The following is a 115,343-nucleotide window of genomic DNA, read 5'->3' on the forward strand; positions in this document are numbered from 1 at the left end:
GGCATTGCGGATGTACGTATCGATATTTTCGTCATAGGTCACGATATCGATTTTTTCCTGGTCGCCAATCTCATTCATGACAGCATTGACGCGCGTTCCGTGACCACCGACAAAGGTACCGACTGGATCGACTCCTGGAACCGTGCTCATAACTGCTAGTTTGGTGCGGCGTCCCGCTTCGCGAGCAATGCCCTTGATCTCTACTGCGCCGGTCTCCATCTCGGGAACTTCCTGACGAAATAGGTATTCGATAAAGGCTTCGTTGCCGCGGCTCAAAATGAGCTGTGGACCTCTGGTGTCGCGTTCGATATCCTTGATGAATACTTTGAGTCGGCTTCCAACTGAGTAGAACTCGCCCTGAATCTGCTCACTCTGCGGGATAATGCCCGTTGCTTTGCCAAGCTCAATCCGTACGACACGTGGCTCAACTCGCTGTACGACACCGGTGACAACCGTACCGATCTTGTCTTCATACTCCGCTAGTACCACCTCGCGCTCTGCTTCTCGCAGACGCTGCAACACCACTTGCTTCGCCGTCTGAGCAGCCACACGTCCAAATGATATCACCTCGTGCTTTTCCTCGAGTATATCCTCGAGTTTAGCGTCTTTTTTGAGCTTTTTGGCCTCGGCAAGGCTGACTTCGATAGCAGGGTTGATAGCTTCTTCGACAACTTCGCGCTGGACATAAACAGTCGCCGTACCGTCGTTGATATTGAGCTCAGCGCGAACTTCTTGCTCACGCTCACCATTATCACGGCGCCACGCGGCCGCAATTGCTTGTTCGATTATCTCGAGCACTGTTTCTTCGGGCAGATTTTTTTCTTCGGCAATTGTCCGGACGGCAAGCGTCAGTTGTTTGATATTGAGATCTTCCATTACATCCTTTCCTGGGAGAGTGTGTTCTCCCTGATCATAAGGGATCATTAGTATTTCTTACGAAAAACTCCGACCTGCCGGCCGGATGAGTACGTTTTTCATATTAGCACACTAGGTTAAGAAAGTCAAGAACCGCGTTCGAGCAGCTCTAGTGCGCTCCAAACAAACGGGTGAGCACCCCTTCCTTTTCCCCTTAGGCACGGCTGGTCAATTAAGGTATAGTTTCCATCTTCATCAATAAACACATTACCGCCAAGGTTGTTTCCCCTTCGTAAGTCATTGACGAGTGTGCGCGAAACATACCTGCCGAGTTCTCTATCGAGCCTTGTTTCTACCGTATCGACGTGGGCATGAAGTGTCCGCATGGTTTCCGTATAATCAGCCTGGAAATCTCTTAAAGCTCCTCGCAACGATTCACCTGGAGCCATCTCAATTACCGAGACACCACGTTGACCACCATCGGTGACAACAATAGGATGGCGGACCGCACTCACCCCCTCTGTGCTTTTTGATAAACGCTCGTAAAGGCCGTTCATGACCCGCTGCTGTATAACCGCGTCGGCAGCAGACGGATGATACTTGATCACGAGACCAGTGGCACTATCGCGGACAACAAAGAGGTTCGGGTTGTAGCGCGAAACATGCGTGCTGAGTCGATCATCGCCATAACGTCTGCGCACCGCCACCACACTGCCTGTTACATAAGCAAGTTCAGCGATTTCTCTAGCTTCAGCAATAGCACCTGGATCTATGTCGGGTGTCAGGTATGAGCTGTCTATTACTTCCATTTTTTTCATAGCTATAGAGCATCTTTCTAGCAGAATCGCCCGCCCCCGGGAGGGAGCGGAACGACCTGCTGGCCGAGCTCTCTCTAGGAGCGGGCATGAGGTGTCGGTTTGACCGGCACCACCTTGTAGACACTTGGGCGAGGCCCTTGGTTCAGAGAGAATGCGACCAGTTCGGCTGCGCGCTGAGCCTGAGCGAAGGCTGAGCAGGCCGAGAATGACCCACGGGCGACCTCGACCCCCGTGGGAGCATCCGCTCCTACCTGAGTACGAAAACTGGTCACCGGCGGGTACTTCATGACGACGTGCGAGGTGCTGTCCGCACCTTCGAACTCCATCACCTGTTTTCACCTCCTGTTGTCAGCAGTTCCTCGAGCCAGACGTCCTGCACCGGTATCACCTTTCGCTCAAAGAGCGAGAAGGTGCCAGCGAGCAGGCCGTAGAACGTGATACCCATCAGCGAACCGCCGATGAGTATAACCATCATGACGTAGCACAGGATGACCTCGAAACCGAGACCGGCTATCGCCACCGGCGCGTACCAGAGCGGGAAATCCATCTCAGTATTCCTGTGTCATTGCCCAGCTCAATGGAGCCTGAGCTCCTGGGAAGCTGACGAGCCGGATGATGTACTCAACTCCCGGCTCATCGACGTCTGGTTGATCGGCGATGAAGCCGACACAGGTCAGTTCGGCTGTCGTCGGTCCGTAGACCGACAAGCGAGCTCGGGCACACGCCGGAGAGTCCGGGGTGACCCGGAAAACCACATACCAATTCTCCCAATGTCCTTCAGCCGCCACGCGTATCACCTCTTTCGTAGGATCGAACTATTGTGTGGGGTTGATCAATTTCTATATTACAACTTTATTGACTATTTATCAAGTTTACAAAAAAACCTGAATCTCAACCCTCCTCCGACAGACAGTTGGCCCTGATGGGCCAAGGCCCGCCAAGAGCGAAGGCTGATTTAGTTAGCGGCGGGCCGGTTGTCTGGAGTGGGGAGAGGATGGGTTTGTGTCTCTCGTGCTACACTGGTACGTGATGCAACTCGCTGATTTTCATTATGATATTCCCGAAAAACTGATCGCGACCACGCCACCGACAGTACGCGGTGATGCGCGGCTGCTAGTTCTTGACCGCCAGAGCGGCACTGTTAGTGATCGACACTACCCAGATATCGTCGACTACCTCGGGCTTGGCGACGTGCTTATCATCAATGACACCAAAGTCATCAAGGCTCGATTGATAACAACCAAACAAACCGGTGGCACACGCGAGCTTGTGCTTGTCGAGAAGCACGGTCGCAGTGACGACTGGCATACCCACAAGGTTATCTACCGACGCAAGTTAGCTGTTGGGGACAAACTCTCTGTCGGAGCCGATACGCTGACGGTGGAGGAACTACTTGATGGTGGCATGGCAATCATCAAAAGTGAGCGTGACCTGCTACAAATCGCCGAAGAACACGGCTCGGTGCCGCTGCCACCGTATATGCGGCGCGACGCAACGCCAGCAGATATCGAGCGATACCAGACGATATTTGCCCGTGAGCAGGGGTCGGTCGCCGCTCCGACGGCAAGTCTCAATATGACAGAGGAGACCCTCTCACGACTCCGCGACAAAGGCATTGTCGTCGTCTATGCAACGCTGCATGTCGGCCTCGGTACGTTTCTGCCTATTCGCGTCGAAGATGTTACCGATCATCATATGCATAAGGAGTATTTTGAGATTCCCGCAGTCACTGTAAGCGCGATACGTGATGCCAAGGCAAAGGGTAAGCGAGTTGTCGCCCTCGGCACGACTGTGACACGCACACTTGAGTATGCTCACGAAGCCATCCTGGCCGGGCCGCCTAGAGACCTCTCGGGCGAAGCAGATATCTTTATGTATCCTGGCTATAGCTTTAAGATTATCGACGGCCTGATCACGAACTTTCATATGCCAGATAGCACCGTCCTCATGCTGACCGCGGCCTTTGCAGGATGGGATAAGCTCAAGCCTGCCTATGAACACGCTATCGACAAAAGCTATCGGTTCTTTAGCTACGGCGACAGTATGTTGATCCTGTAGCCCACAAAAAGCAAACTGCCCGCCCCCGAGGGAGCGAGCAGTCGCTACAACCTCGAGGGACGGGCGCTAAGAAACCGAAACTGATACTACCTTCCGCCTCATAATGATGGTGATCGCCATCAACACGTCGCAGAGAAGGAGATGCAATGGCGCCAAGTAGAGGAACCACTCTGGCGAACCAACGGCAACGACATTGAGTGCCGCGGCTACTGAGCCAAGCCCCCACATCATCAATGGCTCGGACGACGGATCGCGCCAGGTCTTGATGAGGCTGAGCGTGATACCGATGGTATCGGCAACGAGGATGCAGACGAGCGCCATCAGCGCCGAGCTCATCGCGAACCACAGCGTGATACTGGTGAGCGCGATGACGAGCGCAAGTGAGTTTGGCCAGTCAAGTCCTCCCTCTCCCCGACCGCGCGTCAGCGACAGGCAAAATATCGTGAGGTTGACCACTACGAACCAGCCAAAGACAAACAGGCTGTCGCGTGAGCCAAGGGCGAACTGAGAGCCGAAGATCACGAGCGCGGTCATCAGGAAGATGAACCACGTATAGCGATGGGGCTGCGCTTGACGCCGCCAAATGGCTTTGACGTAGCTGAGATCGCTGATCGAGATCAGGATCACGGCCAAAATGCCGATTGCTGCAAGCACGTGGCTCACCTCCTCTTTGTGAAAGATCGATTCTTTTTGTATTTATAACACTTCTGTAGATAATTTTCAACCCATGAAAGCAAACTGCCCGCCCCCGAGGGAGCGAGCAGTCGCTACGACCTGGGGACGGGCGTGTTCTACGGCAAGCCGTAGAGGATGCGGGCGAACGGGCGGACGGCAGCGAAATGCTGCGCCACCTCACTGCCTAGGTCGGTGAGCTCCTGCCGGAACTCATCCGCGTTGTAGCGGACGAGGCCGAGTTCGTGGAGCTTGACAACCGCGTCGGTGATGTTGCCGCCGAGCTCGAAGTGACGCCACTTCGCCTCCTCGAACATCATGATGAGCTCGAGTCCGGGCTTGCGGCCCTCACGGGCCTCGAGCATGATCAGGAGGTACAGCACCGCGTGCCGCGGCACCTCCTTGAGTCGCTGGAGCGCCTCGAGGACGCTCGCCGCGGGATTCTCCGGCTCTTTGTATTCATACTCCATAGTGCACCTCGATAAAATCGAAGGGATGTGGACATATTCATTATGTCATAGTTTACATATATTTGCAACTACTTCATTCACTTGACCTCAGTTGTGCTACAGTAAAGAGTAATGAAACACGCACTGACATTTGAAATTACCGATCGGCTCGAAGGCACCCTAGCCCGCGCCGGCATCATCCATACACCGCACGGAGCTATAGAAACTCCGGCATTTATCGTCGGTGGTACAAAAGCGACGGTCAAGGCCATCACTCCTGAACAAATCAAGGAGTACGGCGGCCAAGCTGTCCTCGCCAATACCTACCACCTGATGCTACGACCGGGCACCGCTATCATCAAACAAGCAGGTGGCCTCTCAAAATTTATGAACTGGAACGGGCCGACATTTACAGACAGCGGTGGCTTTCAGGTCTTTAGCCTCGGTGTCGCCTACAAAAAAGGCATCGACGCTGTCGCCCATACAGAGCGTGGCGATGCAGCCAAGGCGGTCAAATCGAGCGATCAGCTCGTCAAGATCACTGAGCGCGGCGCGCATTTTCGCAGCCACTATGATGGCCAAAAGCTCCTCATGACACCAGAGAGCAGCATGGAGCTCCAGCACGAGATTGGTGCAGATATTCATATGGCATTCGACGAATGTCCCGCGCCACTCGCGCCTCCTTACTATCTTGTCGAAGCGCTGGAGCGCACGCATGCCTGGGCTGAGCGTTGCCTGACTCGTCATCAGGAGTTAAACAAAGAACATGAAAAAAATGGCGAACCGCTTCAAGCCTTGTACGGCGTTGTTCAGGGGGCAAGAGACGAGAAACCCCGCAAACAATCAGCAGCCTTCCTCGGTGCCCGTGACTTCGATGGCTACGGCATCGGCGGTGTCTTTGAGACGAGTGAGATTCCTACTGTTGTCAAATGGGTCGATGAGACCCTTCCTGATGACAAACCGCGCCATCTGCTCGGCATGGGAGCACAACCGGCCGATCTCTTCCTTGGCGTCGAGTACGGCGTCGATACCTTCGACTGTGTTGCGCCTACTCGTCAAGCGCGAAACGGCGCACTCTACACCTACGATGGCCGTATCAATATCATCAATACGCGCTACAAGACAGATTTTGCCCCCATCGATGGCGAGTGCGACTGCTACACCTGTCTGCACTACACCCGCGCCTATATTAATCACCTCTTTAAGTCTGATGAGATCCTCGGCGCGACGCTAGCGAGTATCCACAATGAACGCTTTGTGGTGCGAACTGTCGATCAGATCCGTCAATCGCTCAAAGACAAAACGTTCTTTGAACTAAAAAAACGATTTCTCCATCGTTACTATGGCGACACGCCCCCAGTAGGCGTCATAGTAGAGTAACTTGAGCCTCACCACCTCCCCACTCCGAACACCGGCCCGCCGCTAACTGACTAGCTTTCGCCTTGGCGGGCCTTGGCCCATCAGGGCCAACTGTCTGTCGGGGGAGGTGGTGATACGCTGATGAATTAGTCAACCAAGTAGCGTGCCGGTGCTTCGAAGCTATCGAGTTTTTCGTGCTTCTTGATGTAGTGAATGACACGCATGGTGAGTGGTGACACCGCTATTTCGGTGACTATCTTGATACAAAAGACGGTGGCGATAAGCTGAACCATCGTATCGGCCGGCATCGTGCCGCCGAACGCGAGGAGCGAAAAGACTGTGGTATCAACGAGACTACCGACACCAGAACTGCCAACAAGACGCGCCCAGAGACGCTTGCCCTTTGTCTTAATCTTGAGCGTTACGAGGACGTAGCTATTGATCAATTCACCGATAAATATCGCGGCGATACTAGCTGCAACGATCCGCCATACTACTCCCAGGATGGCATCATACGATGATTGATTTGTCCAGCTTACATCTGCCGGCAGCATACCGACTAACCAAAAGGTTACACTAGTCAAGAGAAGCGTCATGATGCCTACGTAGAGGAGTGACCGCATCTTGCGATATCCATATACCTCTGTCACGATATCACCCACGATATACGCCAGCGGAAACAGTATGGTTCCCGCATCAAATACTAGTGGTCCAGCATGCACCATCTTGACACTGGCAATATTGCTGACGATAAGCGTCATCACAAATAGTCCCGATAAGAGTTCATAGACATGGACATGTTTTTTGGCAAACAGAAACATGCTGACTATTATACACCACCCGTTACTACTGGTACTGTCTGGTCAGGACATGTCTCAAGCACACGCTGCATGGCAGATTTTTCGGCATCGGTGACCCACAGATGGTACTTTGCCTTCACGGCGATCTGCCGTGCGACATACTGACACCGAAATGCCCTATTTGCCGGTAACCATGTGGCGGCATCGCCATCACCTTTGGCTTGATTGGCATCGCCATCGACCGCTAGCAGTTCAAGTGGATCATTTGCGAGCTGAGTACGCTCTTCAAGGCTGAGGAGTTGTGCACCGGTTTGCCAGGCATTACTGAGCGCAACGACGTGATCAATCTGCACGTCATCACTGGTTGATGGGCCTCTCGCAAACGCAATGACCGTACCCGTATAGGGATCATTGAGGATGCCACTCGTGACTTTGCAAGAATCATTTACCACGGCATTTGAAAGATCACGATGGAGGATAATATTGCGCATATCACAGGTGCCGATAAGTGACCAACCATCGCCGAACTGAGTTCGGGTGTAGTCAGTTTTTGGCGCGCGTCCTTTGACCGGTAACTTCTCGAGCATCGCCTGTGCCCGATCACCGGTAGTCACCGACGTCGATGAGGGGATCGATGGAGGAGTCTGGGGTTGCGGCCCAGTTTGATTGATATAGAGAGCAATTGCAAATGCGATAAGCAATGCTCCGAGTACCCTTCGTCGACGATATGGCATGCGCCCATTATCCTCTGATACAATAGAGGAATGCAAGCTGTAAATCACCTTATTTCTCAATTTGTCCCGGAATCATATAATCTCTCATTGATACTTGATCGAGCTAGCCATGAGGCCCACGGTCATGTCGTCATCTCAGGATCTTCAGTCAACGGTACTATCGCACTTCATGCCAAGGATATGGCCATCGACCATGTAATGCTTGATGGCCAACCAGCGTCACACTCCTTCGGTAAGGACGATGAGCTCACTATCGGCAGCTCTGCTCTCTCGCCGGGCAAGCATGTCATCGAAATTGAGTACCACTTTACCATCACCGAACTCGCACATGGTATGTACGTATCGCGCTATAAAGAAAACGGTGTTGAGAAAGAGTTATTTGCCACCCAACTTGAGAGTCACTACGCCCGTGAGGTACTGCCCTGCGTCGATGAACCAGAAGCCAAAGCTGTCTTTACGGTCGATATCACCACCGCACGTGGATCAACAGTCCTTAGTAATATGCCGGCTACGCATTACGAACATAGCAATGAGGTGACCACAACATACTTCGAACCCTCTCCGCGTATGAGTAGCTACCTACTCGCTATCGCCGTCGGAGAGTTTCACAAGCTCAGCCGTCTCTCGACGACTGGCGTTGAGGTCAATATATGGGCAGTGCCGACTCAACCGGCTACCGCGCTTGAATACCCCCTTGAACAAGCAATCAAATGTATTGATTTTTATGATGACTACTTCGGTGTGCCCTACCCGCTTCCAAAAAGTGACCACCTCGCCCTCCCAGATTTTGGAGGTGGTGCAGCCGCCATGGAAAACTGGGGACTAGTCACCTATCGTCAAGATTACTTGCTCGCTGATCCCAGCATGACTAGCGTCGAATCAAAGCAGATGATCGCCAAGACAATTGCTCATGAGATTAGCCACCAATGGTTTGGCAACCTCGTGACGATGAAGTGGTGGAATGACCTCTGGCTCAACGAGAGTTTTGCTAATGTGATGGAGTACATCGCACTTGATCATCTCTACCCCGAATGGCAGATGTGGCTGGATTGTTCCACCTACGAAAACGTCCTCGCGCTACGGCGCGACAGTATCGATGGTGTCCAGTCAGTCCAGATCGATGTCAATCATCCGAGCGAGATTCAGTCTATCTTTGACGGAGCGATCGTCTATGCAAAGGGTGGCCGCTTGATGCGCATGCTCCATGCGTACGTTGGTGAGGAGGCATTCCGCAGTGGACTTAAACTCTATTTTTCCAGGCATCAATACGCCAATACGACGGGAGACGACCTATGGAACGCACTTGCCGAAACCAGTGGCAAGGATGTCGTTGGCTTCATGCACACATGGATTAGCCAGCCAGGGTATCCGGTTGTCTCGGCCTCTCTGGCAGACGGTGAATTAACCCTCACCCAGCGACAGTTTTTTATTGGCCCACACCAGGCCTCAACTCGCCTGTGGCCAATCCCGCTTGGCGCCCAGAATGAGTCGATTCCTCACACACTGAGCGAACCATCACTCACAATACCCTACTCGGATACGTCTCTACGGCTCAACCAGGATGATAGCGCTCACTTCATTACTCACTACGACAAGGGGTTATTTGATAAATTGTTGTCTGACGTGAGGAGTGGTAACCTATCAGTCTTAGGTCGGGCCCAACTGCTTCACGAGCAAACCCTGCTTGTACGGGGTGGTCTGCTCTCGAGCGACACATTGATTGACCTCCTCGAAGCCTATGTCAATGAAGACGATGAATACGTCTGGGATATGATGGCCGTAGCTATCGGTGAGTTAAAAAAGTTTGTCGACACGAATGAGGCTGCAGAGCATCAGTTACGGACGTTTGTCGGACGACTCGCACGTCAGCAGTATGAACAGCTCGGATGGCAAAAGAAACCGGATGAATCACTCACACGCACCAAACTTCGCACGACCATTATCAGCTGTATGCTCTATAGCGAGGATACTGAGGTCATAGCCGAGGCCATTCGTCAGTATCGCTCCTCGTCAATCGACCAGCTTGATCCCGAACTACGCGGCCTAATCATCTCGACTGTTGTTCGTCACGATCATCGCCCGGACGATATCGATGCACTCATCCAGGACTATAGCGCAACCATCAATCCCGAGTTGCAACACGATATCTGCGGCGCCCTCACCTCATCGCGTGATCACGATACACTACTGCGTTTGATCGGCCTCCTCAAAGATACAAAGGTGATCCGTCTCCAAGACACCGTCTCGTGGTTTGTATCGCTCCTAAGAAACCGCTTTAGCCGCCAAGAGGTGTGGGACTGGATGAGACGCGAATGGCCGTGGATCGGCGAGATGTACTTTAGCGAAAAAAGCTATGACTCATTCCCGAAGTACGCCGCAATGTGCCTCATGACAGCGTCACAACTCGATGAGTTTACAGCATTCTTTACCCCGATGCGCGATGACCCTTCGCTGACACGGGCCATCGATATGGGTATTGTTGATCTCACTGCCCGCGTTGAGCTGATCGAAAAAGATGGACCAGCCGTCATCGCGAGACTAGCGCAACTCTAAGTATGTGACGACAGCGGGTGGTGTGCCGGTGGTAGAAATAACTCCTAGCCGCAGATCATGTCCCGGGTGATGAGCGGCATACACCTCTGCAGCAAAGGCCATTTGACGCTGCTTCCGCTTTGTAATCGCAGCAATTCCGTCTCCCGCTGTATCATTTTTGCGATGTTTCACCTCTGTAAAGTGCAGCGTATTTGCCTGCTTGCTAATGATATCAATTTCGCACCATTTCGTACGCCAATTCCGTGCCACGATGGTATGACCGAGTGATTGTAGATACTCAGCCGCCACAGCCTCACTCGCCTGGCCAATTGAGCGAGTGGTGGTAGCCGGTAGGCTTTTCTCGCGCCTTTCTTTGGGAGCGTCGAATCGATAGGCCGCGAGTGGCGCAAAGCTCAACCGATGCAGCGGAGTTACCCCGAGCTTGTCTATGGCCGCTCGATGTGCCGCGACGCCATAGCCAGCATGACGACCGAATCCATACCCAGGGTAGACGCTATCTTGATCGGCCATGTAGCGATCGCGTGCCACCTTTGCAACGATCGAAGCAGCCGAGACACTCGGCACCAATTTGTCGGCTTTTGGCAGGACGGTCACATACTGACCCTTTTTTGTTCCAGCGAGGAAATTAACAGTGCCGTCGATGATGATTTCGTGGTACGGTACCGTGATTTGCTCGACAGCCCGCCTGGTCGCTAGTACAAGCGCCTGGCTGAGGCCGATGTTGTCGAGCTCTGTCGCCGTGACCCATCCCAGCGCTACTGCTGCAGCCTGCTCGATGATAATCGGCGCTAGCGCTTCTCGTTGTTTCTTGGTCAACTGTTTGCTATCAGCTAGTCCCTCTATCTCAGTGCCACCAAGCACCACCGCACCAACCACCAGTGGTCCTGCCCAGGGACCACGTCCGACTTCATCGATGCCAAGTATCATGCACATAAGTATAGCGTATTCCTCATATTTGACTTTTAGTGATATTTTGACAGATGCCTCCAGACACGGGTCATTATCATAGGAAAGCGGTATCTCTCCATGCAAAGAACTCTCGGGTTTTGACCGAGAGTTCTTTAGTATATAGCTCTAATTATTTAGTCATTTTCAGCGTGACGTGCTTCGACTTCAGCTGCCTTGGCAGCAAGCTCGGCAGCCTCTACATCTTTTGCCGCCTGACGCTCGGCAGCCTCTACGGCTTTTTGCTCCTTGATACGCGCTTCTTCCTCTTCGGCATGATCGTTTTTGACGGCGTTTACTGCTTCGCGGTCAAACTGGACCGCTGTCAAACGTGCACCCTTACCGCTGCGCTGGCGGAGGTAGCTCAGGAAGTTGCGGCGAACTTTGCTGCGGCGAACAATCTCGACTTTTTCGACAAGCGGGCTGTGCAGGAGAAAACTCTTTTCGACACCGACGCCGCTTGCTACCTTGCGAACGGTGATGCGGCTCGTATGCTGACTCTTGTTGTCGGTACGGATGACGACGCCTTCAAACACCTGGATACGCTCTTTGCCGCCTTCTTTGATTTTTTGGTGCACACGCACGGTATCACCGCTGCGGGCATCGACGACTTGCTTTTTCTTTTGCTCGTCGTTGACTTTTTGGATTAGGGAAAAACTCATCTTCTACTCGCTTATCATTTAGTATTACAATTCGACTATCAACTATAGCATACTTCTGGACATTTTAAAAGAGGCTAGACGCCTCAATCGGTAGGGCGGGGACAAGGAGAGAGCGGTGGTGGTGCAGGGAGTCCTCTTTCGAGAGCTCCCTGCACCGTGCGGCCGAGTCAGGGCCTACCGACCCATGAGGGCCGGCCACGCCCCGAAGGGCGACGACACCGGGTCGAACGGGCTCGGCCGGTCGAGGATCTCGTCGGGGACGAGGGTCTCCTCGACCCAGACCCCGTAGACCGTCGGCTCGACGAAGGCCGTCCCGTCGAGGTTGACGACAAACTGGCCGGGACGCAGGACGACCACGACGGTGGTGCGCTCGAACATGGATAGCTCCTAATCTCACTCTGCCCACGATGGGCAAACACCACAGCCGGAACGTCCCGACGAGTGCTGAGTGGCAACGATAGTCCAACTCGTTAGCCTATCATTGCCCCTCAGCACATACTCTCTCCTTGTCAAAGATCGTGTGAGGTTATCTCACAACGAACAAATACATTATAGCACATTATGCATTAATTTGCAAGCATCTTGTACTCCGCCAGGTCTCCTAACGGCCAAATAATCCGCCGAGAAACCCATTCTTTTTTTTCGTCCAGCCTGATTTCTCAAGTAGTTCAAAGAGTGGCTTCTTGATCTCGCTCGTATCGAAACTATACGAGTAAGTCATTCCACCGATCGATACACTACTCTGCGGTTGTTTCGCATGCCCAAGGCCAAATCCCATTTCTTTACCTATCTTATGGCCTTTGAATCCTCCCATTTCGCCTCCAAATGATATGGTACCGTTTGTGAGAAGCGAAAAACCACTAGATTTACTTGTCTGCGTGTCCTGAGAAGTGTACGTATGCGTCAGTTCATCGAGCATCACTACAAGCTTAAATGTCTTTTCGACATTGTTGGCGGCAAGTGGAGCCGCCCAAATAGCGTCGAGATATTTCCATTCGGCAACAATCTTGTTTCCCTGGACGGAATAGGAGAATGGTCTTTCTGGCAGATTTAGTTGGTTAATTGCTGAAATTATTTGTTCGAGAGATAGTGGCTGCATTGCAGATTACTCTATCTTTGCTTCTAATGAGCTGTTGCTCGAGCGAAAATTCATCACGCGCCAATTATCACCGTTTTTTTCGAGGATGACACGGATGTACTTCGTACCCGATGATGTATCGACCGTATAGACGATGATCGCCTTTTGCGAAGAACCTGCGGTGGTTTCTACCGCACGTGCAGTCACCTTCTCGTCTCCTTGTAATGCGGGAGAGACCCGTTTGATAACTGCATCGAGATCATCTCTCGATGTCGCACCTCGGAAGCCCTCGCTCGTTAACGCATAGGCTGCCTCGGTGTTTGCCGACTGTACATCGTTGACAAACTCGTCACTTACCTTCTTTGGGGAATCTGTCATATTCATGACGACAATAAATATCACTCCTCCCACAATCAATAGTCCAAAAATCACGCTGATAAGTACTACGAGCCAACGAGGAACTTTGCCTGAAGCATAGTTATTTTTTAAGTGTGTTGTTGGTGTTTTCATGTAAATAATCTAGTTCCTTTTTTTGTTTATTTGTCGCTGCTGGTGATTATAGCACCCTAGCTTAGAAAACTCAATTATCGACAGTATTTACGCGCATGTTCTATACTTGAAAGATGGATTACAACCAACTCGCTCTCGATCTCCATGCGCGCTATGGCGGCAAAATTACCACTCAGCTCCGCGATACGAGCGAGCTTGATCGTGCAAAGCTCAGTGCGTATTACAGCCCTGGCGTAGGAGCAGTTAGTCAGGCGATAGCCGCTGACCCCTCGTCACTTTCCACCTATACCTGGACAAACAATCTCGTCGCTGTGATTTCTGATGGATCTGCCATCCTCGGCCTCGGGGACCTCGGTCCCAAAGCAGCCATGCCCGTCATGGAAGGCAAAGCCCTGCTGTTTAAGCGCTTTGCCGACATCGATAGCGTACCGATCGTGCTCGACGTGCACACAGCCGATGAAATCGTCGCTACTGTCAAAGCCATTGCGCCCAGTTTTGGCGCCATCAACCTCGAGGATATCGCCGCGCCAAAGTGTTTTGAGGTCGAGGAGCGACTCAAAGCTGCTCTCGACATCCCCGTCTTTCATGATGACCAACATGGTACAGCGGTGGTGACACTCGCCGGACTTATCAACGCAGCAACCGTCACTCATCGTTCACTCGTGGATTCAAAGATAGTTACTATCGGAGCAGGTGCAGCTGGCACAGCCATCATTAAGCTCTTACACCGCTATGGTTGCCGACAGATTGTAGCAATCGACAGCAAGGGTACTATCGGCGACTATCGCAATGATCTCAACGATGAAAAAAAGGCCCTTCTCGGGTATGTCGACCGTTCGGCTCACGGCTCACTCAGCGATGCGCTCAAGGAAGCCGATATCTTCATCGGCGTCAGTAAGGGCGGCCTCCTGACATCTGATCTCGTCTCACTCATGGCACCTAACCCCATCGTCTTCGCACTAGCTAATCCAACACCTGAAATTATGCCCGACGAAGCAAAAGTAGCTGGCGTCGCCGTGATAGCAACCGGCCGAAGTGATTTTCCCAACCAAGTCAACAATGCCATTGCCTTCCCCGGTATCTTTCGGGGTGCACTTGATCACGGCATCAAAAAGATTACTGACGAACATAAACTCGCCGCTGCTAAAGCTATCGCCGGATTGGTAGAAACACCTACCCCCGATACAGTTATTCCCAGCGTCTTTGATGAGCGGCTTGTGCCAACGATCGCTGCCGTCATTACTTAACCTGAGTCTCAAACCCCTCCTCCGACAGACAGTTGGCCCTGATGGGCCAAGGCCCGCCAAGAGCGAAGGCTGATTTAGTTAGCGGCGGGCCGGTTGTGTGGAGTGAGAGAGTATGAGACTTGAGACTACTTGATGTTTGGCGCTACAACAACACAGGTCCGGTCATCGTGCTTGCGCGCTGCGGTGATAAGGGCGTGCGGTATCTCGGCAGGGTGACTGCAACTCGTGAGATGTCTGATCATCTCGTCATTTGTCATAATATCCGTGCCATAATCGCCCGTGATACCATCTGAAACTAAAATGCCGATCTGATGAGGTCGCAGCAACAAGTTTCCTGTCTGCTCAACTCGGTGAGGTCGTCGAGTTATATCGTTTACACCACCTATGATGTTTGTCACGAATCTGCCAAAGCCTTCATCAATAGTGATCTGAGTAAGCTCACGAGTCTGTGTATCAAAGGTATAGAGCCGCGAATCACCGATTGATGCCCAAGCAACAGGGGTGTTCCCTCGGACATCTACAGGAAGACAGCGCGCTACTATTGCGGTTGTTTCAGATTTGATACCTCTATTGACGAGTACTGCGCTCGTATAATCAAGCACCGAAGCAAGCTCTTGCTCCGCCTGGCGGAGTGAAATGCCTTGGCAAAAGGGTGCACGTGCAACCATTTCGGCTACCAGAGACGAGGCGTACGCACCATCCGAAGTACTCACACCATCCATGACGCCATATATACCTCTGTGATCGTCAACGACAGATCGGTCATCGCCGTGCATTTGCAAGTCTTCAGCGTAGCCGATGCAGATGTGGCTCGATCGCTCAGGAGTATCAAGGCGAAATCCCTCGGCAGTGGTGCCATTGAGCGAGGAAAGATCACGCGCAATGAGCATATTGCCCCGACGTCCTAGATGAAGATGACTCCGTGACACAGTCGAAAGCTGATCGAGTGGAATGTGAAACTGATAACCCAGCCACTCTCGACCAATCTGGTACTCTATACCTTCAGGTAAAACAACCTGATCTTCTGATCCTTCACAGCGTAATACCGCTTCGATGACACGACCTGCATCAGTTTCGACCCCCAGGGTTGGTACCCAGAGCGCGGTGCGACCAAGGGTTAGCTGAACTGCCACAAAAGGATCACCATCAATACGGTCGATGCCAGCAGGGATCGGCGGATCTAGGGATAGGTGAGCTTCGGTGGATGACAGTATCCTGCCTCTTAAACCGATACCATCTGTATCGGGTCGGTAACTATTCATTAATACTATTATACCATATAGTGGTATAATAGTCTATATTACGCGAGCAATCTCATCGAGTGTTGTTTCGCCTCTGAGCGCCGCCAGTACTCCTGCTTGTTCGAGCGTCAACATGCCGTGCTTGCGTGCGGCAGTCTCGATAGCCTCTGGGTGCACATCCTCGACATCACCGCGAATGAACCGCTGGATCTCCTCATCAACGATAAGTTGCTCCATGATGACGATACGTCCTTTGTAACCAAACGGTGCATCATCACTCGCTACGGGACGCCAGAGCGAAAACGTGTCAAGATCGGGGTGCTCAGTATCCTCTGGGATTCCCTCAAGCACTCGTTTGACGTAGCTGCGTGTCGCCTCGTCGGGTTCGTAGGCTTGCTTTGTCTCATCCACCAGTCGACGGACCAGACGCTGCGCGATAACCAGGCGAATCGCCGAACTAAAGATGGGGTTCACGCCGATCATGTCGATGATTCGGCTAAATGCCGTGCTTGTAGAGTTGGCATGAAAGCTACTGAGCACGAGGTGACCAGTAATTGATGCCTGTATCGCAGTCCGGGCTGTATCTTGATCACGAATCTCGCCCACCATCACCACATCAGGGTCGAGACGCAGCACGCTGCGCAACCCGTCAGCAAACTGTTGTCCGCCCGTGGTATTGATAGGGATCTGGGAGATACCAGAGAGCCCATACTCGATGGGGTCTTCGAGCGTGATGAGTTTTCGATCGGGAGTATTGAGCGCGTTGAGCATACTATACAGAGTCGTCGACTTTCCGCTTCCTGTCGGACCGACCATCAAGACAAGTCCGCGTGGATGGCTAATGATATCATCTATTTGTTCGCGCTGCTTTGGAGGGATACCAAGCAAATCGAGGTTGAGGAGAGATTCATCGAAGTTGAACAAGCGAAGCACCGCATCTTGACCATACATGGTGGGAACCGTTTCGACACGAAGATTGAGTAAGTGTGTGGCGCCACCAGCGGTGATCTCGCGCTGCATATGGCCAGACTGCGACTCCGCTGCGGCAGTCGAGATACCAGCACGGCTAGCAAGTTCGCCCATAATCACCCGATAGCGATCGCGGTCGAGATGGGCAACCGGGTGAAGCGCACCATCAACGCGCATTCTGATACGAATATCCGTCCGACCGTTTTCGATGTGAATATCGCTCGCACCAAGACGATCTGCCTGGGTAATCAGGTAATTAAAGACGTCCTCACTACTGACCGAATTGAGCGTCTTGCTGACAGAAGAGATCGTGTCGCTATCGCCTTCTTTTGCGATGGAGATGTCATCATATACGGCTTTTTTGGGCGGATCAAAACGGAGCATAAACTGACGATAGGCACTAAGGCTAATCAGCGATATCTGGATAATTTTACCCTCATCGGCATAGTCTTTACGCATCTGTTGGATGAGGGACTGTGGTGTCTGCGTCGTGGCCCCAAACTCAAAGGCTCTTTCGTCACCGCCTTTGATGAGTGGCACGATATGCCCTTTATACATTTCATCGACCGATAGCACATCGGTTACAAGCGGAAGATCAGCCTCAAACGGACGCGTGTCCAGATAGGACATGCCGAGGATAGCCGATCGTTGCTGTGTCGACTCTTCATCCTGTTGACGACGTTTTTGCTGTATTTCCACTTCGTCCATATCCATTAGTGTAGCAAACTGCTCATGGTTTTTATAGTGGTAAAATGAGAGTAATGCCTGAAATAACCGTTGTTGCCCACAACATTCGCAGTACCCACAATGTTGGAGCTATTTTCCGCACCTGCGAAGGATTTGGCGTCAAAAAAATTATCCTCAGCGGCTACACTCCCTACCCTCTAGTCAAAAACGACACAAGATTGCCGCACATTAGAGAGAAGATCACTACTCAAATCCATAAAACCGCGCTTGGTGCGGAAGTATTGGTCCCCTTTGAGTATGTCCCAGATATCTCTATGTGGTTTGACCAGAACGAACAGTACGAAAAACTGCCCGTCATTGCACTCGAGCAAACACCGAAAAGTATCGCGTTACCGACCTTTCGCCCACCCCAAAAAATAGCGCTACTCCTCGGCGAAGAAGTGTACGGCATACCAGACGAACTTCTGGCCCGCTGTCAAGATAGTATCGAGATTCCTATGAGTGGCAAAAAAGAATCGTTTAATGTCAGTGTCGCGACCGGCATCGCGCTCTATGCACTCACTACTTCGTCGCGATACATTCACTCCCAAAAATAGATGAAAGCTGCGCTACAAGGTCACTCTCCGCATCAACTTTAAAGGGCAGTCGTATCGCCGACGATTTATCTTTACCGAGTACCATAATGATCTCTTGCTGTCCCGGATACGTATTGCAAGCTTTCTTGAGAGACAGCAGCGCGTCGTGATCGTCTGGATTTTTGACATGAACAAATAGTTTTGTGACGAGAGACGGAGGTACCGGTATGGCGGCTTGAGCGGGAACTGACTTCGGTGAAGAAGCGACAGCTTTTTTGCGCCGCGATACCACGGCAGTCTTTGGCGCATCCATCTTGCGACCTGTCGATTCATACTGGGCAAGTTCCCGATCGCTCACAATATCAATTGTCTCCGCGATCAATTTTGCCTCGTCACCTATACCACCTTCTCTATCACGAGCACTTACTCTGCCCGTGATCTTGACGACCACGTCTTGATGCAGCTTGTCTCCCAGTTGCTCGTACAGATTTGGAAAAATGATGACCTCACATTCACTCGATTTGTCCTCTATGCCTGCAAATGCCATCTTAGTCCCTGCTTTTGTGATAATTGTCCTGAGCGTTGTCACGAGTCCACCGACGGTAACTGACTGACCATCAATTTTTGGTGAGATATTGTGGAGCGGGATCGTTTGTTCCTCAAAAAATGCATCAAAATTATCGAGCGGATGGGCACTAATGTAAAGACCGAGCAGCTCTCGCTCCCACATGAGTTGTTCTTTCGAGGTATATTTTGCCGGTGAAGGAAGTAGCTCAACTGAGGGTAATAACTCGCTGCTTGCCCCCAAATCGCCAAAGAGATCGGTTTGACCGCTGAGCGCTTCTTTCTGCAGCTTGCTTGCGAAGCCCAAAAGTGTTTCTAGGTTGAATAACAAGTCTGATCGATCGCCAAGGGAGTCAAATGCACCAGATTTTATGAGCGCCTCCCACGTTTTTTTGTTGACTTTACTGGTACTGACACGCTTGGCAAAATCTTCTACTGAGGTAAATTTGCCATCCGCATCCCTTGCGCGAATAATCTCCTCGACGGCAGCAGCGCCCACTCCCTTAACCGCGGCCATACCAAATCGTATCTGCTGTTTGTCCGGCACGATAGCAAACTCAAGGTAGGATTCATTGACGTCAGGGTTGAGAACCGTTAGCCCCATGTGTTTGCACTCGGTAATTTCAATCGCTAACCGATCGATATCACCCTGGTCGCTCGTCATCAATGCCGCCATAAACGCATCAGGATAGTGTGCCTTGAGATAGGCGGTCCAATACGCAATCAAACCGTAGCATGCCGAATGAGACTTGTTAAAGGCATAGTCAGCAAAGCCAAGGATATCGTGCCAGATTTTTTCGACCGTCGCCTTTGGGACACCATTGTTTACAGCACCATCGATAAACTGCGATCCCATTTTCTTTAGGACTTCAGGAATCTTCTTGCCAATTCCTTTTCGAAGCGTATCTGCCTCACCGCCCGTAAACCCTGACATCTCTTTGCTCATCTGCATCACTTGCTCTTGGTAGACGATCACGCCGTACGTACTTGAGAGAGCATTCTTCGTGAGCTCGTGTTCGTAGGTAACCTTTTCGAGTCCGTTTTTGCGTTTGACGAAACTATCGGTCAGTCCCGCCCCCAAAGGACCAGGTCGATACAAAGCACACATCGCGATGATATCTTCGAATTCCGTTGGTTTTAGCTCCCGCAGGTAGCGCTTCATGCCTGCCGACTCGAGCTGAAATACCCCCGTGGTTGCTCCTTGTTGCAATAATTCAAACGTCTTTGGATCATCCATGGGTAACGTTGAGAGATCTATGTCATTTTTATATACTTTACGGATGATACGCATTGCATTGTTGATAATGGTAAGGTTTGACAGCCCAAGAAAGTCCATCTTGAGGAGTCCTAGTTCCTCGACGGGGCCCATTGGATACTGCGTAGCAACCACGCCTTTTTGTGCCATCTCAACCGGCACATAGCGCACAATATCATCAGGTGCAATGACCACGCCCGCAGCATGGACGCCATGGCTCCGGATGGTACCTTCGAGACGAACAGCAAAATCAAAGACTTGTTTTGCAATCGGATTTGTCTCGTATTCATGCTTCAGATCATGATCCTCGACAATACTCACCCTGAGCGGTATATGCCGTCCCTGGTTTGGCGGTGGAATGAGTTTTGCCAGACGATCGCTCTCTGCATAGGGCACCTGCAAAACGCGGGCTACATCGCGAACCGCTGCACGAGCTGCCATTTTACCGAAGGTGACGATGTTGGCGACCCGACCCTCACCATACTTTTCGGAACAGTATCGGATTACTTCGTCTCGGCGTGTATCCTGAATGTCAATATCAATATCCGGCATACTGATACGGTCAGGGTTGAGAAATCGCTCAAAAAGCAGATCGTACTTCAGTGGGTCAAGATCAGTAATATTAAGCGCATAGGCCACAATCGACCCAGCCGCTGAGCCACGTCCCGGACCAAACACGATACCTCGATTTTTTCCCCAGTTGATAAAGTCTTGGACGATCAAGAAATAGCCTTCATAGCCCATTTTTTCCATGACGTCCATTTCCATTTTAGCGCGATCACGAACAACGTCAGATAAGTTTGAGGTAATTTTTTCGGGAGATAGCTTGGCCGCCTCCTCGGCAGATAGCGCGGTATAGCGGACCGCTAATCCCTGGTATACAAGCTTCTTTAGATAACTGTGTTCTGTTTCACCTTTTGGCGTGGGATACTTTGGGATCAATATTTTGCCGAGCTCAAGCTCGACTGAGCAGCGATCGGCTATCCTGCGAGTATTTCGTATGATTTCTGGGTCGCTTTCTCCCCAACGAGCAATAATATCGCGCGGGTCGGTGAGATGAAGCTCAAACTCCTTGAGGCTCATGCGATTGGCGTCTGAAAGGAACGACCCGGTGCCAACACAGAGGAGGATTTCATGTGCTTCTCGATCATTATGCTCAAGATAATGTCCATCGCATGTTACAACCATAGGGATATCGAGCTCTTCACTCAACTTTCGTAGGCCATCATTGATCGTGGTCTGTACACTCCAGTGCCCAGGAGCATCAGGGTGGCCGTGATCTTGCAGCTCGAGGTAATACCGATCACCAAAAACAGATTTATACCAGGAGGCTGTCTCTTTCGCCGCTTTATAGTCGTTATTTTTGAGCGCTTCACCCAATTCACCACTTGCACAACCGCTCAGAATGATGAGACCATCGCCATACTCTTGTAGCAATTCATGATCCATGCGCGGCTTGTAGTATTTGCCTTCAAGCTCAGCTTTGCTCGCCATTACCATGAGGTTGTGATAGCCCTGGTTGTTCATCGCAAGGATTGTGAGATGATACCGCAATTTATCCTTTGAGGGATCTCGATCAAACCTAGTCCGCGCCGCAATATAGGCTTCGATACCAAGGATAGGCTGTATGTTTTCACCATTTGCCGCTTTATAAAACTCGAGGATACCGCTCATTGTGCCGTGATCGGTCACGGCAGCAGCCTGCATACCAAATGCCTTGACCTTGATGACAAGTTCGTTAATTTTTGTCAGCCCATCGAGAAGCGAGTAGTGACTATGATTGTGCAAATGAACAAAATCGCTCGGCTGCAGCGAAGTAGTCGGTGCTGTTTCTGTTGTCTTGGCTCTCCCCATAGTTCTCTCACTAGTATACGCGACCGAGTCTCTAGTCGGAACTATTTTTGAGTCAAAAGACGAACAATTTTATCGAGAAAGTCGCCAATCGGTGGTACCCAACCCGAGAGAAGTGTCAAAATCGATACAAACAGAGCGACAAGCAGCGTCGCCCCAAGAAAACTACCAAAGCCAAAGAAGACACCGCGAATGAAATTGATTTTGTAAACACTGAAGCGATTGCGATTGAAATCGTTGAACAAATCTTCAATCACCGCCTGTCTGGCGTCACGCTCATCCGCGGCTCGTGGTTGCTTTGGTTGCTTTTTTTCAGCCATTACTACTTTGTAGAGTCGTCTTTTTTGAACTCGCCCTTTGCGGCATCGACTGCTCGCTCAGCTCGCTCGCGATAATCAGCAACGGTTTTTTTGCCTTCGGCCACTGCGGTATCAACTTGCTTTCGAGTGTCATTATAGACTTTTTCGCTTTTCGACTTTACTTCATCGGCTTTTTTAGCAGCCTGACTTTTAAGCTCATCTGCTTTGACTTTTAGATCAGCTCTGGTTTCTTTGCCAGATTTTGGAGCTGTCAATACACCCGCGACAACTCCTGCCAGTGCTCCAAATATTGCTCCGAGTGCAAATTTTCCTTTTGACATAGTTCCTCCTTTATTTATCCTTAGTTTTTTTGATAAAGTTTGCCATCATTTTTGCGATCGCTGCTGGCGCAGCAAATTTGGCCGCCGACTCAGCGGCACCGGCAAATTTCAGCGTAGCCTTCTCGGCAGTAGTGGTAATCGATCGTATTTGCTTCGTAACCTTTATGAGAAGTAAGGTCAGAACGATTGCCAGTACCAGAAACAGCGCCAGGAACACTGATAGTATGATGACAAGCACTTGTGCCCATTCCATAGTTGATGACACTCCTTTTTATGCTATTTGCTTCATTTACTGAAGCACTACTCTTAGTATACTCTCACACGCGGGCTATACTGTGAAAATCTTCACTTTAACGACTAATTTGCGATACGATCAGTCTCAATTACTTCCGGAATAGCCCGCCGAACATCCTCGGCATAATCTTCGTTATCGAGAACGTATTTGAGATGAGCGAGGAAATAATTTTTTGGATCACCCGTTGTCACCCATTGACCTTCTGTCTTTACGACATAGATATCACCCCGTGATACCATTGCCGTGATGGCATCGACCGTCCACAGCTCATCGTCAAGCCCTTCGTTGCCGGGTTTGAGATGGTCAAATATTTCTGTCGTGACCAAATAGCGACCATACGAAACGAGTGTCGACGGGGCTTTGTCAACCGGCGGCTTCTCGACGATATAGTCAAGCTTATCACCGTCTTTTAGTGATACGATACCGTATTTGTCGACGGCCGATGGGTCTACTTCCTGTGCCATGATGATGGCTTTTGCGTCGGGATGTTTTTCGTAGGCGTCAATCAACGATTTTGCATCAGACGATCCAAAGACAACGTCGTCGCTATAGAGCACGATGAATGCCTCATCCTCACCAAAGTAATCGCGTGCACTTGCAATCGGCGAACCATTACCATAGGGCAACGCAGGGTCTTGCACAATAACGCGGATCTTTGGTAAATCGAGCACCTGAAGTACCGTTGAGTTGTAGCGCTCAACTTTGCCTTGTGCTACCAATTGTTTGCGAATATGATTGACTGCGTTGCCAAAATAATCCTCATAAATGGGTTTTCCCTCTGGGGTAGCGACGATGATAATTTCCCTGATCCCTGCTTCAGCACATTCCTCGACAGCCATTTGAATGATCGGTTTGTTTCCAAATGGCAGCATTGCCTTAGGAATTGTCTTAGTGATTGGGAGGTAGCGGCTTGCATAGCCTGCGTCAGTGATGATAGCTTTTGTTGGTCGCTGCATGATTCCCCCTTTTCTTTATCTGTATTACAATTTTTGTCGGATAAGTTTTTGCGCCAGAGCGGGATTGGCTTTGCCCTGAGACCGTTTCATGACCTGGCCAACAAGATAGCCGATCGCTTTGTCCTTGCCGGCCTTGATATCATCGAGGGATTGCTTTGAAGCTGGATCAGCCAACACGTCATCAACAATCTCGGCAATAGCAGACTCATCGCTTACCTGCAGTAGATTCTTCTGCTCTGCGATCATCAATGGCGCATCTCCAGACGCCAACATTTCGAAAAGTATCGAGACCGCTCCGTTACTACTTACCGTATCGTCTATCGCCATTTGCGCAAGATCTACCAGATGTTTCTGCTGCAAGTGTTTGTTGTTCCACGTATCCATGCCGGCACTTACCCTACCCTGAACATCGATAATCAGCCAATTTAATATACGGCGACGCTGTTCACCACTCAGATTTGTGGCAAGCTCTGCGATAAATGATCGGACAGAAGCGTCACAAATACCAAGTGCCGTCTCAATCATCGCATGATCAAGTCCTGCTTCACTGAGGATATGGCGAAGCTCATGAGGAAGCATCGGCATGTCAGCTTGAATCTGCTCGATTTCTTCGTCGGATACTATAATTGGCGGAATATCGGGATCGGGCATATAGCGATAATCCTGCGCATCTTCTTTGCTCCGTTGGCTAGTGGTGATGCCCTTGTCATCATTCCACCCTCTCGTTTCCTGGACCACGCGTTCACCTTTTTTGAGCAAGGCGACTTGACGTTCAAATTCATACTGAGCTGCTCGTTCAACACTGCGGAAACTATTGAGGTTTTTTACTTCTGCTCGCTTGCCAAGCTCTTTTGCCCCTTTGGGCGCGACGGAAATATTGACATCGAAGCGCATATTGCCGTGATAGAGATCACCATGACTGACACCAGAATATGTCATCAAACGGTGGAGCTCAGTCACATAGGCTCGCGCCTCTGCCGGACTGTGCATATCTGGCTCAGAGACAATTTCGATCAACGGCGTGCCTGCACGGTTGAGATCAACCAAACTATAGCCGGAGTAGTGCGTCAACTTGCCCGCATCGGATTCGATATGTGCGTGGTGAATGCGCACATGTACTGGGGTACCGTCTTCAAGCACCGTATCGACGTAGCCAGCGAGGATGGTAGGTTGATACATCTGCGTGATCTGGTAGCCACTGGGCAAATCTGGGTAAAAATAATGTTTGCGGTCAAACCGACTAACGCGGGCAATCTCAGCATTCAACGCCTTGCCAGCCCGAATTGCGAGATCAACTGCGTGTCGGTTGAGAACTGGTAGCATACCAGGTAACCCATAGTCGATCGGGTGAACTTTGCTATTTGGTTCTGCCTCCCGCGCATCGTTATCGGCGGGGCTAAACAGCTTTGTCGCCGTCGCCAACTGTACGTGGCATTCGATGCCGATGGTCATCTCATAGGTATCAAGGGTGTCACTACTCATCTTAGATAGCTCCCAAATCTTTCAAGGCTTGTTTGTAGGCGCTGAGCGAGCGCAGGGCTATATCGGGCGTAACATGCACGTCCGTTTCATGAGCCAGTTGGTTGCGAATCTTGTGTGCACCCCAGACGTGATTGGCATTTGTCCAGATGTTTTGAGCAGATTTCATTCGTTCGCCCATTGTCTCGCCCTTAATATGTCGCTCTTTGAGCGCGAGATCCAGCAATTTATCTGCATTGAGTATCGCCATTGGGTAACTTTGCGGGTTTTCTCGGCTCAAGCTATTCTCGATCTCAAGCCATTTCGTTTGGTACTTCTGCGAGTCGAGGCTCGGGACGCCCCGTCTCGACATCGTCAGGTAGACGACCAAAATAATGGCAACAATCAAAACGCTCACAAGGAGAAAGAAACTAGCGGGATTTTGAGTCATTCTTTGGCCTCCATACTTCCAGCAAGTGCCAGCATCGCTGCATCGCTCTTGGCCGGTCCGATAAGTTGTATCCCGATTGGCAAGCCGGCTTTTGAGACGCCGGCCGGCACGCTCAGTGCTGGCAAGCCAGCAAGACTTGCCGGGACGGTCATGACATCGGCTAGATACATTTTTACGGGGTCGTCTGTGTTTTCGCCGATACCAAATGCGGGTGTCGGTGCTGTCGGCAAAATCAGGAAATCATACTGAGAAAACAATGTATCGAATGCTTGGATCAACAACGTCCTAGCTTTTTGCGCCTGCAAATAGTAGGCATCAAAGAAGCCGCTGCTCAACACGTAGCTACCGATCATGATACGGCGCTTGTTTTCAGTAACAAATCCTTCATCGCGCGAACGTCCGTAGAGTTCTGCCAGTGTTTTTACGTCGTGCGCACGGTACCCGTAGCGTATCCCGTCAAACCGCGCGAGATTGCTACTCACCTCTGCTGGAATGATGATGTAGTACATAGCGAGGGTGTATTTGAGGAGTGGCATCTCGACTTCCTCGACGACATGTCCCGCCGCACGCAGACGCTCGACATATTCGAGCGTACAACCGCGAACCTCTTGATCGACATCATCTGACATCGCATCTTTGACAAGACCAATACGTAGCTTCGGCTGTACAAACGTTGTCGGCTCAAAGAAATCAGGTAGTGTCGTCATGTCCTTTTCGTCGCGGCCAGCCATAATGCTTGTCACGAGCGCCACATCCTCAGCGCATTTCGCGAAACATCCCATGGTATCCGTGCTACTCGCCATCGCTACTACTCCATAGCGGCTACTGGTACCATAGGTTGGCTTGTAACCATATACGCCGTTGAAGCTTGCAGGCTGCCGGATAGAGCCACCCGTATCACTACCGAGGGCAAATGGTACGATATCGAGTGCGGTCACTACTGCCGATCCGCCCGAACTACCACCAGCAACTTTTGTCTGATCGACGGCATTTTTTGTCACGCCGTAGGCAGAGTTTTCGGTCGAAGCGCCATGAGCGAAAGCGTCGAGGTTACTCTTGCCGATACAGATGGCACCCGCCGCCTCAAGTTTGTCGACAACCGTTGCCTGGAGCGGAGCCTGGAAGTTCTCGAGTATCTTTACAGCAGCGGTCGTCGGTGCGCCAAACGCAAGATAGTTGTCTTTGACGACAAATGGTACACCCGCGAGTGGACCGACAGATTCACCGCTAGCGATACGTGTATCTATCTCATCTGCTCGTTTGAGAGCACGATCAGCCGTCAGGCTGAGAAGCGCATGATAACCTTTGGCTTCCTTTGCCTTAGCGAGAGCTGTCTCAACTTCTTGGCGGGCGGTTGTGTCACCATTTACAATACGCGCAACTCGGTCAGTTATCTTCATGACTACAATACCTGCGGCACTTTCACACTATGATCGGCTTGCTCAGGAGCAAGCGCCAGCAGCGCCTCGCGGTCAGCAGCACCTTGACGCACGACATCATCGCGCCATACATTTTCGAGTCCCGATACTTGGTAGGTTGGTTCGACATTCGACGTATCGAGCTCACTGAGCTGGTGGACATAGTTGAGAATATTCTCCAGATCGACCTGGAGTGCCGCTAGTTCGTCATCGCTGAGTTGCAAGTTACTTAACTGTGCGAGATGCCGCACGTCGTCGGTGGTGATAGTGCTCATTTGTACGTATTATAGCGCATCTATCGTTGTTTTGAAAAGCAAAGGATTGACTAAATAAATCATGTGTGTTATAATAAGATCAATGTCTTAGGAATACATCCTTTCGTTGACAGCAACTTTAACAAGCTAGGAATACGCCTTCATTCCTGAATCGCACCGACTCATCAAACATACTTGATGGATGAGTGCGATTCGGGAAGCTCAGTACCGACGCAGAAGTGGAGCCCATATCATGAACTTCACTCGTATCGGCCGTCGTAACCGTGGCCGCACCGGTGCGGCGCTGCTCGTCATCGTCGGGCTCATCGCCGTCATCTGGTACATGGTGGCGGCGAACACCACCCACACGACGACCATCACGGTCTGCAACAAGGAGCGGGTCGCGGTCAAGAACTCCGGTGAGTACCGGATCTACGCCGCCGAGGGGACGTTCGTCATGGCGGACTCCCTGCTCGGGACGGTCCGCTACGACACGGCGGACGCCTACGCGAAGGTGAAGCCCAAGACGACCTACGACGTCGTCTACAAGGGCTGGCGCATCCCCTTCTTCAGTTCGTTCCCCAACTTGCTCGAGCTCAAGGAGTCGGCCACGCAGCACCCGGAGGCCTGCGCCAACTTCGGCTGACCGTCGGCAACGCGTGCGGGCTGGCGGGACCTTGTCCCACCAGCCCGCACCGGCAATTCCTAGCTTGTTATCTCTCAGCTCCCACAGGGGAGTAATTTTATTGTCTTTATTTAGTTGTATGGTTGCCTAGATAACTCTTATGCTTCATAATAGCCAGTAGATGAGTCATCAGATCAAAAAACACTTGGGGGCGATTGTTCGGCATAATGGTGTCGAGTTTCGCGTTTGGGCGCCATTTGCAAAAAATGTCAAACTCCTTACCCCCTATCTTGGAGTATTTGATGGCAGCAATACCTACGATATGCTCAGCGAGAATGACGGATACTGGTCAGCATTCGTCAAAGATGCAGAAGTCGGCCAAAATTATAAGTTTTTGATCGACACCGGCAATGAGCTGCTGACAAAAAATGACCCGCGCGGACGCGCACTCACCGCAAGCGACAATGGCGTATCGGTGGTCGTTGGGTCAGATTTCGACTGGGGCGACGACCTTTTCATGCCAATTCCAAGGGAGCAGCAGATTATCTACGAACTTCATATCGGCACCTTTAATCGCCGCGACCCCGCTACGACCGGCACCTTCTACGATGCAATCGAAAAACTTGACTACCTCCTAGACCTCGGCATCAACATGATCGAGGTCATGCCGGTTACCAGCATGGCGTATAGCAACGGCTGGGGCTACAACGTCACCGACGTATTTTCGATCGAAAATGCCTATGGCGGGCGCCATGGACTTATGGAGTTTGTTAAAGCCTGCCATATGAGAGGTATCGGTGTCATTATTGACGTGGTGTACAACCATTTCATGAGCGGCGACCTATGGCGTTTCGATGGATGGTATGAAAACGACCGTGGTGGCATCTACTTCTACAACGACTGGCGAGGCGATACTCCCTGGGGCGCACGACCTGACTATGGAAGAGCCGAGGTGCGACAATTTCTGATCGATAGTATCGTGATGTGGTTTAACGAATACCGCGTTGATGGTCTCAGGCTTGATAGCACGGCTTATATGCGCAACACGCTCGGCTACAATGATGATCCCGCCCATGATGTCGATGGCGCCTGGAGCCTCATGCAGGATATTACTGATGTGGCGCACAGGATACGGCCCGGCTCCATCGTTATCGCAGAAGACACCTCGGGCAATGACTATATAACGAAGCAGCGCCAGGATGGTGGATGTGGGTTTGACGCGCAGTGGGGTATTCCTTTTCCACACGCTATCCGGAAAATGCTCGGACTTGGTACCTCATGGCCAGTTGATCTCGGTGAGCAACTGCTTCGAGCGTATAATGGTGATGTCTTTCAACGCGTTATCTTTAGTGACTCTCACGATACCGCAGCCAATGGCTCAACCCGCATTACCAGCGCTATTTCACCAGAAAATCCCAATAGCACGAGGGTGCGTCAGGACACAATTATTGCGTCAGCAATCACCCTTACGTCACCCGGTATTCCTATGCTACTTCAAGGCCAGGAGTTTTTGCAGGAGGGTGCATTCACTGATTGGCAAGTGCTCGAATGGGAAAAAACTGAGCAATTCGCCGGCATCGTGAAAGCCCACCAAGACATCATCGACCTCCGCAAAAATACCTACGGCAATACAAGTGGGCTACTTGGGCAATCAGTTAGAGTGTTTCATAGAAACGATCAGGGCCAAGTGTTTGGTTATCATCGCTGGAGCCGAGGCGGGCCAGGCGACGATGTGCTCGTGCTGATTAATTTTGGTGATACCGAATATCACGAGTATCATCTAGGCTTTCCGCGCCCAGGTGAGTGGCGAATACGGTTCAACAGCAGCTGGCAAGGCTATAATAGCGACTTTCCCGAGTTAACTCCGGACAGCGTATCCACCGACGATAGCTGTAATCTCGCCATGGACATCCCAGCACGCAGCGTGCTCATTTTGTCACAAGACGCTACTGCTTCTTAATATTCTAGCTCGGCACGTACCGGCCGATGGTCTGATCCGACGTCTCGCCATACTTTATAAGCATGCGTCTTGAAATGGTGCGAACCAAATATCCAGTCAACTTTCGCAAGACGAATCGAAGGAATCCACTCCACTCCGTGTTGCTTGCCCGAGATAGTGAGATGATGACCTGGATCGAGATCGTGAAGCTGCGAGTGACTCACCATGTAGTCGATGGTGGTCCCGCTGGCCATTTCATGAGCGCGCGATGCAATACTGCGAATCAGATCGTGCGGTGCCCGGCCCACAACTGAATGCAACAAACGATTTCGAGCAATACGTGCACTCTGTGATCGGCTTCGCATGGCATTGAAATCCCCCATAACAAGCGTTGGGCAAGCCATCTTTCCGATTGCTTGAACCAGGTCTTCGGCTTGCTTGAGACGCATTGTCTCACTGTTATCATCAAGATGGACCCCGATGATTCGCAGTTTTTTGCCGGCAGCGTCACGACACGTTACGTCAAGTGCATTGCGGACTCCCCCAAGTCTGAGTGTCGTTGAAGAAACCAATTTACACCGTGTAAAAATAGCAAGTTCATAAGGATAGCTCTGATTCTTCGTATGATAATAAGCGGGGTCAGGATCATACGGCACCGTGGCGATTTCGTACCCAAGATAATTCATCGTGACGCGTACGTGTTCTGGCATCGCACCATGCTCCCCGAACTCAGGTATGACCACTATATCTGCGTCGAGTTCCTTTATGACCGCAATGCCATCGTGGTCATTGGCACGAATCGTACCGACGTGTTCGTCAAACATGCCTTCGGCATTCCACGTCACCACTCTCAGTTTGTTCATTTCATCTTTCCTTTGATTTCAGCGATGAGATCACGCAGTTCTGCGGCTCGTTCAAACTCGAGATTGGCACTGGCGAGACTCATCTGTCCCGTCAAGTCTTTTACGAGGCTCGCATACTCATCTTTCGGTATTTTATTGAGATTGAGTTTCTTCTCGATTGACTCTTTCTGCGGAATGATGGCACGAAGGCCTTCGTCGATGCTTTTGTCGACACCCCGCGGGGTGATGTCGTGCGCTTCGTTATATTTTTGCTGAATATCACGTCGGCGATTCGTTTCGCTGATTGCGCGCTTCATGCTGTCGGTCATGACATCGCCGTACATAATCACCGTGCCGTCGACATGCCTGGCAGCTCGTCCAATTGTCTGTATGAGGCTCCGCTCACTCCTCAAAAATCCTTCTTTGTCCGCGTCGATAATTGCCACGAGTGATACCTCTGGCAGATCAAGCCCTTCACGAAGTAGGTTGATTCCAACCAACACATCGTATACTCCCATGCGCAAATCACGCAAAATGTCACCTCGCTCCAATGTATCAATATCGCTGTGGATATAAGCCGTCTTAATACCAAGATCGATGAGATGTGCCGATAGATCCTCGGCCATTCGCTTAGTCAGTGTCGTGACAAGAACACGCTGCTGCTTTGCAGTTCGTTCACGTATCTCGGAGATCAAATCGTCTATCTGACCTTTGGTTGGGCGTACTTGTATCTCGGGGTCAAGCAACCCTGTCGGTCGAATCACCTGCTGAGCTGGGGTCGGGCTATGCTCCAGCTCGTAGTCCGCTGGTGTTGCCGAGACGTAAATAACTTGATTAATGTGTTTTTCAAACTCATCAAAACGAAGCGGTCGGTTGTCGAGCGCGCTCGGTAGCCGGAAACCGTGTTCGACGAGCACTTCTTTGCGGGCGCGGTCACCATTGAACATACCTCTCACTTGAGGCAGCGTCACATGGCTCTCGTCGACAAAAAGCAAAAAATCATCGGGGAAATAATCGAGCAATGTGGCGGGCTGCTCACCTGGCTCACGATCAGTCAGGTAGCGGCTATAGTTTTCAATTCCCTTAACAAATCCTGTTTCCTCTAGCATTTCAAGATCAAACTTTGTTCGCTGCGACAAGCGCTGTGCTTCGAGATATTTGTCATGCGTCTCAAACCACGCCAGTCGCTCGTCAAACTCTTTTTTGATGCCTTCGATTGCTCGTTCCACTTTTTGCTTTGGAGTGACGTAGTGGCTTGAAGGAAAAATCGAAACGGCTTCTGGCTCAGAAATTATTTCGCCAGTAAGCGGATCGATCGTTGTGATGCGTTCAACTTCGTCTCCAAAAAACTCTATTCGTACCGCAATATCACTCCCAGCCGGAAAAACATCCACCACATCACCACGCACCCGAAATGTGCCCCGAGCAAAATCTATGTCATTTCGCTTGTACTGAATGTCAGTCAACTGGCGAACAAACTTATCCTGGAGACGCCGTTCTCCGCGCACGATTTTCATCGACATCTCAGCATAATCATCTGGCGAACCGATACCATAGATGCAGCTGACACTCGCCACAATAATGCAATCTCGGCGCGTTAAAAGCGCACTTGTCGCCGCGTGGCGCAAACGATCGATTTCTTCATTGATGGCCGAATCTTTTTCGATGTACGTGTCACTGCTCGCAATATATGCCTCGGGCTGATAATAATCAAAGTAACTGACAAAATAATGCACTTCGTTATCAGGGAAAAACTGCTTGAACTCACTAAATAATTGCGCTGCAAGCGTCTTGTTGTGGGCCAATACTAGTATCGGTACATTTCGCTTGGCAATGATATTTGCCATGGTGAAAGTTTTGCCACTCCCCGTCACACCGAGTAGGGTTTGTTGACGCGTTCCTGCGTCGAGTCCGGCCAGCAATTGAGTAATAGCCGTCGGCTGATCCCCAGTCGGTTTATAGGGCGAAGAAAGCTGAAATATATCCACTCAACTATTATACGCGATCGAGCTTACTTGTAGTGAGCACTACGGAGAATATCGTAGGCCTTGTTCATGTCACTTGTGTTCAGGCTGTCAAACGCAGCAGTTTTCGTATCGTATTTTGGTAAACTCGATGTTCCACCAAATCCTACCGAGCTAAATGAAAGCTGGCCATGTGCGCCATTACCATAATCCAGTTTCTTACCGCTAATGAGTGGCGTATACCCAAATCCACAGTTCTGCGTTTCGCCCAAGTTTGTTAGTTCTTTTGCAGTAGTAAGGTACATCCCTGCATGGTATTTTCCATCAATACCCTTGCTTACTACTCGAACGGCGTACGCTCTGTCATCTGACCATTCATCCGCATAGCCCGTTAGCTTCGTCGTATACACCGACATCACTGAGAGGGGCGATTTATCTTCATCTGAGCATACGCCGCCAATACCGCTAATCCCTGATTCTAGACCCAACACTTTTGTGCCAGTTTCGTTTCGTATTTCAAGACGATCTATCTTGTACTCTCCTGATAACCGTCCGTCTGTAGGCTGCCCAAGATCAACCACCTTCCAGGTGTCCGGCATAGTGAAGCAGAGCTGCTCATACGTAGCGCAATATTCTTTCGAAACAACAGTAGTTTTTACTTCGTCCGATTTTGTTGTGTTTGAAACTGTATTTGTTTGTGTGGTTGATTGTTTGACGATGAAGTTTTGGTAAAATACCACACCGAGTGCCGCCACAAGCGCAACCACAAGGCCGACGATTATGATGACGTGTGCGCTACCGTGTTGGTCATATCTATTGCTCATTTCACTCATGTATCCTATTTATGCTTTTACCATTAGTATACTCTTCGTAATAATGATTACAATTATCCTCTCCGTTTGGTATGAATTTCATCGGGAGCTATCTCGTCGCGTGCATAATCAACATCATGAAAATCAGCGTAATGTTTATCGAGCGCCTCTACTACTTTTGATACGAGTCGTTTTGGATCGGTATCGTATATGACATCCTTTGCTCCTGGAGCTTCGATATATTTGAGAAGCGTTGCGGCATAATCAGCAAGTCCACCGCTGCCGAGCAAAATACCGCATACCTTTCGACTTTCGAGGGCGGTCGCAAACTCGTGCAAGCTTCCCATACGACCACCGACGGTGATAACCGCATCCGCGCTACGCACGAGATGTACATCACGACCGACGTATTCCATACTGGTAAAGTTGATGTAGTCAAACTCTTTGGTAGGTAGCCGATAGGTAGCGACGTGTTCTCGGTATGAGCTTGCTGGTGAAAAGCCGATCGATACACCTTTGGAGTTTTTTACGCTAAAAAAACCTTGCGCCGCATAATGCGGTAACCCCACCGTTGCGCCAGTTAGGAGTGTCTTACCCGCCTTTGCAATTTCAGCACCGAGCGCATACGCCAGGTCATGTGCTTCTTTAACTGTCTCGCCAGAGGCTGCCCCCGACACGCATATTTGGTATTTCATCCGTGAATCTCCTCTGCCTTATACCACTCAGGTGCTTTTGCTATATATTCCTCAACCTCTTTTGGACGCAATAATCCGGCTTGTGCTCCTAGTTGCTGAACAACACTCATACTATTGATCGGTGCCCACGTCAGTGCGGTCTCAATTGTCTCGCCTCGTGCGAGAGCTGCAACAATAGTCGATGCAAAGGCATCACCAGCGCCAGTTCGATCATATGGCGGAGCGGGATCAGGATAGTTTGGAATCTTGTAGAGTTTCCCGTCATGCGATGCATATGACCCATTGGGACCATCGGTGATAACAACGATAGCCGGGCCCAACGCGTGCAGACCATCTGACAGCTCGCGGAGAGACTCATAAGACTTCCCCGTGACGTCAACCGCTTCTTCACGGTTCATCACGACAATATGCGCCCTTTTGTACAACGCGGCTAATTTCTTGGCACCCCACTTGAAGTGAAATGTGCCTGGCTGAAACGCTAACTTTACATCAGGATGCTTCTCGAGGTACTCGAGCAAATCTTGGTGCAACGGCCAACTATCAGGGCTTATGAGTGATAGGTATATCCAGTCAGGCGTCGTAATCGGCTCGCGCCAGCGATATTGGTAGGCCTCATTTTTAACCAGAATTGTACGGTCAGCCCCATACCGTAGTACATAGTAGGTGCTACTCGGAGTATTCTTTTGTACGATTAACGGTTTTGTGTCGATGGATTCATGAGCAAGATAGATGAGCGAATCCTTGCCTACTTGATCATCACCAAGCCAGCTCATCAGTCCCACTCTCAACCCTAGCCGAGCGCACGAAACGGCAGCGTTTGGTGATGGCCCGACACTGCGCACGATATCAGCCCGTTCATAGGGCGGTTTACTGCCAAAAGGAATCCGCAACCACTGTTTGTCATCATTGTCTTTCTCAATGCTCGCTTCTTCCTCGAGTAGCTTAATGAACACGTCAGTAAAGATATCACCCACGCACAGAATATACGGGGCTTGTTTACTTTTCTTCTCAAAAACCTTCTGCTCGTGATAGTCACCCATATCACACGCGCTAAGGCCTCCTTGAGAGACGAGTTCGTTGATCGCAACCTCGTCGTCACCATCAGCCGCCACATAGCGCGCCGCAAGGCCATGTTGTAATTGGCACTGGAGATGTTTGTTTGTACGGAGTTCAAACGTCTGTGAGGTATTTTCGAGTACATCGTCGTGATTAAAGGAAATTGGTTTGCCCTCTAGTATGAGCCCGACATCGTCACTGAACGAGAATAGCTCGCGGTTGGCCGCATGGGCATTGAGCGCTTTGTACAACTCAAGTGCCGTAGTGTCAGCCGGATCAAGACCGATGGAACGCATAATATGGTGAGCGCGAGCCGTAATGTCGGCGATATAGGCAACGTCAACACCACGGTGACCCGTCATGCTTTCTAGTTGTCGAAGTGATGAACTAAACAGTGGTTCATGCGCATCGAGAAGTTGCTTCAAAAACTTTGCCATAGCTACTCTTTACTCCGTTGATTAAGGGGCTTTTCGTGAATCGGCATTTCGTGCAGTGTGCTATGCTTGTGCAAAATACCAGCCTTGGCGCCTATCTTTGTCACGACCGATGTCGAATTTGCGCTCGCAAATACGATTGACTCGCGCAAGCTTTTGCCCTGTGCCCACTGACTCAAAAAACCACTCGCAAAGGCGTCACCGGCGCCAGTTCGATCAACCACCGGCACATCCTCATACATACCAGCTCGTACTATCGTCTTGCCGTCAGTGGCTACCACACCGTTTGGTCCATCGCTCACGATAGCCACTGGTACATAATTGAGAGCATGAAGCGCTAGCTCCTCACAGGTCTCACCTGAAACCAGCATTTGCATCTCCTCTTTGTTTGTGCAAAGCACATCGACACCGTCAAGGAGGGCTACGAGTTTGTCATGTTCGGCAAGCTCGGGACCGGCGGGGTTGAGCATCACTTTGACATTGTGTTTTTCGGCCATATCGACTATCTCACGGAGCAATGGCAACCCTCCATCCCCAAGACTTGTTGGGTAAATCCAGTCATAGTCACCAATCACGTCAAGGTTGAAGTTATGCCGACCCGTGCGACCAAATGCTCGGCCACGGTGATTGAGAATCGTTCGTTCACCGTTTGTAGCAATCATAATGACCGAGTAGCCTGACTGAAAGTCACGTGCCTGTACTACATGTGTCGTGTTGACCCCCTCGTTATCGAGGTCCTGGAGGATCGACTGGCTCGCAGGGTCTTCGCCCAGCCCCCACAAATACGCACTCTCCAGTCCTTGACGAGCGAATGTCACCGCCACATTCGTCGCATTGCCACCCGTGCAAAAATGAACATCCTCGACTTCCATCTTGAGACCAAGGGGCAAATGAGTATACATATGTTTACCCTCTTTGTGCGGATCAAACTCATCACTCTTAAGGAACACATCTTGCGTACCCTTACCGATTGCAAGTATTTTCACCACGTCAGCGTACAGCCTTTCCAGTACTCCCAAAGGCGGCAATCTTTTCCTCGACAACTGCCTGAACTGCCTCGTAGACTGTCGGCATCAGTTTCACGACGGCATACTCATCGGGGTTTTCCTGTAACACTTTGACAAGCGTATCGCGGAATACTATCCGCATATCAGTATTGATATTGATCTTGCTAACACCCGCTTTGCTGGCTTCCTCGAAGTAATTCAGAGGTGTGCCTGATCCTCCATGCAAGCTAATTTGGCAGTCAATTGTCTCTCTAATGCGAGCCAGCAACTCGAGATCGAGTTGTTTTGGCACATCATATTTGCCATGCAAATTGCCTATGGCTGCCGCGAAGGTATCAATTCCTGTCGCATCGACAAACGCCTTGGCGGTTTCAGGTGTTGAGAAGGTTTTTTTGATTTCTTCGTAATCAATTCCCTCGTGGTGGACATTGCTCCCGCCCGCAAAATAGTGTGGCTCACTCTCAACGAGTGCCCCCGTGAACTTTGCATATTCCACGACTTCACGAGTTTTTTGTATGATTTCTTCTTCGGATGCATCGTGATTTGCCTGGGAGATATCAATGTGGATGAATTCAAACCCAGCGTCAATTGCCCGCTTACAGGCCTCGACCGAGGGACTATGGTCGAGGTTTATGTAGATTTCTATGCCATACTCGTCTCGATAGTTATCAACCATATCGCGAATATTCTCGAGACCAAGTGCCTCAACTTCACCATGGCTGACTTCGACGAGTACGGGAGCCGTGAGTTTTTGGGCTGCTCGACAGACAGCGATCAGTGTTTCTTGGTTATCAATATTAAACGCGCCGACCGCAAATCCCTGCTGACGACTTCGCTGCATCAAATGCCGTGCACGAATCGTCCGATCACGGATTTCGCTGATTGTCAGTCCCATTGTCTCGCCCCCCCCCTGTAGAAGTTGTTATGCTTATCTGTTATATAGTATACCACCCGCATCCCACAATTAAACCATTGATTTGTACATAAAATGTAAGAAATTACTACACCGCATTGATCATGATTGAGCACGTATAATTCGATCTACACTAGGAAGAAACTTCTTAGGAGCAGATATATGCGTGTGCCGCGGCTGAGTAGAGGCGTGAGCTATGATGGCGTCAATGGCCGCGCAGACTTCTGGGATAGTGACATCCCGAGCACCCTCGACGAGCGTTTCGATCGAAACTGGCGCCCAGCCAAGTTCAAGCGTATCCATGTGCAGTGCGCTTCGCTCCTCGATACCATCGAGCGTGCGCAGTAACATACCGAGATGCCCCGCACGTTTTGCGTCGAGTAAGGCAGGCAAGTATCCCGCCGAATCGACTTCAAATAATTGCCGTTGCAGGCGTCGGATGGGGCGCACGTTTTTTGCACTCGCCTCAGTGTATGCCAAAAGTGTCTGCGCTCCAGGTGCCGTAGTTTCGGACAACAGCAGGCTACTGCCATAGGCGAGCCCGCGTTTCTCACGTATCTCTTGACTCAGCCAACGTTCCATGGCATCCATAGCAATTCGATAGGCAGGGTCATACGAAAAGAACATTTCTTCTAGCTCGCGAGAGAGTGGCAGGCTTTCGGTTAAGTAAGCGCTTTCCCCTCGAGGCAAGATAAGTCCACTCGATGCCGTATTGATACGTACATTCAACGCTCTTCTCTTTTTGTCAGTCGTATCCCCTAGTGGGGCATCGAAATATTGCTCAACTGACTCAACTACCTCTTCGTGCGAGAATGCACCTACTGCCACCACTGCCATAGCGCGCACCCGGTAGTAACGAGACCAGAAGTCTCGCAACATGTCGGCAGAGAACATTGGCTGGCGATAGCCTATGATCGGCCGCGCGACCGAACTACCAAAGAGCGCATACGAAGCCGCCATATCATGCTTAGTCTCAGGGGTCAACGAACTCAGTCTCTCTTCTTCGATGATCGACATTTCTTTTGCAACGGCATCGACAGGAAACGTAGGATGGAGCATTACCTGGCTTAGATAGCGCATCAACGGGTCGAGGCGCTCACCCTGCGCATGATAGGCAGTTTGGACATTGGTAGTATACGCGTTTGTTGTAAAACCATGTGCATCGACAAAATGCTCCGCTGCCTCAGCATCGATAAATTCATCTGTTCCAAGATGAAGCGCGTGCTCAAGCGCATGCGCCTTGCCGGCATCTCGTTTCGGTCCTTCAAGTCCCCCTATACCTACGTGGACATGGACAAGACCAGTGTGAGCACCAGGCATGTGATCGGTATAAACAGTGAGGCCGTTTTGGAGGCGGCTTGACTCAATAGACATATCCCCACTATAAGAGATGAGACGTCACATGCAAGCATGGGCGGATTAGCACTGAAAACGAGAGGACGCCCGACAGGTTAATACCCGGGTTTGTACTGCGGTCGTGAGTGAACAAATTGCTTCACACGGTCGGTAATTGCGTTATCATCGAGACCAAAATGCGCCAATACCTCTAGCGGTGCACCGGACTCGCCATAGCGATCTTGCATACCAATCCGCAACAGCGGTGCCGGCATTTCGTCGCATAGTAGCTCGGCGACAGCACCGCCAAGTCCACCAGCAGCCTGCGCGTCCTCGCACGTGACCGCACGTCCAGTTTTTTTGACACTCACAATCAGTGTGTTACGATCGAGCGGTTTTATTGTCGGCACATGCACTACTTCGGCAGAAATCCCGCTACGGAGTAGTTTTTCTGCTGCACGAAGCGCAAACGGCGTTTCAATTCCCGTCGAAAAGAGCGTGACATCGGTTCCTTCTCTCAACACATATGCTTTACCAAGTTCAAACGGCGAATCAGACGTACTAAAGATCGGTGTTTTCTCACGTGCGATGCGGAGATAAGAGGGGCTTGGACTTTCAGCAAGAGCACGAGTTGCTTTCTCGGCTTCGATGCTATCGCCTGGACAGACCACAACCATATTGGGCATAACTCTCATAAGGGCGATATCTTCAAACATTTGATGCGTCGCGCCGTCGGGGCCTACCGTCGAACCACTGTGAGCACCTACTATTTTCACCGGCAAATCGTTGAGTGCTGCGGTTGTCTTGATTTGCTCCCAGTTACGCCCAGGGCTAAAGGCTGCATAGCTGGCAGCAAACGGTATTTTGCCAGCACGAGCAAGTCCGGCCGCAACTGTCGCAAGGTTTTGCTCGGCAATACCAATCTCGATATATCTGTCGGGAAAGGCTTCGGCAAAGAGATGCATCTGCACGCTCTCAACGAGATCTGCACACAAACCGACCACCGCAGAATTCGACTCGCCCGCCGCTTTGAGACCCCGTCCAAACCCTGCCCTAGTAGGCTCACTATCTGGCATTTCATTGTATATATTCTCGTTTAGTGGGTAATTGCTCATCGGTCCGATCCTCTCGATAGTCTATAAAATGCTACGATAGCAAGCAGCAACGAAGCGAATAAGCCGCCGCCATGTATTGTGCGCAGCGTCTCATCATGTGATGCCTGTATTTGCGAGACTTGTATCGACAAGAGAGCATATACAAAGTAGGCTGCGATCACTACTGCGATACCAGCTATCAGGATGTCGATTGTGCGCGACGCTTTCATTACTCATGCTCCCCGCGGATTCGACCACCCATGGTACGAAGCTCTTTGAGCGCCTCTTTGGCTTGATCTTTGTTGGGCGGAATGCCGTGCCACTTGTAGTTATACTCCATGAAGTCGACATTTTTCCCAGGGATAGTGTGCGTAATGATGACACTCGGACGATTTTCAATTGCCTTTGCCATACCGACCGCGTCGATAATGCTTTCGACGTTGTGGCCATCGATCTCTTGGACATGCCAGCCAAAACTCTCCCACTTACCACGCAAATCTTCAAGCGGCATGACGTCTTCAGTCGGGCCATCGATCTGGATATTGTTACGATCGACAAATACGATAAGTTGCGATAACTTATATTTTCCCGCGAACAGAGCTGATTCCCAGATGTTGCCCTCATCGAGTTCACCATCACCCGTCACGACATAGACCCAACGATGATGTTGATGATCGAGATACTGAAGTGCATACGCATACCCAGCACCCTGGCCGATACCGCAGCCGAGCGGCCCGCTTGTGTTCTCTAGTCCAGGCAATTTAGTTCGCTCAGGATGACCCTGAAGTCTCGTGCCAAGTCGGCGCAGCGTCATCAGCTCATCGACCGGGAAGTAGCCTCGATGCGCCATCACCGCATATTGTACGGGCACACAGTGTCCGTTGCTAAGCATAAATATATCTCTGTCAGGATCGTCAGGACGAGCCGGATCGATATTCATGGCGTCAAAATAAAGTGCCGTTACGAGATCAGCTAACCCCAGGGGACCCGCCGAGTGACCGCTCCCCGCGTGTTCGAGCATACGCACGATATCTTTTCGCACTTCATTTGCTTTGGTCTCTAGTTGTGTAATCGTCAATCGCCCACTCATGCTACTTCCTTAAATCACACTATGTTTATTCATTTCACTTTCAAGCTGCGCATAGACTGCTGCCGGATCAGTGGCCTTATTGATCGCTCCGCCGACGTTCAACACATCAACAGTACCCTGAGCCAAACTAAAAGCGTTTTCAACGTTGACGCCGCCGTCCCACCCTACTTCTACTTCAGGATGGATCATGCGGATAAGCCGGACCTTCTCCAGCTGCATCAGGCTAGCAGTACCCCCGTAATACCCGAGGTTTCCGCAAAACACGAGGACGTGATCGGCCGCTTCAATATAGCCCCTGACGGTATTTGGTACCGTCGGCTTGAGAAGCGCGACACCGGCTTTGATACCAGCCGCTTTTAGTAATTGCAGACTTGGCGTGAGGTCTTCCTGTGCTTCAGCATGAAATATGACCGTGTGGGGCTTTAGCTCGATCAATGCCTGCACATACTGGCTCGGGTTTGCTACCATGGCGTGCACATCGACTTCCCACTCTTGCGGCCACCACAATTGATTGACACCAACAGTAAAAGAGGGCGCAAACTGGCCGTCCGTCAGGTCAATATGGACACGTTTTGCAAACGGATGGAGCCGCTCCACAGTTGTGCGATACTCATCTTCGGTTTCACATAAAAGAGCGGGTGCTATCACAGCCATGACTAAAACACATCCAACTCTGCATTTCGCCGCTTATATCGGGCTGCGCCAGCAAATGGTGTTGTCAGCCATTCGTCGATCACTTCTTTCCATAGTTCTAGATCATCGCCCGGCGCATCAAGCACCCGTGCGGGCAAGCAAAGGACGTTGCTATCGTTATCGTTACGGCATTCGTGAGCTTCAAACGTATCCCATATCACTGCTGCTCGGATACCACGGAAACGGTTGGCTGCCATCGCCATACCCTGTCCGCCGGTGCAAATCAAGATTGCCCTGGGGTCGTCCTCTTCGACCTCGCCCAGCACTTTTGTGGCCGCCATCTGCGCAAATTGCGGGAAATCATCCTGCGGATCGAGTTCCTTATCACCGACATCTTCCCATGTATAGCCGCGCTTGGTGAGGTACGCTTCGACTTTCTCCTTGAGATAAAAGCCGCCATGATCGGCACCGAGAAACAATTTCATACTGCTAAGTATAAGCGGTATTATGCTCTCTGTAAAGTGCAGGATGAGATTTTACTATTGACTTATATGTTACTTAGGATATAACGAGTATGCTCAGATGAGCGCACTTCTGCGCACACCAGTGCACCTACCCCTGAGGAGAGTTGTTATGAACAAGTCTTTCGCCATTGCCATGTTCGTGGCCGTGTTCGTCGCACCGGCGGCAGTCCAGACCGCCATCAACCTGCTCGACGAGCGCGGGTATCATCCACGATGACAGGAGTAGGGGAGATTATTTAGTCAGGGATTACGAATCGAGTACCCATGGGTACCAAGAGCCATTATTCGTGAACCCGGTATACTGTACAGTTGAGGTGGTACCCACGATTCCACTATCTAAGCACAGTTGGGGTGCCGTTGTAGAACCGGAGTATGCGGAAATCTGATCTGTTGACGAGAGATATTTTATAATAGTACTTGACTTGACTCTTGCAACTAAACTGTATGTAGTTCCAGCGTTATCAACGCAGTAGAATATTGTTGCACCAACCGGATTTACTCCGTATGTTTGTTTATTAATGTGTACTCCAATTGCTTTAAATTCGGCAACTGTTGGAAAGCGGCGATTATCTGTCCAGTGTAGTTTGGTTTGTGTAGCAATATTTGCTATATCATGGCGCACAGCACTATCTTGTGCGTGCTGGATAATTCCACTATAGCTAACGACGGAGATTACCGTTAGTATTGCGATCACACCAATCACAACCAGTATCTCTACTATCGTGAAACCACTTACACAACTGGGTTGATACCTTACGTGCATACTTATTGGCCGCCTGCCACTACCTTTCCGGCATCAGCGACTAGTTCAACAAGACGGTTTGAGTATCCCCACTCATTGTCATACCACGCCACAACTTTGACGAGATTTCCCCCGACGACATTGGTGAGTGGCAGATCAACGATAGAACTATGGCTATTGCCTTTGAAATCTGTGCTTACTAATTCCTCGGCCGTAACATCAAGAATACCCTGATAAAACGGTGTCGCAGCAGCTTCTCTAAAGGCACTGTTGACTTCATCAACTGTCACATTCCGCTTAACGAGTACCACAAAATCACTCATGCTCACTACTGGTGTCGGGACGCGTACTGACAAACCACCGAATTTTCCCTCGAGTGCCGGTAAGGCTTTTGCCGCAGCGATGGAGGCACCGGTCGTTGTCGGAACAATGTTCTCGGCTGCCGCACGTGCCTCACGAAGATCTTTTGCGGGAGCATCTTGAAGCCGCTGGCTCGCAGTATAACTATGAACCGTTGTCATCATAGCTTTTTCGATACCAAACGCCTTCTCGAGCACCGCCATCACTGGGGTGATACAGTTTGTCGTACACGATGCATTTGAGATCACGGCGGTAGAATGCTCAATCTGATCTTCATTTACGCCGAGGACAATGGTATCGGCCCCCTCGCCCTTCGCCGGTGCCGAAATGACTACCTTTTTTGCACCGGCATCGATATGCGCTTGAGCCTTGGCCGGATCAACAAAAAATCCCGTCGACTCGATCACGACATCGATGTTATGATCGCGCCATGGAAGGGCTGAGGGTTCTTTCTCCGCCAACACCGCGATATGTTGCCCATCAACGATGATACCCGTTTCGTCGTGTCCTACCTCGTGAGCGTAGGTTCCGTACGATGAATCATGTTTGAGAAGATGTGCTAGTGTCCTCGTATCGGTAAGGTCGTTGATCGCCACAACTTCCACGTCATCACGCTCAAAGGCGATTTTAAATGCGTTTCGACCTATCCTCCCGAATCCGTTGATTGCCACTCTCACTTTGCCCATAGTGTTCCTCATTGTTTTAGCATTAGCTCTATTATCTCATAGTATATCGCACCGATTCCATTCCTAGTAGATTGACATTAGTTATGTTTGGTTTTCTAATGGTAAGTTCAATCGTCTTTTAGTATTTTTCTGTATACTTAGTAGTATGGATACGAGCGAGGTGTTGCGGGCGGCCAAAGGACAATATGGCAAACAGCAACTTCTTGTGCTCTCTCGCGCTATTGATTACGCGGCAGAAGTCCACAAGGGCCAACGACGAAAGAGTGGTGAGCCCTATATCACTCACCCGCTGTCTGTGGCGGTGCTCCTGATCGAATGGGGCATGGATGTCGATTCAGTCATTGCCGGTATCCTCCATGACACCGTCGAAGACACTACTGCCACACTCGAACAAATCGAGCACTCGTTTGGAAAAGACGTCGCTTTTTTGGTTGACGGCGTGACAAAGGTAAGCCAGGCTCGTGCCGGTATGCAAAGCCTCGAAAATTACCTACCGCAAACTCGTGATAATCTCACCAAACTTCTCATCGCCGTTGGTCAAGATGTCCGTGTTATCATCATCAAACTTGCCGACCGACTGCACAATATGAAAACTCTACAGTATAAGAGTCAGGAGAAGCAAAAAAAGATCGCACGTGAAACGATCGAGGTATTTGCACCACTTGCTGACCGACTCAATATGGGTCGAGTCCGCGTTCAACTGGAAGAGCTTAGTTTTCGCTACCTGTGGCCAAAAGAATTTGAGACTACGAAGCAGCTGATGGACAGTCGATTGAGTAAGAGTAAGAAAAAACTTGAGAGCGTGCGTCGAGAGGTCGATGCTTACCTTACAAAAGAAAAAATCCCTCACTCGATAGACGGCCGTGTCAAGAGCGTCTATAGCCTCTACAAAAAACTCAAGCGAGTACCAAACATTGATGATATTTATGACCTCATGGCGTTACGAATTGTCGTCGATGATTTGGCAACGTGCTACCTTGTGCTTGGTGAACTCCATAGCCTCTACGAGCCAATGGTAGATCGTATCAAAGATTATATTGCCAAACCAAAACCAAACGGCTACCAATCACTCCATACAACAATTATCACCAAAAACGGTCAGCATGTTGAGTTTCAGGTGCGCACACGGGAAATGCATGAATACGCTGAGCGTGGGTTGGCGGCAAGTTTTCACTACAACGAACAAAAATTAACAGAGGCCTATATCCGTGGTAACATGGCCGAGTTGCCGGCCGATCTCCACTGGATTGCCGATCTGCAAAACGCTGCCGCTCAGATAAATGAGGGTAAGGAGTTCGACGTCGAAAATCTCAAAGTCGATTTGTTTGGTGATCGTATTTTTGTGTTTTCGCCAAAAGGTGATATTTATGATCTGCCAGATGGAGCTTTTCCACTAGATTATGCTTACAGAGTACACTCCGACCTGGCGGCGCGCGCAAGTGGTTTTATGATCAATGGCAAGATGGAGCCCTTTAGCCATCAGCTTCAGCATGGTGATGTGGTGGAGATTTTGACAAGCAAGGGCGCGAAACCACGTCCCGACTGGCAACAGTACGTACTTACTAGTCATGCCCGCATGAAATTACGCGCCCAACTACGAAAAGGGGGTGTATTGGGACGTATCTCAAACGCCGCCTCGATTCTTCACCGCAAGATGCGCAAAAACAAACGATCGTAGTTACTTATTGTTATAGCGCTCAATGCACTCAACAATAATGCGCTTGGCTTCCTCGACATCTCCCCAGCCAATCACTCGAGTACTACCAGGCTTCTTCAGATCTTTGTAGTGCGTGAAGTGATGCTCGATTTGCTGTTTCCAGCGTTCACCTAAATCTTCGACGCTACGATACTGATCACCCGTTTGTCGATCGTCGGCAGGACAGACGACAACCTTGTCATCGACTTCACCATCATCCTCAAACTTTAGAACACCGAGGATCCGCGCTTCGAGCCAGATGCCCGTGACGAGCGGCTCGTGACAGACGATCAGTGTATCAAGCTCATCGCCATCCTCATCGAGTGTTTGTGGGATAAACCCATAGTTGACTGGTTTGGCAAAAATTTGTGGCTCAACACGATCAAGGGTAAACGCTGCACGCTCACGATCCCATTCAATTTTTAATGTTGACCCCTCGGGAATCTCAACTACCGTATTAACAACGCCATTATCGACATCTCCCGGGAGAAGCACCTGATTGAAATCAGCCATTTTTTTCCTTTCGCTTAACAAACTGTGTTTTAGTGTACCAGCTTTGAGCGTGCTAGGGTATACTGAGACGATAGAACTATGCCGTCTTCTCACCCTTCGCATCTCTTAACTGCCGCAGACTATATCGCCGACGTTACGTCGTCGATCAACCGCGCAAAAACGCGCATAGCAGTTGTAGCGACAACCTTGCATGCCGACGACCCGCTAGCTGAAGCATTGGTCGATGCACTCTGTGCAGCCGCAACTCGAGGTCTCACGGTATCAGTCTGTATCGATGCCTACACCTATATTGAGCCAAAAGAGTTTTTATTGAAGTCTCCGCGCCGCCACCCAAAACGCGCCTATCGAGCCCTCAAGGTTGAGCGCCGGCTAAAAAAGCAAGGTGTCGATTTTCACTGGCTTGGCCGTACCACTAACTTTGCCCTGACGGGTCGAACTCATAGTAAATGGACTATTGTCGATGACTGCGTCTATAGTTTTGGTGGCGTCAACCTGGATCGTGCCAGTTTTGCAAATACTGACTATATGCTCAAGATGGTCGATGCCGTGTTTGCCGATGCCCTCTACAGCGAACACCTCGACCTCATTCGTGCTGATCGCTCAGGGCGAGCCAGCAAGAGCAGGACCCTCACCGTCAGTCCATCGATGACCGTTCTCCTCGATGGAGGGATGCCTGGCAACTCACTTATTTATCGCCGTGCCTGTAGTTTGGCCAAACAAGCTAACGAGATAACGCTCGTATCGCAATTTTGTCCTACCGGTAAGTTAGGTCGCATCTTAAAGCGAAAAAAAGCTACTCTGTATTTTAATCATTGGCGTGAGGCCGAGGTGCTCAACAAAGTTCTCATTCAGGTAAGCATGTTGTTTACACGCCACAAGACCCTGTACCAAAGAGAGCAGTACTTGCATGCAAAATGTATAATTTTTACTATGTCAAACGGAAGCAAGGTCGCGCTTAGCAGCTCGCATAATTTTGTATATGGCGGCGTGCTGCTCGGTACCCGGGAAATTGCTCTTGAAACAACTGATCGAACCGTCATCCAACAGCTTGAGTCGTTCATCACCCATCACGTTGCCGGCCGCGACTGAATGATACAATGACAGTATGTTAATTATCGGTCATCGCGGAGCAAAAGGTCTCGCACCCGAAAATACGCTTGCCGCATTGCAGGCTGGAGTCGATGCTGGTGCCGACATGCTTGAATGTGACGTACGGCTGACAAAAGATAACCAGTTGGTTATCATTCACGATTCTCGTTTGATGCGTACACACCGCCAGCTCGTTGCCGTGAGCGGACTTACCCTTGCTGAGCTACAGGAGCGAACTCCCGACATGCCAGTTCCAACGCTCAGAGAAGCACTCGATGCTTATTTTGGGAAAATCATACTCAATATTGAAATCAAAAGCCGCGGAGCAGGCAAAGCAGTCGTGGCGCTCCTCGCAAAAGACTACATAACACGACCTCAGGACTGGGACACTATCCTCCTGTCTTCTTTCCACGTGGGTGAACTTCGCTCGATACGCCGCGCATCACAGCGAGCCAATATTGCACTACTCCACCGAGAAAACCCCTTTACCTTCATTGCTTTTGAACGCAGTTTACGACTTTCGGCAGTCGGTTTTCATCGATTGACCATAAACTCATTCGCCCTCGATATTGCTCATCGAATCGGGTTATTTACCTATGTCTATACCGTCAACCGGCCCGAGGCCGCCCTGCGACTCGAAGCCCAAGGGGTGGATGGTATCGTTACCAACTATCCCGATATACTTGTTGAGGTATTAAACAATTCAAACTAGTTTTTTGCGGATGATAGAGCATCGAGATATTCTCGAATATTGAGGGCAGCCGTGGCTCCTTCACCAACCGCACTGGCTACTTGCATTGTCGCCCCACTGCGAACATCGCCGCTGGCAAAGATACCGGGTACGGCCGTCTCGAGATGTTCATTGGTGATGATATGCCCGATCGGGTCAAGTTCAACCCCGCTCCCAACCAAAAACTCTGTGTTCGGTTTGAGACCAATGAATACAAAGGTACCGTCGACCTGTAGCTCATCAGACTGACCCGCAGAGACTGTACGAACAGTCATTGCCTTGGTTTCGCTATCAACGCTAATCTCAGTTGGTACCGTTTGTAAATGAATGGTAACCTTACCAGCATCAACGTACTTCTGCAATTCATCTTGCAATACCTGGCTCGCTTTGACCGTACTACGTACCAACAGATCTATGTGACTCGCAAACCGAGTCAGAAAGATTGCTTCCTGCACGCCAGAGTTGCCACCGCCGACCACTACGAGCCGCTTATCACGATAAAACGCGCCATCACAGGTTGCGCAGTAGTGCACGCCGCGTCCATAATACTCAGCTTCACCCGGAATCCCCAATTTGTTGTAGTCACTTCCTGTTGCAATCAGTACGCTCTGTGCTTTGACCTCTTCACCATCAACTGTCAACACAATGCCGTCTTGGCCACGACGCACCGCAGATACGTCACCGTACTTGATGACTGCGCCGAAGCGCTCGGCTTGTTTTTGCAGATTATCTGCCAAGGTCAGCCCTTCAATGCCATCGGGAAACCCAGGGTAATTGTCGACTTTATCGGTGATCGCTGCAAGTCCACCCACAACTGCCTTTTCGTACAATACTGTCTCGATGTCCTCACGTGTCGTATAAATTGCGGCAGCGAGAGCACTCGGCCCGGCACCGATCATCACAACATCATGGATAGTTTCATCGGTCATCATCACCCTCCTTACTTATTGTCCCAGCCCCTGAAATAGCTCCATCGGATAGGTTGGCGGCGTTATTTCAGCCGCCGCAGGTATTGCCATCACAATAAATTTGAGTGGTGTGTTTGGCGGAATAACTTCATTACCCTGTTGGTCTTTTGTCCCCTGTTCTTTATACCCCTTATCTGAGGGGATGGTCAGCTCCCGCACGCCGCCGAGACGCATTCCCTTCATGCCTTCTTTCCAACCCTGGATTAAACTACTTGTTGCCAGGCCATCAATGGCAAGCGGTGACTTCAATTTGCCCGAGGCTGGGTCGATTGATTGCTCTTGGATTGTGCCACGCGGTAACCACAGAATATAGTAGGCGGCAAACTTCGTGGTATCCGTCACTTCCTCGCCGTCGCCGACAATAAGGTCTTGTGTCTGTAGTGTTTTATTGTTGCTTTCGATATCGTAGACACCAACTCTTGAGCCAAACTGACTAAATGTCGAATAATATTTTGCCGAAAGTTCATCTGCCTGTGCAGCTTTCTGGGCCTGATATACTTTCACTTTTGCTTGGTAATCATTTTGTACCTTTTGAGTCTTGCCGCATCATCTGATTGATTTTTTGTCGTCAATATCAGTGCCGCAAATGACCCAATCGTCCCCACAACGGTGACGATTAAAATAATCATAATGCCTAGTCGCTGGCTCTTTGTTGTTGCCACATCTGTCCCTTTCGTTTGTTGAGCTCGTTTTAGTATAGCAAATTAGCGACGTTTTTTCACCTTGATCGTAGGGGCAAAGTAATCGTCTTCGTAGACTTTTGCAGCTCGCCAGGCCCCCAGTGAGGTACCAAGCGGTAACACCTCACTGTATCCGACGAGATCAGCAACTCGACGGATTAGTCCACCAATCCACCCACAAAATCGAAGCCAGCGCCACTCAACAATTGCCCACCTAGCTCCAACCGGTATAGCCTGCACCGGCAAAATAGCCTTATACGGCTTCATTGGTCGTCCAGATGTCTGCCTCTTTAGATTACGCGCAACAGTTCGCGCATCATGAATTGCCGTCTGGGCAAGACCAGTGAACGGTGTTGCCGCATTGTCACCGATGACATAGATATCCTTATTTGCCTGCAAATATTGATCAACTTCGACGCGACCATTTTTTGCCAGTCGAAACACCGATGGATTGTTAGCAAAAAATGGATGATTCGTTACTCCAGAGGTCCAAATGACGGTATGACTATCGATCGAAGCACCGCTCACAATTAATTCATGAGCCGTCTCCCTTTCGACTTTTTTACCGGTTTCTACACGCACACCAAGTTTCTTTAGACGTCGCGTTACCCTACGACTTGTCTGCTCTGATAGCCGAGGTAAGATTCGCGGCATCGCTTCTACCAGGCGAATATTTACCGTACGTTCTCTGATATGATACCGCTTCATGAGTCGCTTCAGATACGTTCCCATCGCCGCCGATAATTCAACGCCGGTTGGACCGCCACCGATAATAATGTAGTTTTTATCGAGATGATGATTCTCGGCGATGTCAATCGAAAGCCGTCGTTTTAACCGCTTGATCTCTTCTTCGGACTTAATGCCGTAGGCGTAGGTCTCTAGTCCTGGGATACCAAAATAGGTTGTCACGACACCAATCGCAATAATACACACTTCATAATGATAAGAGGTTCCCGACTCACCGCCGACAACTTTCTGCTCTACATCGATCGATGTGATAGTGTCGATATACACTTCGACATTACTACTCTCGGCGAAAATCTCGCCCAATGGAGCCCAAGATTCAAGATGACTATGTCCAGTAGCGGAGCTATATAAGGTTGGGTAATACTGAAACTCTGTGCTATCTGAAATAAGCGTGATGTGATTGCGGCTATCTTTTGACAACTCAAGTGCTGCCTTGATACCACCGAATCCGCCGCCAACAATTATAATATTCATCGCTACTTACAAAAAACGTACTATTATTTTTTTCACTGGTAGTATAATAGCAGATGAAAGCATAAGCGTAAAAGGAAATTGGTCACTATGGATGGATTCTTAGCAGCGCGTTCACTGATTGGACATTCGCTTGCATTTCATATTTTGATCGTTGCGCTCTCCATCGGCCTCCCGGTGCTGCTTAGTTTATTTGAGTGGTACGCGTGGCGCAAAAATAGCGAACGTCTCAGAGCATTTGTGCGACTGCTCGCGAAATGGACCGCCGTGTTTGTGATCGGTGGTATTTTCACCGGAACAATCATTGCACTTCAAATGTCAACGCTTTGGGCCCCATTTATGAATGAAGTACGTCCGACTGTCGGGAAGTTCTTTCAGCTCGAGGGCTACATGTTTCTTATTGAGGCAGCGTTCTTGTCATGGTATCTCGGTACGATGAAGCAAACTGGCACGCTCCGTCATTTTTTGATAAGCATTCCTATTAGTATCGGTTCTATAGGTTCGGCATTTTTCATTACTGCAGTTAACGCGTTCATGAATAACTCGACAGCGACATTGACGTCGACAACTATCAATGAGGTGTCCCACTCAGTTGCATCCTATATTTTTGCGACAACGTTATTAGTGCTCGCGTATGTTGTGTGGCGCAATCTCCACAAACAGCCTGCTTCTACGAAAACATTTCTAAATTGGACCATCAAGCGGCTCGTCGCTGTTTCAGCTATTTTACTGGTAACACTCGCATTGTTAGGTCATCAATCTGCCGTCAATATTGCCGAGACACAGCCCGCCAAACTCGCCGCCATCGAGCTACTCGACAAAACACAGTCAAACGCACCGCTCCGTATCGGTGGTGACATCGATGCCAACGGTAAAGCCGAGGGAGGTATTGTACTACCCGGTATGCTGAGCCTCCTCGCAGGATATTCAACTGCCTATGAGGTAAAAGGGCTAGACCAGGTACCGCGCTACCAATGGCCCCCGCTCATTGTCCATCTCTTATTCGATACAAAGATGGCACTTGTTGGCCTCTCGTCACTTCTCGTTCTTGGTGCGATATTCTTTCTGTGGCGCAAGGGGTCGTTTCCTCGCTGGTTTAGCATCACCTTTATCCCTCTTAGTGTCGTCGGAATGATTATGATGGAGTTAGGCTGGTTTATCACTGAACTCGGGCGTCAAACCTGGACTGTTGCCGGAAAACAAACTACCGCAGCAGCCTTTACGCATGGTGCAACTATCGGCAACAGTCTGTTTATCTTTATCCTCCTCTTTGCTGTGCTTAGCTGTGCAACCGCTTTCGCACTCGCTTATACGACTAGGCATTGGCGCGCCACGGAGAAAACATCATGGTAGAAACACTTTACATCCTCATACTTATTCCGGTGCTTTTGTACCTATTCTTTTCGGTGTTGGAGATTTGGCTGGTATATCGGATTGCACTGCGCAATCACAGTCGATCCTTATTATTTATCCAGGGTTCAACCGAGCTTACTCATACACTGCTCGTATTTGCTTATGCGCAGTTTATGGTGACGTTTTCGAGTCTCCTCATAGATATTGGTGGCGAGCTCTATTGGCCGATCGCGCTACTTATGGCAACCCTATTACTTCGCGGCTCTACCTACCTTTTGCTCTTTTATCGTGAGCGGCCGCCGCGCTGGATGTATCTTGTACTCCTCGGCACCTACCTCGTGGGGGTTACTTCACTTGTCTGGGCGCTATTGATTGTTATTCCCGCTATCGCAACAAAGGGCTTCATACCCGACACCACCAACATCGATCTCGTACTCACCGTTGGCTTACCTGCACTCGCCTTTGTCATGATCCCGATCATTGCTGTTTACAAGAGTGCTTTTGCCGCTCTTCGTAAAAAATGATCATATATTAACTTTGACTTTTTGTACACTTAAGATTATGATTATCATATAATCTCATCAGCCGATGAGGTTATCTCGAGAGAGGAGTGTCATAGCATGGCAGACTGTTACTATCACGGTTACTCAGGCGGTCCCGGGAGGTGTATACACTGCGACAGGGAACAGCAGGCCAATCTGGAACCTGGCACCCTGGATGGTTACGACCAAGAGGTCACCACTCACGACTGGCGACATGGTCGGATTGGTCGGATCGGCCAACCCGGCATTCCGCCCCAGCCCAACACCCCGCCTTCTCGTTAACCCCGCACCGGCACATCCCCAAAGAAGGGGCTTCGCGAACGATGCGGGGCCCCTTTTTTAATTTCGTCTACGCGGCGATATCAAACTCTGCTAGTTTCTTTTTGGCGGCCTCAGAGGTGCCAAGTTGGAGCGCAAGGAGTTGACCGTAAATACCCTTTGTCTTACTCAACTGAGCGGGAGTACCGATCTCATCCACCTTGCCATTCTTGAGTGTGACGATCATATCTACCTCTGCAATGGTACTAAGACGGTGCGCGATCACTAGCGTTGTGCGATCTTTCATCAGTCTATCGAGCGCTTGCTGCACCTCGTGTTCGGCACGACTATCAAGACTGCTGGTGGCTTCATCGAGAATGAGAATCGGAGCGTCTTTGAGCAAAGCACGCGCGATCGAAATACGCTGTTTTTGACCGCCACTCAATTTGATACCACGCTCACCTATTTCAGTGTCGTAGCCATTCGGAAATGCTGAGATGAAATCATGCGCGTTAGCAGCCTTGGCCGCTTTTTCAATTTCTTTATCGGTTGCATCAGGTTTCGCATACGAAATATTCTCACGCACCGTTCCACTAAATAACGCCGCATCCTGAAATACCGTTGCAATATTCTTTCGCAAGCTGTGACGCGACACCATACTAATGTCTTGTCCGTCGATCACGACGCGTCCTGCAGTGGGTTGGTAGAGCCCCATCAGAAGATTTGAGATCGTCGACTTACCACCTCCAGACTCACCGACAAGTGCCAGCTTCGTCCCGGGTTCAATCGAAAAACTGATATTTTTTAGTACCTGATTTCCCTTAGCTCCATACGAAAAATTAACTCCCCTATACTCAATCGCCGCCTTTTGGATCAGTAGCTCCGCGCTACTTGCTTCCGGCTCGGGCGATTCCTGAAGTGCCGCCAAGTAATCACGACTATTCGCCACGGCGCGCTGATAGCTGTCTACAAAGAAGCTAAGACCGTTGAGCGGCATACTTGCCTGCTGAATCAAAACAACGAGCATGGCGATATCACCAACCGAAAGCTGTCCCTGTCCAGCCAAATAAAAAATCACGAGCAGACTCAGCGCACGAATAATGCCAAAGATCATGCCCCTCCAAAAATTCATCGTATGCCAGAACCGTGACTGCTCTCTGGTGAGAGCGATCATACTGCTAACCTCACCATCAAAAAGTGCGTATTCGCGTCGTTCCGTCACAAAACTTTTGACAAGCCGGATCTGCCCAACCACTTCCGCAAAGCGACCGCTCGCAGTATCAAAATGTTGGTTTTTTTGTTTCTCGAGTTCCTGCCACTTTCCACTTGTGCGTGCTGTCAGATAGAGATTCGCGGGTATCAGTATGGCGAATAGTATCGCTAATTGCCATCCATAAAATGCCAATACCGCCAGTGTTAATGTCGTGGTCAGTAACATCTGCAGTAGGTTGTTTGAGAAAAACTGAAAGAAATTGGTAATATCTGTGATCGCTCGGCTGAGTCGATTAATGATTTTACCTGTCACTTCATTGTCAAAATAGTGCTGAGGAAGTGTCAAAAGATGACGATAGTATGCCGATGAAAGCTGGTGGCGAGCACGAATTGCCAACTGATCACCCACATACCCACTCACATCAGTAATAAGCGCGCTGAGAAGTGCAACACCAGCCAATGCGCTCCCGAACCAAATGATATGATTCCAGTCAAAAGCGACATGATGTGCGTTGATAGCTACCACCCAATCAGTTGCAAGTTTGATGACATACGGCGGCACAAAGGAAAGCAGCGAGCTAATTAACGCTAAGGAGCCGATGACAACCATATAGCGTCCGAGTCCAGTGGTGAAGCCAAAGATTGTTCGAATTGATTTCATCTGACTAGTATACTATGAAATACCTATTTGCCGAGACTCGTGCAGCCGCTACTAGCGTCAATACGCCACTTTTACTGACTCACTTCACATAGTTTCCGAAAAATCTCGACCATAGCGAGAGTATCGAGTGCACAATACTCACGCAGCTCGTCAAATACCACACGTCGCTCACACTCATCCATAGATAACGAAAGTACCGCCTCCATCCACCGCTTCTGGGCAACTGCACCATCAGCAATCGCCATGTTTCGATAGGAAAGCTCAGGGACGAGTGCCGGTAGAACCTTTTTTATGCTCGCGCTTCCGCCTAACTGAATATCAGCATAATAACCTTTATAGAAAAGTTCTATTGGGTCGCGCATTCGTTCGTTAAGAGCCAAAAGGTCTGCACTATACTCTGACACCAGGCGCGCCATCGTTTCATTGCAGCGCTGCTCAAAACCCATACTCCACGCTACAATAGAGCCGTTATTACCAATTGACGAAAGTAGGTGTGGCACCAACTGCCCAGCCGGCATATCGGCCATCTCGTGTAAATACATCGCATGCCGAACCTCACTATCAGGAGAATCAAGCACATGGAGTGAATATTGAAACGGTACTTGTTCATACGGTTTCACGCCATCATAAGGAGGCACAACACCAGCTGCTGTTTCGTAATCGAGAAAATACAGCGGGTACTCAAGCGTAGAGAGCCACTCGCGAATCTTTTGTTTATCGATGTTTATGCCGCCCGCTTTTGCTGCTTCGATGTGCGCGACAAGGGCTGGCCGCTCGACAAGGTGCGGTGGAATATCTGCGAGCTTTGAAATGCCCAATTCTTCACAAGTCGCAAGCAACGCCGGGCTAATAAGCACACTGCTGTAGATCGAGTCCTCACCGCTAGGCCAGAGTGTTTGATGGATCTCTAGCCAGCCTCTTAGACCTTGTCTACTCGCAAGCGACGGTGAAGGATCGGGCATTGTCGGACGGAGCACTGTGGCAAGCGCATGCGCAGCAGCGGTCGCAGTAGAGACCTCCAGCGCTCTCACTTTTTCGGTCACGTCAGTAACGCTACTTAGTTCCAGTGGATCAATATCACCATGACGCACAAAGGAAGGATTGACGTGAATCACCGATATATTTCGCGCCTCGTAACCGGCGCCTTCCAAGACAAACAACTGAAATGCTAGATCATAAAGGTGTTCGGGCTTGACGCGCGTGCTTGATTTTATCTCGTACAGATCAACAACATTCTGGTCAACGACATCAACAATATCACAAATGAACGTAAACGGACCATGCTCAAACCGACCCTGAAAAATCGTCCGTGCTCCACCATCTAGTGCCTCCCTGGTGCGCTCAGTAAGTGTACGATACGACGACCAGTTGCTAAACCCAAGGTCAACCGCGCCCGCAAAGCGCTGCTCAACAAGAGGCTCAAAAGCACTTCCCGCGTCGAATCGTTGTTGCTGCTGAGCGGTCAGAGGAGGCAGACGTTCCAGCTGATGCTTTTTGAGCCACAACCAAGCGGGATGCACACGAGACAACATATAATCGGACTTTGTGATGGACACCTCTGACATGCCCTCAGTATAGCAAATCTAGCAGGCAGCGATCAGCGCACTCACAGTAGCGTCGATTTTTTTGGAGACAGCTTCGTCATCCTGAACTGCTCCATCGACTGCGAGATCTTGCATAAATTGTAAGCCGGCTATTGGCTCAATAAGCTTCATGTGCAACACTTCATTCATCAACTCTAGATGTTGATAGGCATGCTTTGCAGCATAAAATCCGTAGCCGACAAATGCCACAGGCTTACCCTCCCACTCTTTATAAATCCAGTCGATCGCGTTTTTCTGAACACCACTTAGGCTATGGTTGTATTCTGGCGAAACCAATACCACGCCATCAGCTTCTTTTACCATCGTCGTCCACTGTAATACTGATTGATGTTCTGGACTAAATCCCTCCATAGAAGGTGGTAGGGCGCTGTCAAAAAAAGGTAACGCTAACTTACTGAGATCGGCGACAGATACTACTGCGTCTTTTTCTTGCAATTTCTTAACTACATACGGTACCACCTGTTGACCCGCGCTATTTGGTCGTACGCTCCCTGTTACAACGACTATTTTTACCATATATCCCCCTTCGCCTTACAATAGTTGATACATCGCCATCATTGCTATACTGTTCTTATGGCCTTTAATCATTATGCAAAGATTGCTCGAATCATCAATAGTCTCGCCTCATCATGGATCGTCGTACGCATTGACAAACCAACCACTGCAAAAAAATTCAATGGCGGGCAAGCATATTATGATCACTATTACAGAGTGTACGACGGTCAACACCGCCCCATACCCTATTGCAAATTTCAGCAACTAGAGCGCTTTGCCCGCGTTATGCAGCTCGACATTAATGAGATACCTGTAGTTGACGAAGGCGCTTTAACGGCGATCAAAATGAATAGGTCATCAGACGATTGACATCGTCAGTCTCATCGTGTTCTCTAAATCCGTTCGCTTCATAAAAACCGACAGCTTCTGGCAGTGACTCAAGTTTACAGATACTTGCCCCACTCGACTTCATATGATCAAGGATGAACCCGAGCATGTGTGTACCGACATGTTGACGCCGTACATCGGGGTCCACCGCCAAACCATGGAGCCAAGCTTCAGACTGTCCTCTGCCCCCAGTATAATAATTTGCCAAGCCTACTACTCTTTGCCCCATGATTCCGGCAACGGCAGCATTCCCATGACGGAAATGTCGTAGGATCTCATTTGCGTGTCGAAGCGACGGTAAACCCGGTCGAGGTACGCCATGTATTGCATCATACACTCTCAATCCCTCTCGTATGAAGTGAAAATCACCACTCGAAGGAAGTAGTGATCTTGGCACTACGATTGGTCTGATTTCGAGTGCGCGCAATTAAACCCGTTCCGCGGCAAGCTCATCTTTTGCACAACTGGCGATGTGATCCATGACGGGATTTATCGTTTGATCCGTAAGCGTCTTGTCATAACTGGTAAAAGTAATGTGGAGTGTTGTTGTCTTTTTGTCAGTATTGTCCTCTGCACTATAGACGGCAACCGGCTCAAGACGAATATCAATTCCCGCCATTTTCTCCGTTGCCGCACTCCAAACACAGTGAAATATTTTTTCATACGGCACCGAGAAAGCGGTTTTCAGGGAGATGTCTTGTGATGTTGATGGATAACGGGACAAAGGTTGATAGTTGTTACGCTTTAGCTCAACAGCATTGGCGATTCCTGCTAACTCTAGCGTCATTGCCGCAGTATAGTCTGGTAGTTTAAACGCCTTCCTCACCGACTGCTTTAGTTCACCTACTATGCCAATATATTCACCTTGCCTGCTCTCGATCCTCGCGCTACGAGCTGGGGCAAATACCGTCGCGGCATGTATGCCATCAGCATTGTCAATTGGTATTAGTTTGAGTGTAAGACCGAGGTCTTTTGCCAATTGAGAAACGAGTCGACGCATCATATAGTATGCCGCTCCCTGACGAGGCTTTTTGCTAGCATATACAGCATCTACAAACTCAGGCTCACTAGGAAGCCCATTATCGTCTGCCAGATGAGACACTTTGTCGTGGCCTTTACCAATTTCAAACAGCACAAACTCATCATAGCTATTTTTTATGTTGGCATGCACCTTGTCCAACAAGCTAGGCAGTACTGACAACCGATATAAATGGAGATCGGGGCTGATGGCGTTTCCAAGACGAAATGCTCGAGAGGCATCCTGCTCGGCTTTTTTCATAACTTGCTCGTGCACAAAACTGTATGTTAGTACTTCATTCGCTCCGGCGCGCGCCAGACTCTGACGAATACGCTGTTTGAGTACCCTATTTTTGTTGCGCGTGGCAACACCGCCAGCACGTTTGGGTAATTCGCGGGGCAAGGCATCAAAACCATACAACCGCCCAACTTCCTCTACAACATCCTCGGGAACCTCTATGTCCATTCGCCAGTAAGGCGGCAAAACGACAATAGCATCATCGCCATCATCTGACACCTCGTCATCACAGCGCATCTCAACATTTGAAAGAAGTGTCGTAATTTGCGGTTTAGCCAGTGAAAGTCCTAGGCGATTATTGATAAATGAGGGAGTAATAACTACCGCCTTGGACGGGGTGATGGTTTGGCCAGCATCAACTACTTCGGTTGCCTGAGCCCCACCTGCCACGTCGATTATGGACATCATCAGCAGGTTGAGCACATACGGATTTTGCTGTGGTGACTGACCTTTATTGAAGCGAGTCAGCGCGTCGGAAAAAACCCCATGTCGCATGCTCGACTTGCGGACCGTATACATATCAAAGGTGGCTACTTCAAGCACAATAGAAGTCGTCGTATCGCTCACTTCGCTATTGCTACCGCCCATGATACCCGCCAAACCGACAGGACCCTCTTGATCTGCAATGACAATATCATCGCTACCGAGCTCATACGTTTTTCCGTTGAGAAGCGTCACCTTCTCACCACTATTTGCCATGCGTGCGCTAAGCGCGTGACCTCGCAATTTATCATAGTCATATGCATGGGTGGGCTGAGCGGTAAGTAGCATGACATAATTTGTCACGTCAACAATATTGTTAATCGCCTTACTACCAAGTCGTATCAATTCGCACTGTAGCCAAAGCGGACTTGGTTTTACCTCGATACCACTAAACCCAACCGCCATAAAACGTGGTACTTGGGTGAGCGCTTGATTTGTGACTGTCAGCTCAAAGCTATTTGCTGATAAAAATGATGGAAGGGTCGTATACCACTCTGGGCTGTGAAACGGTTGCCCGGTGATCCCAGCAATTTCACGTGCCACACCCAACTGACCGAAACAATCAGGGCGATGAGTAAACATTTTATTCTCAATATCAATAATAGTGTCGTCTAACCCCATTGCCTCAGCAAAATCCTGACCAGTCGCAAGTCCTCTTGCGCCAATGTGCGGCGGCATGTCTTCTTCGCGAAGTTCAATAATTCCGTTGTGGTCACTATTGATAGCCAGCTCATCACCCGCTCCCAGCATTCCATTGCTCATGACGCCACGAATTTCTCGCGGCTCAAGTACAAAGGGTTTGGCATCGGCATAGCTAGCCGGGACAGTTGTGTGTGGCGGCAACCATACTGCCCACATATTGGCGTGAACATTCGGTGCACCGCATACGACCTGGACGTACCCATCAACATCGCGGTCAACATCACGTACTGATTGGCCATCATCGATTTTGCACACACTTAGTTTGTCGGCATTTGGATGCTTTTCGCAGGAAACTACTTTTACGATCGTAATATTTTTGTATCGTACGCCTAGTTCGGTCACTTCCTCAACGCCGCCAAGCTGATTGTTTATCGTCGCAACAAGTTCATCAACTAGTATGTTGATGGAAGTAAACTGTTTAATGAGGTTGAGGCTTACTTTCATTGGTATGCTCCTATAGCGATTGCGGCCACCAGTGGAAATGTCTTGTATTCCTGCTGGTGGCTTGCTGAGCCAAAATGACCGTCTTGTTTGATAATGAGTGTCCCTCCTAGTTTATCAAATGCCAACCGACCTTGGGTATCATCGCATTTCCACGGATCATTGGTGGAGTTAATCATATAGTAGTCTGCCAGTGGTGCCAGCTTCTGCCAATCATAGTGCGGCTGAAGAACTGGCTCACGACCCATATCAATTTCTGTATAGAAGCCGGCGATGAGCAGCGCGCGAGCAATTTTTTGACCTGATACTTCGAGGATACTGAGAATGAATGGCGCACCGGCAGAGTGTCCGATCAGAACTGTTTCTTCATTCAGATCAAGCGTCGGTAATACCTGACTTACCATCTCAGCAATCGGCTGCTGATTCATTTGCGGCAAATTGGGTACCGAGACGGTATAGCCCGCTTTTTCCATCTGTTGCTTTACCCACGGAAACCACTGGTCGTCAGGCGACTCACCAGTACCATGAAAAATAATTGCGTTTTTCACCCCACTATCTCCTCATCCGATACACCTTGCATAGCATCGTTAATCTTCTCACGATGACGATAAAACGCCAGCGGCAGCAACTCTTCGATACTGCGTACCTCAACAGAGCCATGGCTATCGACGATAATTCGTGCTTGCGGGACATAATCATGAAAAATCTGACGACATTTACCACACATATTGGCAACAACATACTCTCCGGCGGTATTGCGTCGCACCGCTACCACTGTTTGCACCGCATAATTTTCGCGGTTCATAGCATGCGTCAGTGCCGAAACTTCTGCACAAATTGAGCCAGAAAAATGATCAAAATTAAGTCCCATGATGATATGCCCATCAGCCATGCGCAGCGCTGCTGCAACTGTATGCAGCGGTTTGCGATACTTCTGTTCCAAGTGACGACGGGCAAGTGTAATCAGCTCGTTGTCTTGCTCGTTTAGTGCATGTTCATATTGCTCCATGGTACGTGTTCCTACCTCACTATCTCAGCGAGCAGTTCCGGAAACTCGCGCATGACCATTCCATCCGATTGCATACCAAAATGATTTTTATTCTCAAGGCTGATCAGCCGCCCGCCCAGATGCTCGGCATTATACTGAGCTGCCACATAGGGCACCCACTCATCATCGCGAGAATGTAATAAAACGATGTCAGCGCAATTATGCCGAATAGTCTCAAAGTCATAGGCACCCGAATAAAAATCCCCACCTGCTGCATCCACAAGGTGCGCACCGTTTGTGGCAACGAGGATAACCCGCTTAACTGGGCGGTCTGGTTGTTCGAGCCAGCGCAGTGCAGCCATCCCGCCGCGCGAGTGTCCGACCAGTATTGTTTCCTCATCAGGATGGACGGCATCAATATCGGCAAGCCAATCGGCGATACGAGGCACTTCTTCGGTAGTCAATGCGGGCACATTGCACTCAATAGTTCGCGCGGTACACTCGGCTTTGATCCATGGATACCACGCATCATCCGCTGTTTTATTTTTTCCGTGGAGTAGTACAACACGCGTCATGCGCTAAATTGCCTCAAGAAATCTAGTTTACCCGACTCGAGATGACGGATGTCCTCTATCTGGTATTTCATCATCACAAGTCGATCAATCCCACAACCGAACGCAAATCCCGTGTAAATCGTTGGGTCAATGTCAGCTTCTTTCAAAACGTTCGGATGAATCATACCGCAACCAAGCAGCTCAATCCACCCAGATTGGCTACAGATGTTGCAGCCCTGCTTGTCGCAAAAAGGACAGCTGAGCGCAAACTCAAAACTGGGTTCCGTAAACGGAAAATAAAAGGGGTTAACTCGCACTTCAAGCTGCCTGCCATAATACTCTTCGAGGAAGGCCTGAAGCGTGGCGATCAGCATACCCGCATGAACACCCTTTGCCACGTACACCCCCTCAACCTGATAAAAGGTGTGCTCGTGTCGGGCATCAAGGTCTTCGTTGCGAAATGTTCTGTCGGGCACTATGACAGCGATGGGCTGGTTATTTTCGAGATTGTCATGATATTTCCTCATGACACGATTTTGCATTGTACTGGTATGGGCGGGTGCAATCAGCGGATCGCCGCTCGCATCTGTCTCTACTGTCATGAAAGTATCCCAGTCATCCCTGGCAGGATGGCCTTTGGGAAAGTTTAGGCTCTCAAACATATGGTACTGGTCATCGATTTCACGAGACTCTTCGGTCACGAACCCCATGCGATTGAATATGTCGCTAATTGTTTCGATTTCATTCATCAGCGGATGAATTGTTCCTTGATCACTAGGCAATAGCGCAGGCATTGCTGCATTTACATCAAACGGTGCCGTGATATCAATCGCTGGCAGTTCTTTTGCACTAAGTTGTTCTTGGCGTTTCGCCACGGCGCGCGCAATTGTTTCTTTTAGCTCATTTACTTTCTGGCCAAATTCTTTTCGCTCATCAACAGCAAGCGTCGGAATACTCGCGTACAATTCTCGAAACTCCTTGCTTTTTAAGATGTCTGCGGGAGTATCAGAGGCCGCAATCCGCGACTCAAGTTCAACTTTAAGAGAAGCAATATCGATCATTACCTCTTTAGTATACTACGATTATGAGTTGACGCGGACTACAAAATAGATAAATACTGCTACCGCTGCCAAAAAGATAGTTGCCCACACTCCGGCCAGACTTGTTGTATGCTTGGTACCTTTCATATACTCTGCGTCTTCTACACCATCAATTGCAGTATACGCAGTCGACGGATCACCTTCATCTTTGGCACGAGCAGCTGCCTTTGCACGCAAGTCTGCGGCAATTCGTTGTTGCAATTCGGAACGTGCTTGCGTTTGTTCAATATATCTTCCCATGCGTGACTTGTATTATACCATGAGCTCATTATGCTATAATAGCTGCATATTCACGATAAGGAGGGAATATAATGGCTACCAAGAAAGCCGCTTCTACCAAAAAAGCGACCGTCAAAAAGCCGGCCGTCGCAGCCAAAACTACAAAAACAAAAGTAACTGTCAAACCATTGGCAAAAGAAGTTACGCACCCAGCAAAATCAGTTGCGCACCCTACGGTTCGCGTCAAACGTGAAAGGACGAACCTTGCGCTTCCTGGCAACGTTGTCAACATCGTTTTTGCTGAGCTGATCGGTACGTTTGTACTGACATTGGTTGCGCTGCTTGCGGCACAAACTGTCGATGTGCTCTATGTCGGCCTCACGTTAGTGGTACTGGTTCTGGCCATTGGCGCAATTTCAGGTGCACATGTCAATCCAGCCGTTACCTTTGCACAGTGGACAATGCGCCGCCTCAAGGGTGTACTCGTGCCATTTTACTGGGGAGCTCAATTCCTCGGGAGCATGCTGGCCGTTATTGTGATGAACCTCGTTGCAGGCGGCACACTCAAGCTCGATTTCAGTCATATGGGCTGGAATGTGTTTGATTGGTCAGTCTTCGGTATTGAACTCACTGCAACTGCTATCTTTGTCTTCGGACTGAGCGCAGTATTGAGTCGCCGAGATCTTGCAAATACCAGCCGCGCACTCGGCGTAGGACTCTCGCTTATGGTTGGTCTTGTCGTTGGCGGTGGTCTTGTCAGTACCCTGCAAACCAACGTGCAAAAATCACTTGCTAATTCGAGCATTACGTCTCCAGACCAGATACCGCACGCCTTGCGTGTAACAAATGCCACACTCAACCCGGCGGTAGCACTTGCGGTAACTGAGCGCCCAGATAGCGCCTTCAGCCGTGCCGGTGATACCAAGAATGACAAACAATACTCTCGACTAAGTATTGAGGTTATCACTGCAACGCTCGTAGGAGCTGCCTTAGGAGGCAACCTCTACTTGCTTCTCGCTGGACGCCGCAACACCGTCCTATAAGTTAGGCATAGGTCAATAAAAAAACTCCTCGGTGGAACACGAGGAGTTTTTTATTGCTTCTTCTTATTCCCCCGAGTTTGGTTTATCGAGCAGAAGTGGCTCGACAGCAGGAGTGGTTTCGGCAATTTTTACGACGTCTCTGTCAACTTTAGAGAGTTCTTTGTGGGCGGCGTTGAAGTGATTGACAGTAGTACCGAGTGCACCGCCAAGCTTGTGCATGTATTCATCAAACTTTGCGATATGTTGGCCAAGTTTACCGACGCGCAATTGGATGTCCTTTGCTTGTTCTTCGATTTGTAAACTACGCAAACCCTGTAACACCGTTTGCAAATAGGCCATGAAACTTGTCGGGCTAGTGATGATAACGTGCTTGTCCCGAAAGGCGTACTCAATGAGGTCACGCGAACTTCCTCCACTGCCAACGTTATTGATAAGCAGATCATAGTAGAGTGATTCGCTCGGGATAAACATAAAAGCGAACTCCATTGTTTTTTCACTCGGCCTGATATACTTTGAGGTTTCATCAATTCTTAGTTTTAGATCGCCCTTTACTTTTGTGAGTAGGTCTTCCCTTTCCTTGCCACTCGCTTCGATCATTCGATTGTAATTTTCGAGACTAAACTTACTATCAATCGGTAATAATTTCCCCTTATCAAGATAAATCACCGCATCGACGGCATCACCGTTTAAAAACTTATATTGGGTTTGATACTGTCCCGGAGCCAGTACGTTTTCGAGGACACTGCTCAGATAAAACTCACCAAATACACCGCGTTGTTTTGGATTTTGCAAAACATTTTGCAGCGTTTTTAGTTCGTCCGCTACATCAACGACGCGGCGATTTGTCTCATCGAGTTTTGCCAGACGTTGCGTGACATCGGCAACAATTTTTGCGCTTTCACTGAGTTGTTTTTGTACGGATTGTTGCATAGCAGTGCTCCCGCGCTCAATTTTGTCGCCCATCGTCTGCTGCAACCCTGCGATAGTACGAGTCAGCTCCGTCATATCTGCTTTTACCAGCTCAACAGCACTTCCCTGCTTTAGGTCATTGACACGCTGAAAGAGCAACAGTAGTCCACCCGCCATGAGAACGATTACGACAATAAGAAGTATGATAACGATATGTTCCATACTGCTAGTATAGCATCGACAAGCTACGAGATCAGCATCAGTCGCGTAACTACGACAAGTACAGTCACAAGAACAACGGCAAGGATGAACGAACGGACACGAGATATCCACGTGAACAATCCGTAGCAAACACCAAACAGAAACATCGTCGAAAGGATGGCCCAATACCACGACATCCCAAAGACAATCGGCTCAATCCCCCAAAGTGCTACTGCACTTGCGATAACAGTCAAAAGTGGACGAAAAACCCTTAGGCGAGCAAGCCCCACAACGCCCGCGATTGCGCCGATGACCATTGAAACAATCAATGAGTAAAGTGGTGCTTGGCTACAGTCGGCGCTAGCAGCTGTTCGACACAATACCGTCCCAAATAGATACTTATTCATTATCAACATGAGCGCCGACACCATCAATCCGACACCAATGCCACAGACAATTGCAGCCACGAGCTCACGCAGAGACATTTGCACCAGTGGTGAGACGGTGGAATTATCCACTTCACTATAGACTTCCTGTTTCATCCAACAACTCCTCTTTGTTAAATGATATTTTACTACCTATTTGTGTTTTTTACTAGTTTTTGTGAAAATATTTTTCCATAAGCAATATACCAGACGGCTCCCAGCACACCTACTATCATGCCGCCGATAACATCGATTGGTGTATGGACAAGAGCTAATACTCTTCCGATGGCCACCGTCACCGTCAAAACACCGAGCAGTATTGTCAACCACTTCAGGCGTGTTCCATACCACACTGCAAGCGTCAAGAAACTAGCAAAAAGTGTATGGTCAGACGGGAAGCCCGGGTTGTTGAGATAGGCGGCACCGGCAATTTGACCACTTAGCTCGAACGGTCGAAGAGCTTCTGGCTGCCAAACAGCTCCAAGGTATTTAGCGAGGAGATAAGACGTCATACCGGCCATCAGTATACGAGTATACCGATCGTACCGACCTTTTTTAGGAACTCGTATCAAAAGTGCGTACCCAGCAAGCAATACTATCGGGAGCATTAGCCCATCGGCCAGGAGTTTAATCACAAACTGCATATACCTAGTATACTATCTTAGTCTCCAAACGTTGTGGCAAATAATACACGGGGCGATAACTCGCTATCTTCGATCCCTCCGGCGAACTTGCCCGTGACCGTACAGCCACTTCCTCGTCGTTCCGCTATCGGACCTATCACCTGTGTCATGCCTGCTGATCGTGCCGTCATATACATCGGGCTGTTGATTGTTGTCCGTTGGACGGCTGGAAGCCCGAGTGCTTGAGCACGTTCAAGTCGCAATCGGTAGAAATCATTACTGACTCCCCGTCCACGATAACGAGCGTCTTTTTGAATGCCTGTCTCTGACAAATAATACAGACTTCCCGTGATGCCCACGCCAGCGAGAGCACCGACAACACGCTCGCGCATTTGATCAGTACGATATTTTTCACGCGCGAGTACCCCAGGTGAAGCATATTTGAATGCCCAGCTAAACCCTGCTATCTGCACATCATCCTTCAGCACGAATAAGCTGGCTCCGGGACGAGTTAGTTCGCACTGAATATACTCGACAGTCTCTGCTGCCGGATATGCCAATTGTAACGGCTCATTACAGCACGCGCTTGGTTCACCCGGTGAGGTGGTTGCACCAAAAAACTTACCGTCAACTGGGCATTTTGTCCATTCGTTCCATTCATCCCACTTAAATGCATCGGCATACACCGCAGCGATTTGCAGTAGACTGCTCAAATCAATCGCTTGTAAATCACCCTCCACCCTTTCAACTCTCAGTTCAGGATTTTTCATCACTATTCTCCTTATTCCATTGTTCTACTATTAATTGATAGAGGTTTGCCGCAACTTGAAGATCACTAATTGCTGCCGACTCATTCGCTCCATGGCGATTGTCCCCGCCTGCGCCAATCACATATATTGGACTGTCGATTACTTCAGCGAGTAACTGAACGTCGATATAGCCCCTGTAGCGAGGGTCGTCCGGCTGCCACAAAATACCAGCCTGTGTATAGCACGTCTTCAGAAATTGTTCTGATACCGTATCTCTTGTTTGATTCCAGACACCGAGATCAGCCCCCACTCGAATACTTTTTACCTCGAGACCACGCTCTTGAAGTAGCTGTCTGAGGAGAGTCTCGACCAGTTGAGCCGTCAGTTTCGTATCGGCAACGCGGAGCTCTATGATACCCTCAGCATAATTTGGAATGACATTTCCGCTGCGCTGAAGTATCTCAGGATTATCAACATCCGTTGTCGCGCCGCCCCTAAGGTAAGCAATATTCATCGTCGTTTGTCCCAGTTCCGACGAGGTATACTGAGTCAGCTGCTGCTCAAGTGATGCCAGGCTCTCCATAAGCTGCGTGATAGCGTTGACACCATTGGCGGGATTTGATGCGTGACCGGATTTGCCGATAACTTCAATATCCATTTTGATGAGGCCTCTACACCCCATCAACGGTTGCAAATTTCCATCAAGTGATATAACAAGCTCTGGCGGCTGATCAACAAAAAGCTTATCGGCGATCACCTGTTTCATACCGGCAAATCGATACTCTTCGTCGACATAGATGAGCATACCTACGGTCGATCGTGCACTTTTGCTCATTCGTGTCAACGCCACCATGAGTGAGGCAATTGACCCCTTCATGTCCGCTACGCCCAAACCATAGAGTCTGCCGCTCTCACGAGTTAGTGTGAGCGGCGGTGTTTGCCAGCCGTTTGATATGGGTACTGTGTCGATATGCCCCACAAATAAGACTATAGGTGTCGGGGCGCCGACGTAAAGGTTTGCTCTACCGTCGGGGAGTGGTTGCCGTGTCAGCTTCATATCTGGTAGATTCGTCACAAACCATTGTTCGAGCCACGCGACGACAGCAGTTTCATCACACCCATCAGCGACATAGCTTGCGATCGATACTAATTTCTCGGCCAATGATACGACATCGTTCATACGGTTTTCCTCCGCATAGCCAAGTCAGCCATTGATCCAAATACTCCTATCTGTAATTTCCTTTTCATATCTATCCCTTCGTTTTTAGTGATGCATAAGCAAAGCGCCAGCTAATGCCGGCGCTTCATACATCTGAATAGATAGAAATTAGCCGACATCAACTGGCGGTGTATGGGCATGATCACCAGAGAGAATTGCTTGGTAGCCTCCGGTGCCATTGTCCATCCAGTCACGAATACGCGCAACGGTACGTGTCGACAAACGCGTTTCTTTGACGATCTGGTCGTATGTGTATCCAGCTCGTAGGAGCGCTGCTGCTTTTAGACGGGTGCTAACTTCACGTATTTCTTTTTCTGTCATCACGTCACGCAAAAATGCTTGCATGAGCGCTATGTCATCAATGCCAGCAAGCACCTGCGAAAATCGCTTCGCTTCTGGTGATTTCCATACGGTGGAGGTATTCATGAGATACATTTTACCAAAGTAAAGTATATTTGTCAATACCTCTTTATTTCATTCACTGCCCGCCCTTGAGTTAGCTCTCCTGCGGTGATATAATTCCACTACTACTGGGGATTCGCCAAGTGGTAAGGCACCAGGTGAGAACTGCCATGGGGGCAGTTCGCAAGGCCGGAAGCCGGATGAGCCTGGGGCTCACCGACTGAGGCGGGTCTGCGAGCAATTTCTGAAGGAAATTGATGAGCAGACTGGTCCTGGCATTCGGAGTGAAGATTGCCCGTCGGCAATCTGCAAGGCGATCTCACAAATATGCTGTGCTTATTTGACTGAGTCGTGAGCCCGCGGGACGTGGGTCGAATCCGATTCGAACTCCCGCACATTTCAGGTATAATATATGCATACTGGGGATTCGCCAAGTGGTAAGGCACCAGGTTCTGGTCCTGGCATTCGGGGGTTCGAATCCCTCATCCCCAGCCAAGAGGAATCTTACCTAAATCAACCATGCTATCGTATGGTTTTTTTAGTTCTATAACAGGGGTAGAGTCGTGTCCTGCTCGTAGGTTCGACACAAACTCATTACATATCGTATCAAGTACCGTGATGTCAGTGGATTGAAGGAACTCTAACACCTTGAATTTAGTGAGTTCGTAAAATTCTTTCTCAGTGGGCAAAGTAACGTTCAATTTAGCCAGTTCCGCCTTGTTATCTGCAACAGCTTCTTCGTAGTATTCGATTAGTTGCTTGTGATGTTCAAGTTTGCCATTGTGGTGTTTCTTATACTCTTCCGGATCATCAACCTGGAACGTCTGATACTTGGCATACTGTCGTTCGTTCTCTTTTAGTTGTTGTGTAGCTTCAGATAGTTTGTTCTTTATTACCGCTTTATCTGATGCAATACGCTGTTCAAGGCCGTTGATATACATGCGGTATGCTTCTGTACTCTGTTTCGTGAGATGTCGTAAATGCCACTCAATACCTGCTAGTACATATTTGGCACGGATACTTTTCGAGAGTTTGATCCCACGGTTCTTTTGTTCTTGTGGGTTATGTCGTAAACAAACCCTGTTCCGGCAGTAGTAACTAATCACATACCTGCCTTTTTTCGTTCCCTTAGTTATCGGCTGGTGCTGGAATTGCATCGGAACACTACAGTAATCGCAGATCACTTTGTTACGAAGCAGACCGTAGTCTAGCTTCTGAGGCTTACTAGACTTGATCGTACTAGTTTTACCGAAGTCCTTAGATATATCAGCATTCAGGGCAATGAATTCATCAGGAGAAATAAGCGGCCTAAAGTTGTACTGATCCGTTAGTACAGTCAGTAAATTGCCGTACTTGTACAGTCCTAAGTAGAATGGATCTGCAAAGAAATCACCAACCATTTTCTTCGTAAATTTAACCAATCTTGGACTATCATTCTCAAACTTTCGTTCTGTAAATTTATGATCTAGCAGGAACTGGGCGATCTCTGGATTATTCTTACCCTCGTATAATCGCATATCAACAGCCTTGCGAAGTAATTTCCAGTTATAATCATCCGGCATAAAGTTCCCAGTTGCTTCATCAACGTAGTAGCCTTTCTTGAGTGAACCATTGTATTTACCTTCGGAGATATTCCCGGTATTACCACGCTTCACATCAACTGATAATTTGTCAGAGTACTGCTTTGAAGTTGCGAAGAGTATTCCCAGCATCATCTTGCCGTTCGGGTTATTCTCAAAGGCATAAGTCCGGAAGTGGAGATCCTGTATAGTCTCTTCGTCAACCATCTCAATCACTTCACCAGCTTCTTTCATGTTGCGAGACAAACGATCAGGAGACCAAGAGATAAGCCCGTGATATTTTCCAGTTCTAAAGCCTTGCAGCATTTCATTGAATATCGGTCGATTACCGGACTTTTTAGCTGATGCATGTTCTTCGAATATGTCTTCATCTCGAATCACTGTCTTAACTGTATTGCTAGCAAGTACTAAACATTCCTTACGTTGATCATCTATCGAACGCACTTGCTTGTCTTCACTATCAGTAGACTTACGCAAATAGATTGCATACCTACGTTTTGCCGTTGGAAGTAACTGCTTGGCATTGCTGGTCGCTGCTTTAAAGTATTCAGCAAGATCATTGATGCTTCTCTCGCTACTAGTAATGGCAGTTTCTCGATATGAAGAAGTAAGGTCTTGCAGTTTTTGCAGGGCTATTAGATCAGCCTCATTTGCTAACTGTATATCTCGTTTTTTCCGGTTAGTAGTACCCTTTGGCATATATAAAATCCTTACTACTAGTGTACAAAATTTGTGCTGTAATGTAAACTATTGTTATATGAATAATGATTTACCTGAATATCTAACTCTGCCGGAAGTCGTGAACATCCTGAAGGTACATCCGAATACACTCCGGAACTGGGATAAAGACGGAACACTTAAGGCTATAAGGATCGGCAAGCGTAATATCAGACGCTGGAAGAAAGCTGATGTGCTGCAATTCATACAAGACAATCAATAAGCTCTCAGAACAGCCAATACTCACGCATTATCCGGCTTAAATAAGCATCTTCTTTGCATTTTTATTTCATAGACGGACTTAGAGTCAACTTTTTATTTTAAACGCAAGATTCGCATCAGCGTCAGGGGCGTTTCTCGTAACTTTGATATATAATCAGAGAGTCTAGATTCAACAATTAGAATAATGAAGTCAACAGACTTTTCGTTTGAACCGTAAATACGGCAACTCCTTGCGAAAGCATTTAGGTTCAAACCTGATTGTTGAGTCTAGACAACCCTAGTAAGGGGTTGTCGTTTTTATTAGCAAGGAGTACAGCATCATATGAATTCGTTAATCGCATACGATCCAGTAATACAAGGTGGAAGCAATTCAACTGTAGACGGTTTAAATGAAGACCGTGAACAGTACTATCAGCAACAAGCAAATCAGAGCAACAAGCAAGAAGAGCTCAAACTTGAACAGCAAAAGCTACAGCTACAACAGCAACAGCAGGACACGAACCAACAACTCGTTATTGGTGGTTTAGTCTTAGGCGGTGTCTTAGTCATTAGTATCGCAATATACCTATTAGCAAAGACATTCAAGAAGAAAAAGTAAGCTACTTAGAAGCAGTGTCATATAGTGCCAATGTATATAATTGAACATAACCAAAAACTGCTAGTTTACGCCGGATTCTCACTGTTAAACACATAAGGGTCGTATCACATGGTTATGGTATGGAGTTATAGGAGTAATTCATTGTATAATATACCTCATGACTAATCTGACAAACATCCTCGCAAAATTGACTGCACTCATCGAAAAAAACAAAGCATACATCATAGACGGATCCTTAAATCGAAACCTACTTGCAGCTGATGCTCGTAAGTATGACCCTGAACTACTAAACCTTCTGCAGAAGGATGCTGAACTCAAAGAACACTTCTTCGCTGCTACTGATGGTGGGCTTGTATTCAAGAAAGATGTTTTCTTGCAGTTCATCATGAACAAAGAGTTTTTGCCGGATAGCTACACAAAGTACAAGATCAAGATCGGGCTTGGAGCTGACGACGGATCACTTTTATCGGAGAGTGGAGATGTCGTTCTAAATTGGCCATATAAAGATGCGATCCTTGAAGGCGGACAGGACAAAGAAGATCAAAAACGAAGCGAAGTCTTTTTCAATGAGGTACTAGCCCCAGATCAAATTACACGCCTGTTCGATGATAAAGTTTTCACTAATTGGAAACGATACGATAAAGACGGCGAACGCGATCTCGATGAACTTAAAGACGATGACAATTTAATCATCAAAGGCAACAACCTTGTCGTGCTTCATAGTCTCAAAAAGCGATATGCCGGTAGGGTGAAAATGATCTACATAGATCCGCCTTACAATACCGGAAATGATAGTTTCGGGTATAACGACCGCTTTAATCATGCGTCTTGGCTAACATTTATGCGGAATAGGCTCAATGCAGCAAAAATGCTTCTCGCTAATGATAGTGTGCTAGCTATTCAGATCGACGATGATGAGCATGCGTACCTCAAGGTTTTAGCAGACGAAATCCTTGGAAGAGATAACTTTGTAAAATCGATTGCACTCAAGATGTCTACAGCCTCGGGTGTTAAAACTGCTCACCGTGACCGCACTATTTTGAAAGAGAAAGAACATATTCTCATATACAAGAGAGGTACTTTAAGGGTTACACCAGAATACATTAAGGCTGATGAGTGGGATAGTGAATTTCAATTCGTACTCGAAGGAAAAGAATCTGGTAAGTATAAAGTTATAAAACTTAGTGAATACTTAAAGCAGAATAATATCGATGCAAATGCCAACAGTGACGAATTCAAAGAGTTCGTGATAAAAAATGCCGATATCATCTGGAGACGAGCATTCATCAGGGGTTCATGGAAGGAAAAATCACTTGCGAATCCTAGTGAAGTGATAGTCAATAAGGGAGAAAACGGGATCGCATACTACTATGGTGGTCGGCAAATGTACTTCTATAAAGAGAAATTTCATGAATTTTATGATGAGAATACAAAAAAGTTTGGCCCGAGCAGTTTACTTGGAGATCTGTGGGCGGATATTAATACTGGGCGTATTTTTAATGAAGGCGGAGTAGAACTAAGAAACGGTAAAAAAGCAGAACAGATTCTAGCAAGGCTATTGCGAATGTTTACAAAGCCTGGCGATCTGGTGATGGATTATCATTTAGGCTCAGGAACTACCTCAGCCGTTGCTCATAAGATGGGTCGGCAATACATTGGCATTGAACAGCTCTACTATGGCGATAACGATCCTATGAATCGATTACAGAATGTCATTAACGGTGATCAGTCAGGCATTAGCAAAGGTGTAAACTGGCAAGGAGGGGGCAGCTTTGTTTATGCGAACATTATGAACAATTCGAACAAGTTCCGAAAGCGAGTTGAGGCTGCTATGAATGATTCAGATTATTTAGCTCTGTTAAAGGAAGCGACTTCGTCTTCATTCCTGAGTTACCGTGTTGATCCTAAGAAACTCAACGAAGAAGAATTCCGGAAACTAAGTTCCGCTGAAAAACGACGGCTCCTACTTGAACTTATCGATAATAATACTCTCTACGTAAATTATGAAGACATCAATGATCCTCTATTCAAGGTGAGTGAAAAAGATAAAGAGTTTAACAAGAAGCTTTACGAAAAGAATTAACGAGGATTATCGATCATTATGAATAATAATCCTCAAGACAAAATGCTTAAAAGTGACGAATACGATATCCTGAGTCGATTTCAGGGTGGTTTTACGACAGTACCTGAGCACATATCACTCAATCTTCGCCATGAACTAAGGCCATATCAGACGGAAGCACTCGGACGGTATTTGCATTACTACGATAGCGACAAGAATCGTGATCAAACTCGTGGCATGCAATTGCTTTTCAACATGGCAACCGGATCCGGCAAGACGATGATCATGGCGGCACTTCTGCTTGATCTATATAAGCGTGGACAGAACAAGATCGTATTCTTTGTGAATACCACCAACATCATCGAGAAGACACGAGAGAATTTTCTCGATTCGTCTTCTAGTAAGTACCTCTTCGCTGAAAAGATTGTCATCGATGGTGAAGTTGTAAACGTTCGTGAACTAACTGACTTTTCTGATGCACGTGATGATTCGATCAATATCGTCTTCACGACTATCCAAGGGCTACACACTACGCTCAAAGCACCTAGAGAAAACAGTTTAACGTATGACGACCTGACTGAACATGATCTCGTACTGTTAAGCGATGAAGCACACCATTTGAACGGTGATACCAAGAAGCTAAACGCTGATGAGAAAAAAGATAATACTTCATGGGAGAGTACGATTAATGCCGTCATGAACGGCAACCCTATGAACCATCTCTTTGAGTTTACGGCAACGATTGATCTTGATGATAAAGAGATCTTCTACAAGTACAAGAACCGTATCATCTACCGCTACGACCTCCGAGCATTTCGTGAAGACGGCTACAGCAAAGATGTCTGGATCTATGACGTTGCAGCCGATCTCATGGATCGTGCTATTCAAGCAATGATCATCTCACAGTACCGTAAGAAAATCGCATTGGCAGCTGGCGTCTGGCTCAAGCCGGTCATTCTCTTTAAGTCATTCAGGATCGCAGATGCAAATGACTTCTATGATGAATTTGTACTGAAGGTTAAATCAATTTCACATACTGACATTGATAAACAACGTAAGATCGCAACCGGGATTCTCGAACGTGCATTTGCGTACTTCGATCAAGAAGGTATCAGTGGATCCGATCTTGCAGATGAACTTCGTTTCGACTTTGCGGAAGAACGACTAATATCAGTCACTAAAAAAGCTATCACCCCAGAAGATCAACAACGACTCAATTCACTGGAAGATCGGGACAATGAGATCCGTGCAGTATTTGCTGTTGACGTGTTGGATGAAGGCTGGGATGTCTTGAACCTCTTCGATATCGTTCGCCTGTATGACACACGTGACAGCAAGAACGGACGACCCGGTAAGACAACGATGCGAGAAGCACAGTTAATCGGCCGTGGAGCCAGGTATTATCCGTTTGTATTAGATGGAGATGAAGAGAAACGATTCGTTCGGAAGTTTGATGACAATGAGCTAGAACCACTCCGTGTTATTGAGCAACTGCACTATCATTCAGCAAGTAATCCAAAATACATCCAGGAGATTCGTCAGACACTTCGTGAGACGGGTATTATGCCGGATATCAACACGGTTAAGCGTGAATTAAATCTGAAAGACTCGTTCAAGGAATCTCACACTTACAAAACGGGTGTCGTCTGGAAGAACGAGCAAGTTGAAGCCACTGCTATTCCTGAGCAGACGGTATTCCTCGGAGGAGAAGGATACAAACTGCAAGATATTTATGAGATATCTGTTCCTGTAGGCATCTCCCACGACCGTCAGATCTTTGTAGATAATAGTGATCTCGAGGCACAAACAAGAAGCGAAGAGCATACCTTCAATGTTACGTTCTCAAGATTCCCTAAGAACCTTGTACGTCATGCGGTGGATCGTAACAAAAAACTCCGATATGACATTGTCTCAGAAAAGATTAGTGGTCTCGTTAGTCTTGAAGGCTTCTTGACCGGAGATAAGCAGCTAGGCGGCGTTAAGATCGCCGTAACAGCTGGAGTTGATCGATACGAAAAACTTACCACAGACGAGCGTCTGTTCATCGTAGAGAAGCTGCTCGCATTAGTTGCAAATGATATTGCACTGAATGAAAAGAGCTTCGAGGGCACAAAAGAATTTAAGCCTCATCCAATCAAGGAAGTGTTTGATGAACGCATTCTTAGGAATTACACGATTACAAACAATGATGCGGAGTTCGGCATCTCACAATCTCACCCGGGTAGCTATGATCAACGAGGATCACAATACTATCTCGATCTTTCAAAAGAAGATTGGCATGTATACGATGACAACTTCGGAACATCTGAAGAAAAGAAACTTGTTCTACTCATGAAGAAACTCATCGAAGATCTCCGTGAAAAATGGGACGATATCTATCTTGTTCGCAATGAAGGATCATTCAAGATCTACGAATTTGGCAAACCTGGACGTGCTTTCGAACCTGACTATGTGCTGTTTGCAAATGACAAACGCAACGCTTCAGTTAGCTGGCAGATATTTATTGAGCCTAAAGGTAACCACTTGATTGAGCACGATGCATGGAAACAAGACTTCTTATTGAAGCTCAGTAAGGAAGCAAAGATAGTCGGTGAAGACGCAGATACCCGAGTGATCGGAGTACCATTCTTTAATGGTGATATAGAAAAACAATCACACGTCATTGAAGAAGCTTTAAAAGCACTATAAGCCCGGCGAAGATGCATGGGGTATGGATAATCCAAAATATACTATTTTGTATTTTTAGCCCTGTAACTTCCATACACCGCTATTGATAAGGCTTATTCCTCAGGTATAGCCTACCGTACCCCACCATGATCCAGATAATCACACTAAAATAAACCTACTCTATATATTTAGGTTCAACATTCTTTTCGTTAGTTATGAATTACTTCTTGATCGGTTGAATATCCGGACTCGGAGCTCTTCGTGCTCGCTTACGTTCAGGGCCGTTTAGCATTATTTCACGCTTCTTGTTTTGTTTTTTGAGATCATCAACACTCTTTGCTACCGGAGTAGTAAATACTTTATCATCCCAGTTTGATGTATCTGTAGGCGAAGTTTGAGGTGGTAGTTTGTTATCACTCATTAACTACTATTATAACAAAAAGTCTATGCTGGAGGCACGATCAGACCTGACAGGATCCGCCAGCTTCTTATTCAAGGCCTCAATGCCTTTTTTGATGTTATTAAATTCCAACAGTAGTGCATGCAACTTCATAATTGCAGGTTCGTTCAAAGTACCTTCTCGGCAGCCAAGAAAAAACTCTGTGAGTATCTATACTTACAGAGTTTTTTCTTGGCTCATTTTTACGTCTTGCCCGAACTCATTTTGCGACCAAATGTGAGAAATGAGACTTTTCGGCGGGTCGCCCCCGACCCGAGCCGCCGAAAGTCTCATAAACGGAATTATTTTCGAAGAACAATGTGCAATTGTTTTATTTTTTCGTACCCTACTTGAGTCTAAGATTTTGTCATATAATCGTATATATGACCACATCAGATAAGAGGTTGTCTTGGATATAACGCTTCTATTAACTTTTTTTGTTTCGTTTATTGCAAGTGTTCTGAGTGGTATAGCAGGCGGTGGTGTCAGTTTTGTTACAACACCTTTCTGGCTTGTTATTGGTCTAACGCCCGCACAAGGGGGTGCGACTGGGGCATTTATGGCTACCGGGATGTCCCTAGGCTCACTGGCAACCTTTAGGAAATCTGGTCATATACCAAAAGATAGAAAACTTTTTTATATTTTAGCTGTAGTGACGCTTATTGCATCTATACTAGGAGTGTTTGTAGTTCCGAAGATAGACATAAGTGTGTTTCGGACGGTACTAGCCATTATCACACTAGCCGCTTTACCCCTGCTATTCGTAAAGCCTAGCACAAAGTACAATTTGAAAAAGTATAAAAAACTTGGATTAGCGTTAGCTGCTGGACTAATGGTAATTGGCTCTATAATCATAAGTGGAGCGTTTTCAATTCTTTTTACTTTGGTACTTGTAGTGTTCTTTGGCATGTCAGTCTTGCAAACAACTGCCATGAAGCGGCTTCTGTTTTTCCTACAATCCGTTGTGCTGCTCATTGGGTTTGCCGTACAAGGCTATCTGCTTCTACAATATGCGGCTGTAGCCTTTTTCGGGGGTATACTCGGCGCACACATAGGAACTAAATATGCAGTAAAAAAGGGTGAAAACTTCGCAAAGTATGCACTTGCAGTAATGGCATTGGTTGGAGCAATAGCGCTGCTGGTATGATCGTTCCGGCCAGTAGACAGTCATAGTAACAACAAAATAATTCCGTTTATGAGACTTTCGGCATTTGGTCGCAAAATGGGTTCGGGCAAAGGCGTAAAAGTGAGCCACGCTAAGAGCTCACCAATAGGTGGGCTTTTTGCGTGGCTCGTTATTAGAATCGAACACCCGAGTGAAGCATTCGGGGTGAAGATTGCCTGCGGCAATCTGCAAGGCGATGTCACCGACGAGCTATGCTCATCGGCCCGACTCGCGAGGTCGGGTTAGTGTAACCGAATCCTCCAACTCGCTCAAGCATAACCAACATCGAACTCCACTATTAGAGTTCTTTTGATTTGCGGTTGTTTATCTATTATTAAATTCTAGAATGAGTAGCATGGCAAAAAGCATTACTCAGAAATTAGATTACGGCTGCGGTGTAGCTTGCTTTGCATTTGTCTGCAATATGAATTTTGATGAGGCAATTAAATTCCTTGGAAGAGAATATAGCGTAAAAAATGGATGGCGACCTAGCGATTTATCGAAGGAGCTAAACAGCTTTGGTTTCAATTACAAAAACTACTACGTGCGCAAAAAGGTTCATATTGAATACCCGCTAAATTCTATCGTATTGATCGAGAAATCACAGCAGTACTGTTGGTCATTACTTAGTCTTAACACCGAAAGGCTGGATGGATCCTTGGATAAATTTGCCCAAAACGAACGATATTCGCAAAGCAAAGTCAGGATTTAGAAAAAATCTACCAGGAAAAGCTATGTATGCATTGATACCAATTTCTTCCTAAAGCTCACGGCTATTCTCAGCGCTTGCGACGAAACGTGGGCATCATCTCAGGAATTGATTCTTTGACGCGGACAATATGCGACCGCACGGGTCGGCCAAAATAGTTACCGACGCTGGCGCCGGCGGCAATCGATAGCGCAACACTGAGCGCCGTCAGGAGCAGCATGTTGCCTTCTGCGACCGATGATGCGGAGGGCTTATCGACAAACTGCATTAACCCGTTGTAGAGCGCGAGTCCCGGCACCAACGGCACAACACCGGCATCGATGAGAGCGATCGATGGCGAACGATACACACGAGCGATGATTGCCCCCGCAAATCCGACTAATACTGCTGCAACACCGTTTGCCAGTGCCTCGCCACTTGCAGCGGTCAACATATAGACGCCCCATCCCAACCCACCGATTATTCCCGCCCACACGACAGCAGCGAGTTTCGACTGCATAAACAACGCCCAACCCGCTGCAATAACAACCGCACCCATCACTTGCCAAAATGGATCACCGAGTGCCACAGGATCAGGTGATACAGCAATTTTACTTCCTGCCGCGTGAGCGACCAAAAGCCCGATCACAATCCCCATCACAATTCCGGCAGTCATCACAAATGTCTTCATGAAACGCGCACTCGCCGTCACATAGAACTCGTCGATCGCATCCTGAGCAGTCGCCACCACCATAAGGCCAGCCACCAGCATGACAATCCCCCCGACAACGATGAGCGTGGGATTAACGCCAACAAACGGCCAGACGCCGCGATTGCCAAGCTCCACAACCAACGTTGCACTCATAGTAATCGTAAACGAAGATATCGCTTGAACAAAAAAACTAAGCACCTGCCGGGCTTCAAGCCAGCGAATCACGGTCGACCAAGCATCCTACCAAAAAAGTTGTCACCACAACAACCCACGAATTGGTAAATAACATCGTCGCACCAGCGGTCACGCTCGCGTTTCCGATCATCGTCAGCCAACTTGGGTAGGTTGGCTTGACAGCAATTATTTTTTCGAATCTCGCTTCCGCCGAATCGAGACTGAGTCCTCCGCGAATACTCCTCACCAAATCTTGCATCTCTTGGACAATAAGATTGTTGGGATTTTGCATCGAAACGGTGCGAATGAGCGTCAAGGGTTCTCGATCAATACCGCGATCCTGCGATGCCATGATAGACGTAGCGTTGATATCAATATGCACCCGCCGCTGACAAAGTGTCTCGGTTATATCCAGTGCGCTATCTACTACATCGTGTGCCGACACGCCGTGACAAAGCAGCTGCTCGGCAATACGCATCGTCAGGCGTAGTGCCCGCATATTTGGTGTCAGATCACGACCAACTTTTTGGGTATCAGTAGCAGCAGGAGTGATTGCCCTCTCATAAATCATACTCTCTAGTATACCGATAGTTACTGTTCGCGAGAACCCCTCGATGATGTTGACCGATGAGGCAATTCACGAATAACGATAACGACTGCGCAAACGAGAAGTCCAGTAAACAGCACCATCCACGTCCCGACGGGGAGAAGTAGCGTCCCTCCAAAGAGACCTGACTCAGCAGTGTAATTTCCTTGAATATTGAGAATGAGGGCGAGGAACAACCACACTATGGCTGTCGCAAGTGTTGCTACCCTGGATACTGCCCACCATCGGTAAGCAAGTTTCATCGAGAGTAGAAACGGCAAGGAAAGAACTTCCAGGAGTGGTATCGAGAATGCTAACACTGTCGCCGTTATCTTGCCCCCCGCCAAGCCATATGCGGCCGTTATATCGGCAAATTGCTCGTAGGTAAATAACTGCATAATCGCCAAAAAAAGGTAGACACCGGCAAGCGTGAATCCACGCCAATAAGCAGGATTACCGAAGAAAACACTAGGGAATACGGACCGAAAATAAGTCTTCATATCCTTAGTATACTGCTGTCTTGCACGGCAAACTGTTGTTTTTTTGTACATACTGCTTGCGCTTTTTGAAAACAGAGTGTATTGTACTGATAGCGAACGTTACAAAAACAAACACCACAAAAAAATCTTGTAGACGCCGAGGTCGCGTAGGGCAATGCGCGTGACGGCCGCGTTGAGTTGCCCCTGGGAGCGGTAGGCTCCCTGGAACAGTCGGGTGCGGTCGGCGCGGTCACTGAAGATGCGAAACATCAACTACCTCCGTGGTCGGGGATTTGGACACTACAATAGTAACATAAAAATTGTGAGTAGTCAAGTAACCCTCGATTCAGTCTCCTCTCCTCCCCCGACAGACAGTTGGCCCTGATGGGCCAAGGCCCGCCAAGGCGAAGGCTAATCAGTTTGCGGCGGGCCGGTTGTCTGGAGTGGGGAAGTGGGGAGACTCGGGTACGTGGCAATAAGGGTACGCTCATTGACACCAGAGGCCGAACAGTGTACACTTGTGTGAAGTGATAATACTATGTTAAAAGAGTAAGTAAAGGAAGTATTCATTTTATGCTCGCAATTCGTTTGCAACGGTTGGGCCGCAAAGCCTATCCTGTCTACCGTCTCGCTGTTCAGGAAGCACAGCGTCATCCTTCGAGCGGCCGTGTGGTTGCCTACGTCGGAACCTACAACCCCCACACAAAAGAAGTTAGTATTCAGACAGAAGCTGCTCAGAAGTACCTCGATAACGGTGCTCAGCCAACACCTCGAGTCGTGAAGCTTCTCAAAGATGCCGGTGTGACATTGCCAAAGTGGGTCAAAGAATTTGATGGTTCAAAGGCAAAATCAGTCAAAAAAGCTGATAAGCTCCGCAAAAACCAGCCAAAAGAGGAAGTGACTGAAGTAGAGCAAGAAACTCCTGAAGTTCCTGCCGACGAAGTTGTGGCTGACACTACTGTTAGCGAAGAACCAACTGCCGAATAAGTTACACTAATGCAAACGAACACACTACCTCTCTCGCTCAGAGAGGTAGTTTTGTATTATGCCTTCAGCAGCGTGGTACAATGAAATATAGCGATATTAACAGTGAGACCAGAACAGGAGGCTAGTGGGCATGTCAACTATCGACCAGCAATTTGTAGAATATATCGTCAAATCACTTGTAGAACATCCCGATGATGTGATCGTTGATCGTATCGTCGATGAAAAAGGGGTGCTTCTGACGCTGACCGTCAATCCAGAGGATCTCGGCAGAGTGATTGGACGCCGCGGCGTTACAGCCCAAAGCCTGAGAACACTTCTCAGGGCACTCGGAACAAAAAACACCGCTCGTTACAACCTAAAGATTGTCAACAATGACGACCCGAATGATTCAACGGTTATTTCATCTGATGATGCAACTGATGACGCTGTGGAAAATGTGACCGAGGATACTGTGGAAAACGAGTCAGAAAAAGAGAGTGATTTCGCAAAAAAGTCTCGCCAAGAGCTTGCGGAACTCGATGATCTCGATATATAATCATAAACAGTTCATGCGAGAATCTTGAACTTGAACGACAAAAGCTCTTGCGAGCAAACCACATGTGTTACTGACCCAAGAAGAGATAAAGACCTGTCTCACAGGATACGGGTGGAAAGTATGTAGGTTGCGACAGTCAAGATCGTGACGACCACTCCCCCTACCAAAAAGGTGACGATATGTCCTGATCGAGCGTGCTCATGCTGATACTCATGCGCCCCAAGCTCGCCGCGTGTCTGTTCTGTGTCAATAGGAGGGTTTGCAAGGGGACCAGCAACAAGATGCTGGTTGACGACTTGTTCGTCTGGCAAGTCGTCGGGTTTGACGTTATCTGTGAGCGGCTGAAGCGTCAAATCGCGCTCTTGAGCAGCAAGCACCTCCGCACTTGGCATGTCGTCACTCGTCGATAACTCACTGTCCATATTGTTTATACTATACCACGAAAGTAGCCCGCCGAGCGAGCGAATCCTGAGGCCATGTTGGCTCGGATCAGGCTACAATCGACGGGCGTGCCCGTAGGGGGGGGTGAGTGGGGGTCAGTCGTCGCTGTCGACTCGTGCATCCAGCCTCGCGCGGTGCTCTGATGCGATGATCAGAGACGCCAGCGCGGATGAAGGCGACAATGACGATAAAGAAAATGCTGCTCATACCAGCTCCTTACGGGTTGGGACTGTCAGGAATTGACAGTAATATCATTATAGCATAAGAACAATAAAAAAGCAATACATCGGATGCAACCACTAGCATAATTTGTCAATAGGTGCTATGATACTTTTTATGAAAAAGTTCCAAGTCATCACTCTTTTTCCCGAGATGTGCGGAGGTGTGTTTGGCAACAGTATGATGTGGAAGGCCCAAAAAGACGGACACGTTACACTTGAGACAATACATCTACGAGAGTTTGGTATTGGCCCTCGCAAACAAGTTGATGACACCCCCTATGGAGGTGGTGATGGCATGCTGTTGATGGTAGAGCCACTGTGGAACGCCATTATGCAGGCAAAGAGCCTTGATCCTTCGGCAAAGGTGCTCTTGATGACACCGAGAGGCAGTCGATGGAAGCAGGCCGATGCCCGCAGCTACAGCGAGTCAACGCACGGGTATATTTTTGTATGCGGACGCTATGAGGGCTATGATGAGCGAATTATGTCGCTCGTCGACGAGGAAATAAGCGTCGGTGACTACGTGCTGACCGGTGGTGAGCTGCCAGCTATGACGATTATCGACAGCATCGTACGCCTTATTCCGGGTGTTCTCGGTGGTTCTGAGAGCGCGGCGGTAGAAAGTTTTGTTGATGGGAAAACGCTGGAGTATCCTCAATATACACGACCAGAAGTTTGGCAGGATATGCGCGTACCCGATGTCTTACTAAGTGGGCATCATGGTCAGATTGCTGCCTGGCGGGCTAAGCATAGCAAGAAGGCAGGCTAATAAAATGGCAATACCCCGCGAAAAGCGGGGTACCACACAATATATGTTGTGGTGGATATATCGTAGAGCGATATGCTCCTTTACTTACTCTTTTAACATAGTATTATCACTTCACACAAGTGTACACTGTTCGGCCTCTGGTGTCAATGAGCGTACCCTTATTGCCACGTACCCGAGTCTCCCCACTTCCCCACTCCAGACAACCGGCCCGCCGCAAACTGATTAGCCTTCGCCTTGGCGGGCCTTGGCCCATCAGGGCCAACTGTCTGTCGGGGGAGGAGAGGAGACTGAATCGAGGGTTACTTGACTACTCACAATTTTTATGTTACTATTGTAGTGTCCAAATCCCCGACCACGGAGGTAGTTGATGTTTCGCATCTTCAGTGACCGCGCCGACCGCACCCGACTGTTCCAGGGAGCCTACCGCTCCCAGGGGCAACTCAACGCGGCCGTCACGCGCATTGCCCTACGCGACCTCGGCGTCTGTGACGTCGAGCGCGTGGGCGAGCATGACCTCCGGGTCACGCTCTACTCCTGCGTCGAGTGGAGCGACTGGCTCGCCGAGCAGATTGCGGCCGAGTTTGCCGCCTGATCGCAGCCACGGGACACCCCTCGGGTACCGGCCGTTTGCCACACAAACGGCCGGTACCCTGCTTGATTTCTAGCCCCCTTATCTTATGAATCGCGTTTTTCGTACGCCTTTAGGGCAGCACGTGCCGCCTGTTGCTGTGCAAACTGCTTACTTGGGCCAGTACCCTTGCCCATCAAGACACCACCGACATAGGCACCGAGAGTAAACTCTTTATCGTGATCGGGACCTTCTTCACTAATGACTTTATAGACAGGGGTCGCGCCATCAAGACGCTGCGATACCTCTTGGAGGTGCGACTTTGGGTCACGCCACGAGCCTTCGTCGAGGATTGATTCGAGTTTGCTGAGGATATGGGTATGAATGAAATCGCTGGCTGCCTGATACCCTTGGTCGAGATACAGAGACCCAATAGTTGCCTCAAAGGCGTTGGCGAGTATCTGTAAACGGGCGCGTTCAGAACCATTTTTTTCGCCCTTGCTCATGCGTACCAGCGGCTCATAGCCGAGACGCATACCCGCCTCACCAATGCTTTCGGTGCGTACGAGTGCCGCCCGCCAACTTGTCAGGATGCCCTCTGGTTCCGAGAATGTCTTGAACAAATAGTCTGTCACCACCAGCTCCAGCACCGCATCGCCCAAAAATTCAAGCCGCTCGTTGTGCTCGCTGACGCTCTTACGGTGCTCGTTGACATAGCTGCGATGTGTCAATGCAGTGATAAAAAGTTGAATATCATTGTAGGTAATCCCCAACGTTTCCTTGGCAAACTGTACATATGGTCCAATCGGCATTCCACTCACGGCTACAGCCCCTCCTGTCGAATACGTTTCTTGGCAAGCAACATTAGCTTTCCTATATCTTCATATTCAATGAGATCAAGTGCTTCGGCAAAGGAAAACCACTTGATACCATTCATCCATTCTTCTTTCTGTATCGCATTGGTATCGCCCTTTGCTCGCACGAGATATATTTGCGTTGTCATGAGAACAAGTCGATCGAGCCGACGATAGCGAAAATGTATCTTACCTAACCAACCGAGCATATCAACATCTGTCAGGCCGGCCTCCTCGCCAATCTCGCGACGTGCCGTCTGCAGCGCCGTCTCGCCTTCTTCGATATGACCTTTTGGAATTGTCCATCGATCTTTTGCATCCTGAATCAATAGAATCTCTAAGTCACCCGTCTTACCATGACGAAATACAATCCCGCCGCTAGTAGGCTCGCGGACGATTTCTTGGATGGATGGCTTGTGTTTACCTAAATATTTCTTAAAACGATCAAACTTTGGCGCCGGCATTGTCTGGTTTCTCCTCGACAAGCGTACGATACGCAGTCCCCAGGACTCCGTTGATAAACTTGCTTGAGTTATCAGAACCAAACGCTTTAGCGAGCTCAACCGCCTCGTTGATGGCGACCTTTGGCGGCACTTTGTCGCTGCCAAAAAGTAGTTCGTAGAGTCCGAGTCGCAGAACTGATCGGTCGATGCGGGCAATCTGCTCAATTGGCCACTCTGGAGCAATCGGCTGGATGGTTTCATCCAGGTGTGCTTGCTCCTTTACGACACCCTCTACGAGAGATTTGACAAATGCCGTATCATCGATGGCTGATTCGTAACGCTCAAGATTTCGCGCCAATATCTCATCGAGATCAACACTTGGATCCTCTGACTGCGTACGAAACTCATACTCGTAGAGAGTTTGGAGAGCGACGATACGCCCAAGATGACGATTTGAGGCCATTGCTGTTTGGTTCTTTCCTTGTTAAATTATCCCACCTAGTTCCACAAAAAGTAGCAACCTACTTTTTCTTGCCCGTCTCGTTTTTTGTGGTACGGACTTTGACGGGTGATGTGGCATTTACCTTACGCGCAAGCTTGAGCACCAGGTGGCTGCGACGTAGACCTGTCTTGCGAGGGCTCGTCTGCTTCTTTGGCTGTGCCATGAAATGTTCTCCTGTTTAGGATGTGATAAAACTTGTTTATTAGTGTACTTGATTATGCGGTTTTTCTCAAGGGGGTTGACTATAGCTGATTTTTATATCATAAGCTTATTGACAAAATATATATAAAGTAGTATAATGACAATTGTCGGACAGTCGTCTGGCACCCGTACTTCCCCGGCCCCTAGGAGGCTCGCATGTTCTACAACATCGCTGTGTACGCCGGCCTAACCGTCCTCGAGGCGATTGCCATCGTGATGATGGCGCGATCAGTCCAGGACGCGCAGACGCGCCGGCTCGGCGCGGCCATCATCCTGGCGGTCTGCGCCGTGGCCGCCTACCTCGGCGTTTGGGTTTCCCCCGCGAGGGGGAGTGCCGCCGAGGATGGCCTGCGGCCGTTCCTCTGGTTCGGCCTTCTGAACGTCATCGCGTTCGTGGTCTTCGTGATCACGTCGCGGCTGAAGTACGGAAAGCCCCGCTCCTCCTCGTGAGGGCGGGGCTCTTCCCGTTTTTAGGGGAGTTATTTTGCTATATTAGACAACGATACTCAATAATTTGTGTTTGATGTAGATAATCTTTTTTGGCTCACCACTGAGATAGCCCGCTACAGCATGATCAGCAAGCGCCAGCGCCGTAATCTCTGCCTCATCTTTGTCGACACCGACAGTGAGTTTAGCACGAACCTTGCCATTGACTTGCACCACAATCGTCATCGTATCGCTCACCAAATATTCGTCATTCCATGCAGGCCACCCAGACTCTTCAAGCGAAGATTCGTTGCCGAGCTGTTGCCATAGCTCAGCGCCAAGGTGGGGAGCCATCGGTGCGATCAGGCGGGCGAGCGCATCAACAGCTTCTGCCCACTCTGGCCCCGCGAAGCCATCCAGCTTGTACTTGTAGAGTTCGTTGACGTATTCCATCAATGCGGCAATTGCCGTGTTGAAGCTTAATCGACGATAATCATCAGTTACTTTCCTGATAGTGCGATGCGTCAAAGAGCGGACTGCAGTCGCCTGCGCGGAAGTGCCTTCATGATCGCTCTCCAGGTATTCCTGTGTCAGTGTCCAAGTACGATTGAGAAATCGATAGATCCCGGCGATTCCCCGACTACTCCAGCTCGAGTTTTCGTTGATTGGCCCGAGAAACAGACAAAATACTCTGAGAGCGTCGGCACCATACCCCTGATCGATAACATCCAGCGGATCGACGACATTGCCGAGACTCTTGCTCATCTTTCGTCCATCCTCGGCACCTATGAGCCCGTGATACACCAGTTGTTTGACAGGCTCATCGAACTCAACTAGTCCCATGTCGCGAAAAACGTGTGTCCAGAAGCGTACATAGAGCAGATGAGCGACTGCGTGATCGCCACCAACGTACATGTCGAGTGGTGCCCAAAAATCCGCTTTTTCTTTCGACCATGGTGCATGCTCATTGAGCGGATCAGTGTAGCGAAAGAGGTACCACGACGAACACGCGTAGCCATCCATCGTATCGGTCTCGCGCTGTGCCGGACCGCCACAGGCTGGGCACGTGGTATTAACCCAATCTGTTTCGCGTGCAAGTACAGACTTTCCATCACCTTTTGGTGCATGATCTTCGACAGGCGGCAACAACACCGGCAACTCATCGGCCGGTACGGCTACCGCACCATCCTTTTCGCAGTGAATAATCGGGATCGGCGCGCCCCAATACCGCTGACGGCTCACCAGCCAGTCACGCATCTTGTAGGTTATCTTTGCACGACCTATCCCCTGTTGTTCGAGCCACGCAACGACTTGCTCGCGCGCTTCATAACTTGTCATTCCATCAAATATACCGGAATGCACCAGTACGCCTTCGTTTGCGAACAGATTTTTTTCTCCCTCAAGCCATCGCAAAATATGCTGAAGCTCAGAAATGGGTTTTAACGTGGGCAAGACGTCTTTTTTCACCCACATGGGCTCAAAGTCTTCATGAGCTTCACGCTGAAGCTCGACGGAATCAAGTGAGTTGAGACGAAAGCGCACAACAGTCGTCAGAATATTACGGTTGACATCCTTGTGGGCAGCATAAAACTTACTGTTTATCTTTGCGGGCATGGCCTCAATAAACGTCATATCGGTATAACCGGTTTCCTCTGCGATTTCTCGCCGCGCCGCTTCTTCGGCCGTTTCGCTATCCTCGACACCGCCCATGACAAATCCGTGCCATGGCAGCTTATTCCACTTGAGCGTCAGGTACTCGCCATTTGTCGGGTGTTCGATAATACACATTACGACATTTCTATCAGTGTCTTGTTTGCCTTTTTGAGGGGGATTTTCCTGATCATAGAGGCTTTCGGCGATGACCTGAACAATCGGTAAATCAAACTTCGATGCAAATTCATAGTCACGGGTATCATGAGCTGGCACCGCCATGATTGCACCCGTGCCATAGCCCCAAAGCACATAGTCGGCTACCCATATCGGGATACGTTCACCGTTCGCAGGATTGATGGCATAGGAGCCCGTTGGAACACCCGTTTTTTCTTTGCCCTCGCTCATTCGCTCTATTTCTGAACGCTTCAGAGACGCATCAATATATGACTTTACTACCTCGTAAGTATCAGCGTTCGTAAGCTCAAGGGCAAGTGGGTGTTCGGGAGCAAGCACGAGAAAGGTCGCACCAAATACCGTATCGGGGCGTGTCGAAAAAACGGTTAATTGTGCTTTGGTTTTTTCGACAGAGAAGGTAATCTCTGCCCCCTGGCTCTTGCCAATCCAGTTTTCCTGCGCGGTCTTGATTTTATCTGGCCAATTGAGAGCCGGCAACTCCTCAAGCAATGCCTCGGCATAATCAGTAATCTTGAAAAACCACTGTTTCATCGATTTCTTCACTACTTCGTTTTCGCAGCGCCAGCATTTGCCGTCGATCACCTGTTCGTTCGCAAGTACGGTCTTATCGACAGGACACCACCACTGCATCGATTCTTTTTGATATGCTAAGCCACGCTTGAAAAATTCAGCAAAAATCCACTGCGTCCATTTATAATATGACGGATCGCTGGTGTTGATTTCTCGCGACCAGTCGAGGCTTGCTCCCATGCGCACAAGCTGATTCTTGAAGCTAGCGATATTGTAACGCGTCGTTTCGGCAGGTGGTTTGCCAGTCTTGATCGCATAATTTTCTGCAGGCAGACCAAAGGCATCCCATCCCATAGGGTTAAGTACGTTGTAGCCCTGTTGTCGATGAAACCGCGCTACCGAGTCGACAATGGCATGCTCAAAGGCGTGCCCAGTATGCATGCCGGCCCCGCTGGGGTAAGGAAACATGCAAGAAATATAGTATTTATTTTTGGCCGAATCCTCGACAACATCATAGCGATGGTCGTTCGCCCATTGTTGTTGCCATTTTGGCTCGATACTTGCAGGATCATAGCGCTTCATTGGCATTAGTATACCAAAATCGCCCCTGATTGTCAGGGGCGATCGTTGCATCTGTCTTACTTAGCAACCGCCCATACTGAGGCTACGCGTAACCGGGGCCATTTTTGTTTCATCGTAGTACACCACTTTTCCTGCATCAGTACCACAACGGACATACTGAATGGTCGACTTATTGCTTGGAGGCGTGCTTACCACTGTAAAGGAAGGGTCATCGAGACGTGAATCGGTATTTTTCGCAAAATCTGCGATGGTCGCTGGATATTCACCTTCTAGGGCATAATAGACTTCAGCTTTTTTTATCACCATATTTGCATTTGTTTGAGCGGTCGTCGTATTGGCTTTTGCTGTAATCGACATGCTACCTGAAACAACACTTGGTTCGACATCCTGTACGAAGTCAGAAAAAGACGTCACCCATTCTTTGGCCGTCATCGTATCTCGTGGAGGAGTCGATACTACAGATTGATCATAGGTAAGGTCTGAGACCATAGTAAGAGACAGGTCTTTTCCATCTTGTTGAGCTCCTTTGACAACTGTTGCCGCGTCAACTCTCCGTAGCGTATGGCTCCACGGATCAACCCAGAGGGTCACAGTTGGCCCGAGGTCAGGCATAGAATCAACGGTCATTGCTTGATCGACGCCACTCGCCGATGAGAGCGCTTCGGTCGATGGATTGCAGGCATCTACTGCCTTGAAATATGCCGTAGTCTTCATCGCTGTCGAGAAATCGCTCGCCTTTGCTTTGTCAATCGTTATTTCGTAGCCATTAAGCCCATCTTTACTTTTGGTTGTTCCGCTCAGTTTTATAAACGGATGCGCGAGATAGAGCTTTTTTATCTCTTCCGTCGCCGCTTTATCGCGGTCAATACGCTTGTAGGCGTCAATGAGGCAACTATAGGTCTTTGCGGCATCGGGCGCATCGGCTTTCATTTCTTGCAGAGTATACTTGGCCCATTTGCCATCAATTTTGTCCAGGTCGTCCTGTGCTTTTTGTGGCAGCGAGGGATTGCCGGTGTATTTTGAGGCTAGCTTACTCAGTATTTCTTTTATGCCACTTAGCTTGAAATAGATATCACCGCTATCGGCGACATACGCAGCGCCTTTTGTGGTGTAGTCCTTTCCATCCCAGGTGAACTCAACTTCGGCATTTTCATCCGCGAGCGACTGCATACTGGCACGTGAGTCAAAGGTCAGACGCTTGATCGTGAAGGTCCCGCTCTCACCACCGTCAACTTTCCAATTTGAGGTAATGGTCGTTTTTGACTGAACAGCCCGTGCAGACATAAGATTCATGATAGCGTCGCTAACGACTTTCTCCGGCCGCTGATAGATGAGCGCCAGGGCAGTCCCCGTTCCAGCAAGGATGAGTGCCGACGCGCCGGCGACAATGCCGATGATAAGTTTTTTGCGCGACTTCTTAACATCGTTCTGGTTAGGAGCGTGTGGTAACTGTGTTGGATCTTTTTCGACTGGGGTAGTTGGTTCTTGCGGTAACATAGCGTGTTATTCCTTTAGTATCCTCTTGGACTCCATTATAGTTACTTTTGTTCAGAAAATTGAGAGAAAAACTCATTTTTTTTGGCCATCCATGCCTCTGATTGTCTGACGAGTTCCTTGTCTTCAGTCATGTCACAGAGTATCTTAACGGCTTCCTCAAGATAACTATTATCTTGTGAGCCGGTTGCCAGAATCACCGACCCCTCCTCTGTTACTGTCCTGATAAACTCGCCCGCCTCGACAGCAGTTCTGCAGCACTTCACCTGGCAACCTCGTTGACGAGCAATTGGTGCGAGATAGTTCTGAGTATCATTGCCGACCGTCACTACCCACGCAAGCATATTGGGGTCACAGAGGGCACCAATCTTCTCATGCTCGATCTGGCTTGATTGTCCCAAATTGTGCATATCACCAATGAGAGCAATGCGCTGAGGGGCTTGGTCAAAGAGATACAGCACCTGGATAGCGGCCGAAACGGTAGAGGGGTTTGACGTATAGGTGTCATCGATGATTATCGTCCCGCCAATGCCACGCAGTAGTTGCATGCGGCCGGGCACTGATCGGATCAAATCAATGCCTTTTCGGATTTCTTCAGGTGTAAGCATCATTTTTGCCGCCACCGCCACCGCTGCCATGACCGGACGAATACTGTGTTCCCCCACCACGTTTATTGTCACGGGAAACGGACTGGGGTATTCGGGCGCAATGATAACGCCGCTATAGCCTTGATACGGCGCAAAGTCTTGCTGTTCGAATCGATACTCTGCGGCTCCTGATGTACCATAGGTCGAAAAGTTAGGATTTGTCTCCAGGTTGGCAAATCGTCCGTCGACATCGTCGCGATTGATCAACACCTGGCGCGAAAAACCAGAAATAGACAGTTCCTCTTGCGCAACCGATTCGATCGAACCGAATTGTTCGATATATTCGGAGGAGACTGACGTCACGACTGCAATATCCGGTACCAGGTACCGAGTATAGATTGCCATGGTGTTTGGATGATCAATTTGCAGTTCTACGATAATGACGTCGGTATCAGTTGCAGAGGCTATATGACGTCGCGCTGTCTTGAACACCGACCTCCATTCGCGGATACTTCCGACGTCCTGCGGAGGAGTTATGCCGAGGATCGCAAGTGGTACCGCTAACTCACTATCGACAGCAACCTCACCTTCATGCATCCTGATACGAAACCGACTAGACAACACATCGGCGATCGCACGCTTGGTGCTTGTTTTGCCGACAGTGCCAGTCACGACAATGATCTTAACGTCAGGATGTCTCGCAACATACTTTTTGACATACTTTTCGAGCTTTGATTGCACATATTTCTTTAGCATACTGCCTTTATCATACTGCATACGCCTAAGGGAGACTAGTCTGTATGAGTCTTGAAAAAACGTTACTCCCGAGATATACTCACTTAGTACAGTAAAATACGCGGGTTTAGCTCAGTTGTTAGAGTGAGAATCTCCGGCAGAGATTCGGAAACGGACTTTCCGATGAAAACTACGTTTTCAATAGTGAAATCCGGGGGTCGCGGGACGTGACCTGCCTTGCAAGGCCAAGGAAGCTAACACAGGAGCGCACCTCGTACGCACATTGTTACCAACCATACGCGGGTTTAGCTCAGTTGTTAGAGCGCTTCCTTGCCAAGGAAGAGGTCGAGAGTTAGAGTCTCTTAACCCGCACCAAATATTTGAATTATGAGCCGAAAGGCTCTTTTTCTTTGCCTCAACGATGGTTCTAAAGGGGTCGTTTAGTATATAAGACAGCTTTTTGTCCTTTAATTCAATGTTTGAAAGTACGTATTCCAATAACTTCTGTCGTAGCCCCTCATCGCTCTCTTTGAACAACTGGTCAGCCCGTTGAGCCAAGTCTAACAGGTAAGAGGCGGTTACTTGGAACTGTTTGTTATCATTTGTTAGCAACTTTAGGCGGTCATTCAGTTCCTGCTGTTTCTTTTCTAGCTCAGTTGCAATTTCATCGTGGAATGTCTGTGTAATACGACCCTCAAGTAAGTCATAGTAAACCTTACGCATTTTGTCCTTGAGCTTGTCGTACTCAGCACGGGTCTGCTCAATGTTTTGCGTAAAGTAGGTTTGCTGGTCGTTATGACGGTTACGCAGCTCGGCAATGACTTTATCTAACCAATTTTCTGGCACGTCTATAAACCCTATATCTGCCGCTACTTCATCAATTACGAGGCTCACGGCTGTATTAGGATTATCGCACTTGGAGTTAGCACATCGCAAATACACTGTGTTGCGAGCCTTGAATGGCGATACTGCACGTCCGCACTTGCCGCACTTCACTATCTTTTTGAGTGTAAAGTCTTTGCTATCGTACTTAGTCTTTTCGTGTTTACGCTCATCACGGACACGCTGCACTTGGTTGAACAAGGCACGGCTGATTAGCGGCTTGTACTTGTGTGGGTACTCTCTGCCAGCGTGTACCATAACGCCATAGTAGAATGGGTTGCTCAAGATGCGTTCAAGAAACTGCTTACTTGGTGCTTTACTGCCAGCGATATTGCTACGAAAACCCATCTCACGAAGTTCTTTTGCAATGACAGCATACGACATACCTCTTGCTCGCAGTTCATACGCTTTTACAATGTAGTGTGCCTTTGCATCATCAACTTCAATATCTTTGAGTGGTTTCTGTGGCGTACCGCCCTTCAGCACGTTTAGATAGCCAATAGGAGCACGATGTACCCAAATGCCCTCACTCAGCATCTGCTCAAAGCGGCGTTTTACATTATCACGGATACTATCTGAGTAGTATTTTGCCAGTGCCATACCAATACCTAGCCGAAACCAATCAGCAGCCGATGAGTTTTTATCAATGTACAGGCTATCGTTAGGGAAGTGCAGCTCAATCTTGCCTTGTTTGACCAACTGCTGCAATGCTTTTACTTCTTCTTGGCTACTATCACGAGTAAGGCGGTCTATCTTATCAAAGACTACGTAGCACAAACCAGTTTGCTTGTGGATGTGTTCAACGAGTTTGCTGAACTTCTGACGTACGTCCTTATGAGCACTCTCGTCAAACTCGTGATATTCAGAGGGTAGTTGTTTCTGTTCGGCATACCGTTCAAGCCGCAACTTCTGAGCTGGCAACGCTTTACGTTGCTCAATGTCCGATACTCGTGCGATTAGGATTAGCTTAGTTTCCATAATTGTTTACTCCTTTATAACTTAACATTACTTACCAGTATTTTCAATGTTTGATAGAAAGTCAGACATACGTGTAGGCGTGAACCGCTGCAATGCCTCGTCTATATGCACAAATGCTGTAAAGCGGTACGGGTCAGGCGATTTTAGCAATGGTTTGATGCGATACCACGCTTGCTTGCCATAACGAGCCTCAAGTACGTTACGCAGCCCGACAATACCTACTTGGCTGGTAATAACCAGTCCAGCGACTGCTGCAAGTGCAGCCTGTGGCGTTACGTCATCGTTTGCCTCAAGGTAGTTTTGCAACAGCTCGTACGGTTCTTTTACGTCAAGGGCAAGCATATCAACTGAGCTTGTGAGTTTGTTCCAGTGTTTGAGCAGTGTGTTTTGGCACAACTTCTTTTTGTACAGGCTCTCAAATGTCCATTGCTCTAATTCGGGATAGGCTCGCTTAATAGAGGCTCTACCGACAAAACGTACTTCATACCTAAATACTTCCATTGGTCGGTATTCAGATAGGCTCTCAAGCAGGTTTAGCTGCACGGTGCTGTCATTCTCAAAAGCCCGTTTGCCGCTTTTCTTTGCTTTTAGCAGGTCAGCCATTTTGTCGTAAAAGGCTATATCAAGTGAGTTGGCGTGAATGTGTACGACGTGTCCATCACGAAAATCTGTTTTCTGTAAGTCGTACGTTTTACTCACATCTAGCTTGCCCATCGTATTGAGGATTGTTTGGCACGATGTGTAATCAAGAAACACTATGTTCTTGGACGGATGCCAAGCAGCAATATCGGCGTGGGCAAGCTGTGGCTTGAAGAACTTATGACCGAGCAACTCTTGTAGTGATGCTTGTAGTGCGGTCAGCAGTGCATCAAAGTCTTTTTCTTCCAGCTCATCAAAGTTATTGCCGAACAACATCTTTGGTGCTGAAAACTCAGCTGCTAACTGGTAGACAACGCCGAACTTTGTCATTCGCTTGTACATTGTCAAACGGGGCATATACTTGCCCATCTTGCCGTAGGTTGGCGATGGGTTGAGAAATGTCTTGCCGTAGCCTCTACTGTTCACAAGCTGCTCAAGTGTGATTGGTGTAAACCTGCTACCGTCAAAGATGAGCGGATTATGTACGGGTATGAGTAGTTTTACTGTGTCTATCATACTGTTCATCACTTCTTTCAAATAACTCAATGCACTTTGCGACAACCGCTTGCTCAATTAGCTTGCCAGCCTCTTTGGTTACAGGATGGAAGTAGTTGAGCTGACGTGAACCTATCCTTTTGGTCGGGTAGGTTATGCGGTAGCCAGTGCCATTTAGTAACTGGTGTACGCCGAGCGAGCCGACATACAACTGACCGTCAATTACACAGTTTGCAAAAGCTACAAGCCCATCAGTCGGTTTGACTGGCGTGATATTTACTTCGCTAACGGTCATAGTTTTTACGTTCCTCAGCTGCCTTTTGGTGCTTGTTAGCCCAGAGCCAAAACGTCATAAGCCAATCAATTAGCTTACGCAGCGACACTTGAAGTATTTTGTAAATCGTTACCATCTTCATCATTCCTCTCATTACGTTGTTTCTGAGCAAAATCCATCTGTATAAGCACGTCAAAGAAACCAGTAAGGTTACGAATAGCCTCATCGCTTAACTCAGCAGCCACGCCATCGTTTGCGGCGTTATTTTGTGGTTCTGCTGGTAGTGGTTTATTCTTCGTTGACATATAAAAAGTAGCCTCACTAACAAGACTACTTTCACGGCATACGAGCCAACCTAGACGCTCACTGGCTCACATTTCGCTCACATTTTACTACTGATATTTTGCAGTAATTCGCACTTTTGCGGCTTTATAGCTTAGTAACTTTCCTATACCTAGTTGCTCTCGTGCTTTTTTATTTACCCTAAGCATTGCATCGTATACGGCACGTTGGCTATCTTGGCTTTTTGTCGTGTACTCAAGAATGTCATCTTCCTTTGCGGCTGCTTTGCGGTTTTTGAAAACTAACTTGCAGATGTAGTATTCAAGCGTTTCGTCTGGTATACCGCAACTCTTACCCTCAAAGGTTAGCCTACTCGCTTTCGCATCAAACCTTACTTTATCCTGAGACACGTTTGTTTTCTCAGGCTCGGCAGGTTCGTTATCGTCATCACGGAGCGGAGCAGTATCGTCGGGGTACACAGGCTGTGGTTTCGGTTCTTTGTTGATAACGACCCCTTTCTTACGAAAGTCTTTCGCAAACGCATCAGCTCGCTTGTACCAGTTATCGGCAGCCTCACGGGCAGCCTTTTTATGTTCGGCTATCAGTCCGTCAATTTCTTCAAACAGTGCTGCTAGTTTATCGTCAAGCTCAAACTCAACGTGGTTACTGAGCATCCAATCCTTTTGTAGTTTGGCGTAATACTTCAATACTTCCGCACGGCTATATTGCCATCCCTCGCCAATGTCTTCGGCGTGTCCGAGCAATGTGTCGTACAGTTCGGGTGCAGCCTTTTCCCAGCTTTTCATTGTTTGCTTGCTGAGTGTGCTTTCTATCAAAGAAGTTAGCTTTATGTACGCAAAGTCTAGTTTGTCATCTTCAATAACTACGCCAGCCGAAACGACTGCATCCAATATGGCGATAACCCTGTTGTATAACAGTCTTAGCAGGTAAACGTCTTGCTGATGTTCCAATTCGGCGTTGCCAAGCAGCTCGTCAGCCAGTGCCTCAAATCCCGAAAGTACGTCAATACTATAAGTAAGCTCCTCAAGTATTTCAGCAAACATTTCTTCGGTTGTCTTACCAACGTCAGATGCTATTTCATACACATCAACTTGTGTTGACGGCGGTATGTCGGCTTGGCTTGCGTAGGTGTTATTGGCGGTATACTTTATGACCTTTTTATCGTTTGCTAGTATGTCCAGCACCTGTTTTTGCTCTCTTAGCCTTATGCCTTTCGCATCAAGGTTGCCTGAAAATACAATTACAGCGTTTCCAGTAACCAAGCCTTGATATGCGTCGTTTATTTCTTCAACAACGGCTTGTATTTTCTCTTTGCCTGTCATAACGCCATTCTTCTTGGCACTCGCTTGAGCGTACGATATTTTGGGGGTTGCAGCCGCTGGCTCAGGTTTTTCGCCTATCCAATCAAGGTATTTCGGATCTTTACGCAATTCCTGCACGTAGTTATCAAAGTCAGGCAATATCTCAACCAGATATTTGTTATAGGTTTGGTCGGTAGGCATAGCAATAAGCCGAGCAGCATTATGCTCTTTCTCTATCTTCTCAACCATCTGAACAAAGTCCATCGGCGGATAGTGATTGTTTAGGTCGTTTGCAGGGTGCAAACCAATGGGCTTACCATCCTCAGTAACTTCACGTTCGTCAAGCAGTCTGTTGATAAAAAACCATATTTTTTCTTTGCCGTGTAAACTCATAACTCATCACATCTTTCTTATCACGCCACTGGTAAGTGTTGTATAGTTATAGTATGCCACAAAGAAGTAAAAAAGAGCCGAAACTACTCACATTGAAACAGGCGTGTGAGATTTTGAATTGCCATCCAAACACGCTACGAGCTTGGGATGAAAAAGGCTACTTAGTTGCAGTACGTTTTGGCACACGTAGAGATAGACGATATAAACGAGAAGATGTGATGAAACTATTGGAAAAAAATGACAAAACAAAACACTGAACACACACATACTCACGATGACCATCATCACGCACACGGCGAACACGGACACTCGCACGGTATAGTAGACCCGTCTATAGTTCGCTCTAAGCAGGGCGTGAAAGCAGTTAGCCTTAGTTTCCTGGTATTGCTTGTAACGGCTCTTTTACAGGGTACAGTGTACCTCTCAGGGCATAGCGTAGCCTTATTGTCTGACCTGATACACAACTTTGGCGATGCTCTAACGGCTATTCCGCTTGGCTTAGCTTTTTTCTTTCGGAGTAAAAAGGGCGAGCATTGGGCTGGCTACTTCGTGGTAATTCTGATTTTTGTCAGTGCTTGCGTTGCTTTATATGAGGTTATTCAACGGTTTATACACCCTCAGTCACTAACAAATCTTTGGGCTATTTTTGCGGCAGGTGTCGTTGGTTTCTTGGGCAATGAGCTTGCAGCCATTATCCGCACACGGGCAGGTAAAAAGCTGGACAGCCCCGCTCTGATAGCTGACGGCAAACACGCTCACGTTGACGGCTTGGTTAGTCTCGGCGTAGTTGTCAGCACGATATTCGTAGCACTTGGCTTTCAACAGGCTGACCCGATTGTTGGCTTGTTCATTACATTGCTTATTCTACGAATAACGTGGCAGTCGTGGCAAACAATTAGGAAAGCAGCCTAGCTATGAGCCACAGTCACGATAACAATGACGGTAGTATCAAGTTCGGATTGGTATTGAACACTGCGTTTACTATTGTTGAGTTTGTCTTTGGCATACTAACAGGCAGCCTTGCATTGATAGCAGATGCAGCTCACAATTTGACAGATACGTTTACACTATCTGTATCTTTTGCAGCCAACCGTCTAGCTCGGCGTGAGGCAAATGACAGCAAAACCTTTGGCTATGGACGGGCAACCATCTTGGCTGCATTGCTTAACGCAAGCGTAATGCTCGCTGTGGCTGCCTTTATTGTTATTGAAGCCATACAGCGACTTGGTAATCCGCACCCAGTAGAGGGCGGTGTGGTAGCTGCCGTTGCATTTGTGGGCATACTGGTAAACGGCTCAATCGCTATAGTCTTATCAAAGAACCGTAAAGACCTAAATATGCGTAGTGCCTTTGTGGATATGGTATTTGATGCACTGTCTTCACTCGGTGCGGTTGTAGCTGGTTTGATTATCTGGCTGACAGGCATAACGTGGGTAGATAGTGCTGTTGGTTTAGTGATTGCAGCCTTACTGGTATACAACACGCTCAAGATACTGCGAGAAGCGGTACAAATACTGCTTGAGGGTACGCCTAAAGAGCTAGATGTTACGGCGATAACTCAAGCCATTACAGATACTGATAAAGTCTTGTCGGTTGATGATATGCACGTCTGGGCTATTCGCTCTGGCTACAATGCCTTGAGTTGCCATATAGCAATTGACGAGGCTGACTTGAAGCAAAGCCGTGACATAGTGGAGGTTGTAAAAGCTAAGTTACGGACTAGCTATGATATTCAGCACGCCACAATTGAGGTTGAGTTGGAAGACTGCACTACGCACGATGAACACGAACGACACTAGCGATACAAAACCCGATGACTATGCGTGGAAGCCAAAAGGCTTGCCTATTAAGGTACAGGGCGTTGCGATTGACCCTTATCTTGCGTTTAAGCACTTTGTAATGCCCGCTCTGGGTGACCCTAACTGGATTGAAGATAGCAGCAAAGTAATTGATACGGGTATGAGCAAACGGGAGTGGATTGGGCTTATCATTCACGCAATCGCACTGATGGACTTAACGGGCGATGACCTGCGTGTAGCTAAGATGCTAGATAATGACGATGGCGGCTTGGTTCGTGGCGAAAGTGAAGCCGTATACGTGGAGCAGACGCTTGCAACGCACAAGAACAAGAAGCACGATACTCTGCTTGAGACTGTTGCCGAGCGGGTTGAAGACAAGTCGTCTAAAGGCGAGGGTTACGCTGCTAATATGCACCTAATAGTGTTCTGCAATATGGACGGCGACCTGCAAGAGACTGAATTGGCTAAGATAGTATCCGAGGGCAGGTTTAATATCGTCAATATCTTCGGCTTTAACAGTAAGGACAGGCACTACCTGTCACTATTGTTTGATAGAGACAAAGCCGATGCACCAATACACAGGTGTGCCATCAGCGAGACAAAGTTGATTGAGCAAGCTAACAATTCTCAAAAAGTAACGTGATGAAGAAGCTGAAAAAACTACTGACCAATCGGAACAACTACGTTGATACCTCGCTGATAACGGCTCTGCAAAGCTGCTCCGATAAACCGCCCGTCAAGCTGATTGAACACTGCAATTCGCTCAACAATAGCTACAAGAAACAAAACTACACAACTGTTGCCATTGTCATACGAGGGGTGCTGGATTACATACCGACCATTTTTGGTTTTGCCAATACTACTCAGGTTTACTCGGAATTACAGGGTAAACGAACATTCAAGGACGCATTGAAACAGCTTGACCAAGCCAGTCGTAACCTTGCAGATGATGGTTTGCACAGCCCAGCTCGTAAAGATGAAACACTTAAGGTCAGTAAGCTAACCGTTGATAACTTGCAAGGTAACCTTGCTATCGTGCTGAGCGAAACGGCTGCCCAGTTACGAACAAAGGATTTGCGTGACGATGGAAACGCCAAGTTAGACGAGCAAAGAGCCGTAAAACCCAAGCGACAAAAGTCGCAACTGGAAACCTTTGAGGATTATATTGTAAGTAAGCAGTGGACTGAGCAGGAGCTAGACGGCGATACGGTTTGGATTTGCGAAACGGATAATCTCTACCAGATACACAGCAAAGGCGATTATGACGAGTTTAGTGAACCGTGGACACAGGTTTACCCCGACAGCAGAGGCTCAGGCAAGCATAGTGTTGACCTTGTATATGCTGGCACAATCATCAAGCGATTTACGTTCATCTACTGTGACGGTGGTCGTATAAGTGTAGTTATGCCTGAGCTTTATATAGCACCTGAACACAGGTATCCACAGCGTAAGTTCAAAGAGGATGATAAAGACTATCGTGAGTACATCTGGGAAAAGGACAGCCTCAAGTTCAAGTTGATGATGCTCATCGGTAGCTTTTACATTTACAACACTCCAGAGGGAGTGGCTAAGCACTCAAATATACAGATAAAATAGCTATCCAAAAACGCTTGGTCATTCTGCCCCCATAAATTCGGCATTTACACTGCGGAGTGCTGTGTTGGCAGAATAAAGGGCGACTACCCCCCTACCAACACGTCGTTTGCATAGTACCCCTAGGGGGTATATAGTAAGAGGTATGATAGGCGATATAAAGAAGCGAGCGTTACACCGAGCCAAGATACTTGAGGGGCAAATGCGAGGCGTTCAAAAGATGATTGAGAATGAAGACTACTGTATGGACATACTCACACAGAGCCTAGCCATTCAAAAGTCTATCGGTTCGCTCAATAAGCTGATACTTGAAAATCACGTACGAACGCACATCAAAGAAAACCTAAGTTCCAATTCGGAAGATGAGCAAGAAAAAGCCATCGCTGAACTTCTATCACTTTACGATCTGACGAATATCAGGGGTAAATAAACGTGAAGTACCTAACAGCTATAAAAAACATTCTAGTTTTGTTAGCTGTATTGGTGCTCAACTCGGTTAGCCACGCATCTGCTATGTCGGCAATGCCCTCGCACGAGATGAGCGGTATGAACCACGGCTCAAGCGACGCAACTTCCTGTGCTACCCTTTGCCGCACGGCAGTTATCAACAAGGAAGATAATGTCATCAACGATGACGAAAGCGAAGATGATACCGAACCAGCGATAGCTTTCTACGGACAGAGCCAAACACTATCAACAGATGAAAAATCGCTTTCTCAACACCTTTATGCCGCAGAGATAAAGCCGCCGCCAAAGATACCGATTTATATTCTGTACGGTGTCTACCGAGTGTAGGATGCGATTGTTTACACAAATAGCATCAACTTAACTTTGGAGAAACTATGAAAAATAACAGGAACAGTATAATCATCGTGGCGATAGTCGCAGTTGTAGCTATCGCAGGTGTTAGTATTTACGCCATTAGCCGCAATGACAATATGATGGACGGCGATATGATGGGCAACTCAAACTCGCAATCGGCGGTTCAAGCTGATACTAGCTCGGCAGACTATAAGCAGTACGCCGCACTCAAGGGCGAAGACTATGACAAGATGTTCCTTGCCAATATGATAGCCCATCATCAGGGTGCGGTTGATATGGCAAACCTTGCTCTAACCAATGCCAGCCATCAAGAAGTGAAAGACTTAGCTAAAGCCATTGTGTCCGCTCAAACGACTGAGATTACCGATATGACTGCTTGGCAAAAGACGTGGGGCTATCCTGCAAGCAGTGGCGAAATGATGGAAGACCATAGCTCAATGGGTATGATGAACACAAACGCTGGAATGATGAACGAATTGAACGGCAAAACGGGCGAAGCGTTTGATAAGGCGTTCCTTGAGCAGATGATTATGCACCATCAGTCGGCTATAAATATGGCAGCAACAGGTAAAACAAATGCTCAACACCAAGAAGTAAAAGACTTAACAGTTGCTATCGTTACAGCTCAGACCAAAGAAATAAAGCAAATGAAGCAGTGGCAAAAAGACTGGGGCTATTCTACTTCCAATACTACCAACTCAATGTCGGGAATGAGCCACTAAAATGGAACACTCGCACCACGAACATTCTGAGCATCAAGACCACGACAAGCACGCAGGACATTCAGTAGCAATGTTCAAGGACAAGTTCTGGCTGTCCTTGCTGCTAACGCTACCTGTACTTGCGTATTCCGAGATGATACAGCATTGGTTTAGCTTTACGCCGCCAACCTTTCCTGGCTCACAGTACGTGCCATTCGTATTCAGCACCATCATCTTTTTCTACGGCGGTCTAGTGTTTATAAAGAGTGCGTGGGGCGAGCTAAAAGCCAAATTGCCAGGTATGATGACGCTCATCAGCCTGGCAATTATCACGGCTTACGTGTATAGCGTAGCTACCCAATTCTTTATAAAGGGTGATGGTTTCTTTTGGGAACTAGCAACCTTAGTAACAATTATGCTGCTCGGTCATTGGCTAGAAATGGCATCGGTTGCCAAAGCTGAAAATGCCCTAGATGCTATATCTAAACTGTTACCTGACAAAGCTGAGAAGCTAGTCAACGGTAAGCCAAAACAAGTATTGGTAAGTGAACTAAAAGTTGGCGACCTGGTATTGATACGTCCAGGTTCAAGCATCCCTGTTGACGGTGTGATTGTAGATGGTAGCTCGGCAGTTGATGAAGCGGCTATCACTGGCGAAAGTAAGCCAGTCAGTAAAACAACCAACGATGAAGTTATTGCTGGCACAGGCAATCAAGATGGTTCACTTACGGTAAAGGTTACGAAAATCGGTCAAGACACGGCACTTGCTGGAATTATGCGACTTGTAGCCGAAGCACAAAGTTCAAAATCTAATGTACAGATACTTGCAGATAAAGCAGCCTTTTATCTGACCATCATTGCAATCGCTACTTCAATCGCTACGTTTATATTCTGGCTGATAGCTAAAGATGCTAGTTTCGCTTTAGAGCGGTCAGTTACGGTTCTGATTATAGCTTGCCCACACGCACTCGGTCTGGCAATACCACTTGTTGTGTCTATCTCTACTGCATTATCAGCGAAGAACGGTCTACTTGTCCGAAAACGTCTTGCTCTTGAAGCTGCTCGTAAGTTGGACTGGGTACTCTTTGATAAGACTGGCACATTGACTAAAGGCGAACACGGCGTTACGGATGTGTGGGCTACAAAAGGTTATACAGAAGAAGATGTACTGCACCTGACGGCTAGCCTTGAGCAGAACAGCGAGCATATTGTCGGTAAGGGTATTGTCAAAAAAGCCGAAGAACAACACGTCCATCTTGATAAAGTAGCCAACTTCAAAGCGTTACCTGGCTTAGGCGTACAAGGTACTCTACACGGAAGCGAAGTGTATATCGCAGCAAGCTATCGCTACATAGAAGATAACAAGCTAATTGTTCCAACTGAAATAGCTAAGATGGTTAAGCAAGCAGCCAAAGAGGGAAAAACTGAGGTGTATCTAATTACCAATAAAAAGGTTGTTGGAGCATTGGGCTTAGCAGATATAGTGCGTGAACAATCTAAACAGACTATCGCAACACTCAAATCAATGGGTATAAAGACGGCAATGATAACAGGCGACTCAGATGAAGTTGCAGCTTATGTGTCAAAACAGCTTGGCTTAGACCAGTATTTTGCAGAGGTAAAACCAGAAGATAAGGCTGCTAAAGTCAAAGAGTTACAGAAAAACGGGCAGAAAGTTGCAATGGTCGGCGATGGTATCAATGACGCACCTGCACTTACTCAGGCAGATATTGGTATAGCTATTGGTGCTGGTACGGATGTAGCAATCAAGTCAGCAGATATTATACTGGTAAAAAGCGACCCTCAAGACGTGGTAAAGGTAATCAACCTATCAAAGGCTACCTATCGCAAGATGCTACAAAACCTCGGTTGGGCTACGGGTTATAACGTATTCGCAATTCCACTGGCAGCTGGCGTACTATATGGAGCAGGTATCGTTCTTGCTCCTGCTCTGGGAGCTGTACTTATGTCTGTTTCAACTGTTGTAGTAGCATTCAACGCTCAATTACTCAGACGTGCAAAACTGTAAGCGTAGATAGTTTGATAGCTAGCTGGCAAACTGCTAACCAGTTATCAAACTACCTGACAGCTGGAATTGTTCAACGAGGTGTTTTAGCTTATAATCCTCTTGTGCATCAATAGCAGCTGTTTGAAATACGTCAACTATGCTGCACCAAAGAAGACTTTTCAGTTACTGGAAGGTCTTTTTTATTTGACTGACCCCTGAAAATGGAGCTTATATTATGGGTGTAAACATTTTTGTTTTCGTCAACGTATATTTTGCCTGTAAATAACAATTGTTTACACCGTTTCATATCCTCCCCTGATAACTCGAAGAAACGCCCACCCTTGTTACTAAGAAAGTTAAAGCTAAAGTCTAAGAACTCAGCTAGGTCTGTTTCGTGTTGTTCACTAAGCACAGCTATCTTATCTTCGTTCTCCGCAAACTCAGCTTTAAGCTTTTCTATTGAAGCCATTATTTCATCGCTAATCGAAACGAAAGAAGGGTTAGTAACTGCATCTGCTTTTTGAGCTATGCTTTGTTTTATATTGGCGTTAACAGCCTCAAGCCGTTGTATCTCGCTCTTAGCTTCGTGGTGCTTCGCGTTAAAGGTAGTGACTAGCTTAATCTTTAATTTTCTCATCTCAGCATTTGGCAGTATTACTGCATCTAGTAAATTGGAGAAGCTAGCGTGAGTTTCGTCTCGGTCTAAGAACCTGTTGCACTCTCTGCACTTATATTTGGCGTAGTAGCTAACTTTCTTTCTAGGCTTACCGTGGTTAGTCTTGCCGTTATTTAATGGTACGCTCGTGAAGCGTGGATATTTACGTTTTGCCGCTTCGCAAGATATACAGGTAAGTTCATTGCTCAATGGGTATTTAGTATTTTTGTCTGGTCTATGACCTTGCTGTTTCTTAACGTTACGCTCAAAGACCCTAAGTATCTTTTCGTGCTCAGTACGGGTTATTAGTGGCTCGTGTAGACCGTGTTCATTACGTTCGTTAAACTTGCCCTTAAGGTCGATAATTCCTGCGTAATATGGCTCGCAAGCGATTATCCTAAACTTGTCCATTTTAAGCTTTGCATAGCGTTTACCGAACTCAGTTTCTTGTAGTTCTTTTAAAGCGTCGGTTGGCGTTTTTAGATTTGAGGCAATCTGCCTTAAAGCTCTCTTGAGCGGTTCACCAGTAATTGGGTCTACGATATGAACACCAGCCATTGTACCTTTTTTGTAGCCTGCTTTTGGACCAGATGGCAAACGACCCTCTCTTATTGCTTTTTTACCACCAGACACTGACTTACTTATGCGTTCTTCGTTACTACCCTCAGCTTGCAAGAACTTTGTGAATTTGAGTAATTTCGATGGTAAATCATCCTTATTTAGCTCAGGGTTTGAAGCATACCAAACTCTCGTACCAGTTTCATAGAAAAGTTTAACTTCCCAAAAACCGCTTTCGTCAATTGACCGCATAAACCTATCAGGCTCGTCTACGATAAGATACTTTACTCGCTTATTTTTCTTGGCAAAGTCGTATATCTCCAGCAGGTCTTTACGTTGTACGTTACTCCCACGTTTACTAGATACGCTACCTGACCACCATTTAATAATTTCTACACCTAATTCTTTAGAGGCGTTAAATACAGCTTCGTGCTGACGATTTAGGCTATTGTTGTCAAGCTGCTCAGTCGACGATACACGACAAAGTGCTATAGCAAGGTCGCTCATCTTAACGCCTCAATAACAGTAGTTGGCGTCTCTCGGACAAGCTTGCGGAAAGCCAAAGAGACGCCAACTACCAATATCAAAATGTCATTTAGTGTCTTCCTCATTTTCCGCAATTTGTCCTTTATCTAACTCTATTTTAGCACCGATATTATCCCTTGAATGTTGGTAGGCGTCATAAAGAAAACTAGCTAGCTCATCAAGTAGCTCATCGCTACCTACCACTGATGGGCTACAACCTGCACTAGTTTCCTTTGACGCCATACCCTAAAGGTAGAATATGGTTATATTTTTGTCGTAAATCCCGTAGTGTTTATTTGCGTTTTTTAGCTTTTAACAGAGTGTTGTGCTGGTCGCGGCATTTGACCAAATATTCTTGTATTTCATCGTCTCTAACTCCAAAATCTACAGCTCGACTACGCCTAATGACCGTATGGGCGACTAGGGTGGTCTCATTGTCTCCTGCATCAAAAATAGCGTTGCTTAGTTTTTCGGGTAGCCCCGTATTGCTTATTAGCATACTCGTTCTAGCTGGTTTGGCTACTTTAATAGTCTTTACCCAGCCCTTTTGTTTAAATAGCTTCTCAAAGTAAATATCGTTAGGTTTGCCTAGCTGGAACTGTTTTACTACAAAACCGTTTAGTTTTAGTTGGCGTTTGTTCGGGTTATAGCTAAGCCAGTATGCCGTGTCGTTAGGTCTGCGTTGAGGTGGTATGACACCATAGCTCAGTAAATGTTTAAACTTATCTGGTGGGTTTAATTCCAATTCCAGTTTTAAATCATCATCCTCTGAGTTCTTTTTTTGCAAGCTTGCCATAAAGTAATTATAGCTCGAAACTCGACAAGATACCCCAGTCTTACATCGCTAACTTGGCTGAACTGTTGTATAATTTGGTTAGAAATCGAACATTTTTTCAACTTATGACAAAAATACCTGTAACCATCAGTCAACTAGCAAAATACGGACTTGATTATGTAAGCCTTATATCGAGCAGTGCCTCGAGAAGTAGACCGATAAAAACAGAACCTATGGACGCCAGCCTAGTGTCCATCCCCGACTTAATTTTCAAAAGCGAAGTCGATACGATAACTATTAACCTCGTTACTTCGTTAGATAGTCAATATGACCCGAACCTGCCAAGTGAAGATAAGACAGATGAACAGCTACAAGCTGAGCATCGCGTTATCCGTGACAGGGCCATCTTTGATAAAATCCAAGAAATAGACACAAAGATAAAGACTGACGAATACACGAAGCGGGTCGTACTGCAGACGGGCTTTATATCCTTTGAAGGTAAGCGATACAAAGAAACAGAGTTCGGTGAAGAGTATGAGAACTACGAAGCTCCGTTATTGCAAATTCCAATTGCTGCCATCAACTTCAAATATACGAGTGACGGGGCTAATGTAGTCATTGAACTTCCTGACAGCTATGTAGAAGTATTGAGTGGTCCACTAAAAAACTATTTACCGCAACAATACTACGATAACGTCTTTAAGTTTGTTGCCGATGCGGAGGCCGAAGGAAAAACTAGCCTACCAATCGGTAGTGATTTTATTGAAGATTTGTGGTCCGCAATTAGAGTACAGCTTGATAGAGTGGATGCTAGGTCTATTTCTGAAGCACCGAGCTTCGATACAAGTATAGTTGCGATTACAAATAAGACTAACCACTTCTTAGCAGAAGACCTTAAGGCGATTGCTGCTTTAGAAGATGAAGACCTGATTGAGACTTCCTTGGGAAGCTGGGTGTCTGACGAAGATATGGCGATAGAACAGGCTGTGTCCGATGATGGCAGTACAGAGATATTCTTTCCATTTGATTATGACAAATACCAACTAAAAGTTTTGGGCATTACAGCAAATAAGGCAGTCATAGTCGAAGGCCCTCCTGGTACTGGTAAATCTCAAACCATTTCAAACCTACTAGTTCATCTAGCAGCTACGGGTAAAAGAGTATTATTCGCTAGCCAAAAGGACCAGGCGATACGTGGCGTAAAGGACAAGCTAAAAACTCTTGATGTACCATTTCTTTACGGCTATATACCTGATAAAACATCTAAGTTGTATACAGCAGATGATGAAAAAGACAGTGCTGCGAATACTCTCATAGCTTTAAACAGAGAATTCCAGAAAGGTAAGGTCGGTGACTTAAAAGAGCCTCTTGAGTTACTGTCTGACCGTTCAAAGATTTTTGTAGAGAATATGAACATTGAACGTTCGCTCTACTCATTATATGAAGAGCGTCGAAGCCTTAGCTACCTAGACCCTTATTATAATTACGGAATAGACCTAGAATTCTATGAACAATGTTTAGATTTTGAAAATAGTATAGCTAACCTCGAGGCTACGATTAAACAATTCGAGAACGTACATAGCAAGTTTATAAAAACTGCTGACACCAAATTCAAAGACCTTGAAATAGACTATCAAGAAACAATATCTTCGATTGAGAACATAAACAACTATTTTAAAACCCATATGCCAGAAAGGTCTGGTTTCTTTGCAAGTAAAGTTAATGACCTCAAGCTTCGTAGTGCATTAAAAGAACACTGCAAAAACATCCTTCAAGAAATATACCTAGAATTTGAAAAGGTGTTGTTTTCAGATAATACAAAGTCAGCAAAACTGAAATTATTAGATGGCCTAAAAGCATATTTTGTATATTCAAGCGACAACCAGGTATTGGCGTATAACCGTGCGGAACTCGACGGATTACTTCAAAGTAAAGATATGCCTCATACCGCCCTTGCAAGCCTAAAGAAGCTGGTAAGTGAACACGGTGGATATAAGAAGGTATTTGAAGACCTCGAAAGGTACAACGAGATTTCTGCCCAAATAGACGAAGCGTCATTATACTCAGCAAATGAGCTAAACCGAGAAATCAAAGATATACGAAAGTTCTACAGAAAAAACATTACGAACTATGTTCGCAATCGAATACTAACAAGGGTTGGTGAGGCCAATAACAGCAAAGAGCTGAGAGCGACATTGGCACAAGTTGCTAGAAGTCTTTCAAAGAGTAAGAAAGCAAATAAAACGTTCGACAGGCTCAAGCATAACGAAGATAACTTTAGTGCTATGTCAAAAGTTCTACCTATCTGGATGATGAGTTTAGACGACGTGAGCCGTATTGTTCCTTTGGAAATGAACGCGTTCGATTACGTGATTATTGACGAAGCATCCCAGTGTAATTTTGCTTATGCGTTCCCAGCTATGTACCGTGCAGAGCATACTATTTTCTTCGGCGATACTTTACAAATGCGTGACGACAATATTATGTTCAAGTCTAATGACCAACTTAATGCCATAGCAAAGAAGCATAAAATTCCTGATGTTTATCAGATTAAAGCGGAAGAAGACACCGTTAAATCAGTAATGGACATCGCCAATCTAAATGGTTTTAAGACGACTACTTTAAAGTATCACTATCGTTCCCCTAAAGAGCTTATAGGCTTCTCAAATGAGGCCTATTACGAGCCTATTGGCCGTAAGCTTGAAGCAGTTAATGATAACATTGTGCCTTATAAAGACACTGGTCGTGTATTGCTTAATCATTTGGTAACTCCAAATGATAATGAAGAGATTGGCAGTAGGACCAACTTTGCGGAGATACACAAAATTCAACAGTTGGTAGAAGAAATAAAAATCGACCCAATTTTGAAAGACAAGTCTATAGCCATATTGACCTTCTTTAACGAGCAAGCCGAAGAAATACGTAAAGCTATTACGGATGAAGACATCAAAGTTTCGATTATTGACGGTATCCAGGGAGATGAACGCGACATCGTAATTTACTCATTTGTTATTAAAGACCCAAGCGACAAGCGACGCTATATCGCGTTGACTGGTGAAGGTGGTGAGATACGTAAAGATATAGCTGCTGGTCGTGTGAATGTTGCATTTAGCCGTGCCCGACTTCAGGTCCATTGTGTGACTTCTCTTGCCACAGAGCTTTGGCCTGAGGGTATTTGGATTAAGAAGTACCTAGAGTATGTTGATAAGAACGGAGCAATATCTAGAAGGCATAGTAAATCCGAGCAGCGTTTCGATTCGCACTTCGAGGAGCAGGTTTTTAGCTACCTATCAAAGCAGCTTGATGCAAATGAGTTTACGCTCGAAACACAAGCAGGTTCACTCGGGTTTAAAATTGACCTAGTCGTTCACCATAATGGTAGGAAACTTGCTATTGAGTGTGATGGTCCGACCCACTTTGAGGGAGGAGACGGTCAAGTTTACGTACAGAACGACTGGGAGCGTCAAGGGGCATTAGAAGTAGCAGGATGGACCTTCTATCGTATTTCTTACTTCGATTGGGTCGACGACCAAGCAGAGGAAGAGAAAGCCCTACTACTACATATAGGTGAGTATTTTAATGATGAGCATAATTCAGGTAAGACAAGTGTTGTTAAAGAGCTAGAGAAAGAAACGGTTGCACCTGAGGATGCCCCGAAAGATACGTATGTAACAGATTTTTCTGACGAACGCGTCGATAATGAAAGTCCCGTTAACGCAACGCCTGCACCACGTGCAACAAAGACTAAGGCTAAGACTTCGACAAAGAAAGAATTTAGTGTCGGTGACCGTGGTGTTGACCAAGATGTTTTTGAAAGTTATCTACAAGCAAGAGTTAGAGGAACAATAAACATAAGATACCAAAGCACTCGCCCTGGCAGCGGGAACTATTGGCGTAATGTAAGCCTAATCAAATACGATGGCACATATCTTTATTCCGAAGGGTCGGGTACTTACCCAATCCGATACCGTCGTGACCGCGTCTTAGAATTCAAATAAAACCATACCTTTAGCCAACAACTTTGCTAACATTAGCGACCCTTGTTTTTGCCGTACGATTGTTGGGCTAAACTTGAAAACAAAAGAAAATTCACCATCGACAAAAATTTAGCCTACAAGTGCGTTTACGAGCTTAAGTAAATTCTGAGTCTAAAGCATAGGGGGGGCCATTTTATAGTCGGGTAATTCACCTATTACTGAAATTCTAATTCCATATTTTGTTTTATCAAGTGTGGCAGGGTCTACTTTTGGCCAGTTTTGAAGCTCTTCGATTGTCAGTGATTCTGACTCTACATTTTGGTTAGTCTGAAATGTGTTTTTTGCTGCATCAAAAATACCTTGTGCGTGCTTAACGTTCCATTTGCCATCCAGATACTGTGTGCCAACTTCATAATTGAAGGAGAATTCGTCTATAACCCCCCTTGTACCGTCCGCCATTACAATTTCTTGCTTGGGCAAAGTATATGCGTACCATCCGTCCGCACCGTTATTAAATTCTTCAATCCTCTCAACCAAATACCCACTGTTCCAAAGCACGTCTTTGAAGACATCATATGCTATAACCGTGTGACTGCCATCGTCAGATACAAGCTCCTGTCTACCCAAATCTTGATAAACATTAAATCCTGAACCAACTGAAGTGTGTTTTATCCCAAAACTTAGAGCCTTAACATAACGAACCTCAATAAGTGTCTTCGAAGCGATAGCAAATGGGTTTTCCTTATCCGTAGTGTCTATCAAATGAGTTGGTCTTATGCCAAAAAATTTAGCTGCTGCAACTGCAGATTCTGCATAGGGGCTGTTAGATACCATCACTCCTAGTGGTACGCCTTCGTCCTTAAGCTTGAAGCCATAATCCGCCACATCCTTTATCCCAATGTTCCGTTTATGGTCTTTAGCGTCAAAGTCAATCTGTTGCGTGCCAGTATCAAGTAAAGTATCAACTTGTCGTTTGCCGCCAGTAATTGTTGCAGGTAACTTTACATCGTCTTTAATTTCAGAGTTAGGATAGAGCTTTCTAACCATAGCACTGACTTTCTTTTCATACTTTTTGCCGTCGTTAGATTTTTTATGCTTTTTCTTAGTCATTGCTACTACAATTCACTATCAAAGAAATTAACTTTTGGTCGAATTATTTTACCATCATTATCAAGGAAGCAGTCATATCCAACTTCAATATAACCACCAATATTCCAAACCTGCACTTCCAGCTTCTTGTTTGGATGCAACGTGTCTAGCTTAATATTTTTACTTGGCTTAACCTGTTTTGGCTTTTCTCCAGAATTCAATATCGTCACTGTCCTTGGCTCATTACTAAGATGTAGAGTTAATTTTTTTATTAACTCATTAGAGTTGTTCTCAATAATAAAAATCCACATTTGCTCACCATTGTGGCTAGGCTTTTGCTCGTCAAATTGAGGAACATAATGGGCTTTTAATCTAAGTCCAGGCACAAAGTATAGTTTTCGTGTAAATACGACTAGCAACGATACGCCTACAATTACTGCAATAGGCCATTTAAGTACACTTATATTCGCGGACCAAGCAGTGTGATTACCTGCTAATTGAAAAGCAAAACCAAAGACAATAAGCCCAATACCAAATCGTGACAATATTTCGTATCGTTGAGCTTTTCGTTTTAAGTGGTCGCTATTGCCAATAGAGAGTGACATAGAACCATCTCTTGCTAATAATGGTGCAAGTCCGAAGAAAAACAATAATATTGCTCCGAAGAGGTCTAGCACCAACCCTATGTCACCTAGCTGTATGTTTAATATCATCTAATCTAATATTATCAAATTAGGCTATCTTCAACGATGTAAGTCTTGCTCGGTAGTAGCATACTCTTATACTGGGCATAAGGTACGGCTAAAATATCACGCCATCTTTGTATTTCTAACCTCAGTTCCGCATAGCTATCCGCGATAGTTTGGTGTAAAAGCTTTTGGTCCTCGTGCACCATAGAAGACACCGCCTCAATGGCGGTATTTTCTATGGCTGTACACAGTTTCCACTTTGTGGGGCCAGGCCACTTGCTTTGTTTATTCAGGCAAATTGGTAGAATATTAACACTTCTTAGGGGTGAACTCCATATCCCCCTATATCCCTGGGGTTTTCCTTTTGGTAAGAGTAAAGTTTTGCTGGACACCGACAAAACAACGCCTCACCGCTAGCGAGCTTTTGAAAAGTAACAAGCTCTGCTACAATATGAAAGTATAAATAAAGAAAAAGCAATATGACATTCACTCGAAAAAAAATTATCGTAGCGCTTATTGTCGTAGTGTGTATCGCGCTTAGTGTTGGCGTTTTTTTAGGAACTAGGCAACAAGTCGTGACAACCAAGCCGGGAGATACTAATACCAGTACTCTCCAGGAGTCAGCCGCCTCATCACAGAAATCAGCAATATCTAAGACTGAACAAGGTGAAAAAACTCAGGCACCCGCTGATCAAAAAACACAAACTAGCGCAAATAGCTCAAATCAAGGCGGTGCCCAAGGTGCGACAAGCCATAGTCAGCCATCATCACCTCCCAACACCACCCCCGTGAACCCAAGCACTCCCGCGCAGATATGCGGTCAGGCTGGCTACAATGGCAATGGCAATTCATTGTCGCTATTTCAGACGGTCTACCCGGGCCAATGGCGCAGTGACTATAGCTTTGCATCACTCTGGAGTGTACCCGGACAGACGTTTGAAAATTTCCGGCTCGAAACCTCGCTTTTCGCGATGTCTGACAATTTGATAATCCGTAATTTCTATCTAGCTCCGGGTGCCGACTACTACCCGGTTCGTACCGATAACCGAGAGTCGGGTACGGGCACGCAAATCTACAATGGGACAGTCAGAGCAACTGGCGCGACCGATGACAATCTTTACAAAGGCATTCTTGTCGATGTACCACATGTCACAATAAGTGACATGGATATTTCCGGAACCCACGACGGCTTATCGCTGGCATCAACTTACACCACAGTAAGCAATGTGTGTATCCACGACCTGGCCTCTACTCCAACAGCCCACAATGACGGAATCGAGATATATGGGGGCGGTCATGTCATTATTAAAGATAGTGAGATCAATAATAACCACGGTCAGACGTCAGCTATTAACATCACTAACGATTACGGAGCTATCGATGACGTGCTTATAGAAAATGTCACACTAAGCGGCGGCGGATATACAATTTATGTTCGTGGCGATGGTGCCAGTGGCCAGCCGATTACCAATATTCGCTTTAGAAATGTAAAGATAGCGAGCCCTGGGTATTACGGAGTCGTGAGCTATCAGGGTGCGCCTGGCGCGATTGTTGAGTGGGACGTCAAAGATGCTCAGGGCAATGTCATTCAGCACCCATAACCCCTCCTAACTTAAATGACCGTCCTGGTGCAACCAACCTAGAAAGACTAGATTGTCCAAGACGGCCATTAAAGCCCGCGACAAATAAAAATAGTCTTTCGCTGGATGGTTGCTCTTTTATTATACTGCAGATCGACGCAAGGCTGCGAAAAAAAGCATGTCTTTAGACATGCCGAACCGCAGCTCTTCCCCCAGAAAAACAGATGGGTTTTGCTCCGCAAAACCATACTTTCCCAAACAAAAACGGGCGTTTCGCGCCCGGATTTGCGGATTTGTCCAAATTTGGTGGAGTTTTACAACCAAGTTCGAACCGAATTCGAGCAAAATGGCCGAAGCGCAGCCCCAACACCTGCGGGCACGCTGCGCCCGCTCGCCCCACCAGAAAAACCCTTTGGTTATTTTTTTGAGATTTCCCCCCGCCGAATTTCTTTTGTTGTTGTAAGGGGTGTTTTCTGGTGGTGGCGCGTTACATATGCTCGGTGTAGTACAATAGATCAGAGATGAACTGGGAAGTATTTGTCGTTATCAACCTAATCACCGCTTCGTTGCTCGTACCATTGCAACGTCTTTTATTGCGCCGAGAAGAAACTGATCCGTTGACTTTTATTGT

At 47.9% G+C, this 115,343-nt stretch carries 120 protein-coding genes, 2 tRNA genes and 2 pseudogenes (2 of these 124 cut by a window edge); 40 read left to right on the top strand and 84 right to left on the bottom strand.

What is annotated here, in order from left to right:
• From nusA to L336_RS05855, 4 genes are all read right to left on the bottom strand, one after another.
• Nucleotides 1–924, bottom strand: the 5' portion of a protein-coding gene (gene nusA / locus L336_RS00260; protein ID WP_015641212.1) for a transcription termination factor NusA. It extends 243 nt beyond the left edge of the window; the window shows 924 of its 1,167 coding nt (coding positions 1–924); the start codon lies at nt 922–924; its stop codon lies beyond the left edge, outside the window.
• A 77-nt stretch (nt 925–1,001) separates the two neighbouring features.
• On the bottom strand, nt 1,002–1,673 hold the full coding sequence (locus L336_RS00265) for a hypothetical protein (protein ID WP_015641213.1): 672 nt from the start codon (nt 1,671–1,673) through the stop codon (nt 1,002–1,004).
• Nucleotides 1,674–1,998: 325 nt separating this feature from the next.
• A complete protein-coding gene (locus L336_RS05850) occupies nt 1,999–2,220 on the bottom strand; it encodes a hypothetical protein (RefSeq protein WP_041191086.1) in 222 nt (73 codons plus the stop codon).
• Nucleotide 2,221: 1 nt separating this feature from the next.
• A complete protein-coding gene (locus L336_RS05855) occupies nt 2,222–2,380 on the bottom strand; it encodes a hypothetical protein (RefSeq protein WP_160142746.1) in 159 nt (52 codons plus the stop codon).
• Between the two features lie 322 nt (nt 2,381–2,702).
• Between L336_RS05855 and queA the strand changes: the two genes are divergently transcribed.
• The gene (gene queA / locus L336_RS00280; protein WP_041191090.1) at nt 2,703–3,731 is read left to right on the top strand and encodes a tRNA preQ1(34) S-adenosylmethionine ribosyltransferase-isomerase QueA; all 1,029 of its coding nucleotides are present in this window, start codon (nt 2,703–2,705) and stop codon (nt 3,729–3,731) included.
• 66 nt (nt 3,732–3,797) lie between these two features.
• Here the strand turns inward: queA and L336_RS00285 are convergent, their stop codons facing one another.
• Both L336_RS00285 and L336_RS00290 read right to left on the bottom strand, forming a co-directional pair.
• On the bottom strand, nt 3,798–4,394 hold the full coding sequence (locus L336_RS00285; protein WP_015641215.1) for a hypothetical protein: 597 nt from the start codon (nt 4,392–4,394) through the stop codon (nt 3,798–3,800).
• A 128-nt stretch (nt 4,395–4,522) separates the two neighbouring features.
• The gene (locus tag L336_RS00290; protein WP_015641216.1) at nt 4,523–4,873 is read right to left on the bottom strand and encodes a hypothetical protein; all 351 of its coding nucleotides are present in this window, start codon (nt 4,871–4,873) and stop codon (nt 4,523–4,525) included.
• A gap of 111 nt (nt 4,874–4,984) precedes the next feature.
• Between L336_RS00290 and tgt the strand changes: the two genes are divergently transcribed.
• Nucleotides 4,985–6,232 carry a tRNA guanosine(34) transglycosylase Tgt gene (gene tgt / locus L336_RS00295; protein ID WP_015641217.1) on the top strand — a complete coding sequence of 416 codons (1,248 nt, stop codon included), beginning with the start codon at nt 4,985–4,987 and terminating at the stop codon, nt 6,230–6,232.
• Nucleotides 6,233–6,357: 125 nt separating this feature from the next.
• Here tgt and L336_RS00300 read toward each other — a convergent pair whose 3' ends face one another.
• Nucleotides 6,358–7,032, bottom strand: coding sequence for a queuosine precursor transporter (locus L336_RS00300; protein ID WP_015641218.1), 675 nt, complete (start codon nt 7,030–7,032; stop codon nt 6,358–6,360).
• A 17-nt stretch (nt 7,033–7,049) separates the two neighbouring features.
• A pseudogene (locus L336_RS00305) lies at nt 7,050–7,694 on the bottom strand (HNH endonuclease family protein); the annotation flags it as partial.
• Nucleotides 7,695–7,775: 81 nt separating this feature from the next.
• Here L336_RS00305 and L336_RS00310 point away from each other — a divergent pair.
• A complete protein-coding gene (locus L336_RS00310; protein WP_015641220.1) occupies nt 7,776–10,298 on the top strand; it encodes a M1 family metallopeptidase in 2,523 nt (840 codons plus the stop codon).
• Here the strand turns inward: L336_RS00310 and L336_RS05420 are convergent.
• From L336_RS05420 to L336_RS00335, 5 genes are all read right to left on the bottom strand, one after another.
• The gene (locus L336_RS05420; protein ID WP_237738783.1) at nt 10,284–11,225 is read right to left on the bottom strand and encodes a ribonuclease HII; all 942 of its coding nucleotides are present in this window, start codon (nt 11,223–11,225) and stop codon (nt 10,284–10,286) included. The two genes, L336_RS00310 and L336_RS05420, sit on opposite strands and share 15 nt — an antisense overlap.
• 155 nt (nt 11,226–11,380) lie before the next feature.
• On the bottom strand, nt 11,381–11,905 hold the full coding sequence (rplS, locus tag L336_RS00320) for a 50S ribosomal protein L19 (protein WP_015641222.1): 525 nt from the start codon (nt 11,903–11,905) through the stop codon (nt 11,381–11,383).
• Nucleotides 11,906–12,079: 174 nt separating this feature from the next.
• Complete coding sequence (locus tag L336_RS00325) at nt 12,080–12,283, bottom strand: hypothetical protein (protein WP_041191093.1); 204 nt, start codon at nt 12,281–12,283, stop codon at nt 12,080–12,082.
• 223 nt (nt 12,284–12,506) lie between these two features.
• Nucleotides 12,507–13,004 carry a hypothetical protein gene (locus L336_RS00330; RefSeq protein ID WP_015641224.1) on the bottom strand — a complete coding sequence of 166 codons (498 nt, stop codon included), beginning with the start codon at nt 13,002–13,004 and terminating at the stop codon, nt 12,507–12,509.
• A 6-nt stretch (nt 13,005–13,010) separates the two neighbouring features.
• The gene (locus L336_RS00335; RefSeq protein ID WP_015641225.1) at nt 13,011–13,493 is read right to left on the bottom strand and encodes a nuclear transport factor 2 family protein; all 483 of its coding nucleotides are present in this window, start codon (nt 13,491–13,493) and stop codon (nt 13,011–13,013) included.
• A gap of 113 nt (nt 13,494–13,606) precedes the next feature.
• On the opposite strand from L336_RS00335, the gene L336_RS00340 reads away from it, so the two are divergent.
• The gene (locus tag L336_RS00340; protein ID WP_015641226.1) at nt 13,607–14,740 is read left to right on the top strand and encodes an NAD(P)-dependent malic enzyme; all 1,134 of its coding nucleotides are present in this window, start codon (nt 13,607–13,609) and stop codon (nt 14,738–14,740) included.
• A 125-nt stretch (nt 14,741–14,865) separates the two neighbouring features.
• On the opposite strand, the gene L336_RS00345 is transcribed toward L336_RS00340, so the two are convergent.
• Nucleotides 14,866–16,002, bottom strand: a complete 1,137-nt coding sequence (locus L336_RS00345) for an FHA domain-containing protein (RefSeq protein WP_015641227.1) — start codon at nt 16,000–16,002, stop codon at nt 14,866–14,868.
• A gap of 33 nt (nt 16,003–16,035) precedes the next feature.
• Nucleotides 16,036–17,658, bottom strand: coding sequence for a GspE/PulE family protein (locus tag L336_RS00350; protein WP_160142747.1), 1,623 nt, complete (start codon nt 17,656–17,658; stop codon nt 16,036–16,038).
• Nucleotides 17,659–17,702: 44 nt separating this feature from the next.
• Here L336_RS00350 and L336_RS00355 point away from each other — a divergent pair, with 44 nt between their 5' ends.
• Nucleotides 17,703–18,233 (top strand): TrmH family RNA methyltransferase, encoded by a 531-nt coding sequence (locus L336_RS00355; RefSeq protein ID WP_041191095.1) that lies wholly within the window; start codon nt 17,703–17,705, stop codon nt 18,231–18,233.
• Here the strand turns inward: L336_RS00355 and dnaE are convergent.
• The 9 genes from dnaE to gatC all read right to left on the bottom strand — a co-directional run bounded on the left by dnaE (nt 18,199) and on the right by gatC (nt 27,375).
• Nucleotides 18,199–21,885 carry a DNA polymerase III subunit alpha gene (gene dnaE / locus L336_RS00360; RefSeq protein ID WP_015641230.1) on the bottom strand — a complete coding sequence of 1,229 codons (3,687 nt, stop codon included), beginning with the start codon at nt 21,883–21,885 and terminating at the stop codon, nt 18,199–18,201. The genes L336_RS00355 and dnaE overlap by 35 nt on opposite strands.
• A 41-nt stretch (nt 21,886–21,926) precedes the next feature.
• Nucleotides 21,927–22,202, bottom strand: coding sequence for a DUF5665 domain-containing protein (locus tag L336_RS00365; protein WP_015641231.1), 276 nt, complete (start codon nt 22,200–22,202; stop codon nt 21,927–21,929).
• A gap of 2 nt (nt 22,203–22,204) precedes the next feature.
• The gene (locus L336_RS05425) at nt 22,205–22,522 is read right to left on the bottom strand and encodes a YtxH domain-containing protein (RefSeq protein ID WP_015641232.1); all 318 of its coding nucleotides are present in this window, start codon (nt 22,520–22,522) and stop codon (nt 22,205–22,207) included.
• 10 nt (nt 22,523–22,532) lie between these two features.
• On the bottom strand, nt 22,533–22,775 hold the full coding sequence (locus L336_RS00375) for a hypothetical protein (protein WP_015641233.1): 243 nt from the start codon (nt 22,773–22,775) through the stop codon (nt 22,533–22,535).
• A gap of 104 nt (nt 22,776–22,879) precedes the next feature.
• The gene (locus L336_RS00380) at nt 22,880–23,773 is read right to left on the bottom strand and encodes a UTP--glucose-1-phosphate uridylyltransferase (protein ID WP_015641234.1); all 894 of its coding nucleotides are present in this window, start codon (nt 23,771–23,773) and stop codon (nt 22,880–22,882) included.
• 24 nt (nt 23,774–23,797) lie between these two features.
• Complete coding sequence (gene gatB / locus L336_RS00385; RefSeq protein WP_015641235.1) at nt 23,798–25,255, bottom strand: Asp-tRNA(Asn)/Glu-tRNA(Gln) amidotransferase subunit GatB; 1,458 nt, start codon at nt 25,253–25,255, stop codon at nt 23,798–23,800.
• Between the two features lies 1 nt (nt 25,256).
• Nucleotides 25,257–25,682 (bottom strand): hypothetical protein, encoded by a 426-nt coding sequence (locus tag L336_RS00390; protein ID WP_015641236.1) that lies wholly within the window; start codon nt 25,680–25,682, stop codon nt 25,257–25,259.
• Entirely contained in the window at nt 25,679–27,082 is a 1,404-nt protein-coding gene (gatA, locus tag L336_RS00395) for an Asp-tRNA(Asn)/Glu-tRNA(Gln) amidotransferase subunit GatA (RefSeq protein WP_015641237.1), read from the bottom strand. Before gatA ends, L336_RS00390 begins: the two co-directional genes overlap by 4 nt.
• A 2-nt stretch (nt 27,083–27,084) precedes the next feature.
• Nucleotides 27,085–27,375, bottom strand: coding sequence for an Asp-tRNA(Asn)/Glu-tRNA(Gln) amidotransferase subunit GatC (gatC, locus tag L336_RS00400; protein WP_015641238.1), 291 nt, complete (start codon nt 27,373–27,375; stop codon nt 27,085–27,087).
• 232 nt (nt 27,376–27,607) lie between these two features.
• On the opposite strand from gatC, the gene L336_RS00405 reads away from it, so the two are divergent.
• Nucleotides 27,608–28,000, top strand: coding sequence for a hypothetical protein (locus L336_RS00405; protein WP_128817244.1), 393 nt, complete (start codon nt 27,608–27,610; stop codon nt 27,998–28,000).
• A gap of 160 nt (nt 28,001–28,160) precedes the next feature.
• Nucleotides 28,161–29,939 (top strand): alpha-amylase family glycosyl hydrolase, encoded by a 1,779-nt coding sequence (locus L336_RS00410; RefSeq protein ID WP_015641240.1) that lies wholly within the window; start codon nt 28,161–28,163, stop codon nt 29,937–29,939.
• Here the strand turns inward: L336_RS00410 and L336_RS00415 are convergent.
• The 14 genes from L336_RS00415 to gap all read right to left on the bottom strand — a co-directional run bounded on the left by L336_RS00415 (nt 29,936) and on the right by gap (nt 44,105).
• Entirely contained in the window at nt 29,936–30,781 is an 846-nt protein-coding gene (locus L336_RS00415; RefSeq protein ID WP_015641241.1) for an endonuclease/exonuclease/phosphatase family protein, read from the bottom strand. The genes L336_RS00410 and L336_RS00415 overlap by 4 nt on opposite strands.
• Nucleotides 30,778–32,748: an excinuclease ABC subunit UvrB gene (gene uvrB / locus L336_RS00420; protein ID WP_015641242.1), complete on the bottom strand. Its 1,971-nt coding sequence runs from the start codon at nt 32,746–32,748 to the stop codon at nt 30,778–30,780. Before uvrB ends, L336_RS00415 begins: the two co-directional genes overlap by 4 nt.
• A 23-nt stretch (nt 32,749–32,771) precedes the next feature.
• Entirely contained in the window at nt 32,772–33,548 is a 777-nt protein-coding gene (locus tag L336_RS00425) for a hypothetical protein (RefSeq protein WP_128817246.1), read from the bottom strand.
• A 62-nt stretch (nt 33,549–33,610) separates the two neighbouring features.
• Nucleotides 33,611–34,231, bottom strand: a complete 621-nt coding sequence (locus L336_RS00430; RefSeq protein WP_015641244.1) for an SLOG cluster 4 domain-containing protein — start codon at nt 34,229–34,231, stop codon at nt 33,611–33,613.
• Nucleotides 34,228–35,724, bottom strand: a complete 1,497-nt coding sequence (locus L336_RS00435) for a carbohydrate kinase family protein (RefSeq protein ID WP_015641245.1) — start codon at nt 35,722–35,724, stop codon at nt 34,228–34,230. The genes L336_RS00430 and L336_RS00435 overlap by 4 nt, the downstream gene beginning before the upstream one ends.
• Before the next feature lie 2 nt (nt 35,725–35,726).
• Nucleotides 35,727–36,707 (bottom strand): carbohydrate kinase family protein, encoded by a 981-nt coding sequence (locus L336_RS00440; RefSeq protein WP_041191100.1) that lies wholly within the window; start codon nt 36,705–36,707, stop codon nt 35,727–35,729.
• A gap of 4 nt (nt 36,708–36,711) precedes the next feature.
• Entirely contained in the window at nt 36,712–37,623 is a 912-nt protein-coding gene (locus L336_RS00445; protein WP_015641247.1) for a class II fructose-bisphosphate aldolase, read from the bottom strand.
• Between the two features lie 120 nt (nt 37,624–37,743).
• Nucleotides 37,744–39,015 carry a M16 family metallopeptidase gene (locus tag L336_RS00450; protein WP_015641248.1) on the bottom strand — a complete coding sequence of 424 codons (1,272 nt, stop codon included), beginning with the start codon at nt 39,013–39,015 and terminating at the stop codon, nt 37,744–37,746.
• A gap of 77 nt (nt 39,016–39,092) precedes the next feature.
• Nucleotides 39,093–40,052 carry a transketolase family protein gene (locus tag L336_RS00455; protein ID WP_041191487.1) on the bottom strand — a complete coding sequence of 320 codons (960 nt, stop codon included), beginning with the start codon at nt 40,050–40,052 and terminating at the stop codon, nt 39,093–39,095.
• A 35-nt stretch (nt 40,053–40,087) separates the two neighbouring features.
• On the bottom strand, nt 40,088–40,300 hold the full coding sequence (locus L336_RS00460) for a hypothetical protein (RefSeq protein ID WP_015641250.1): 213 nt from the start codon (nt 40,298–40,300) through the stop codon (nt 40,088–40,090).
• Nucleotides 40,300–41,160 carry a transketolase gene (locus tag L336_RS00465; protein WP_015641251.1) on the bottom strand — a complete coding sequence of 287 codons (861 nt, stop codon included), beginning with the start codon at nt 41,158–41,160 and terminating at the stop codon, nt 40,300–40,302. Before L336_RS00465 ends, L336_RS00460 begins: the two co-directional genes overlap by 1 nt.
• A gap of 9 nt (nt 41,161–41,169) precedes the next feature.
• Nucleotides 41,170–41,814 carry a ribulose-phosphate 3-epimerase gene (locus tag L336_RS00470; RefSeq protein WP_015641252.1) on the bottom strand — a complete coding sequence of 215 codons (645 nt, stop codon included), beginning with the start codon at nt 41,812–41,814 and terminating at the stop codon, nt 41,170–41,172.
• A gap of 2 nt (nt 41,815–41,816) precedes the next feature.
• The gene (locus L336_RS00475) at nt 41,817–42,278 is read right to left on the bottom strand and encodes an RpiB/LacA/LacB family sugar-phosphate isomerase (RefSeq protein ID WP_015641253.1); all 462 of its coding nucleotides are present in this window, start codon (nt 42,276–42,278) and stop codon (nt 41,817–41,819) included.
• Nucleotides 42,279–43,082: 804 nt separating this feature from the next.
• Complete coding sequence (gap, locus tag L336_RS00485; RefSeq protein ID WP_015641255.1) at nt 43,083–44,105, bottom strand: type I glyceraldehyde-3-phosphate dehydrogenase; 1,023 nt, start codon at nt 44,103–44,105, stop codon at nt 43,083–43,085.
• Between the two features lie 145 nt (nt 44,106–44,250).
• Between gap and L336_RS00490 the strand changes: the two genes are divergently transcribed.
• The gene (locus tag L336_RS00490) at nt 44,251–45,783 is read left to right on the top strand and encodes a RelA/SpoT family protein (RefSeq protein ID WP_015641256.1); all 1,533 of its coding nucleotides are present in this window, start codon (nt 44,251–44,253) and stop codon (nt 45,781–45,783) included.
• Here L336_RS00490 and L336_RS00495 read toward each other — a convergent pair whose 3' ends face one another.
• Nucleotides 45,784–46,314, bottom strand: a complete 531-nt coding sequence (locus tag L336_RS00495; protein ID WP_015641257.1) for an inorganic diphosphatase — start codon at nt 46,312–46,314, stop codon at nt 45,784–45,786.
• A 78-nt stretch (nt 46,315–46,392) separates the two neighbouring features.
• Between L336_RS00495 and L336_RS00500 the strand changes: the two genes are divergently transcribed.
• On the top strand, nt 46,393–47,403 hold the full coding sequence (locus tag L336_RS00500) for a phospholipase D-like domain-containing protein (RefSeq protein ID WP_015641258.1): 1,011 nt from the start codon (nt 46,393–46,395) through the stop codon (nt 47,401–47,403).
• A 16-nt stretch (nt 47,404–47,419) separates the two neighbouring features.
• Nucleotides 47,420–48,115, top strand: coding sequence for a glycerophosphodiester phosphodiesterase (locus L336_RS00505; protein WP_015641259.1), 696 nt, complete (start codon nt 47,420–47,422; stop codon nt 48,113–48,115).
• Here the strand turns inward: L336_RS00505 and L336_RS00510 are convergent.
• Genes L336_RS00510 through L336_RS00520 form a run of 4 tightly spaced genes read right to left on the bottom strand, consistent with a single transcriptional unit; the run spans nt 48,112 to nt 51,002 of the window.
• Nucleotides 48,112–49,065: an NAD(P)/FAD-dependent oxidoreductase gene (locus tag L336_RS00510; RefSeq protein WP_015641260.1), complete on the bottom strand. Its 954-nt coding sequence runs from the start codon at nt 49,063–49,065 to the stop codon at nt 48,112–48,114. The two genes, L336_RS00505 and L336_RS00510, sit on opposite strands and share 4 nt — an antisense overlap.
• Nucleotides 49,066–49,077: 12 nt before the next feature.
• A complete protein-coding gene (locus tag L336_RS05430) occupies nt 49,078–49,605 on the bottom strand; it encodes an FKBP-type peptidyl-prolyl cis-trans isomerase (protein ID WP_015641261.1) in 528 nt (175 codons plus the stop codon).
• Nucleotides 49,602–49,763: a hypothetical protein gene (locus L336_RS05860; protein ID WP_015641262.1), complete on the bottom strand. Its 162-nt coding sequence runs from the start codon at nt 49,761–49,763 to the stop codon at nt 49,602–49,604. The genes L336_RS05430 and L336_RS05860 overlap by 4 nt, the downstream gene beginning before the upstream one ends.
• Nucleotides 49,764–49,805: 42 nt before the next feature.
• Nucleotides 49,806–51,002, bottom strand: coding sequence for an NAD(P)/FAD-dependent oxidoreductase (locus L336_RS00520; RefSeq protein ID WP_015641263.1), 1,197 nt, complete (start codon nt 51,000–51,002; stop codon nt 49,806–49,808).
• Between the two features lie 87 nt (nt 51,003–51,089).
• On the opposite strand from L336_RS00520, the gene L336_RS00525 reads away from it, so the two are divergent.
• Nucleotides 51,090–52,352, top strand: coding sequence for a cytochrome ubiquinol oxidase subunit I (locus L336_RS00525; RefSeq protein ID WP_015641264.1), 1,263 nt, complete (start codon nt 51,090–51,092; stop codon nt 52,350–52,352).
• Nucleotides 52,346–52,876, top strand: a complete 531-nt coding sequence (locus tag L336_RS00530; protein WP_015641265.1) for a hypothetical protein — start codon at nt 52,346–52,348, stop codon at nt 52,874–52,876. Before L336_RS00525 ends, L336_RS00530 begins: the two co-directional genes overlap by 7 nt.
• A 367-nt stretch (nt 52,877–53,243) precedes the next feature.
• Here the strand turns inward: L336_RS00530 and L336_RS00540 are convergent, their stop codons facing one another.
• From L336_RS00540 to L336_RS05435, 3 genes are all read right to left on the bottom strand, one after another.
• Complete coding sequence (locus L336_RS00540) at nt 53,244–55,025, bottom strand: ABC transporter ATP-binding protein (protein ID WP_015641266.1); 1,782 nt, start codon at nt 55,023–55,025, stop codon at nt 53,244–53,246.
• Nucleotides 55,026–55,096: 71 nt separating this feature from the next.
• Nucleotides 55,097–56,590: a DUF2779 domain-containing protein gene (locus L336_RS00545; protein ID WP_015641267.1), complete on the bottom strand. Its 1,494-nt coding sequence runs from the start codon at nt 56,588–56,590 to the stop codon at nt 55,097–55,099.
• A gap of 18 nt (nt 56,591–56,608) precedes the next feature.
• Entirely contained in the window at nt 56,609–57,145 is a 537-nt protein-coding gene (locus tag L336_RS05435) for an NADPH-dependent FMN reductase (RefSeq protein ID WP_015641268.1), read from the bottom strand.
• A gap of 57 nt (nt 57,146–57,202) precedes the next feature.
• Between L336_RS05435 and L336_RS00555 the strand changes: the two genes are divergently transcribed.
• Nucleotides 57,203–57,493, top strand: coding sequence for a hypothetical protein (locus L336_RS00555; protein ID WP_041191107.1), 291 nt, complete (start codon nt 57,203–57,205; stop codon nt 57,491–57,493).
• Here L336_RS00555 and L336_RS05440 read toward each other — a convergent pair.
• The 7 genes from L336_RS05440 to L336_RS00585 form a co-directional block, all read right to left on the bottom strand.
• Entirely contained in the window at nt 57,465–57,848 is a 384-nt protein-coding gene (locus L336_RS05440) for a GNAT family N-acetyltransferase (protein WP_128569589.1), read from the bottom strand. The two genes, L336_RS00555 and L336_RS05440, sit on opposite strands and share 29 nt — an antisense overlap.
• 90 nt (nt 57,849–57,938) lie before the next feature.
• On the bottom strand, nt 57,939–60,455 hold the full coding sequence (gene pheT, locus L336_RS00560) for a phenylalanine--tRNA ligase subunit beta (RefSeq protein ID WP_015641270.1): 2,517 nt from the start codon (nt 60,453–60,455) through the stop codon (nt 57,939–57,941).
• Nucleotides 60,452–61,000 (bottom strand): RBBP9/YdeN family alpha/beta hydrolase, encoded by a 549-nt coding sequence (locus L336_RS00565; RefSeq protein ID WP_015641271.1) that lies wholly within the window; start codon nt 60,998–61,000, stop codon nt 60,452–60,454. The genes pheT and L336_RS00565 overlap by 4 nt, the downstream gene beginning before the upstream one ends.
• Nucleotides 60,997–61,461 (bottom strand): cytidine/deoxycytidylate deaminase family protein, encoded by a 465-nt coding sequence (locus L336_RS00570; RefSeq protein WP_015641272.1) that lies wholly within the window; start codon nt 61,459–61,461, stop codon nt 60,997–60,999. The genes L336_RS00565 and L336_RS00570 overlap by 4 nt, the downstream gene beginning before the upstream one ends.
• An 11-nt stretch (nt 61,462–61,472) precedes the next feature.
• Complete coding sequence (locus L336_RS00575; RefSeq protein ID WP_015641273.1) at nt 61,473–62,015, bottom strand: RBBP9/YdeN family alpha/beta hydrolase; 543 nt, start codon at nt 62,013–62,015, stop codon at nt 61,473–61,475.
• Nucleotides 62,012–63,055: a phenylalanine--tRNA ligase subunit alpha gene (pheS, locus tag L336_RS00580; RefSeq protein WP_015641274.1), complete on the bottom strand. Its 1,044-nt coding sequence runs from the start codon at nt 63,053–63,055 to the stop codon at nt 62,012–62,014. Before pheS ends, L336_RS00575 begins: the two co-directional genes overlap by 4 nt.
• Before the next feature lie 21 nt (nt 63,056–63,076).
• Entirely contained in the window at nt 63,077–63,334 is a 258-nt protein-coding gene (locus L336_RS00585; RefSeq protein WP_015641275.1) for a hypothetical protein, read from the bottom strand.
• 71 nt (nt 63,335–63,405) lie between these two features.
• On the opposite strand from L336_RS00585, the gene L336_RS00590 reads away from it, so the two are divergent.
• Nucleotides 63,406–64,356: an aquaporin gene (locus L336_RS00590; RefSeq protein ID WP_015641276.1), complete on the top strand. Its 951-nt coding sequence runs from the start codon at nt 63,406–63,408 to the stop codon at nt 64,354–64,356.
• A 63-nt stretch (nt 64,357–64,419) separates the two neighbouring features.
• Here L336_RS00590 and L336_RS00595 read toward each other — a convergent pair whose 3' ends face one another.
• The 6 genes from L336_RS00595 to L336_RS05445 form a co-directional block, all read right to left on the bottom strand.
• On the bottom strand, nt 64,420–65,487 hold the full coding sequence (locus L336_RS00595) for a DNA recombination protein RmuC (RefSeq protein WP_015641277.1): 1,068 nt from the start codon (nt 65,485–65,487) through the stop codon (nt 64,420–64,422).
• Nucleotides 65,488–65,510: 23 nt separating this feature from the next.
• Nucleotides 65,511–66,008, bottom strand: a complete 498-nt coding sequence (locus L336_RS00600; RefSeq protein WP_015641278.1) for a hypothetical protein — start codon at nt 66,006–66,008, stop codon at nt 65,511–65,513.
• A 32-nt stretch (nt 66,009–66,040) separates the two neighbouring features.
• On the bottom strand, nt 66,041–66,535 hold the full coding sequence (locus tag L336_RS00605; RefSeq protein ID WP_015641279.1) for a phosphatase PAP2 family protein: 495 nt from the start codon (nt 66,533–66,535) through the stop codon (nt 66,041–66,043).
• A gap of 17 nt (nt 66,536–66,552) precedes the next feature.
• Entirely contained in the window at nt 66,553–67,284 is a 732-nt protein-coding gene (locus L336_RS00610; protein ID WP_015641280.1) for a hypothetical protein, read from the bottom strand.
• Nucleotides 67,271–68,443 carry a M20 family metallopeptidase gene (locus tag L336_RS00615; protein ID WP_015641281.1) on the bottom strand — a complete coding sequence of 391 codons (1,173 nt, stop codon included), beginning with the start codon at nt 68,441–68,443 and terminating at the stop codon, nt 67,271–67,273. Before L336_RS00615 ends, L336_RS00610 begins: the two co-directional genes overlap by 14 nt.
• Nucleotides 68,444–68,590: 147 nt before the next feature.
• The gene (locus L336_RS05445; RefSeq protein ID WP_160142748.1) at nt 68,591–68,908 is read right to left on the bottom strand and encodes a YerC/YecD family TrpR-related protein; all 318 of its coding nucleotides are present in this window, start codon (nt 68,906–68,908) and stop codon (nt 68,591–68,593) included.
• Between the two features lie 396 nt (nt 68,909–69,304).
• Here L336_RS05445 and L336_RS00625 point away from each other — a divergent pair.
• Nucleotides 69,305–69,379, top strand: a tRNA-Gln gene (locus tag L336_RS00625).
• Here the strand turns inward: L336_RS00625 and L336_RS05450 are convergent.
• On the bottom strand, nt 69,367–71,163 hold the full coding sequence (locus L336_RS05450; RefSeq protein WP_015641283.1) for a recombinase family protein: 1,797 nt from the start codon (nt 71,161–71,163) through the stop codon (nt 69,367–69,369). The genes L336_RS00625 and L336_RS05450 overlap by 13 nt on opposite strands.
• A gap of 58 nt (nt 71,164–71,221) precedes the next feature.
• Between L336_RS05450 and L336_RS05865 the strand changes: the two genes are divergently transcribed.
• The 4 genes from L336_RS05865 to L336_RS00645 all read left to right on the top strand — a co-directional run bounded on the left by L336_RS05865 (nt 71,222) and on the right by L336_RS00645 (nt 76,751).
• Nucleotides 71,222–71,404, top strand: coding sequence for a helix-turn-helix transcriptional regulator (locus L336_RS05865; protein WP_041191111.1), 183 nt, complete (start codon nt 71,222–71,224; stop codon nt 71,402–71,404).
• Between the two features lie 321 nt (nt 71,405–71,725).
• A complete protein-coding gene (locus tag L336_RS00635; protein ID WP_015641285.1) occupies nt 71,726–72,001 on the top strand; it encodes a DUF6709 family protein in 276 nt (91 codons plus the stop codon).
• A gap of 157 nt (nt 72,002–72,158) precedes the next feature.
• Nucleotides 72,159–74,084: a DNA methyltransferase gene (locus L336_RS00640; RefSeq protein ID WP_015641286.1), complete on the top strand. Its 1,926-nt coding sequence runs from the start codon at nt 72,159–72,161 to the stop codon at nt 74,082–74,084.
• Between the two features lie 18 nt (nt 74,085–74,102).
• A complete protein-coding gene (locus L336_RS00645) occupies nt 74,103–76,751 on the top strand; it encodes a DEAD/DEAH box helicase family protein (RefSeq protein WP_015641287.1) in 2,649 nt (882 codons plus the stop codon).
• A gap of 199 nt (nt 76,752–76,950) precedes the next feature.
• On the opposite strand, the gene L336_RS00650 is transcribed toward L336_RS00645, so the two are convergent.
• The gene (locus L336_RS00650; protein ID WP_015641288.1) at nt 76,951–77,151 is read right to left on the bottom strand and encodes a hypothetical protein; all 201 of its coding nucleotides are present in this window, start codon (nt 77,149–77,151) and stop codon (nt 76,951–76,953) included.
• Between the two features lie 427 nt (nt 77,152–77,578).
• On the opposite strand from L336_RS00650, the gene L336_RS00655 reads away from it, so the two are divergent.
• The 3 genes from L336_RS00655 (at nt 77,579) to L336_RS00665 (ending at nt 79,046) form a co-directional block, all read left to right on the top strand.
• Nucleotides 77,579–78,316, top strand: a complete 738-nt coding sequence (locus tag L336_RS00655; protein ID WP_015641289.1) for a sulfite exporter TauE/SafE family protein — start codon at nt 77,579–77,581, stop codon at nt 78,314–78,316.
• 48 nt (nt 78,317–78,364) lie between these two features.
• Nucleotides 78,365–78,580 (top strand): hypothetical protein, encoded by a 216-nt coding sequence (locus L336_RS00660; protein ID WP_015641290.1) that lies wholly within the window; start codon nt 78,365–78,367, stop codon nt 78,578–78,580.
• 109 nt (nt 78,581–78,689) lie between these two features.
• Nucleotides 78,690–79,046, top strand: a complete 357-nt coding sequence (locus L336_RS00665) for a hypothetical protein (protein WP_015641291.1) — start codon at nt 78,690–78,692, stop codon at nt 79,044–79,046.
• Between the two features lie 67 nt (nt 79,047–79,113).
• On the opposite strand, the gene L336_RS06005 is transcribed toward L336_RS00665, so the two are convergent.
• The 4 genes from L336_RS06005 to L336_RS05980 form a co-directional block, all read right to left on the bottom strand.
• The gene (locus L336_RS06005) at nt 79,114–79,959 is read right to left on the bottom strand and encodes a threonine/serine exporter family protein (protein WP_015641292.1); all 846 of its coding nucleotides are present in this window, start codon (nt 79,957–79,959) and stop codon (nt 79,114–79,116) included.
• Nucleotides 79,943–80,479: a threonine/serine exporter family protein gene (locus L336_RS00675; RefSeq protein WP_015641293.1), complete on the bottom strand. Its 537-nt coding sequence runs from the start codon at nt 80,477–80,479 to the stop codon at nt 79,943–79,945. The genes L336_RS06005 and L336_RS00675 overlap by 17 nt, the downstream gene beginning before the upstream one ends.
• A 20-nt stretch (nt 80,480–80,499) precedes the next feature.
• Nucleotides 80,500–80,994: a hypothetical protein gene (locus L336_RS00680; protein WP_041191117.1), complete on the bottom strand. Its 495-nt coding sequence runs from the start codon at nt 80,992–80,994 to the stop codon at nt 80,500–80,502.
• A gap of 99 nt (nt 80,995–81,093) precedes the next feature.
• Nucleotides 81,094–81,243 (bottom strand): hypothetical protein, encoded by a 150-nt coding sequence (locus tag L336_RS05980; protein ID WP_015641295.1) that lies wholly within the window; start codon nt 81,241–81,243, stop codon nt 81,094–81,096.
• Nucleotides 81,244–81,546: 303 nt separating this feature from the next.
• On the opposite strand from L336_RS05980, the gene rpsP reads away from it, so the two are divergent.
• Together rpsP and L336_RS05465 are read left to right on the top strand one after the other, a co-directional pair.
• The gene (rpsP, locus tag L336_RS05460; RefSeq protein ID WP_015641297.1) at nt 81,547–81,960 is read left to right on the top strand and encodes a 30S ribosomal protein S16; all 414 of its coding nucleotides are present in this window, start codon (nt 81,547–81,549) and stop codon (nt 81,958–81,960) included.
• Nucleotides 81,961–82,090: 130 nt separating this feature from the next.
• Entirely contained in the window at nt 82,091–82,495 is a 405-nt protein-coding gene (locus tag L336_RS05465) for a KH domain-containing protein (RefSeq protein ID WP_015641298.1), read from the top strand.
• 98 nt (nt 82,496–82,593) lie between these two features.
• Here L336_RS05465 and L336_RS00695 read toward each other — a convergent pair whose 3' ends face one another.
• On the bottom strand, nt 82,594–82,917 hold the full coding sequence (locus L336_RS00695; protein WP_015641299.1) for a hypothetical protein: 324 nt from the start codon (nt 82,915–82,917) through the stop codon (nt 82,594–82,596).
• A 67-nt stretch (nt 82,918–82,984) separates the two neighbouring features.
• Nucleotides 82,985–83,143, bottom strand: a complete 159-nt coding sequence (locus L336_RS05985) for a hypothetical protein (RefSeq protein ID WP_237738784.1) — start codon at nt 83,141–83,143, stop codon at nt 82,985–82,987.
• Nucleotides 83,144–83,272: 129 nt separating this feature from the next.
• On the opposite strand from L336_RS05985, the gene trmD reads away from it, so the two are divergent.
• Nucleotides 83,273–83,926, top strand: a complete 654-nt coding sequence (gene trmD / locus L336_RS00700) for a tRNA (guanosine(37)-N1)-methyltransferase TrmD (RefSeq protein WP_160142749.1) — start codon at nt 83,273–83,275, stop codon at nt 83,924–83,926.
• 367 nt (nt 83,927–84,293) lie between these two features.
• Nucleotides 84,294–84,518, top strand: coding sequence for a hypothetical protein (locus L336_RS05815; RefSeq protein ID WP_015641301.1), 225 nt, complete (start codon nt 84,294–84,296; stop codon nt 84,516–84,518).
• An 83-nt stretch (nt 84,519–84,601) separates the two neighbouring features.
• Here L336_RS05815 and rnc read toward each other — a convergent pair whose 3' ends face one another.
• From rnc to L336_RS05870, 4 genes are read right to left on the bottom strand one after another with little or no spacing between them, the layout of a single operon-like run.
• Nucleotides 84,602–85,306 (bottom strand): ribonuclease III, encoded by a 705-nt coding sequence (rnc, locus tag L336_RS00710; protein WP_128569591.1) that lies wholly within the window; start codon nt 85,304–85,306, stop codon nt 84,602–84,604.
• A gap of 11 nt (nt 85,307–85,317) precedes the next feature.
• Nucleotides 85,318–85,812, bottom strand: a complete 495-nt coding sequence (locus L336_RS00715) for an NUDIX hydrolase (RefSeq protein ID WP_015641303.1) — start codon at nt 85,810–85,812, stop codon at nt 85,318–85,320.
• The gene (nusB, locus tag L336_RS00720) at nt 85,793–86,254 is read right to left on the bottom strand and encodes a transcription antitermination factor NusB (RefSeq protein WP_015641304.1); all 462 of its coding nucleotides are present in this window, start codon (nt 86,252–86,254) and stop codon (nt 85,793–85,795) included. Before nusB ends, L336_RS00715 begins: the two co-directional genes overlap by 20 nt.
• A 58-nt stretch (nt 86,255–86,312) precedes the next feature.
• The gene (locus L336_RS05870) at nt 86,313–86,456 is read right to left on the bottom strand and encodes a hypothetical protein (protein WP_015641305.1); all 144 of its coding nucleotides are present in this window, start codon (nt 86,454–86,456) and stop codon (nt 86,313–86,315) included.
• Nucleotides 86,457–86,650: 194 nt separating this feature from the next.
• On the opposite strand from L336_RS05870, the gene L336_RS00725 reads away from it, so the two are divergent.
• On the top strand, nt 86,651–86,944 hold the full coding sequence (locus L336_RS00725) for a hypothetical protein (RefSeq protein WP_128817252.1): 294 nt from the start codon (nt 86,651–86,653) through the stop codon (nt 86,942–86,944).
• A gap of 42 nt (nt 86,945–86,986) precedes the next feature.
• On the opposite strand, the gene leuS is transcribed toward L336_RS00725, so the two are convergent.
• From leuS to L336_RS00745, 3 genes are read right to left on the bottom strand one after another with little or no spacing between them, the layout of a single operon-like run.
• Complete coding sequence (gene leuS, locus L336_RS05470) at nt 86,987–89,860, bottom strand: leucine--tRNA ligase (RefSeq protein WP_237738785.1); 2,874 nt, start codon at nt 89,858–89,860, stop codon at nt 86,987–86,989.
• Between the two features lie 60 nt (nt 89,861–89,920).
• Complete coding sequence (locus tag L336_RS00740; RefSeq protein WP_015641307.1) at nt 89,921–91,357, bottom strand: hypothetical protein; 1,437 nt, start codon at nt 91,355–91,357, stop codon at nt 89,921–89,923.
• Nucleotides 91,358–91,398: 41 nt separating this feature from the next.
• A complete protein-coding gene (locus L336_RS00745; protein ID WP_041191121.1) occupies nt 91,399–92,697 on the bottom strand; it encodes a Mur ligase family protein in 1,299 nt (432 codons plus the stop codon).
• 278 nt (nt 92,698–92,975) lie between these two features.
• Between L336_RS00745 and L336_RS00750 the strand changes: the two genes are divergently transcribed.
• A tRNA-Gly gene (locus tag L336_RS00750) sits at nt 92,976–93,051 on the top strand.
• Between the two features lie 684 nt (nt 93,052–93,735).
• Here the strand turns inward: L336_RS00750 and L336_RS06020 are convergent.
• From L336_RS06020 to L336_RS00775, 5 genes and pseudogenes are all read right to left on the bottom strand, one after another.
• Nucleotides 93,736–94,536: pseudogene (locus L336_RS06020) on the bottom strand (recombinase family protein); the annotation flags it as partial.
• Between the two features lie 27 nt (nt 94,537–94,563).
• Nucleotides 94,564–95,691: a hypothetical protein gene (locus L336_RS00760; RefSeq protein WP_015641309.1), complete on the bottom strand. Its 1,128-nt coding sequence runs from the start codon at nt 95,689–95,691 to the stop codon at nt 94,564–94,566.
• Nucleotides 95,654–95,965 (bottom strand): septation protein SpoVG family protein, encoded by a 312-nt coding sequence (locus L336_RS00765; RefSeq protein WP_015641310.1) that lies wholly within the window; start codon nt 95,963–95,965, stop codon nt 95,654–95,656. Before L336_RS00765 ends, L336_RS00760 begins: the two co-directional genes overlap by 38 nt.
• A 74-nt stretch (nt 95,966–96,039) precedes the next feature.
• On the bottom strand, nt 96,040–96,249 hold the full coding sequence (locus tag L336_RS00770) for a hypothetical protein (RefSeq protein WP_015641311.1): 210 nt from the start codon (nt 96,247–96,249) through the stop codon (nt 96,040–96,042).
• A gap of 87 nt (nt 96,250–96,336) precedes the next feature.
• Nucleotides 96,337–97,941 carry a hypothetical protein gene (locus L336_RS00775; RefSeq protein WP_015641312.1) on the bottom strand — a complete coding sequence of 535 codons (1,605 nt, stop codon included), beginning with the start codon at nt 97,939–97,941 and terminating at the stop codon, nt 96,337–96,339.
• A 53-nt stretch (nt 97,942–97,994) separates the two neighbouring features.
• Between L336_RS00775 and L336_RS06025 the strand changes: the two genes are divergently transcribed.
• From L336_RS06025 to L336_RS00820, 9 genes are all read left to right on the top strand, one after another.
• Entirely contained in the window at nt 97,995–98,198 is a 204-nt protein-coding gene (locus L336_RS06025; RefSeq protein ID WP_041191125.1) for a helix-turn-helix domain-containing protein, read from the top strand.
• Nucleotides 98,179–98,853 (top strand): cation diffusion facilitator family transporter, encoded by a 675-nt coding sequence (locus L336_RS00785; RefSeq protein ID WP_015641313.1) that lies wholly within the window; start codon nt 98,179–98,181, stop codon nt 98,851–98,853. The genes L336_RS06025 and L336_RS00785 overlap by 20 nt, the downstream gene beginning before the upstream one ends.
• A 2-nt stretch (nt 98,854–98,855) precedes the next feature.
• Nucleotides 98,856–99,740 (top strand): cation diffusion facilitator family transporter, encoded by an 885-nt coding sequence (locus L336_RS00790; protein ID WP_015641314.1) that lies wholly within the window; start codon nt 98,856–98,858, stop codon nt 99,738–99,740.
• Nucleotides 99,721–100,383 carry a hypothetical protein gene (locus tag L336_RS00795; protein WP_015641315.1) on the top strand — a complete coding sequence of 221 codons (663 nt, stop codon included), beginning with the start codon at nt 99,721–99,723 and terminating at the stop codon, nt 100,381–100,383. The genes L336_RS00790 and L336_RS00795 overlap by 20 nt, the downstream gene beginning before the upstream one ends.
• Nucleotides 100,383–101,336 (top strand): hypothetical protein, encoded by a 954-nt coding sequence (locus L336_RS00800; RefSeq protein WP_041191127.1) that lies wholly within the window; start codon nt 100,383–100,385, stop codon nt 101,334–101,336. Before L336_RS00795 ends, L336_RS00800 begins: the two co-directional genes overlap by 1 nt.
• A gap of 142 nt (nt 101,337–101,478) precedes the next feature.
• The gene (locus L336_RS00805; protein WP_015641317.1) at nt 101,479–101,763 is read left to right on the top strand and encodes a metal-sensitive transcriptional regulator; all 285 of its coding nucleotides are present in this window, start codon (nt 101,479–101,481) and stop codon (nt 101,761–101,763) included.
• A gap of 83 nt (nt 101,764–101,846) precedes the next feature.
• The gene (locus L336_RS00810; protein WP_128817254.1) at nt 101,847–102,128 is read left to right on the top strand and encodes a hypothetical protein; all 282 of its coding nucleotides are present in this window, start codon (nt 101,847–101,849) and stop codon (nt 102,126–102,128) included.
• A 47-nt stretch (nt 102,129–102,175) separates the two neighbouring features.
• Entirely contained in the window at nt 102,176–102,877 is a 702-nt protein-coding gene (locus L336_RS00815; RefSeq protein WP_015641319.1) for a DUF305 domain-containing protein, read from the top strand.
• Nucleotide 102,878: 1 nt separating this feature from the next.
• Nucleotides 102,879–104,885 carry a heavy metal translocating P-type ATPase gene (locus L336_RS00820; RefSeq protein WP_015641320.1) on the top strand — a complete coding sequence of 669 codons (2,007 nt, stop codon included), beginning with the start codon at nt 102,879–102,881 and terminating at the stop codon, nt 104,883–104,885.
• Between the two features lie 130 nt (nt 104,886–105,015).
• Here the strand turns inward: L336_RS00820 and L336_RS00825 are convergent, their stop codons facing one another.
• From L336_RS00825 to L336_RS00830, 3 genes are all read right to left on the bottom strand, one after another.
• A complete protein-coding gene (locus L336_RS00825) occupies nt 105,016–106,584 on the bottom strand; it encodes a recombinase family protein (protein ID WP_015641321.1) in 1,569 nt (522 codons plus the stop codon).
• Between the two features lie 84 nt (nt 106,585–106,668).
• Entirely contained in the window at nt 106,669–106,845 is a 177-nt protein-coding gene (locus tag L336_RS05875; RefSeq protein WP_015641322.1) for a hypothetical protein, read from the bottom strand.
• A gap of 49 nt (nt 106,846–106,894) precedes the next feature.
• Nucleotides 106,895–107,398 carry a hypothetical protein gene (locus tag L336_RS00830; RefSeq protein WP_015641323.1) on the bottom strand — a complete coding sequence of 168 codons (504 nt, stop codon included), beginning with the start codon at nt 107,396–107,398 and terminating at the stop codon, nt 106,895–106,897.
• A gap of 104 nt (nt 107,399–107,502) precedes the next feature.
• Between L336_RS00830 and L336_RS00835 the strand changes: the two genes are divergently transcribed.
• The gene (locus L336_RS00835; protein WP_015641324.1) at nt 107,503–111,375 is read left to right on the top strand and encodes an AAA domain-containing protein; all 3,873 of its coding nucleotides are present in this window, start codon (nt 107,503–107,505) and stop codon (nt 111,373–111,375) included.
• Between the two features lie 150 nt (nt 111,376–111,525).
• Here the strand turns inward: L336_RS00835 and L336_RS00840 are convergent, their stop codons facing one another.
• Nucleotides 111,526–112,464: a hypothetical protein gene (locus L336_RS00840; RefSeq protein ID WP_015641325.1), complete on the bottom strand. Its 939-nt coding sequence runs from the start codon at nt 112,462–112,464 to the stop codon at nt 111,526–111,528.
• 5 nt (nt 112,465–112,469) lie between these two features.
• Nucleotides 112,470–113,156, bottom strand: coding sequence for a membrane protein of unknown function (locus L336_RS00845; protein ID WP_015641326.1), 687 nt, complete (start codon nt 113,154–113,156; stop codon nt 112,470–112,472).
• A gap of 455 nt (nt 113,157–113,611) precedes the next feature.
• On the opposite strand from L336_RS00845, the gene L336_RS00855 reads away from it, so the two are divergent.
• Both L336_RS00855 and L336_RS00860 read left to right on the top strand, forming a co-directional pair.
• Complete coding sequence (locus L336_RS00855) at nt 113,612–114,733, top strand: right-handed parallel beta-helix repeat-containing protein (protein ID WP_015641327.1); 1,122 nt, start codon at nt 113,612–113,614, stop codon at nt 114,731–114,733.
• Nucleotides 114,734–115,233: 500 nt separating this feature from the next.
• Nucleotides 115,234–115,343 carry the beginning of a DMT family transporter gene (locus tag L336_RS00860; RefSeq protein WP_015641328.1) on the top strand. The gene runs 748 nt beyond the window's last position, so the window shows 110 of its 858 coding nt (coding positions 1–110); the start codon lies at nt 115,234–115,236; its stop codon lies beyond the right edge, outside the window.

Origin of the sequence: Candidatus Saccharimonas aalborgensis, assembly GCF_000392435.1 — a bacterium.
Lineage (GTDB): Bacteria > Patescibacteriota > Saccharimonadia > Saccharimonadales > Saccharimonadaceae > Saccharimonas > Saccharimonas aalborgensis.

Coding starts and splice junctions, on each gene's coding strand:
- rnc (WP_128569591.1), bottom strand. CDS start 85,306: ATGCCGATTGGACCATATGTACAGTTTGCCAAGGAAACGTTGGGGATT.
- L336_RS00775 (WP_015641312.1), bottom strand. CDS start 97,941: ATGAGTTTACACGGCAAAGAAAAAATATGGTTTTTTATCAACAGACTG.
- L336_RS00505 (WP_015641259.1), top strand. CDS start 47,420: ATGTTAATTATCGGTCATCGCGGAGCAAAAGGTCTCGCACCCGAAAAT.
- L336_RS00340 (WP_015641226.1), top strand. CDS start 13,607: ATGGATTACAACCAACTCGCTCTCGATCTCCATGCGCGCTATGGCGGC.
- L336_RS00695 (WP_015641299.1), bottom strand. CDS start 82,917: ATGGACAGTGAGTTATCGACGAGTGACGACATGCCAAGTGCGGAGGTG.
- gatB (WP_015641235.1), bottom strand. CDS start 25,255: ATGAGTAGTGACACCCTTGATACCTATGAGATGACCATCGGCATCGAA.
- L336_RS00640 (WP_015641286.1), top strand. CDS start 72,159: ATGACTAATCTGACAAACATCCTCGCAAAATTGACTGCACTCATCGAA.
- L336_RS00645 (WP_015641287.1), top strand. CDS start 74,103: ATGAATAATAATCCTCAAGACAAAATGCTTAAAAGTGACGAATACGAT.
- pheT (WP_015641270.1), bottom strand. CDS start 60,455: ATGAAAGTAAGCCTCAACCTCATTAAACAGTTTACTTCCATCAACATA.
- tgt (WP_015641217.1), top strand. CDS start 4,985: ATGAAACACGCACTGACATTTGAAATTACCGATCGGCTCGAAGGCACC.
- L336_RS00840 (WP_015641325.1), bottom strand. CDS start 112,464: ATGACTAAGAAAAAGCATAAAAAATCTAACGACGGCAAAAAGTATGAA.
- trmD (WP_160142749.1), top strand. CDS start 83,273: ATGAAAAAGTTCCAAGTCATCACTCTTTTTCCCGAGATGTGCGGAGGT.
- L336_RS00435 (WP_015641245.1), bottom strand. CDS start 35,724: ATGGCAAAGTTTTTGAAGCAACTTCTCGATGCGCATGAACCACTGTTT.
- L336_RS00390 (WP_015641236.1), bottom strand. CDS start 25,682: ATGACTCAAAATCCCGCTAGTTTCTTTCTCCTTGTGAGCGTTTTGATT.
- L336_RS00595 (WP_015641277.1), bottom strand. CDS start 65,487: ATGGAACATATCGTTATCATACTTCTTATTGTCGTAATCGTTCTCATG.
- L336_RS05425 (WP_015641232.1), bottom strand. CDS start 22,522: ATGTCAAAAGGAAAATTTGCACTCGGAGCAATATTTGGAGCACTGGCA.
- gatC (WP_015641238.1), bottom strand. CDS start 27,375: ATGAGCACTATCACCACCGACGACGTGCGGCATCTCGCACAGTTAAGT.
- L336_RS06025 (WP_041191125.1), top strand. CDS start 97,995: ATGCCACAAAGAAGTAAAAAAGAGCCGAAACTACTCACATTGAAACAG.
- L336_RS00410 (WP_015641240.1), top strand. CDS start 28,161: ATGAGTCATCAGATCAAAAAACACTTGGGGGCGATTGTTCGGCATAAT.
- L336_RS00835 (WP_015641324.1), top strand. CDS start 107,503: ATGACAAAAATACCTGTAACCATCAGTCAACTAGCAAAATACGGACTT.
- L336_RS00825 (WP_015641321.1), bottom strand. CDS start 106,584: ATGAGCGACCTTGCTATAGCACTTTGTCGTGTATCGTCGACTGAGCAG.
- L336_RS00300 (WP_015641218.1), bottom strand. CDS start 7,032: ATGTTTCTGTTTGCCAAAAAACATGTCCATGTCTATGAACTCTTATCG.
- L336_RS00330 (WP_015641224.1), bottom strand. CDS start 13,004: ATGCAGCCACTATCTCTCGAACAAATAATTTCAGCAATTAACCAACTA.
- L336_RS00310 (WP_015641220.1), top strand. CDS start 7,776: ATGCAAGCTGTAAATCACCTTATTTCTCAATTTGTCCCGGAATCATAT.
- L336_RS00760 (WP_015641309.1), bottom strand. CDS start 95,691: ATGATAGACACAGTAAAACTACTCATACCCGTACATAATCCGCTCATC.
- L336_RS00785 (WP_015641313.1), top strand. CDS start 98,179: ATGACAAAACAAAACACTGAACACACACATACTCACGATGACCATCAT.
- L336_RS00540 (WP_015641266.1), bottom strand. CDS start 55,025: ATGAAATCAATTCGAACAATCTTTGGCTTCACCACTGGACTCGGACGC.
- L336_RS00615 (WP_015641281.1), bottom strand. CDS start 68,443: ATGAACGATGTCGTATCATTGGCCGAGAAATTAGTATCGATCGCAAGC.
- L336_RS00575 (WP_015641273.1), bottom strand. CDS start 62,015: ATGACGCGTGTTGTACTACTCCACGGAAAAAATAAAACAGCGGATGAT.
- L336_RS00855 (WP_015641327.1), top strand. CDS start 113,612: ATGACATTCACTCGAAAAAAAATTATCGTAGCGCTTATTGTCGTAGTG.
- L336_RS00345 (WP_015641227.1), bottom strand. CDS start 16,002: ATGAATAGTTACCGACCCGATACAGATGGTATCGGTTTAAGAGGCAGG.
- L336_RS00800 (WP_041191127.1), top strand. CDS start 100,383: ATGAAGAAGCTGAAAAAACTACTGACCAATCGGAACAACTACGTTGAT.
- L336_RS00605 (WP_015641279.1), bottom strand. CDS start 66,535: ATGCAGTTTGTGATTAAACTCCTGGCCGATGGGCTAATGCTCCCGATA.
- L336_RS00570 (WP_015641272.1), bottom strand. CDS start 61,461: ATGGAGCAATATGAACATGCACTAAACGAGCAAGACAACGAGCTGATT.
- L336_RS00455 (WP_041191487.1), bottom strand. CDS start 40,052: ATGCCAGATAGTGAGCCTACTAGGGCAGGGTTTGGACGGGGTCTCAAA.
- L336_RS00490 (WP_015641256.1), top strand. CDS start 44,251: ATGGATACGAGCGAGGTGTTGCGGGCGGCCAAAGGACAATATGGCAAA.
- L336_RS00715 (WP_015641303.1), bottom strand. CDS start 85,812: ATGCCGGCGCCAAAGTTTGATCGTTTTAAGAAATATTTAGGTAAACAC.
- L336_RS00495 (WP_015641257.1), bottom strand. CDS start 46,314: ATGGCTGATTTCAATCAGGTGCTTCTCCCGGGAGATGTCGATAATGGC.
- L336_RS00415 (WP_015641241.1), bottom strand. CDS start 30,781: ATGAACAAACTGAGAGTGGTGACGTGGAATGCCGAAGGCATGTTTGAC.
- L336_RS00325 (WP_041191093.1), bottom strand. CDS start 12,283: ATGTTCGAGCGCACCACCGTCGTGGTCGTCCTGCGTCCCGGCCAGTTT.
- rplS (WP_015641222.1), bottom strand. CDS start 11,905: ATGAGTTTTTCCCTAATCCAAAAAGTCAACGACGAGCAAAAGAAAAAG.
- L336_RS00745 (WP_041191121.1), bottom strand. CDS start 92,697: ATGCTAAAGAAATATGTGCAATCAAAGCTCGAAAAGTATGTCAAAAAG.
- L336_RS05875 (WP_015641322.1), bottom strand. CDS start 106,845: ATGGCGTCAAAGGAAACTAGTGCAGGTTGTAGCCCATCAGTGGTAGGT.
- L336_RS05985 (WP_237738784.1), bottom strand. CDS start 83,143: ATGAGCAGCATTTTCTTTATCGTCATTGTCGCCTTCATCCGCGCTGGC.
- L336_RS00525 (WP_015641264.1), top strand. CDS start 51,090: ATGGATGGATTCTTAGCAGCGCGTTCACTGATTGGACATTCGCTTGCA.
- L336_RS00725 (WP_128817252.1), top strand. CDS start 86,651: ATGTTCTACAACATCGCTGTGTACGCCGGCCTAACCGTCCTCGAGGCG.
- L336_RS00815 (WP_015641319.1), top strand. CDS start 102,176: ATGAAAAATAACAGGAACAGTATAATCATCGTGGCGATAGTCGCAGTT.
- L336_RS00545 (WP_015641267.1), bottom strand. CDS start 56,590: ATGTCAGAGGTGTCCATCACAAAGTCCGATTATATGTTGTCTCGTGTG.
- L336_RS00500 (WP_015641258.1), top strand. CDS start 46,393: ATGCCGTCTTCTCACCCTTCGCATCTCTTAACTGCCGCAGACTATATC.
- L336_RS00635 (WP_015641285.1), top strand. CDS start 71,726: ATGAATTCGTTAATCGCATACGATCCAGTAATACAAGGTGGAAGCAAT.
- L336_RS00460 (WP_015641250.1), bottom strand. CDS start 40,300: ATGAAAGCGTCGCGCACAATCGACATCCTGATAGCTGGTATCGCAGTA.
- L336_RS05435 (WP_015641268.1), bottom strand. CDS start 57,145: ATGGTAAAAATAGTCGTTGTAACAGGGAGCGTACGACCAAATAGCGCG.
- L336_RS00805 (WP_015641317.1), top strand. CDS start 101,479: ATGATAGGCGATATAAAGAAGCGAGCGTTACACCGAGCCAAGATACTT.
- L336_RS05865 (WP_041191111.1), top strand. CDS start 71,222: ATGAATAATGATTTACCTGAATATCTAACTCTGCCGGAAGTCGTGAAC.
- L336_RS00680 (WP_041191117.1), bottom strand. CDS start 80,994: ATGAAGACTTATTTTCGGTCCGTATTCCCTAGTGTTTTCTTCGGTAAT.
- L336_RS00650 (WP_015641288.1), bottom strand. CDS start 77,151: ATGAGTGATAACAAACTACCACCTCAAACTTCGCCTACAGATACATCA.
- L336_RS05420 (WP_237738783.1), bottom strand. CDS start 11,225: ATGATACTTGGCATCGATGAAGTCGGACGTGGTCCCTGGGCAGGACCA.
- L336_RS00510 (WP_015641260.1), bottom strand. CDS start 49,065: ATGATGACCGATGAAACTATCCATGATGTTGTGATGATCGGTGCCGGG.
- L336_RS00845 (WP_015641326.1), bottom strand. CDS start 113,156: ATGATATTAAACATACAGCTAGGTGACATAGGGTTGGTGCTAGACCTC.
- L336_RS00355 (WP_041191095.1), top strand. CDS start 17,703: ATGAGAGTAATGCCTGAAATAACCGTTGTTGCCCACAACATTCGCAGT.
- L336_RS00530 (WP_015641265.1), top strand. CDS start 52,346: ATGGTAGAAACACTTTACATCCTCATACTTATTCCGGTGCTTTTGTAC.
- pheS (WP_015641274.1), bottom strand. CDS start 63,055: ATGATCGATATTGCTTCTCTTAAAGTTGAACTTGAGTCGCGGATTGCG.
- L336_RS00810 (WP_128817254.1), top strand. CDS start 101,847: ATGTCGGCAATGCCCTCGCACGAGATGAGCGGTATGAACCACGGCTCA.
- L336_RS00675 (WP_015641293.1), bottom strand. CDS start 80,479: ATGATTTATGAGAGGGCAATCACTCCTGCTGCTACTGATACCCAAAAA.
- leuS (WP_237738785.1), bottom strand. CDS start 89,860: ATGAAGCGCTATGATCCTGCAAGTATCGAGCCAAAATGGCAACAACAA.
- L336_RS00610 (WP_015641280.1), bottom strand. CDS start 67,284: ATGAAAAATCCTGAACTGAGAGTTGAAAGGGTGGAGGGTGATTTACAA.
- L336_RS00555 (WP_041191107.1), top strand. CDS start 57,203: ATGGCCTTTAATCATTATGCAAAGATTGCTCGAATCATCAATAGTCTC.
- L336_RS05445 (WP_160142748.1), bottom strand. CDS start 68,908: ATGAATACCTCCACCGTATGGAAATCACCAGAAGCGAAGCGATTTTCG.
- L336_RS00290 (WP_015641216.1), bottom strand. CDS start 4,873: ATGGAGTATGAATACAAAGAGCCGGAGAATCCCGCGGCGAGCGTCCTC.
- L336_RS00600 (WP_015641278.1), bottom strand. CDS start 66,008: ATGAAACAGGAAGTCTATAGTGAAGTGGATAATTCCACCGTCTCACCA.
- L336_RS00795 (WP_015641315.1), top strand. CDS start 99,721: ATGAACACGAACGACACTAGCGATACAAAACCCGATGACTATGCGTGG.
- L336_RS00470 (WP_015641252.1), bottom strand. CDS start 41,814: ATGGCTGTGATAGCACCCGCTCTTTTATGTGAAACCGAAGATGAGTAT.
- gap (WP_015641255.1), bottom strand. CDS start 44,105: ATGGGCAAAGTGAGAGTGGCAATCAACGGATTCGGGAGGATAGGTCGA.
- L336_RS00365 (WP_015641231.1), bottom strand. CDS start 22,202: ATGGCTGAAAAAAAGCAACCAAAGCAACCACGAGCCGCGGATGAGCGT.
- L336_RS00665 (WP_015641291.1), top strand. CDS start 78,690: ATGGCAAAAAGCATTACTCAGAAATTAGATTACGGCTGCGGTGTAGCT.
- L336_RS00405 (WP_128817244.1), top strand. CDS start 27,608: ATGAACTTCACTCGTATCGGCCGTCGTAACCGTGGCCGCACCGGTGCG.
- L336_RS00450 (WP_015641248.1), bottom strand. CDS start 39,015: ATGTCTATTGAGTCAAGCCGCCTCCAAAACGGCCTCACTGTTTATACC.
- L336_RS00380 (WP_015641234.1), bottom strand. CDS start 23,773: ATGCAGCGACCAACAAAAGCTATCATCACTGACGCAGGCTATGCAAGC.
- queA (WP_041191090.1), top strand. CDS start 2,703: ATGCAACTCGCTGATTTTCATTATGATATTCCCGAAAAACTGATCGCG.
- L336_RS05980 (WP_015641295.1), bottom strand. CDS start 81,243: ATGTTTCGCATCTTCAGTGACCGCGCCGACCGCACCCGACTGTTCCAG.
- gatA (WP_015641237.1), bottom strand. CDS start 27,082: ATGAAGATAACTGACCGAGTTGCGCGTATTGTAAATGGTGACACAACC.
- L336_RS00590 (WP_015641276.1), top strand. CDS start 63,406: ATGGCTACCAAGAAAGCCGCTTCTACCAAAAAAGCGACCGTCAAAAAG.
- L336_RS00430 (WP_015641244.1), bottom strand. CDS start 34,231: ATGAAATACCAAATATGCGTGTCGGGGGCAGCCTCTGGCGAGACAGTT.
- L336_RS00585 (WP_015641275.1), bottom strand. CDS start 63,334: ATGGGAAGATATATTGAACAAACGCAAGCACGTTCCGAATTGCAACAA.
- L336_RS00475 (WP_015641253.1), bottom strand. CDS start 42,278: ATGAAATTGTTTCTCGGTGCCGATCATGGCGGCTTTTATCTCAAGGAG.
- L336_RS05465 (WP_015641298.1), top strand. CDS start 82,091: ATGTCAACTATCGACCAGCAATTTGTAGAATATATCGTCAAATCACTT.
- L336_RS00790 (WP_015641314.1), top strand. CDS start 98,856: ATGAGCCACAGTCACGATAACAATGACGGTAGTATCAAGTTCGGATTG.
- L336_RS05450 (WP_015641283.1), bottom strand. CDS start 71,163: ATGCCAAAGGGTACTACTAACCGGAAAAAACGAGATATACAGTTAGCA.
- L336_RS00465 (WP_015641251.1), bottom strand. CDS start 41,160: ATGAGTGGGCGATTGACGATTACACAACTAGAGACCAAAGCAAATGAA.
- L336_RS00765 (WP_015641310.1), bottom strand. CDS start 95,965: ATGACCGTTAGCGAAGTAAATATCACGCCAGTCAAACCGACTGATGGG.
- L336_RS05850 (WP_041191086.1), bottom strand. CDS start 2,220: ATGGATTTCCCGCTCTGGTACGCGCCGGTGGCGATAGCCGGTCTCGGT.
- L336_RS05870 (WP_015641305.1), bottom strand. CDS start 86,456: ATGGCACAGCCAAAGAAGCAGACGAGCCCTCGCAAGACAGGTCTACGT.
- L336_RS00660 (WP_015641290.1), top strand. CDS start 78,365: ATGAGACTTTCGGCATTTGGTCGCAAAATGGGTTCGGGCAAAGGCGTA.
- L336_RS00350 (WP_160142747.1), bottom strand. CDS start 17,658: ATGGACGAAGTGGAAATACAGCAAAAACGTCGTCAACAGGATGAAGAG.
- L336_RS00740 (WP_015641307.1), bottom strand. CDS start 91,357: ATGTTACCGCAAGAACCAACTACCCCAGTCGAAAAAGATCCAACACAG.
- L336_RS00425 (WP_128817246.1), bottom strand. CDS start 33,548: ATGAGCAATAGATATGACCAACACGGTAGCGCACACGTCATCATAATC.
- L336_RS00445 (WP_015641247.1), bottom strand. CDS start 37,623: ATGGGACTGACAATCAGCGAAATCCGTGATCGGACGATTCGTGCACGG.
- L336_RS00830 (WP_015641323.1), bottom strand. CDS start 107,398: ATGGCAAGCTTGCAAAAAAAGAACTCAGAGGATGATGATTTAAAACTG.
- L336_RS00375 (WP_015641233.1), bottom strand. CDS start 22,775: ATGGAATGGGCACAAGTGCTTGTCATCATACTATCAGTGTTCCTGGCG.
- L336_RS00770 (WP_015641311.1), bottom strand. CDS start 96,249: ATGTCAACGAAGAATAAACCACTACCAGCAGAACCACAAAATAACGCC.
- nusB (WP_015641304.1), bottom strand. CDS start 86,254: ATGGCCTCAAATCGTCATCTTGGGCGTATCGTCGCTCTCCAAACTCTC.
- L336_RS00820 (WP_015641320.1), top strand. CDS start 102,879: ATGGAACACTCGCACCACGAACATTCTGAGCATCAAGACCACGACAAG.
- L336_RS05815 (WP_015641301.1), top strand. CDS start 84,294: ATGTTTCGCATCTTCAGTGACCGCGCCGACCGCACCCGACTGTTCCAG.
- L336_RS00265 (WP_015641213.1), bottom strand. CDS start 1,673: ATGAAAAAAATGGAAGTAATAGACAGCTCATACCTGACACCCGACATA.
- L336_RS00520 (WP_015641263.1), bottom strand. CDS start 51,002: ATGAATATTATAATTGTTGGCGGCGGATTCGGTGGTATCAAGGCAGCA.
- dnaE (WP_015641230.1), bottom strand. CDS start 21,885: ATGGGGAGAGCCAAGACAACAGAAACAGCACCGACTACTTCGCTGCAG.
- rpsP (WP_015641297.1), top strand. CDS start 81,547: ATGCTCGCAATTCGTTTGCAACGGTTGGGCCGCAAAGCCTATCCTGTC.
- L336_RS00335 (WP_015641225.1), bottom strand. CDS start 13,493: ATGAAAACACCAACAACACACTTAAAAAATAACTATGCTTCAGGCAAA.